This window comes from Fluviispira vulneris, assembly GCF_014281055.1.
Lineage (GTDB): Bacteria > Bdellovibrionota_B > Oligoflexia > Silvanigrellales > Silvanigrellaceae > Silvanigrella > Silvanigrella vulneris.
Window position 1 is genome coordinate 230,686 of sequence record NZ_JACRSE010000004.1, and the last position, 115,343, is coordinate 346,028.

General features: G+C 33.7%; 96 protein-coding genes and 5 tRNA genes (2 of these 101 only partly in view). 65 read left to right on the forward strand and 36 right to left on the reverse strand.

Going from position 1 to position 115,343, the window contains the following annotated elements:
- On the forward strand, positions 1-623 hold the 3' portion of the coding sequence (locus H7355_RS10295; protein WP_186647188.1) for a hypothetical protein. It extends 598 nt beyond the left edge of the window; 623 of the gene's 1,221 nt are visible here — the last part of the coding sequence; its start codon lies beyond the left edge, outside the window; it ends in the stop codon at positions 621-623.
- 20 nt (positions 624-643) lie between these two features.
- Here the strand turns inward: H7355_RS10295 and H7355_RS10300 are convergent, their stop codons facing one another.
- Both H7355_RS10300 and dapA read right to left on the reverse strand, forming a co-directional pair.
- Entirely contained in the window at positions 644-1,561 is a 918-nt protein-coding gene (locus tag H7355_RS10300; RefSeq protein WP_186647190.1) for a nucleoside monophosphate kinase, read from the reverse strand.
- 13 nt (positions 1,562-1,574) lie between these two features.
- Complete coding sequence (dapA, locus tag H7355_RS10305; RefSeq protein ID WP_186647192.1) at positions 1,575-2,516, reverse strand: 4-hydroxy-tetrahydrodipicolinate synthase; 942 nt, start codon at positions 2,514-2,516, stop codon at positions 1,575-1,577.
- 125 nt (positions 2,517-2,641) lie between these two features.
- Between dapA and H7355_RS10310 the strand changes: the two genes are divergently transcribed.
- Positions 2,642-2,718, forward strand: a tRNA-Ile gene (locus tag H7355_RS10310).
- Positions 2,719-2,733: 15 nt separating this feature from the next.
- Here H7355_RS10310 and H7355_RS10315 read toward each other — a convergent pair.
- Positions 2,734-3,222 carry a glutathione peroxidase gene (locus tag H7355_RS10315; RefSeq protein WP_186647194.1) on the reverse strand — a complete coding sequence of 163 codons (489 nt, stop codon included), beginning with the start codon at positions 3,220-3,222 and terminating at the stop codon, positions 2,734-2,736.
- Positions 3,223-3,377: 155 nt separating this feature from the next.
- On the opposite strand from H7355_RS10315, the gene H7355_RS10320 reads away from it, so the two are divergent.
- Together H7355_RS10320 and H7355_RS10325 are read left to right on the forward strand one after the other, a co-directional pair.
- Positions 3,378-3,454: transfer RNA gene (locus tag H7355_RS10320), tRNA-Val, on the forward strand.
- A gap of 14 nt (positions 3,455-3,468) precedes the next feature.
- Entirely contained in the window at positions 3,469-4,185 is a 717-nt protein-coding gene (locus H7355_RS10325) for a ubiquinone/menaquinone biosynthesis methyltransferase (RefSeq protein WP_186647196.1), read from the forward strand.
- Here H7355_RS10325 and rfbB read toward each other — a convergent pair.
- The gene (gene rfbB, locus H7355_RS10330) at positions 4,156-5,178 is read right to left on the reverse strand and encodes a dTDP-glucose 4,6-dehydratase (protein ID WP_186647198.1); all 1,023 of its coding nucleotides are present in this window, start codon (positions 5,176-5,178) and stop codon (positions 4,156-4,158) included. The two genes, H7355_RS10325 and rfbB, sit on opposite strands and share 30 nt — an antisense overlap.
- 40 nt (positions 5,179-5,218) lie before the next feature.
- On the reverse strand, positions 5,219-6,091 hold the full coding sequence (gene rfbA / locus H7355_RS10335) for a glucose-1-phosphate thymidylyltransferase RfbA (protein ID WP_186647200.1): 873 nt from the start codon (positions 6,089-6,091) through the stop codon (positions 5,219-5,221).
- Between the two features lie 174 nt (positions 6,092-6,265).
- Between rfbA and groES the strand changes: the two genes are divergently transcribed.
- The 3 genes from groES (at position 6,266) to H7355_RS10350 (ending at position 9,785) form a co-directional block, all read left to right on the forward strand.
- A complete protein-coding gene (gene groES, locus H7355_RS10340) occupies positions 6,266-6,562 on the forward strand; it encodes a co-chaperone GroES (RefSeq protein ID WP_130610332.1) in 297 nt (98 codons plus the stop codon).
- A gap of 53 nt (positions 6,563-6,615) precedes the next feature.
- Positions 6,616-8,292, forward strand: coding sequence for a chaperonin GroEL (gene groL, locus H7355_RS10345; protein WP_186647202.1), 1,677 nt, complete (start codon positions 6,616-6,618; stop codon positions 8,290-8,292).
- Positions 8,293-8,483: 191 nt separating this feature from the next.
- Positions 8,484-9,785: an NCS2 family permease gene (locus H7355_RS10350; protein ID WP_186647204.1), complete on the forward strand. Its 1,302-nt coding sequence runs from the start codon at positions 8,484-8,486 to the stop codon at positions 9,783-9,785.
- Between the two features lie 83 nt (positions 9,786-9,868).
- Here the strand turns inward: H7355_RS10350 and H7355_RS10355 are convergent, their stop codons facing one another.
- Both H7355_RS10355 and H7355_RS10360 read right to left on the reverse strand, forming a co-directional pair.
- A complete protein-coding gene (locus H7355_RS10355) occupies positions 9,869-10,576 on the reverse strand; it encodes an SIMPL domain-containing protein (protein ID WP_186647206.1) in 708 nt (235 codons plus the stop codon).
- A gap of 72 nt (positions 10,577-10,648) precedes the next feature.
- Positions 10,649-12,556 (reverse strand): fumarate reductase/succinate dehydrogenase flavoprotein subunit, encoded by a 1,908-nt coding sequence (locus tag H7355_RS10360; protein WP_186647208.1) that lies wholly within the window; start codon positions 12,554-12,556, stop codon positions 10,649-10,651.
- 234 nt (positions 12,557-12,790) lie between these two features.
- Between H7355_RS10360 and fba the strand changes: the two genes are divergently transcribed.
- Positions 12,791-13,828: a class II fructose-bisphosphate aldolase gene (gene fba / locus H7355_RS10365; protein WP_186647210.1), complete on the forward strand. Its 1,038-nt coding sequence runs from the start codon at positions 12,791-12,793 to the stop codon at positions 13,826-13,828.
- The gene (locus H7355_RS10370; RefSeq protein ID WP_186647212.1) at positions 13,821-14,411 is read left to right on the forward strand and encodes an NUDIX hydrolase; all 591 of its coding nucleotides are present in this window, start codon (positions 13,821-13,823) and stop codon (positions 14,409-14,411) included. The genes fba and H7355_RS10370 overlap by 8 nt, the downstream gene beginning before the upstream one ends.
- Here H7355_RS10370 and H7355_RS10375 read toward each other — a convergent pair.
- Positions 14,395-15,981: an HD domain-containing protein gene (locus tag H7355_RS10375; protein ID WP_186647214.1), complete on the reverse strand. Its 1,587-nt coding sequence runs from the start codon at positions 15,979-15,981 to the stop codon at positions 14,395-14,397. The two genes, H7355_RS10370 and H7355_RS10375, sit on opposite strands and share 17 nt — an antisense overlap.
- A gap of 154 nt (positions 15,982-16,135) precedes the next feature.
- Between H7355_RS10375 and H7355_RS10380 the strand changes: the two genes are divergently transcribed.
- On the forward strand, positions 16,136-16,963 hold the full coding sequence (locus tag H7355_RS10380) for an inositol monophosphatase family protein (RefSeq protein ID WP_186647216.1): 828 nt from the start codon (positions 16,136-16,138) through the stop codon (positions 16,961-16,963).
- Here the strand turns inward: H7355_RS10380 and H7355_RS10385 are convergent.
- From H7355_RS10385 to H7355_RS10395, 3 genes are all read right to left on the reverse strand, one after another.
- Positions 16,956-17,297, reverse strand: coding sequence for an AzlD domain-containing protein (locus H7355_RS10385; RefSeq protein WP_186647218.1), 342 nt, complete (start codon positions 17,295-17,297; stop codon positions 16,956-16,958). The two genes, H7355_RS10380 and H7355_RS10385, sit on opposite strands and share 8 nt — an antisense overlap.
- On the reverse strand, positions 17,281-17,964 hold the full coding sequence (locus H7355_RS10390; protein ID WP_186647220.1) for an AzlC family ABC transporter permease: 684 nt from the start codon (positions 17,962-17,964) through the stop codon (positions 17,281-17,283). The genes H7355_RS10385 and H7355_RS10390 overlap by 17 nt, the downstream gene beginning before the upstream one ends.
- 96 nt (positions 17,965-18,060) lie before the next feature.
- Positions 18,061-20,679, reverse strand: coding sequence for a penicillin-binding protein 1A (locus tag H7355_RS10395; RefSeq protein ID WP_186647222.1), 2,619 nt, complete (start codon positions 20,677-20,679; stop codon positions 18,061-18,063).
- A 270-nt stretch (positions 20,680-20,949) separates the two neighbouring features.
- Between H7355_RS10395 and H7355_RS10400 the strand changes: the two genes are divergently transcribed.
- The 3 genes from H7355_RS10400 to H7355_RS10410 all read left to right on the forward strand — a co-directional run bounded on the left by H7355_RS10400 (position 20,950) and on the right by H7355_RS10410 (position 25,018).
- Positions 20,950-21,984 carry a tetratricopeptide repeat protein gene (locus H7355_RS10400; protein ID WP_186647224.1) on the forward strand — a complete coding sequence of 345 codons (1,035 nt, stop codon included), beginning with the start codon at positions 20,950-20,952 and terminating at the stop codon, positions 21,982-21,984.
- Between the two features lie 248 nt (positions 21,985-22,232).
- On the forward strand, positions 22,233-23,369 hold the full coding sequence (locus H7355_RS10405) for a hypothetical protein (RefSeq protein ID WP_186647226.1): 1,137 nt from the start codon (positions 22,233-22,235) through the stop codon (positions 23,367-23,369).
- Entirely contained in the window at positions 23,366-25,018 is a 1,653-nt protein-coding gene (locus H7355_RS10410) for a hypothetical protein (protein WP_186647227.1), read from the forward strand. The genes H7355_RS10405 and H7355_RS10410 overlap by 4 nt, the downstream gene beginning before the upstream one ends.
- A 34-nt stretch (positions 25,019-25,052) precedes the next feature.
- Here H7355_RS10410 and H7355_RS10415 read toward each other — a convergent pair whose 3' ends face one another.
- Entirely contained in the window at positions 25,053-25,838 is a 786-nt protein-coding gene (locus H7355_RS10415) for a substrate-binding periplasmic protein (protein ID WP_186647229.1), read from the reverse strand.
- Positions 25,839-26,532: 694 nt separating this feature from the next.
- On the opposite strand from H7355_RS10415, the gene H7355_RS10420 reads away from it, so the two are divergent.
- From H7355_RS10420 to H7355_RS10475, 12 genes are all read left to right on the forward strand, one after another.
- On the forward strand, positions 26,533-27,927 hold the full coding sequence (locus H7355_RS10420; RefSeq protein ID WP_186647231.1) for a hypothetical protein: 1,395 nt from the start codon (positions 26,533-26,535) through the stop codon (positions 27,925-27,927).
- Between the two features lie 9 nt (positions 27,928-27,936).
- Positions 27,937-28,329, forward strand: coding sequence for a hypothetical protein (locus tag H7355_RS10425; RefSeq protein ID WP_186647233.1), 393 nt, complete (start codon positions 27,937-27,939; stop codon positions 28,327-28,329).
- A gap of 11 nt (positions 28,330-28,340) precedes the next feature.
- Entirely contained in the window at positions 28,341-29,468 is a 1,128-nt protein-coding gene (locus H7355_RS10430) for a hypothetical protein (protein WP_186647235.1), read from the forward strand.
- A 337-nt stretch (positions 29,469-29,805) separates the two neighbouring features.
- On the forward strand, positions 29,806-30,591 hold the full coding sequence (locus H7355_RS10435) for a Hint domain-containing protein (protein ID WP_186647237.1): 786 nt from the start codon (positions 29,806-29,808) through the stop codon (positions 30,589-30,591).
- A 26-nt stretch (positions 30,592-30,617) separates the two neighbouring features.
- Positions 30,618-31,343, forward strand: a complete 726-nt coding sequence (locus H7355_RS10440) for a hypothetical protein (RefSeq protein WP_186647239.1) — start codon at positions 30,618-30,620, stop codon at positions 31,341-31,343.
- 11 nt (positions 31,344-31,354) lie between these two features.
- A complete protein-coding gene (locus H7355_RS10445; RefSeq protein ID WP_186647240.1) occupies positions 31,355-32,788 on the forward strand; it encodes a hypothetical protein in 1,434 nt (477 codons plus the stop codon).
- Positions 32,789-32,798: 10 nt separating this feature from the next.
- Positions 32,799-33,380, forward strand: coding sequence for a hypothetical protein (locus tag H7355_RS10450; RefSeq protein ID WP_186647242.1), 582 nt, complete (start codon positions 32,799-32,801; stop codon positions 33,378-33,380).
- A gap of 10 nt (positions 33,381-33,390) precedes the next feature.
- Positions 33,391-34,182 carry a hypothetical protein gene (locus tag H7355_RS10455; protein WP_186647244.1) on the forward strand — a complete coding sequence of 264 codons (792 nt, stop codon included), beginning with the start codon at positions 33,391-33,393 and terminating at the stop codon, positions 34,180-34,182.
- 53 nt (positions 34,183-34,235) lie between these two features.
- A complete protein-coding gene (locus tag H7355_RS10460) occupies positions 34,236-35,369 on the forward strand; it encodes a hypothetical protein (RefSeq protein ID WP_186647246.1) in 1,134 nt (377 codons plus the stop codon).
- Complete coding sequence (locus H7355_RS10465; protein ID WP_186647248.1) at positions 35,366-37,024, forward strand: hypothetical protein; 1,659 nt, start codon at positions 35,366-35,368, stop codon at positions 37,022-37,024. The genes H7355_RS10460 and H7355_RS10465 overlap by 4 nt, the downstream gene beginning before the upstream one ends.
- Positions 37,021-38,847: a HEAT repeat domain-containing protein gene (locus tag H7355_RS10470; protein WP_186647250.1), complete on the forward strand. Its 1,827-nt coding sequence runs from the start codon at positions 37,021-37,023 to the stop codon at positions 38,845-38,847. The genes H7355_RS10465 and H7355_RS10470 overlap by 4 nt, the downstream gene beginning before the upstream one ends.
- Before the next feature lie 24 nt (positions 38,848-38,871).
- Positions 38,872-40,815: a PAS domain-containing protein gene (locus tag H7355_RS10475; protein WP_186647252.1), complete on the forward strand. Its 1,944-nt coding sequence runs from the start codon at positions 38,872-38,874 to the stop codon at positions 40,813-40,815.
- On the opposite strand, the gene H7355_RS10480 is transcribed toward H7355_RS10475, so the two are convergent.
- The 3 genes from H7355_RS10480 to recD2 form a co-directional block, all read right to left on the reverse strand.
- Positions 40,812-41,729, reverse strand: a complete 918-nt coding sequence (locus tag H7355_RS10480) for a sterol desaturase family protein (RefSeq protein ID WP_186647254.1) — start codon at positions 41,727-41,729, stop codon at positions 40,812-40,814. The two genes, H7355_RS10475 and H7355_RS10480, sit on opposite strands and share 4 nt — an antisense overlap.
- Positions 41,730-41,811: 82 nt before the next feature.
- Entirely contained in the window at positions 41,812-42,336 is a 525-nt protein-coding gene (locus H7355_RS10485) for a hypothetical protein (protein WP_186647257.1), read from the reverse strand.
- Between the two features lie 171 nt (positions 42,337-42,507).
- The gene (gene recD2, locus H7355_RS10490) at positions 42,508-44,841 is read right to left on the reverse strand and encodes an SF1B family DNA helicase RecD2 (RefSeq protein ID WP_186647259.1); all 2,334 of its coding nucleotides are present in this window, start codon (positions 44,839-44,841) and stop codon (positions 42,508-42,510) included.
- 109 nt (positions 44,842-44,950) lie between these two features.
- Here recD2 and H7355_RS10495 point away from each other — a divergent pair.
- A tRNA-Pro gene (locus H7355_RS10495) sits at positions 44,951-45,025 on the forward strand.
- Positions 45,026-45,042: 17 nt separating this feature from the next.
- Positions 45,043-45,117: transfer RNA gene (locus H7355_RS10500), tRNA-Pro, on the forward strand.
- A 33-nt stretch (positions 45,118-45,150) separates the two neighbouring features.
- Here the strand turns inward: H7355_RS10500 and H7355_RS10505 are convergent.
- Positions 45,151-47,115: a methyl-accepting chemotaxis protein gene (locus H7355_RS10505; protein WP_186647261.1), complete on the reverse strand. Its 1,965-nt coding sequence runs from the start codon at positions 47,113-47,115 to the stop codon at positions 45,151-45,153.
- A 134-nt stretch (positions 47,116-47,249) separates the two neighbouring features.
- The gene (locus tag H7355_RS10510) at positions 47,250-48,365 is read right to left on the reverse strand and encodes a S1/P1 nuclease (protein ID WP_186647263.1); all 1,116 of its coding nucleotides are present in this window, start codon (positions 48,363-48,365) and stop codon (positions 47,250-47,252) included.
- Between the two features lie 28 nt (positions 48,366-48,393).
- Here H7355_RS10510 and H7355_RS10515 point away from each other — a divergent pair, with 28 nt between their 5' ends.
- A complete protein-coding gene (locus tag H7355_RS10515) occupies positions 48,394-49,077 on the forward strand; it encodes a peptidylprolyl isomerase (protein WP_186647265.1) in 684 nt (227 codons plus the stop codon).
- On the opposite strand, the gene H7355_RS10520 is transcribed toward H7355_RS10515, so the two are convergent.
- From H7355_RS10520 to hutH, 3 genes are read right to left on the reverse strand one after another with little or no spacing between them, the layout of a single operon-like run.
- On the reverse strand, positions 49,043-49,681 hold the full coding sequence (locus tag H7355_RS10520; protein WP_186647267.1) for a YigZ family protein: 639 nt from the start codon (positions 49,679-49,681) through the stop codon (positions 49,043-49,045). The two genes, H7355_RS10515 and H7355_RS10520, sit on opposite strands and share 35 nt — an antisense overlap.
- Before the next feature lies 1 nt (position 49,682).
- Positions 49,683-50,753 carry an SAM-dependent methyltransferase gene (locus H7355_RS10525; RefSeq protein ID WP_186647269.1) on the reverse strand — a complete coding sequence of 357 codons (1,071 nt, stop codon included), beginning with the start codon at positions 50,751-50,753 and terminating at the stop codon, positions 49,683-49,685.
- On the reverse strand, positions 50,750-52,315 hold the full coding sequence (gene hutH, locus H7355_RS10530; protein ID WP_186647271.1) for a histidine ammonia-lyase: 1,566 nt from the start codon (positions 52,313-52,315) through the stop codon (positions 50,750-50,752). Before hutH ends, H7355_RS10525 begins: the two co-directional genes overlap by 4 nt.
- 85 nt (positions 52,316-52,400) lie before the next feature.
- Here hutH and H7355_RS10535 point away from each other — a divergent pair, with 85 nt between their 5' ends.
- The 8 genes from H7355_RS10535 to greA all read left to right on the forward strand — a co-directional run bounded on the left by H7355_RS10535 (position 52,401) and on the right by greA (position 63,283).
- On the forward strand, positions 52,401-54,320 hold the full coding sequence (locus tag H7355_RS10535) for a hypothetical protein (RefSeq protein ID WP_186647274.1): 1,920 nt from the start codon (positions 52,401-52,403) through the stop codon (positions 54,318-54,320).
- Positions 54,321-54,329: 9 nt separating this feature from the next.
- Positions 54,330-57,062, forward strand: coding sequence for a hypothetical protein (locus tag H7355_RS10540; RefSeq protein ID WP_186647276.1), 2,733 nt, complete (start codon positions 54,330-54,332; stop codon positions 57,060-57,062).
- A gap of 87 nt (positions 57,063-57,149) precedes the next feature.
- On the forward strand, positions 57,150-58,400 hold the full coding sequence (locus H7355_RS10545) for a hypothetical protein (protein ID WP_186647278.1): 1,251 nt from the start codon (positions 57,150-57,152) through the stop codon (positions 58,398-58,400).
- Positions 58,401-58,474: 74 nt separating this feature from the next.
- Positions 58,475-59,476 (forward strand): hypothetical protein, encoded by a 1,002-nt coding sequence (locus H7355_RS10550; protein ID WP_186647280.1) that lies wholly within the window; start codon positions 58,475-58,477, stop codon positions 59,474-59,476.
- Between the two features lie 11 nt (positions 59,477-59,487).
- Positions 59,488-61,302, forward strand: a complete 1,815-nt coding sequence (locus tag H7355_RS10555) for a phospho-sugar mutase (RefSeq protein WP_186647282.1) — start codon at positions 59,488-59,490, stop codon at positions 61,300-61,302.
- A gap of 71 nt (positions 61,303-61,373) precedes the next feature.
- On the forward strand, positions 61,374-62,174 hold the full coding sequence (locus H7355_RS10560; protein WP_186647284.1) for a hypothetical protein: 801 nt from the start codon (positions 61,374-61,376) through the stop codon (positions 62,172-62,174).
- A gap of 78 nt (positions 62,175-62,252) precedes the next feature.
- A complete protein-coding gene (locus H7355_RS10565; RefSeq protein ID WP_186647286.1) occupies positions 62,253-62,501 on the forward strand; it encodes a DUF1844 domain-containing protein in 249 nt (82 codons plus the stop codon).
- A gap of 281 nt (positions 62,502-62,782) precedes the next feature.
- The gene (gene greA / locus H7355_RS10570) at positions 62,783-63,283 is read left to right on the forward strand and encodes a transcription elongation factor GreA (RefSeq protein WP_186647288.1); all 501 of its coding nucleotides are present in this window, start codon (positions 62,783-62,785) and stop codon (positions 63,281-63,283) included.
- A gap of 16 nt (positions 63,284-63,299) precedes the next feature.
- Here the strand turns inward: greA and H7355_RS10575 are convergent, their stop codons facing one another.
- Positions 63,300-64,016 carry a hypothetical protein gene (locus H7355_RS10575; RefSeq protein ID WP_186647291.1) on the reverse strand — a complete coding sequence of 239 codons (717 nt, stop codon included), beginning with the start codon at positions 64,014-64,016 and terminating at the stop codon, positions 63,300-63,302.
- Positions 64,017-64,022: 6 nt separating this feature from the next.
- Here H7355_RS10575 and H7355_RS10580 point away from each other — a divergent pair, with 6 nt between their 5' ends.
- The 5 genes from H7355_RS10580 to H7355_RS10600 are packed head-to-tail and all read left to right on the forward strand — an operon-like array spanning position 64,023 to position 67,456.
- A complete protein-coding gene (locus tag H7355_RS10580) occupies positions 64,023-64,565 on the forward strand; it encodes a hypothetical protein (protein WP_186647293.1) in 543 nt (180 codons plus the stop codon).
- Between the two features lie 2 nt (positions 64,566-64,567).
- A complete protein-coding gene (locus H7355_RS10585; RefSeq protein ID WP_186647295.1) occupies positions 64,568-64,882 on the forward strand; it encodes a hypothetical protein in 315 nt (104 codons plus the stop codon).
- A gap of 2 nt (positions 64,883-64,884) precedes the next feature.
- Positions 64,885-65,949 (forward strand): AI-2E family transporter, encoded by a 1,065-nt coding sequence (locus H7355_RS10590; RefSeq protein ID WP_186647297.1) that lies wholly within the window; start codon positions 64,885-64,887, stop codon positions 65,947-65,949.
- Positions 65,933-66,595: an RNA polymerase sigma factor gene (locus tag H7355_RS10595; protein ID WP_186647299.1), complete on the forward strand. Its 663-nt coding sequence runs from the start codon at positions 65,933-65,935 to the stop codon at positions 66,593-66,595. The genes H7355_RS10590 and H7355_RS10595 overlap by 17 nt, the downstream gene beginning before the upstream one ends.
- A gap of 60 nt (positions 66,596-66,655) precedes the next feature.
- A complete protein-coding gene (locus H7355_RS10600; RefSeq protein ID WP_186647301.1) occupies positions 66,656-67,456 on the forward strand; it encodes a hypothetical protein in 801 nt (266 codons plus the stop codon).
- A 50-nt stretch (positions 67,457-67,506) separates the two neighbouring features.
- Here the strand turns inward: H7355_RS10600 and H7355_RS10605 are convergent, their stop codons facing one another.
- The gene (locus tag H7355_RS10605; RefSeq protein ID WP_186647302.1) at positions 67,507-68,502 is read right to left on the reverse strand and encodes a sensor domain-containing diguanylate cyclase; all 996 of its coding nucleotides are present in this window, start codon (positions 68,500-68,502) and stop codon (positions 67,507-67,509) included.
- Between the two features lie 9 nt (positions 68,503-68,511).
- Positions 68,512-68,979, reverse strand: a complete 468-nt coding sequence (locus H7355_RS10610; RefSeq protein ID WP_186647304.1) for a hypothetical protein — start codon at positions 68,977-68,979, stop codon at positions 68,512-68,514.
- Between the two features lie 162 nt (positions 68,980-69,141).
- On the opposite strand from H7355_RS10610, the gene H7355_RS10615 reads away from it, so the two are divergent.
- The 6 genes from H7355_RS10615 to H7355_RS10640 all read left to right on the forward strand — a co-directional run bounded on the left by H7355_RS10615 (position 69,142) and on the right by H7355_RS10640 (position 75,207).
- Positions 69,142-69,227: transfer RNA gene (locus tag H7355_RS10615), tRNA-Leu, on the forward strand.
- 222 nt (positions 69,228-69,449) lie between these two features.
- Positions 69,450-69,599, forward strand: coding sequence for a hypothetical protein (locus H7355_RS10620; protein WP_186647306.1), 150 nt, complete (start codon positions 69,450-69,452; stop codon positions 69,597-69,599).
- A 198-nt stretch (positions 69,600-69,797) separates the two neighbouring features.
- A complete protein-coding gene (gene infC, locus H7355_RS10625; RefSeq protein WP_222435695.1) occupies positions 69,798-70,352 on the forward strand; it encodes a translation initiation factor IF-3 in 555 nt (184 codons plus the stop codon).
- A complete protein-coding gene (locus H7355_RS10630; protein ID WP_186647308.1) occupies positions 70,349-72,172 on the forward strand; it encodes a bifunctional 2',3'-cyclic-nucleotide 2'-phosphodiesterase/3'-nucleotidase in 1,824 nt (607 codons plus the stop codon). Before infC ends, H7355_RS10630 begins: the two co-directional genes overlap by 4 nt.
- Positions 72,173-72,248: 76 nt before the next feature.
- Entirely contained in the window at positions 72,249-73,754 is a 1,506-nt protein-coding gene (locus H7355_RS10635) for a methyl-accepting chemotaxis protein (protein ID WP_186647310.1), read from the forward strand.
- Complete coding sequence (locus tag H7355_RS10640) at positions 73,735-75,207, forward strand: FecR family protein (RefSeq protein ID WP_186647312.1); 1,473 nt, start codon at positions 73,735-73,737, stop codon at positions 75,205-75,207. Before H7355_RS10635 ends, H7355_RS10640 begins: the two co-directional genes overlap by 20 nt.
- An 81-nt stretch (positions 75,208-75,288) precedes the next feature.
- Here the strand turns inward: H7355_RS10640 and H7355_RS10645 are convergent, their stop codons facing one another.
- A complete protein-coding gene (locus tag H7355_RS10645) occupies positions 75,289-75,660 on the reverse strand; it encodes a response regulator (RefSeq protein ID WP_186647314.1) in 372 nt (123 codons plus the stop codon).
- 266 nt (positions 75,661-75,926) lie between these two features.
- On the opposite strand from H7355_RS10645, the gene H7355_RS10650 reads away from it, so the two are divergent.
- The 9 genes from H7355_RS10650 (at position 75,927) to H7355_RS10690 (ending at position 87,893) form a co-directional block, all read left to right on the forward strand.
- The gene (locus H7355_RS10650) at positions 75,927-77,474 is read left to right on the forward strand and encodes a methyl-accepting chemotaxis protein (protein ID WP_186647316.1); all 1,548 of its coding nucleotides are present in this window, start codon (positions 75,927-75,929) and stop codon (positions 77,472-77,474) included.
- A 140-nt stretch (positions 77,475-77,614) separates the two neighbouring features.
- Positions 77,615-80,173 carry a chemotaxis protein CheW gene (locus H7355_RS10655; protein ID WP_186647318.1) on the forward strand — a complete coding sequence of 853 codons (2,559 nt, stop codon included), beginning with the start codon at positions 77,615-77,617 and terminating at the stop codon, positions 80,171-80,173.
- Between the two features lie 37 nt (positions 80,174-80,210).
- Positions 80,211-83,078, forward strand: coding sequence for a hybrid sensor histidine kinase/response regulator (locus H7355_RS10660; RefSeq protein ID WP_186647320.1), 2,868 nt, complete (start codon positions 80,211-80,213; stop codon positions 83,076-83,078).
- A gap of 3 nt (positions 83,079-83,081) precedes the next feature.
- Complete coding sequence (locus H7355_RS10665) at positions 83,082-83,564, forward strand: chemotaxis protein CheW (protein ID WP_186647322.1); 483 nt, start codon at positions 83,082-83,084, stop codon at positions 83,562-83,564.
- 42 nt (positions 83,565-83,606) lie between these two features.
- Positions 83,607-84,725, forward strand: coding sequence for a chemotaxis-specific protein-glutamate methyltransferase CheB (cheB, locus tag H7355_RS10670; RefSeq protein WP_186647323.1), 1,119 nt, complete (start codon positions 83,607-83,609; stop codon positions 84,723-84,725).
- An 8-nt stretch (positions 84,726-84,733) separates the two neighbouring features.
- Complete coding sequence (locus tag H7355_RS10675) at positions 84,734-85,546, forward strand: hypothetical protein (protein WP_186647325.1); 813 nt, start codon at positions 84,734-84,736, stop codon at positions 85,544-85,546.
- Between the two features lie 3 nt (positions 85,547-85,549).
- Positions 85,550-85,918 carry a response regulator gene (locus tag H7355_RS10680; RefSeq protein WP_186647327.1) on the forward strand — a complete coding sequence of 123 codons (369 nt, stop codon included), beginning with the start codon at positions 85,550-85,552 and terminating at the stop codon, positions 85,916-85,918.
- Positions 85,918-86,775, forward strand: a complete 858-nt coding sequence (locus tag H7355_RS10685) for a CheR family methyltransferase (RefSeq protein WP_186647329.1) — start codon at positions 85,918-85,920, stop codon at positions 86,773-86,775. The genes H7355_RS10680 and H7355_RS10685 overlap by 1 nt, the downstream gene beginning before the upstream one ends.
- A 29-nt stretch (positions 86,776-86,804) precedes the next feature.
- Positions 86,805-87,893, forward strand: a complete 1,089-nt coding sequence (locus H7355_RS10690) for a response regulator (RefSeq protein WP_186647331.1) — start codon at positions 86,805-86,807, stop codon at positions 87,891-87,893.
- Between the two features lie 12 nt (positions 87,894-87,905).
- On the opposite strand, the gene H7355_RS10695 is transcribed toward H7355_RS10690, so the two are convergent.
- From H7355_RS10695 to H7355_RS10725, 7 genes are all read right to left on the reverse strand, one after another.
- Positions 87,906-89,927 carry a methyl-accepting chemotaxis protein gene (locus H7355_RS10695; RefSeq protein ID WP_186647332.1) on the reverse strand — a complete coding sequence of 674 codons (2,022 nt, stop codon included), beginning with the start codon at positions 89,925-89,927 and terminating at the stop codon, positions 87,906-87,908.
- Positions 89,928-91,874 (reverse strand): methyl-accepting chemotaxis protein, encoded by a 1,947-nt coding sequence (locus H7355_RS10700; RefSeq protein WP_186647334.1) that lies wholly within the window; start codon positions 91,872-91,874, stop codon positions 89,928-89,930.
- 108 nt (positions 91,875-91,982) lie between these two features.
- Complete coding sequence (locus H7355_RS10705; protein ID WP_186647336.1) at positions 91,983-93,035, reverse strand: ABC transporter permease subunit; 1,053 nt, start codon at positions 93,033-93,035, stop codon at positions 91,983-91,985.
- A 14-nt stretch (positions 93,036-93,049) separates the two neighbouring features.
- Positions 93,050-94,078 carry an ABC transporter permease subunit gene (locus H7355_RS10710; RefSeq protein ID WP_186647338.1) on the reverse strand — a complete coding sequence of 343 codons (1,029 nt, stop codon included), beginning with the start codon at positions 94,076-94,078 and terminating at the stop codon, positions 93,050-93,052.
- A gap of 50 nt (positions 94,079-94,128) precedes the next feature.
- Positions 94,129-95,850 carry an ABC transporter substrate-binding protein gene (locus H7355_RS10715; RefSeq protein ID WP_186647340.1) on the reverse strand — a complete coding sequence of 574 codons (1,722 nt, stop codon included), beginning with the start codon at positions 95,848-95,850 and terminating at the stop codon, positions 94,129-94,131.
- A gap of 118 nt (positions 95,851-95,968) precedes the next feature.
- Entirely contained in the window at positions 95,969-96,829 is an 861-nt protein-coding gene (locus H7355_RS10720) for a M23 family metallopeptidase (RefSeq protein WP_186647342.1), read from the reverse strand.
- Positions 96,830-96,939: 110 nt separating this feature from the next.
- Entirely contained in the window at positions 96,940-97,533 is a 594-nt protein-coding gene (locus H7355_RS10725) for a hypothetical protein (protein ID WP_222435696.1), read from the reverse strand.
- Positions 97,534-97,644: 111 nt separating this feature from the next.
- Here H7355_RS10725 and H7355_RS10730 point away from each other — a divergent pair, with 111 nt between their 5' ends.
- Both H7355_RS10730 and H7355_RS10735 read left to right on the forward strand, forming a co-directional pair.
- Positions 97,645-98,916 (forward strand): TIGR04552 family protein, encoded by a 1,272-nt coding sequence (locus H7355_RS10730; protein WP_186647346.1) that lies wholly within the window; start codon positions 97,645-97,647, stop codon positions 98,914-98,916.
- Positions 98,917-98,926: 10 nt separating this feature from the next.
- Positions 98,927-102,544, forward strand: a complete 3,618-nt coding sequence (locus tag H7355_RS10735) for an FAD-binding and (Fe-S)-binding domain-containing protein (RefSeq protein WP_186647348.1) — start codon at positions 98,927-98,929, stop codon at positions 102,542-102,544.
- 93 nt (positions 102,545-102,637) lie between these two features.
- Here the strand turns inward: H7355_RS10735 and H7355_RS10740 are convergent, their stop codons facing one another.
- Positions 102,638-102,799: a hypothetical protein gene (locus tag H7355_RS10740; protein WP_186647350.1), complete on the reverse strand. Its 162-nt coding sequence runs from the start codon at positions 102,797-102,799 to the stop codon at positions 102,638-102,640.
- Between the two features lie 462 nt (positions 102,800-103,261).
- Between H7355_RS10740 and H7355_RS10745 the strand changes: the two genes are divergently transcribed.
- The 5 genes from H7355_RS10745 to H7355_RS10765 all read left to right on the forward strand — a co-directional run bounded on the left by H7355_RS10745 (position 103,262) and on the right by H7355_RS10765 (position 106,322).
- Positions 103,262-103,894 (forward strand): helix-turn-helix domain-containing protein, encoded by a 633-nt coding sequence (locus H7355_RS10745; RefSeq protein ID WP_186647352.1) that lies wholly within the window; start codon positions 103,262-103,264, stop codon positions 103,892-103,894.
- 11 nt (positions 103,895-103,905) lie between these two features.
- The gene (locus H7355_RS10750; protein WP_186647354.1) at positions 103,906-104,655 is read left to right on the forward strand and encodes an SDR family NAD(P)-dependent oxidoreductase; all 750 of its coding nucleotides are present in this window, start codon (positions 103,906-103,908) and stop codon (positions 104,653-104,655) included.
- Positions 104,656-104,665: 10 nt separating this feature from the next.
- Complete coding sequence (locus tag H7355_RS10755) at positions 104,666-105,184, forward strand: hypothetical protein (protein ID WP_186647356.1); 519 nt, start codon at positions 104,666-104,668, stop codon at positions 105,182-105,184.
- Entirely contained in the window at positions 105,177-105,530 is a 354-nt protein-coding gene (locus H7355_RS10760) for a lipocalin-like domain-containing protein (protein WP_130610581.1), read from the forward strand. The genes H7355_RS10755 and H7355_RS10760 overlap by 8 nt, the downstream gene beginning before the upstream one ends.
- A 69-nt stretch (positions 105,531-105,599) precedes the next feature.
- Positions 105,600-106,322, forward strand: coding sequence for an SDR family NAD(P)-dependent oxidoreductase (locus tag H7355_RS10765; protein ID WP_186647358.1), 723 nt, complete (start codon positions 105,600-105,602; stop codon positions 106,320-106,322).
- A 52-nt stretch (positions 106,323-106,374) separates the two neighbouring features.
- Here the strand turns inward: H7355_RS10765 and H7355_RS10770 are convergent, their stop codons facing one another.
- The gene (locus H7355_RS10770; protein WP_186647360.1) at positions 106,375-107,622 is read right to left on the reverse strand and encodes a catalase; all 1,248 of its coding nucleotides are present in this window, start codon (positions 107,620-107,622) and stop codon (positions 106,375-106,377) included.
- A 218-nt stretch (positions 107,623-107,840) separates the two neighbouring features.
- On the opposite strand from H7355_RS10770, the gene H7355_RS10775 reads away from it, so the two are divergent.
- Together H7355_RS10775 and H7355_RS10780 are read left to right on the forward strand one after the other, a co-directional pair.
- A complete protein-coding gene (locus H7355_RS10775; RefSeq protein ID WP_186647362.1) occupies positions 107,841-108,608 on the forward strand; it encodes a substrate-binding periplasmic protein in 768 nt (255 codons plus the stop codon).
- Positions 108,609-108,690: 82 nt separating this feature from the next.
- Positions 108,691-109,233: a GNAT family N-acetyltransferase gene (locus H7355_RS10780; protein ID WP_186647364.1), complete on the forward strand. Its 543-nt coding sequence runs from the start codon at positions 108,691-108,693 to the stop codon at positions 109,231-109,233.
- A 17-nt stretch (positions 109,234-109,250) separates the two neighbouring features.
- Here the strand turns inward: H7355_RS10780 and H7355_RS10785 are convergent, their stop codons facing one another.
- The 3 genes in view from H7355_RS10785 to H7355_RS10795 are tightly spaced (at most 5 nt apart) and all read right to left on the reverse strand, a layout consistent with a single transcriptional unit that may run on beyond the window.
- Positions 109,251-109,730 carry a GNAT family N-acetyltransferase gene (locus H7355_RS10785; RefSeq protein WP_186647366.1) on the reverse strand — a complete coding sequence of 160 codons (480 nt, stop codon included), beginning with the start codon at positions 109,728-109,730 and terminating at the stop codon, positions 109,251-109,253.
- Between the two features lie 4 nt (positions 109,731-109,734).
- Positions 109,735-115,086: a DEAD/DEAH box helicase gene (locus H7355_RS10790; protein ID WP_186647368.1), complete on the reverse strand. Its 5,352-nt coding sequence runs from the start codon at positions 115,084-115,086 to the stop codon at positions 109,735-109,737.
- 5 nt (positions 115,087-115,091) lie between these two features.
- On the reverse strand, positions 115,092-115,343 hold the 3' portion of the coding sequence (locus H7355_RS10795; protein ID WP_186647370.1) for a UvrD-helicase domain-containing protein. Its footprint extends 1,953 nt past the window's final position; only the last 252 of its 2,205 coding nucleotides appear in the window; its start codon lies off the right edge, out of view; its stop codon occupies positions 115,092-115,094.

Below are 115,343 nucleotides of genomic sequence, written 5' to 3' on the forward strand. Positions count from 1 at the left end.
AAAAAGGGCCTTATGATTATTTTAATATTTCAAGCTCAAGTGGAGATCCTACGATTATTTTAAATACTTATAAAACTTTAGGATTAAATATTTCAAAACAAAATATAATGGACTCATATACTTTTAGCCTACTCGCAAGTGGAACTTTTTATTCGCTTTTATGGGGAAACATAAAATATTTTTATAACGGGGAGCAAAATATAAAACCTATAGATATATTTGGATTTTCACTACCAGACTTTTATACATATTTAAACTCGCGAGGTCTTTCCATAGAAACTATACTTCATTATAGAGTGAATGAAGCTTTAAGTTTTGGTTTATCTTATGAAAAAGTTTATAATGGAACACCTTACGATGAATTTGGGCCACAATTTCGCTTAGCTTTAAAATTAAATTCAAATTATTTAAAATTCTTGATTATAAAGCCTCAACTGCTTATTGGTGCTGGAGATAATGTTGATTGGGGAGGAAGTTTATTAACAGAGCTAGAAGGAACATATTTTGGGACTTTCGCTAAATATACCTATTATAATAGTAATACTTTATATGGAGAAAGGAATAATCCATTTATAAATACCCCTAACGAACTACTTGCCGGTTTCTTTGTAAATTTAAGATAAAAGTAACTAAAGCGATTTTATTATTTTCTTTTTTGCATTTCAATCAATTGATCGAGTAGATCCTTTACTGTCATTCTAGATACACCAAGACAACGTAACGAAGAGGCGACAACATTTAGAATCGATTTTTCTAAATCAAAATGTTTTTGATCCCCATTCTTTAAATAAACAGGCTGATGAGCATCAACAAGAGCTATTGCATCAGATCCCAATTGGGTTTTTAAATAATCTACACTGGGATGAACATTCTCAATATAAAATTGATACCGACTGAGCAAAGATTGCTCATCATCATCGGCTCTACCTCTCTTAGTTGCTCGAGAAAGCATTTCTTGTTTACTTATACTTAAATGTAAGACTTTAATGACAGGAATATTAAACTTCTTGAGAAATCCGATTAAATGCTGGGCAGCTTTAACTGTTCTTGGATACCCATCAAGAATAAATGGATGGGTGCGAAATTCAGGGGCATGCTCAATATGAGCTGAAATAAAATCCTGAGTCCAGCGATTGGGTACAAGCAGTCCATTCATTGTACAAAACTCAAGCCAATCAAGTTGACTCGTAAATTTTTCCATTTGGGTTCTTTTAAAAAATGCTTCCATCTCTGGGATATAATTTAAAACCTTTTTAGTCAGATCATCTGTTGTGTCGACACAATCAAAAATATTGGATTCAGATGAAATTTTATAATTATCTGCCAGAAGTTTTGCATAACTTTTTTCATTTTTGGCACGCTGAAACGTCGTACGCAAAATTTCACCCATTGATAAATGAGCTTCAGGTGGAATGGACATGACTTTTGATAAAGCTGCTGCAACTTCCCCTTTTCCACAACTTGAAGGTCCAGTTAAAATCAGAACACCAGGGCCTCTGAGTGAAACTCTTTCAACTTTTATCTTGGATTCCAGTTCGTAAGCAACTCGATTGAGGGTCATATTGAGTCCTGTATTAAGTAAGTATTTTTATATTATTTTTTTCAAGCTGAAGAAGAATGTCCTTGAGCATGTTTGCCTCGCTATCACTAGCAGGATATAGCGGAGCTCGCAAATTTGCTTCACAAATTCCTAAATGCGATAAAATCCATTTTGCACCAATGGGATTTGGCACAGAAAATATTCCACTATTAATGCAGAAGGTCGATAAATGAAGTTTTTGCAGTCCAATTAAATCACCTTTTTTAAATTTTTCTAAAATTTCTAGCATAGCCTTAGGGATAATATTCGATGTGACAGAAATTACTCCTTCTGCACCACATAATAATGCAGGAACAAATGTGGCATCATCCCCTGAGAGAATTGTGATATTTTGTTTAGCAATTTTATTTAAGGCAATTCGCATATCAGCTATTGCATTTACGTTTCCTGCAGCCTCTTTAATTGCAACAATATTTTTATTTTCTAAAGCTATTTGCACGAGTGAATTGGGTAAAAGGTTTACCCCAGTCCGACTTGGAACATTGTAAATACACAGAGGGGTATTTGGGATAGCTTGTGCTACTTCTCCAAAATGTTTAACTAAACCACTCTGATTCGGTCGGTTGTAATAAGGAGTGACAACCATAATTCCTTTTGCTTTTTGTCCTGTAGGAGATTGCAAAACTGAATATTTTATACTTTTTTCAATGGTCGATTTTGTTGAATTGGTCCCAGTTCCAACATAAATATGAAAATCCTCGCTCTGATGTTCAAGCGCATTCAAGACAAGTGCAGTCGATTCTTCCTCACTTAAAGACACATTTTCACCGGTCGTTCCTAGTACTACAACACCATTGATTCCTGATTTTTTCTGATATTGCAAAAATTTATTAAAAGTGGGTAAATCCAATTCACCTTCACGATTAAAAGGTGTGATAAGAGCAGTAATGACTCCTGAAAAGGGTAGGTGGCTCAAGGGTTTCTCCTTACACGAAAATTTAGACGACCATTCGTAGATTATTCCTCTTAAAGAATCTTAGCAAGATTTTCACTGGGGAGTTGACCTTGTCGTCTGGATTTGTTAACCAGTGTTTACCATTTGGGCCGGTAGCTAAATGGTTACGGCAGCTCGCTCATAACGAGACGATCTGGGGGTTCGAGTCCCTCCCGGCCCACCACTTTTATTCCAGCATTTATTTCAAGACTTCTTCAATATCCCGAATCATATCTTCTGGTTTATCTGATGGCGCAAAGCGTTTTATTATATCCCCATTTTTACCCACAAGAAATTTTGTAAAGTTCCATTTAATAAATTCTGTGCCAAAAATCCCTTTGCAATTCTTTTGTAAATACTTAAACACCGGATGTGCATTGTCACCATTGACATCAATTTTTGCAAACATTGGAAAAGTAACTTCATAATTTAAGCTGCAGAAATTTTTAATTTCATTCTCATCTCCAGGCTCTTGCTTGCCAAACTGATTGCATGGAAAACCCAATATTTTTAGACCCTTGACTGAATACATCCGGTGCAAATCCTCGAGCCCTTTGTATTGAGGGGTAAACCCACATTTACTTGCGGTGTTTACAATAAGCATAACTTGCCCCTTGTACTCAGCAAGCTTTTTTAAACCACCATCTATTGTTTTTACTTCAAAATCATAAATAGTTTGTTCTGACATTTGTTCACTCCTTGAGCATTTTCTTAAATCGATTGATAACAGTTTGAGATATTAGCATGGGAACAGATCGTGTCTAGCTCGGTTTAAGCTATTTCATGAAAACTAGACTCTTTCTATTGACAATGCTAGTCTGCTTCGGTAAACGAAATCTCAATGCAGTCGTAGCTCAGTTGGTTAGAGCACCACGTTGACATCGTGGGGGTCAGAAGTTCGAGTCTTCTCGATTGCACCATCTTTGGTGGTTCTATGAATTCAAAAAACTACAATATTGTTGATGGGTTCAATACAATCGCACCAGCTTACGATCTCGCAAACGATGCGATGACTTTAGGTTTACACCGTCTCTGGCGTAGAAGCCTCTGCAAAAAAGCCTTGAAACTTTCACCAAAAGACTCACAAATACTCGATGTTGCCACAGGTACAGGCGACGTGATCTTAGGATTATTTTCAGATCGATCTGATATCCATGTCACTGGCATCGATGCCTCCGAAGGGATGCTAAATATTGCGAGAGAAAAATTTAAATCCAAAGCACACCTCTTCCAAAAAAATATAAAATTGCTACTTGCCGATGGTCTATCATTACCTTTTTTAGACAATACTTTTCATACAGTCACAGTTTGTTGGGGAATCCGAAATATGCGCCCTTACTCAGGCGCTTTAAGAGAAATTAAAAGAGTTCTTAAGCCCGGCGGATCAGTTATTATTCTTGAAAGCGGCCGCCCTGAATTTAAGTTTATTCGCAGCCTTTATAATAGTTATTCAAAAATTTTACCTTTTATAGGTGAGAAAATATCAAAATACAAACCTGCATATCAATTTTATAAAGCTTCTGTTGACGTATTTCCTAGTGGAAAACAATTCGTAGCAGAGCTCTACGATGCAGGTTTTATCAATGCGAATTATGAAACACTCGGTGCAAGTATTGTTTATTTATACTCTGCTCAAAAAGCCACTTGTTAAATAAAATTGAATTGTTTTTTCCAACCCAGTATCTAAATTATAGCTCGGAGTCCATTTTAATTGATTCTGAATTTTTGAATTATCAATTGAATAACGCCAATCATGACCAGGACGATCAGTCACAAAAGATATCAATTCACTATAACTTTTTCCAACAGGTCTTAATTTATCTAAAATCTGACAAATTTTCTTAACTAAACTAATGTTACTTTCTTCACTTTTGCCACCAATATTATAAACTTCACCTATAGTTCCATTAAATAAGATGGACTCAATTGCTGAACAATGATCTTCAACAAAAAGCCAATCGCGAATATTTGTTCCGTTACCATAAATTGGAATCGGTTTATTTTCAAGACAAGAACGAATTACGGTAGGAATAAGCTTTTCTGAGTGTTGATACGGACCATAATTATTTGAACAATTCGAAGTTGTCACAGGCAAACCATATGTATGAAAATAAGCACGGACAAAATGATCGGAACTTGCTTTACTTGCAGAATAAGGAGAGTTTGGAGCATATGCTGTTTTCTCTGAAAACGAAGGATCATTTTCATTGAGAGTTCCATAAACTTCATCAGTAGATATATGATGAAAACGACATTTATTACTATTCCAATTTTTTTCCTGAAGCCAAAACCGGCGAGCATTTTCTAACAAATTAAATGTGCCAAAAATATTTGTTTGAATAAATTCACCAGGATTTTCAATCGAACGATCCACATGACTTTCTGCTGCAAAATGGACAATTGTATCGATATTATACTCTCTCAATATTTTATCGATTAAAATATTGTCGCAAATATCACCTTGAATGAATTTATGACGATGCGGATTTGGCAAAGATTCAAGATTTTGAATTGATCCCGCATAAGTTAATTTATCGAGACTTACAATATTAATATCTTTATTTTGAGATAATAAATATTTAACAAAGTTACAGCCAATAAATCCAGCCGATCCTGTCACGAGAATCGAATTCGGTTTAAACATGAATCTCTCCAAAATCTAAAATATATTTTTGAATTTCTTTCTATACATTAATACCAATAAGTTTTAATAAATATTTCCCATAACCACTTTTTACTAAAGTCATTGCTTGTTTTTCAAAGTCCTCAGTTGAAATAAATCCTTTTCTCCAAGCAATTTCTTCTGGACAGGAAACTTTTAAACCTTGTCGTTCTTCAAGAACTGACACATAAAGCGACGCCTCTAATAATGAACGATGCGTTCCTGTATCTAACCATGCAAATCCCCTATGGAGAATTTCAAGCTTTAGTTCATTATTTGCTAAATATGCATTCATAAGATCAGTAATTTCAAGCTCAGCCCGCGCAGAAGGCTTCAGTTGTTTTGCATAAGATGAAACTCTTTTGTCAAAAAAATACAATCCAGTGACTGCACAATTCGATTTTGGAACTTTTGGTTTCTCTTCAATGGATATGACTTTATAATTTTCATCATATTCGACAACACCATATCTTTCAGGATCATTTACGGAATAGCCAAAAACGGTCGCACCATTTAAGTTATTTTTCACTTCATTTAATATACTACCTAAACCATTTCCATGAAAAATATTATCACCTAAAATAAGACAAACGTTATCATCTCCAATAAATTCTTCACCTATAATAAATGCTTGAGCAAGACCATCTGGACTGGGCTGCTCAGCATAAGATATAGAAATTCCCCATTGCTTTCCATCTCCCAGTAGATTTTTAAATGCAGGTAAATCACGTGGCGTAGATATAATTAAAATGTCCTTAATATCCGCAAGCATTAGAGTGGAGAGCGGATAATAGATCATCGGTTTATCATAAATGGGCATAAGCTGCTTACTTAAGCTACTTGTTGCAGGATACAAGCGACTGCCCGTTCCTCCTGCTAAAATTATACCTTTCATTCGAACTCCATCATAATTATTTACTGATTCTAAATACTTTTGGACTCTGGTCACATAATTCTTTTAAGCAAATGATACAACTCTAAATCAACACTTGACATAGCATCATTGATGCTTAGCCTATTGCTAATGCTCCTGACGAGCAATTTTCAAACCTTTTATAAGGAGTCATTTATGAGCAAATCCATTCGTCCTCTTAATGATCGTGTGCTTCTCAAACGCCTCGAAGCAGAACAAAAAACTGCCGGAGGAATTCTTATTCCTGATAACGCAAAAGAAAAGCCAGTAGAAGGAAAAGTTATTGCAGTTGGCAATGGTAAAATCCTCGAAGACGGCACCCGTCAGGCACCAGCTGTTAAATCTGGTGACAAAGTTCTTTTCGGTAAGTGGAGTGGCAACGAAGTTAAGATTGACGGACAAGATTATCTTCTCATTAAAGAAGAAGAAATTCTTGCGGTCATTGAAGCTTAAATAAATGCATAAATTAAATTAATTATTATAAATTTAACTCAAAGGAATACAAAATGGCTGTTAAAATGATATCTTTTAATGAAAACGCACAAAAAAAGATGCTTGCTGGAGTAAATACTTTGGCAAATGCGGTTAAAGTCACCCTCGGACCCAAAGGTCGCAATGTTTTGATTGAAAAAAGCTATGGTGCACCTCTAATCACTAAAGATGGCGTTACTGTTGCGAAAGAAATCGAACTTGAAGATAAATTCGAAAATATGGGCGCACAGATGGTTAAAGAAGTCGCTTCTAAAACCAATGATGATTCTGGCGACGGCACAACGACTGCGACTGTATTAGCACAAGCAATTTATCGTGAAGGCTTCAAAATGCTTGCAGCAGGACATTCCCCTGTAGAATTGAAGCGCGGCATCGACAAAGCAGTTGAAGTTGTTGTTGCGAACCTTCATAAAGTGGCACGTCCTGTCAGTGGCAATAACGAAATTGCTCAAGTTGCTACTATTTCTTCGAACAATGACTCTGCTATTGGTGCAATGATTGCAGAAGCAATTGAAAAAGTTGGTAAAGATGGAGTTATCACTGTTGAAGAAGCTAAGGGACTCGACACATATGTAAATGTTGTTGAAGGGATGCAATTTGACCGCGGATACCTCTCACCTTACATGGTTACCGATCAAGAACGCCTCGAAGTTGTGCTCGAAAACCCATACATCCTCCTTTTTGATAAGAAAATTTCTGTTATGAAGGATATGGTTCCTTTGCTAGAAAACATAGCTCGCAGTGGCCGTCCTCTTCTTATCATTGCAGAAGACGTTGAAGGTGAAGCACTCGCAACCCTCGTTCTCAATAAACTTTCTGGCACAATCAAAGTGTGTGCAGTGAAGGCTCCTGGTTTCGGCGATCGCCGGAAAGCTATGCTCGATGACCTTGCTGTTCTTACTAAAGGAACAGTTGTGTCTGAAGAAGTTGGTATGCAGTTGGAAACAACCTTGCTTGAAGATCTCGGTGAAGCAGAAAAAGTTGTAGTTGATAAGGACAATACTGTTATCACTGGCGGAAAAGGTCTCGAAGCAAATATCAAAGCACGCATTGCAGAAATTCGTGGACAAATTGAAAAAACAACTTCTGAATACGATCGTGAAAAACTCCAAGAGCGTCTTGCAAAACTCGCAGGCGGTGTTGCTGTAATTCACTTAGGTGCAGCAACTGAAATTGAGCTCAAAGAAAAGAAAGATCGCATTGAAGATGCTCTCAACGCAACAAGAGCAGCTGTTGCTGAAGGCATCATTGCTGGTGGTGGTGTCGCCCTCTTACGCGCTTCCCGCGATCTCATTAACTTCAAAGGCGACAATTCAGAACAACAAGCTGGTATCGAACTCGTTCGTCGTGCCCTTGAAGAACCTGTACGCATCATTGCTTCGAATGGTGGTCACGAAGCAAGTGTTGTTGTTAATAAAATCTTAGCAAATGACAATCCTGCCTATGGCTTCAATGCTCTTACCGACAACTATGAAGATCTTATAAAATCTGGTGTAATCGACCCAGTTAAAGTAACACGTTGTGCATTGCAAAATGCATCTTCCGTTTCAAGTTTGTTACTAACAACCAATGCTATGATTTCTGAAAAACCTAAGAAAGAATCCGCAGCTGCACCTGGCATGGGCGGCATGGGCGGCATGGGCGGCATGGGTGGTATGGGAGGCATGGGTGGTATGGATTACGATATGTAATCAATCACGATCCTTCCTATACGACAAAATCAGTCGATCAAAAGCGGTGCACTTTACAGTAACAGGTTAAGTGCACCGCTTTTTTCTTTCTTTTCTATGCAGCTATACAATTTGTAATTGCAATGTTAGTTCAAGATTCTGTTTTTTATTTTGATACGAGTTTTCTTTTGTTACAAATAAGGGAGCTTTGCATGAATGCTTTGAAAGTAAACTATTCACAAGAAATTATAGCAGGTTTAACAACGTTTTTCACTATGTCTTATATAGTAATTGTTAATCCACAAGTTATGGCCTCTCCTGGGACAGGACTCACAGTCTCTGGTACTTTGACTGCAACAGTTCTTATCTCTTTCTTGATGAGTCTTTTAGCAGGTATTTATATTCGCTTACCTTATGCTCTGGCACCAGGCATGGGCCTAAATGTTTTTATCGCCTATTCACTTATTATTGGTGAGAAAATCCCTTGGCCGACTGCCCTTGGGATTATTTTTTGGTCAAGTTTTATCTTTATTTTAATTTCAGTATTACCCATTCGGCAAAAGATTGTTGAAGCACTTCCTAACAATATGAAGCATGCAATGTCTTGCGGTATCGGTCTTTTTCTTGCATTCATTGGAATGAAAAATTTAGGATTGATTGTCCCAAATTCTGCAACATACATTTCACTTGGCGATATTAACCTACCGATAACTCTTGGTTTAATAGGATTTCTCATAATATTTATTTTATTTAATAAGAATAAATCATACGCATTTTTATTTTCTATTTTTTTAGTTACAATCATCGCTCTTCTATGTGGTTTAACAAAATTACCTGAGACATACTTTTCAACTCCAGATTTTCAATCACATTTTTTTAAACTCGATTTAATTGGTTCACTCAAATGGAGTTTTATTCCTGTCATATTATCCGTACTTTTAACAAACTTATTTGACTCCATGTCTTCGCTCATCGGTCTTGCTAACAGTGCAGGTTTTACAGATAAAAAAGGTAACCCTTTGCAATTAAAAGAAACACTTATGGTTGATTCAATTGCTTCATTATTTTCAAGCTTATTTGGCACATCACCTGCAACTGTTTTCATAGAAAGTTCGACAGGAATTCAAGCAGGGGGCAGAACTGGATTAACAGCAATCGTAGCTGCATTTTGCTTTTTACCTTGTTTATTTATTGCCCCAATTGTGACGGCAATCCCTGTTTTCGCAACAGCACCTATCTTAATATTTGTTGGAATTTTAATGTGTAAAACCTTAAAGCATATAAAAGCCAATACCCTCGATGACATTATTCCAATATTTCTTACAATAATTCTTATGCCTCTGACATTTTCAATCACCCAAGGAGTTCTCTGGGGAATAGTCAGTTACGTTATATTAAAAATATGTGTTGGAAAAATAAAAGTGATCAGTCCAGTGCTGTGGGTTTTAGCTTTAATCTGCTTTTTAGCTCTCGTAACTGAACACAGCACGTTTTTAGAATTTATAATGAAATAATTTTTAATTCATCCGATAACAAATAAGTACTTAATCAATATTTAAAACATTTATTTTCAAATATTTTAAACCATACGAAACTCTCAATTTATAAAAAATTCAACTGACGTTACTACTCTTACTTTCTTCAGAATACTACCTTCATCTCCATATTGATCATTGGAATTTGCAGCCGTGATAGAAAAAACTCCTTGATTTGCTTTGCGAATTTTCCCGACAGAACTGTTTGAATTCTGGGCAAAGCTATTGGCTGCTTCTCGGGCATTTGCAGTCGCACGCGTTAACATTTCGGGCTTAATAGAATTTAAATCTGTATATGCATAACGCATATAACTATTATTTAATACTACTCCAGACTCAACCAACTCACCCGTTTTTTGAGTTGCATGACTTGCAAGATCCACTTTATTGGTCGTTAAAGTAATATGGGAGTTTGCAGAATAACGTGGTGCATTCGCATTTTCATTGGAATAAGACTGAGCTTTGCTATCTGTTATAGAGATTGATTGAATTTCGATTTCCTTATCTTCAAAACCTTGTTTCTTTAAAAAGAGAATTATTTTTTGTTGTGAAGAAGAAATATCAGAATAGATTTTTTTTAGGTCATTATTTGCAGAAGTAAAACTTAAATTCCATGTTGCGATATTGGATTTTACAATTTTCTCATCAAGGCCTTTGACATCGACATATCTACCAAAATTTTGAAAATTTTCAAAAGATTTTCCTAATAAAAAACTAGCTGTAACAATTCCTAAACTTAAAATGATTGATGGAAAAACATTGGAGCGCATTTAATTACCTTTAATATAGATATTTTTTTATAAAAAGACACGCGTATTAATTACGCAAGTCATTAAAAATCTTCAACGATAATCTCGTTGGCTGGGCTTACAGTGTTCAAAAGATAAATCTTCAATAAATCTTTCAGGCCGTGCATTCCCTTTATATATCCAAGCAGCAATATGCGCAAAGTCCTTATCATTTCTTTTCGGTTCACCATTTTCTGTCTGATATTCTTCACGAAAATGACTTCCACAGGATTCCTTTCGTGCAAGTGCATCTAGGCACATCAACTCAGCAAGTTCGATATAATCACCAACCCTTGCTGCTTTTTCAAGTTCTTGATTCATAGTGTCTGTGGACTGAGGGAGCTTTAAATCATTCCAAAATTCGTCCTTAATTTTCTTAATTTCACTGAGGGCATGTTCAAGTTTTTCTTGACTGCGTGCCATTGCACAGGAATTCCACATAACTTTTCCAAGTTTTTCATGAATTTCATCGGCAAGTTTTGAACCTTTTATATTAATTAATTTATTCGTATTATTTTTTACATTATTTTGTGCATCTTGAAATTCAGCAAGATTATTTTTAATCGGTTTTAAATTCGTTTGCGCAAGATAATTGCCCAAGGTAACAGGAATAATAAAATAACCATCGACTAAACCTTGTAATAAAGCATTTGCTCCAAGTCGATTGGCACCATGTTCACTAAAATTCGCTTCTCCGAGAACAAATAGACCAGGAATTGTTGACATAAGATCATAATCAACCCAAAGACCGCCCATTGTATAATGCACAGCCGGATAAATTTTCATAGGATTCGAAAATGGATTGTCGCCAACAATCTTTTCATACATTTGAAATAAATTACCATATTTTTCTTCTAAAATATCTTTCCCATTTTTTTGAATTTTGTCTTTAAAATCCAAATAAACAGCAAGTCCAGAAGCCCCTACCCCAAAACCATCGTCGCAAATTCTTTTTATGGAACGCGCTGCTACATCGCGCGGCACTAAATTACCGAAACTCGGATAACAGCGTTCCAGAAAATAATCTCTCTCATTTTCTAAAATATCTGCAGGATTTCTTTTATCATTTAAATTTTTTGGTACCCAGATACGCCCGTCATTCCTTAAAGACTCAGACATTAATGTGAGCTTAGATTGATGTTCTCCTGAAATAGGAATGCAGGTAGGGTGGATTTGGGTAAAACAGGGATTGGCAAAGGCAGCTCCTTTTTTGTAGGCGCGCCATATAGCTGTTCCGTTGGATGGCTTTGCATTTGTCGATAAATAAAACATATTCGCATAGCCACCTGTCGCCAAAATAACGGCATCTGCACTATGACTTTCTATTTCTCCTGTAAGAAGATCTCTTACAATAATTCCACGTGCTTTTCCTTCAACTAAAACCAAGTCAAGCATTTCTTTCCGCGTATGCAAAACAATATTTTTTTCACTGACTTGTCGCATAGCGCTTTGATACGCACCTAATAAAAGTTGCTGACCCGTTTGCCCTTTGGCATAAAAAGTTCTTTCCACCTGTGTGCCACCAAAGGATCTGTTGTCTAAATATCCACCGTATTCTCGAGCAAAAGGCACGCCAATTCCGACACAGTGATCGATAACTTTTAAAGAAAGTTCAGCAAGCCGATAAACACCCGCTTCTCTTGCACGATAATCACCACCTTTTACAGTGTCATAGAAAAAACGATAAATCGAATCACCATCATTTTTATAATTTTTCGCAGCATTTATACCACCTTGAGCAGCAATAGAATGCGCTCTGCGCGGAGAATCTTGTAAACAAAAAAGCGAAACATGATAGCCAGCTTCTGCGAGTGAGGATGCCGCCGATGCCCCAGCAAGCCCACTGCCAACAACTATGACTGAAAATTTTTTGCGATTCGCTGGGTTTACTAAGCGACTGGCAAAAACATGATCTTTCCATTTGTCTTCAATATTTCCATTAGGGATGTTATTTTTTAGCATAATTCGTAAATCCTTTACACATGCATTATCTAATAAATCATAGAATGACAATATATTAATTGCACAATTATAATTAGCACACAAACATGAATTTGTTTTGTTTTATCCTTATTAAGGTTAAATAAAATCATTTAAACCATTTAGACCGCTGTAAATCTTTGCAAGGTTTTGCATGCAGAGATAAGTTGATGTATGAGAAAATTGTGCTTGTAATAACTCATAAGGAGATTTCTCATGGCTCTTATTTCTTTACGTCAACTTCTCGATCACGCAGCAGAAAACAGTTATGGAGTGGCTGCCTTTAATGTTAACAATCTTGAACAAGTTCAAGCAATTATGGAAGCTGCAAAAGAGACGAATAGCCCTGTAATTTTGCAAGCGAGCCGTGGCGCTCGTAACTATACGAATGATATCTTTCTTCGTCACCTTATTCTAGGAGCCGTTGAACTTTATCCAGAAATTCCAGTGGTCATGCACCAAGATCATGGCAACAGCATGCAAACATGCTTGTCCGCAATTCGCAATGGTTTCACAAGCGTTATGATGGATGGAAGCTTAAAAGAAGATGCTAAAACTCCTGCAGATTTTGATTACAATGTTAAAATCACAGCAGATGTTGTACGCATTGCACACGCGATGGGCATTTCAGTTGAGGGTGAACTTGGTTGTCTCGGTTCCCTTGAAACGGGTAAAGGTGAAAAAGAAGATGGTCATGGCTTTGAAGGAACACTTTCAAAAGATCAACTTTTAACTGATCCAAACGAAGCTGCTCAATTTGTTGAATTAACAAAAGTTGATGCTCTTGCCATTGCAATTGGTACAAGCCACGGAGCATACAAATTCACCAAAAAACCTGATGGCAAAACCCTTGCTATCGATCGCATTCGTGAAATCCACAAACGTCTCCCAAACACCCACTTAGTGATGCATGGATCAAGTTCAGTGCCACAGGATTTGCAAGCTGAGTTTCGTAAATATGGTGGAGAAATGAAAGAAACTTGGGGAGTGCCAGTAGAAGAAATTCAAGAAGGTATTCGCAATGGTGTTCGTAAAATCAATGTGGACACAGACAATCGTTTAGCAATGACAGCAGCTATTCGCAAAGTTCTTTCCACAAATCCATCTGAATTTGACTTGAGAAAACTGTTAGTTCCTGCCCGTGACGCTATGAGAAAGGTAGTTGCTCAACGCATGGTAGAATTTGGGCAAGCAGGACAAGCATCTAAAATAAAAGCGATTCCACTTGACTCAATGGCGAAACGTTATGTCTAACAACGACAACACCCCACTTGAACCCTTTCTTTTGAGCGAAGAAAAACCTGTATTTCAATGCAGCATTCTTCGCGTCAAAGAAAGTTTAGCACAAACGACTGACAAAGCTCATTCGCTTAAAGTTTATACCTTGGATTGTGCGAATTGGGTGAATGTTGTCCCTGTGACTGCAGCAGGGCAAGTTGTATTGGTAGAACAGCATCGCTTTGGCACAAATACCTTCACAATAGAAGTGCCAGGTGGAGCAGTTGAAAGAAATGAAAAAGATGTTACCATTGCGGCTCTAAGAGAACTTGAAGAAGAAACCGGACTCACTTCACAACGGCTTCTTTCACTTCCAGGTTATTCACCGAATGCAGCTATACAAAGCAACAGAGTGACTTATTTTATTGCTTTTGATGTTATGCCTCTCGCAGTTCCATCTGAGCACAGCGATCCTTTTGAAAAGATAAAATTGCATCTTGTGGATTTTCAAGAGGCTTTGCTAATGGCACGCACAGGACAAATTACCAATGTTCTATCTGCATTTGCTCTTCTATTAGCTGAGCCATATTTAAATGCAAAATTTAAGCAACCTCAGTGATTTCAGTGCGGCGAATGACTGTGACTCGAATTTGCCCTGGAAACTCGACTTCAGATTCTAATTTCTTAGCAATCCCCTCAGCAAGTCCAGAGATATCTTTTTGTTTTACTTTGTTATTATCGACGAAAACATGCACTTCACGTCCGGCATGCATAATGGCAGAGCCTGTAACACCTTGCTCTTGGAAACTGTTGACTACACCTGAAATTCCATCAATGCGTCTGTGATAGCCTTCTTCCATATCGACCCGTGCGCCGGGTCTAGCCCCGGACATAGCATCTGCAGCTTTTAAAATATAAGCATAGGGTGTTTCTACGATTTTATCATCATGATGAGCAAGCACAGTGTCAACAACTTCTTCGGACTCTCCATAACGCGTAGCATAATCACCACTGATAACCGCATGACTCCCTTCGATTTTATAGTCGAGAGCTTTACCAATATCATGCAAAATTCCGGCTCTTTTAGCAATAATAGGATTCACTCCAACTTCTTCTGCAATCATGCCGGCTAAGCGAGCCACTTCGATAGAATGATAATATTGATTTTGTCTATGACTTGTTCTGTAATTCAATGAACCAATTAACTTTAATATTTCAGGATGAATATTAGGTGTGATTCCTAGATGTTTAATCGCATCTTCACCAATTTTAGATATATGTCTATCGATTGTTCTTTTATGTTTATCGAAAATAGGTCTAATTCTCTCTTCATTAAAGATATCTTTAGCAAGCATTTCTTCAAGAGTCAGGCGTATAACTTCTTTGTCGACACCTGATCCGCCTGAAATTTTGAGCATTGAAGGAAGCTCTTCGTTTATCGTTAAAACACTAATGGAGGAATCCGTATTTGTAATGAGAGAAGATATAATTGGTGACTCTTCATGAAAGTATTTCTGCAAGAGATCTTTAGAGTTTACCTGCACAATAAATGATGATTTCGGCCAAATAAAGTTGGGTTGATACCGCAAATAAACAGAGTTCAAGGAGTTACGAGCAAACTTTTGTGCATCCGCTTTTAAAGCTTCATTGTTGTCAATTAACCAGCGTGTGATACCGAGTTTTTCACTATTTATGAGATCATGGCGCATATCATGAAAAAGTTCGGATTTATTACGCCCAACCTTATGTTCGAGTTGATTTAAAAGATTTTTTTGTAATTCAAGATTCAAATGCCCTTTTGCATCGAGATCTTCTTTTACTTTATCTAACTCAAGTTTTTTTTGATTGTTGAGTTCTTCTTTTTTTTCGATTTCGTTAGCTAATTTATCGACTTCAGATTGCTTTTCGTTCAATTCTTGTTCAAAGTTTTCTTGCATACCAATGACAAGCTCATGTTCACTTTCAAGGCGGCTAGCCTCAACTTGGTATTGCTCGCGGGTTGCTAAAAGAGCTTCTTCGAGAATCATATTGCGTTGCGCTTCAGCACTTTTTAAAATTGCATCCATATTCTCTTTTATAGGTATTTCACCAAGGCTTGTCAGTGAGCGAATAGCAAATAATTTAGCGAGAACCACCCCGCCGATTAACCCAATAAGAGCACCGATAAGGGTGAAGACAGACCAATGCATTTTTAAGCCTTTATAACCAGATTAAATTTGTTGTTTAGATGGAATCGTATAATGTACATCGATTCATCAGAACCCCACACAGGGAACCCATTCGTTCAAGCTATCATGAATGGGGAAAGAGAGAAACCACAAAGAATTCGGAGGTCAGTTTTTTATGTCAGAACATATGCCCACTCAGCAATTCCTAGAGTCTCTAATTCAAGAAGCAGGTTCAATCACTTTAAAGTTCTTTCAAAAAAACTTTTCAATCCAAGAAAAATCGGACAATCAAGGGATAGTGACGGACGCAGATATCGCCTCGGAGAATTTTATAAAGAAAAAAATTCATGAAAAATTTAAAACCCATTCTATTCTGGCAGAAGAAAGTGGTCTCGAAAAATTCAACCAAGAAAACACTGAAAAAGAGCAAGCAATATGGATAATTGATCCTCTCGATGGAACAACAAATTTTTCTAAAGGCAACCCATATTACTGTATTTCTATTGCATTTGGTCATATTGTTGAAGGGATATTTCAAGCTAAATTGGCAGGAATTTGTCAACCTACCACCCAGAGTTTATTTATCGCAGAGAAGAACAAAGGCGCTTTTCTTAACAAGCAAAAATTAGCGCTTAATGATTTTCAAAATTTTAAACTAGCGAGCATAGCAACAGGATTTAGTTCAAATAAAGATAAAGAACTTATTCAGGTCGTAAATACAATAGGAGCCATTCAAAACAAATCCCTTGGATTACGTATTAATGGCGCAGCAGCCCTCGACTTAGCTTTGACAGCGAAAGGTATTTTTCAAGGATTTTATGAGATTCCACTTGCCCCTTGGGATATGGCAGCGGGCGCATTGCTTGTTTCAGAAGCAGGAGGAATTGTTTCGAATTTTTTAGGCACAGAATTTTGCCCGCTACGCGATAAAGGAATTATTGCAGCAAATAAACAAATATTCCCTGAACTTTTATCTATAATAAAACATCACTACTCTAATTAAAAACATGTACATAATTTAACAAAATAAAATATATAACCGTACCAATTATCATACTTGTAAATACAGATCTCATTATTAAATATACAAAAATACAGCCTAAACAGGCAATCCATCCATTTATTAAATAGTGAGTATCAAACTCTTTTAAGGAATCGATCGAATATAAAGTTAAAATAGCCATTAAGCAAACTGGTAATTGTTTTCCAGTCTGTATAAGTGTAGGTGTGTTTATTTTTTTAAAAAATATAAATGGAATAATTCTTGTTGAATAAGTCACCAATGCCATCACAATAATAGCAAAAATAATATAAGTATTATTATTGTTCCAAGACATTTTCTTTCTCCAATATATTTTCTTTATAATTCTTAAAGAGTAATATTAAAAAGCTGATTAACATACTAAAAAAAAGATGCTCTTTAACACCTAAATATCTGAAAAATAAATAAGACAAAATTCCCACAATTAATGAAAAATGATCACGTGTAAATTTATAAGCATCGACTGTAAGAATCGCAAAGAGAGTGACCAATGAAAAAAATAAAAAATTAAAATCAACCCCTTTAAGATAAGTATGAAGAAATAGACCTAAAAGTGTTCCTAATACCCAATAAATATGACAAAAAATAATAATATAAAATTCATACCATTTATCATGATATTTTTTTGCACAAATAATTGCATATGATTCATCGGTCAAACCAAAAATAAGATACCCTTTTAAATATTTATTAAATTGTAATTTATTCAGAAAAGCCAAGCCATAAAAGATATGCCGCATATTTACAAGAAATGTCGCAATTGACAGACTTAATAAAGATCCCTGATTTGCCAGAAGTGGAATAGCAATAAATTGAGCAGAACCAGCATAAACTAAAAAACTCATGAGAATAGCATATATCCAATGCAGATTTAAACTTTGAAAGAGCACACCAAATGCCATCGCAAGCGGGATATAACCGAAAGCGGCAGCCTTGCTATCTCGAAGAGCTTGACCAAACATGTTTCCTCCTTAAAACATATCCTAAGAATTATTAATTTCTAAATATTAATAAAATAGAATTATAAAAAGCTCAAGTTTGTCTTTGAATATTTAATATTAATAATTATTTGGTTTGTGTTTAAGACTACCTGATGTACTTGGGTTTGGCACTCCCTCTGGTAATTCATGGTCCTTATCAGGTTTTGTTTCTAGATGAGAGTTATTTAAGATTTCACTTTGCGAATCTTCAAATGCATTTTTTGAATAAATTCCTCCTGGCTCAGTACCATCAATGACATAAACATTTATAGAATTAATTGTATTTGAATATTCTCCAGTTTCTTTATCCACTCGAATCTCATGAATCCCTGGTGGCTTCGGATTTTCATTTTGTGGATAAACTTTTACTGCAGTCAGCATAAGACTTTTCCAAATAGGTGCAGCCATGCCTGAACCTGTACCACCGCCTCCTAAAGTTTTTGAATTGTCATCATAACCAACCCAAACTCCCGCAACAAGTTGAGCAGAAACTCCCATAAACCAGGCATCCGTATTGCCATTTGTTGTACCTGTTTTTCCGCCAACGAGGTGGGAAATTCCTTGAACAGGTATACCAGTCCCTATGCGAACAACAGCCTTTAAGAGATCGAGAGTTACAAAAGCTGCTTGAGGAGAAATCATTTGCAATGAAGATGGATCTTCTTGTCTATTTGTAACTTTACCTGGTAAATAAGGAGCATCTTCTACCATTTGTGGATTGACAGGACTTGCATAAATTTTTTTATCTTTAGAAGAATAAATAACATTACCTTTTCTATCAACGACTTCTTGAATATAAAAAGCTTGCGTAAGTTTTCCTTGATTGGCAAAAATAGAATAAGCTTGCACCATTTTAATCAGAGTTGATGAGCCAGACCCAAGTGCAAGACTTAAATCAGATGCAGGCCAATTGAAACCAAAACGATTTAATTGTTTTGATATTTTTGTAGCCCCAATAGAATGAAATAAAAATATACTTGGAATATTTAAACTAAATGCTAATGAATTTCTTAAAGTAACTCTCCCTGTTTCTTCACCATCATAATTTTCAGGTTGCCAACCATCGAAATCAATAAGCGGACTATCAATTAAGGAAGCTGGACTAAAACCGTTGTCTATTGCGAAGGAATAATAAAGTGGTTTAACACTGCTCCCAACCTGTCGCTCCGCTTGCGTTGCTCGATTAAATTGAGTTTGATTAAAATTCTCACCACCGACCATGGCAAGCACATCGCCTGTTCTTGCGTCCATGACCATACATGCAGCTTCTATCCCTGCAGAATCTGTTAATGTGTAACGTGAAATTCTATTACTCACAGTAAGATTAAATTTTTTTAAATATGACTGCAATTTATTAATAAATTTTCTTCCCTCGTGCACTCGTTTTGGAATTTCTCCATTTACTTTTTGTACGTGGATTTCATCACCAACTTTCAAAATATAATTTAAACTTTCTAAATCTGTTTCTTTACTTCGTCCAGCATGCAATGCCCATGAAATATCTTCAGCCAAAAGTAAGCCAATGCCTTTTTGGGTTACAATACCTACAGCACGCAATTCATCATCAATACTTGTTACAATGGCAATGTCAGATTCATTTTCTGTGATTTTTTCTTTAACTGGAGAGTTGATAAGTTTTGTAATAGCATCTTGAAAATCATCACCATGACGTTTAATTGCGCCTTTGAATCCTTTTCTGCCTTCATATTGTTTAGAAAAATTCTGTATTGCAGTCTGAGCTGCAATTTGAATTTTTGAATTTAAAGTTGTGTAAATAGATAAACCACTTGTTTCAATATTTTCAATTTCAAGTTGATTCGAGAGTTGCTTTTTTACTTCAGCAACGAAATATGGGGCAATTTTATTGTTAAGTGATTCTGCTTTGTAAACAACAATTTTATCTTTAAGAGCTTTTTCATACTCTCTTTGAGTGATCATATCCTTTTTTAACATACGATCTAGAACATAAGCTTGGCGTATTTTAGCCACTTCAATATTATCTGTAGGGTCATATGTGGATGGGGCTGGTGTGAGACCCGCAATTAATGCTGCTTCTGCCAAAGAAAGTTTAAGATTTGACTTTTTAAAGTAATTTTCAGCTGCAGCCTCAACACCATAGGCTCCATTGCCTAGATAAATAGTATTTAAATACAACTCAAGGATTTTGTCTTTCGTAAAAGATTGCTCTATTTTACGAGCCATTAATATATCTTTTATTTTACGAGTTATTGTTCTTTCTCTTGTTAATAATATATTTTTTGCCAACTGCTGAGTGATTGTACTTCCACCCTGTCTTTGATTTGAAAAGGTAATAAAGTGATAAAAAGCACGTAAAAAACCCTTAAAATCAAGGCCTTTATGACTATAAAAATCGGCATCTTCCGCTGCTATAAATGCATTTTTTAGAAATGGTGACATCTCACTTAAAAGGACTGGATAGCGCCTTTCTTCAAAAAGCTCTGCAATTTTCATACCATCTTGACTATAGAGGACTGTTGGTAGTGCGGGTTCATAATTTGCTAATTTTTCAATACTAGGAAGTGATCTATCGATTTTATAGACCTTATAAATAACCAAAAAGGTAAAAAGTGCTAAGATAAAAACAATCAATTTCCTTTTTCGCGTAGACAAATATTTTATAAAGTACTTATTCTCTTTCACATGTTGAATGAGCTTATCATAAAACTTTCTAAGCATCAGTTATTCCTTAATAAAGCAGTTTTTTCAACGCAAAGCATGTGAAATCGTTTTACAAAGTTAAATTTCGGCAGTCAAACCCTTGAAAATGAGAAAGAACTTAAAAAAAAATATAAGCACCTGTTATTACTTAATTTATATTACGAAACCCATTATAAAAATCATCCTATCAAGTTAAAAAGAGTTCTGGCAAGCCCATACAAGTTGCAGTAAGCTGAATTCGAGGGTTAAAATTGCCTTTTCTTAAGTTAATCGTAGAGGATTTTTTCAATGACAAATCAAAAAGCTGAGTTAAGTGAACAGGCTCATTCACACCACAATCACGATAATTGTAATCATGAACATCATACTGATCATGGTTGTAAAAATGACCAAAACCATGAACATGGAAAATGCAATCACCACCATGAACACAACCATGAACATGGAAAATGCAGCCACAACCATGAACACAACCATGAACATGGAAAATGCAATCACAACCATGAACACCACCATGAACATGGAAAATGCAATCACCACCATGACCATGAAGGACATTCTCACGAACCTAAAGAGCGTTACAACAGATATTCTTATACAGACGAAGAAATTGTTGAATTTTCAAAAAATTCCACAGATGATTTAATTGAACTGGTAAATAGCTTTCTTACAGAAGAAATATATGGAAAAGCTGTACCTCTCCTCGAAATTATATTTCTAAGACTTAGCTCAGATAAAAATAATATTGATTCTGAAAATATTTTTTCCACAAAACACCATTTAGCACTTGCTTATGGAATTATCGGTGAACATAGCAAATCGATTCCACTGTGGAAAGAAGTTATAAAATCCCTTGAAAAAGAAGAAGATACATCTGAAACATTGGAAGCATATTACAATGCAGCTCTTTCAGCAGAACAAGCACAAAATGAAAAAGAGTATGTCACATTTATAACAAAAGGTCTTCAAATCGCAAAAGATAATAATTTTGAGGATTGGGAGGCAGCCTTTGAACATGAGCTTGGTATCCATAATATGGACAAAAGTGATTATGGAGTAGCAGAAGAAAAGTTTAATCGTGCTTTATCGATTAGAGCAAAGATTGAAGACGAAGAAGGTATTATTATCACACAGTATCACTTAGCATCCCTTTATGAAGCTAAGAAAGAAATTGAAAGAGCTAAAAAACTTTATGAAGAGACATTAGCTCTCACTAAAAAAGAATGTATCCGTGAACACGTTGAACATGAAAGATCATTAATCGAAGAAAGACTTTCGTTAATAAATAATGCACAACTTCAAAGTAAATTACTTAAATTCTAATTAAAAAGAATTTCACAAGAGTCTCACTAATATTGTGAGACTCTTTTTATAATAATTTTTTGCTACCCATTCCTAATAAATCCATTTATATCAAAAATCTCCAAAAAAATAGTTGCAATAAAAAATAATATAAAATAAAATTCTAATCGAAAATCATAATAATTTATGCAAAAAGAGAAAATTATTTATCTTAGACATAATTTTCTCTAAATTAATAAAAACACAATATAAAATAAAGGAGATTTTAATTGAAATTTTTATTTTACTTGATTTTATTTGGTCTATTCATAAACAAAAATGATCCCTATTTATATGCAGACACCTCAGAGTACAACATTGATGAAAAAGAAAAAATCTCTCTTGAAATATTCTCAGAAATTAATAATCTTTCAGAAAATTATGGAAGATTTATAGTTGTGCGAGACCATAATTTATTTGGCTTACATGGGATTTCAAATAAGTTTCTAACATGCCAGATGGATTTACAAAAATGGATAGATAATTGGAGTACATTTATAAAAAATATTCATTTTAAAAATCAAAGCAATATCTATCCTTTTTCTACAGAGATGCAAGACTTTTTTTCCATACAAAGTTTTCAAGCAGAAAGCATTAAGGAAAACTGTTCTCAAGTAATTGAAAAAGCAAATAAATCTTTAGTAATTATTAACAGATCTAGACAATACAGTTCTGAAGTTCTTTCAGAGTTTAGTTATTATCTAAATGAAATTAGCAATTCTAAAAAAAATCTTTACTCAATCTTAGATAAATACATTACAACTTCTAATCTTATTTTAAAAAAATTAGATGAATTAAATATAAAATCTCATAAAAGTGTTTTTTCAAAAATCACTATAGAAATATACAAATTAAATATAAATGAACCTATTAAAATATTAAATGGCTTTTATTCTCTTATAAACGCTTCAAGAGATTTGAATCCATCAGTTGCCAAAATAGATATGACGGAGAAAAAAATGCATGATTATATTGATAAATTTAAATATTTTAGCGCATTAAAATTATACGATCATATTCTTTTAGACTGCGCTAAAACACATAGAGAAATATTAAATAGCACAATAAATTCAAATTATTTAATCTATAATTTTAATAAGATGAAGAGAAGTTGTAGCAACACATATAATGCGTTTATGCGCTTTAAAAAGAAGTTTAAAAGCAAACATGATTACGTTTTGAATTTTATTGAATATACAAAAAATAATACAAAAATAGACTGCAGCAAAAATATCAACATAATCCGATGCAATGAATTTTCAATCATTAAATCCATAAGAATAGAAAAAATTCAAGGATTTTCAGATAAAAAACTTGCATTAATTGAATATAGATTAAATAAAATCTTGGAAGAATATAAACTATGAAAATCAGCATATTTTTAATTTTTGCTTTATTGATGAATTATATTTCAGCATTTGCAAGTTCAGCATTGCTTTGCCATGATGGATATATCGATAACAAAAGACCAGCAATTCCATTCGTACCTTTTCGTATGACAGATAATAAAACAGATAGAGAATTATCACCAGATGATATAATCACAGCAATCGACCGCAATGGAAAAAGTTATCAAGTCAAAGCGGAAGAGTTTTTTTCAAACTTAAATTCAATAGAATATGGCTTAAATCAATGGGGATATTCTCTTCGAGATTCAACAGGAAGTTACAATCTCAGTTCGCTTGATTCATGCCTAAAACTTTTAGAAAATCAAAGAGAAGTTATTAAAAAAAACCTTATTGATGAGCCTGTAAATGAAGTGTTAAAGTACGATGATTGGAAAAAAAAAGTACAGCTTATAAATGAAGAGCAGAAAAAAAAATATCCACGCTTTACTGATCTTATCAAGTATAGAGATCCAGATAAATATAATGAATACACTTCAAAAGTAAACGCCTTCGATGTACCACGCCCTCTCCTTAAGAAAGTAGCTATGACTGTTTTTAAAAAAAGTAAAAATTGGGTTTTCGAGAAAGGAGAAATATCTAAATTTTTAATCGGTGGGAGTGCAGGATATGGTGTTAAAGCTAGCCATCTCGAAGCTTCGAGTTTTGCTCATATGACAATTGATGCTGCTATGCTGAATATTTGGCACGGCAGTGTTTTAAGTGCTAAAACAAGCGCAAGTTCGCCAGGTACAGGCATGGGAAGCCTCAGCCTTTCAGTTAATATTTTTGGTGCTACTTTATTTGCCGTAGACAATGATTTAGATAAAAGTGTTTATGCAAATGAAAAAGAGTTTATAAATACTCCGCTGAATATAGAAAAATCAACACATTTTACTCTTGGCCCCATTCCAATCCGCTTATCTCTTGGCATGCGCGGTAGTAACACAATGCGATGGGGACTCGACGCAAGACCTTTGCAATTACAAAGTTTCTTACAGCATTATGCAGAACTCGATGCATATGCTGTCGCAGCTGTCGATATTTTAATTGCAGGTGTCGGAGTGCATGGAAGACTATTACTCATTTCAGTAAATACACACATTTCAGGTAACGCTCACGTTGAATACAATGACACCCTTTATTTTAAATTAAATCTTGTCGGAAAAACAGATGTTCATACACTATTTGGAGATTTAAAACTTGTTGCTTATGCATATCTTCCCACTTTACAGTTCTGGAAGGGTATTTTAGAAAAAAAAGAATGGTTTAAACGTCTTGGAGAATATCCGGGCTTTAAATACTCTGGTAATATTTTTGACTATTCTGCAACGCTTTCTCCCACAGGTTTTAGTGCAAAAGGTCAGCTCAGCATAGAAGATGTAAATGATCACGTGCAAATTAAAAAAAGTGTGACTCGCAGAGAAGCCATTCTTTCTCTAGAAGATGCCACTCGAAAAAGAGCAAAAGAAACTTTTGAGTCGATTGAAGCAGACTTTAACAGCGAAAATAACAAAATATTATTGTCTGAAGACGAACTCTTAAAGAATCATTCTATTCGAATGAATAATATTTTCAATGATTATGAAAATGAATTAAAAGCAATTGATCACATTGCCGAATATTTGTGATCAAAAAATAGAATAATGAGACATTAAATCTTTACTATTGATGAGCATCATTCCCCTTTTTTTTTATAAGGTCAGTCAGTTTTTTGAATTCATCCGTTTGCTTAAATGATTCTATAGCATCCTGAACTATGCCTATTAATTTGGATGAGGTCCTTGATGTAGTCCCAATGTATTTATCAAATGTTGCAATTGGATCACCAATAACAAAATCTTTCTGAGTTAAATTTTCTTCTTTTGCTAGGGTATTCATTGCATAAGAAGCAACTATATCAATCGTAAACCAAGTATCGATTCTATTGCCAATCAGTTTTTTAAAATTTCTAAGATCTTCTGGATTTTCACTAATATTTTCGATATTAATTCCATTTTCAGGTCTTATGAGCATCGCTCTATATGAAGAGGCACTCAGAACACCTATAGTTGAATTTTTAGCTTCCTGTATTGAATTAATTCTACGTCCTTTTTTCATTGAAACGAAGACAGGATGCGCAGAATATATTTTTGAAACCCAAATAAATTTTTCTTCTCTTTCAGGAATCCTTGTTAAAGGAATAATAAAAGTTTTCATATCCTTATTGTCTAAAGCTTCTTTATAAGCTCTTGCCCAAGGACGCCATTCCAATTTTATTTTTATATTTTTTGCTTTAAATGCTTTTGCAATTATTTTTCCTCCTAAACCTCCCAGCTTGCCACCCGCAGTTTCTTCAACTTCTCCTACAAAACCTGGGTCAGCATATAAAGTGATTTCAGTACAAAATCCTTTTAAACAGAAAAATAAATTTAGGATGAGAATGACATATGTTTTTTTCTGAATACTCATATTTTAACTTAGCCCTCCTAGGTCATAAATTCCAGGATTTTTTAACAAAAAAAATAAAACATGTAAGCATATATCTCTTAGTAATCACAAAGATTTTGACAATAAATAAAGAACAAGTAAAAAGTATATCATCTTATAAATATTAGCATGAATTTATTAATTTTACAAAAACAGACTCGTCTACTAAGAATTTCAAAGTCAAATAAATGCGAATGAAAGATAATATATGAAAATTAAGATGTGCAGGTTTTAGAATTTTTGAGATTATATTATTTGCATTTAATGACAAGTGAAAAATTTATATATACATTCTATTCTGTGAAGCATAATTTTTTGAAAAAAGTTGTATACTTAAAAAATGTTATTTTTTGTAAATATATAAAATTATTTTAATTGACTTTTTAAAAATAAAATTTCTTTTAGACTGACTCAAATACCACTGTGCAGGAATTCTGTTCGTTGAAAATTTCCTAGCAAAAATCTAGTTCAAATTATTTCTCTTTTTAAATGCCAGCAACTCCAAATTAAAGTTACAAGAATGTCATTTTTTTAGACAAACAAATATTTGCTTGTGAATTGTTTTGGAAATTTTCATTATACACTAAGGTAATCTTAAGTATAATGGGTAAATTATATATATTTTTTTAAATAAAAAAAAGCTATTTCCATTTAAAAAGTAAAAGGTATTTAAAAAATGAATCTTTTAAAATCAATTCTGATTCTTTTATCAACGCTAATTATTTCTTGTAAGCCAACAAAAGATGAACACAAAACATCTGAAAACTTTAGTATAATTAACAATTGGAACGATCCGAACCCTGCTCTAACGAGTGAAATCAATACATTTTTGCAAAGTAAAATGAATAATATACCCCCCTGTACTGAAGAGAATGTAAAAAATCATCCAAACTGCAGGCTTGAAAAAATTGAAGCAGGAACAGCGGAACCACTGCCAAGTAGTAAAGGTTACCGAGTAATGCTAATAGATAGCCAAGGCATGATGCTAGCTGCATATACACGCTATCGAAATAGAGTTTTAGAAAATATATTCGAAAATGAAAAGACTGGAGAATATAATGCACGGCCACCAGCTTTATATATTCCTCAAGCTGCAAAGGAAATTTTATTAGACTCTTTTGAGAATCCTGCCTATGAAAAAATCCCTTCTGAGCTTTTAACTCCAAGTATGGATACATTTATTGAAAAATTTCCATTTTTAAATTCTAGCACAGGACATGGAGTTATTATTTTCAATTATTTAGCTAATAATTCTCCCAATAGCCAATTTGTTTTAGTACATGAAAACGATAGTAAATTCAATAGTATTTTATGTGGTAATGAAACAGAAAACAATAAAATAATAAAAATTAGTAAATTATTTGACAAACAAACACAAAGTATTTTAGCGAAAATAAAACAATATGATATTAATTTTATCTCCTATTCTAGGGGCTATAGTACGAAATCATTGCAGAATATCTTAGACGGAAACGAATGCAGAAAAGTTTCACTTGAATTAATTAAAAATATCAATCAAATATATTTTAAGCATTTTTTAGAACCTTTAACTACAAAATCAAAAGCGCTTCTAGTTCAAGCAAACCACCCTTCAAGTTATAAGATAAAAACTATCAATGATGAAAATTTTTATTCAGATTGCCAAGAATTAACCAATAGAGTTCGGGTTGGTACCGCCAATATTCTTGAGCAACCCCTTCCATTTGAAGGAAGTAAAAATATAAAATATCTAAATGAATACGAGAAGAATGCAAAACTCTGTACAGATTTATATATCAATTTTGCTGTTGAAACAAAAAGACCATTTCGCTATAATAAAGGAGTAATTCATATATCAAAAAGTAACATTGGCACTTCTCCAGTTTCTGGTCCTGATATTCATTCTTCCCATGCGACTCCTGTTGCAGTGGCTTATCTTATAAATTTAAAAATGCAATTAAAAAATGACTACCCTAATAATGAGCTTTCGAATGACATGCTTTTAAAAAAACTATATGAAAATAATAATTTTATATTCGATCCAAGTTTACATAAGCAATTACCTATATACGAACTTCGACTCTTAAAATAAGGATTTTTTATGTCACTCAATTTTAAATTATTCTTAGCTCTTTTTTTTAATTTCTCAAAACAAATGCATACAATAAAAAAAATAACAAAGATTAATATAAATAGAAATGGTTTTATGCAAATCGAACTTGATAAATTAAAAACTTATATCTACTTAATTTTAGCAATTTTTTTGATTACAAGCTGTGGTACAAAACATAATAATTTGAACTTAGTAAAACATTGGGAAAATACTGGCAATTGGGAAGATCCAAACCCTGCACTTACAAATGAAGTAAATTCCTATATTCAAAGTAAAGCATCTCTTTTAGAACCTTGCACAAAAGTAAATGCTTCTACCGATCCGAATTGTGAATTAATTCCTATTTTCCTGGTGAAGCGACTGAAAAAAGTAGTAGTTTAGGTTATCGGGTGATGATCATAGATGATGATGGCATGATTCCTGCAGCATACACTCGTTACAGAGGAAGAGTTTTAAAAAATTATTTTGAGGATGAAACAACGGGTCAACTAAAAGAATCTACCATAAGTATAAAAATTCCAAGAGCAGCAAAGGAAATACTATTAGATACCTTTCAAAATCCAGCGTATGAAAAAATGCCTTCTGAGCTTTTAAGACCAAGCTCAAAAATATTTCGGGAGAAATTCAGTGATATGATATACTCCTTGAATCTTATTGGTCATAGTACCTTGATCTTTAACTATATTGCAAATAACAGTCCAAATAGTCAGTTTGTCTTGATTCACTCAGGAATGAATAAATTTAATCAAATATTTTGCTCGAACGATTTATCAGAAAAAGAAAAAATAAATAATATAAGCGCTCTCTTTAAATCACAATCTGATGATATAATTGAAATCATAAATAAATACAAAATAAATTTTATTTCTTATTCCCGTGGATATCATTATGATTCTTTAAGAAAAATTGCTGATAAAAATGATTGCAAAAACACTTCAAATGCACTTATTAAAGCAACAAATGAAGTGTATTTTAAGTCATTTTTACAACCCTTAACAACTCAAACCGAAGCTATTTTAGTACAATCCAATAAAGCTTCAAATAATAAAATTAAATCACTTACTGATGAAAATTATTTTTCAGACTGTCAAAAACTCGATAATAGAGTTAGAGTAGGTCCAGTCAATGACTTTAGTCTCTCAATTCCATTTCAAGGAAGTGATAACTTAAAACTACTGGATTATTCCGAAAAAAATGTTAGGATTTGTACAGATATTTATATAAACTTTGCTGTAAAAAATTATTTTCCTTATACTCAATATAGAAATAGCGTGGTACAAACATCACAAATAAATTTAGGCACTACACCTATTATGTTCGAAGGTAGCTCTAGTTCCAATGCAACCCCTGTCGCTGTCACTTATTTAATGTATCTTAAGATGCAATGGCAGAAACAAAATCCTTATAGAATAATAACAAATAAAATGCTTTTAAATGAATTGTACTTAAAAAGAAATTTTATATTTGACCCAAGTTTATATAAACAGCTCCCAATCTATGGACTTGGTCACTTGCAATAAAAAAGATAAATTACAGAAAAATTTTATTTTAAAATAATAATATAAATAAAAAATTTTATTTATTGAGACATAAATCTATTTGTAATAAATAAATTTAAATAATAATTATTTATTTTATAAAATGCGTCATTTAATTGACACATTCTCATAAAAAAAGAACCATAAAAATTGCTTACCAATATAAGTAAAATTTCAAGAAAATACAATAGATATCGAAATAACTATTTTTACTGTTATAAAAAATAATCTCAAAATCCAAATTAAATGAAGCTTGTATATGAACTAGCATAACTTATATATTACAAGCATAAATTTTTGCCACTAAGAGGAGATAACTATGTTTAATAAAAGATATAATCATTTTTATTTTAGATTTATTATATTGATAGCTTCTCTCACTTTAGGTTTTCAAGCTTATGCTAATAGAATAACGGGACCATCAGACAAAAATGGCAGATGCACTGAAAATTTAGGTGGTGGTGCATGCCAAGAAGAAAGAGAATATGCTTTAAAAGCGGGATGCATAACCCAAGATGAATACAATTCACTTGTTGGTTATAATTCTTATCCAATTTGTGACAGAAAGAACATTCTAAGAGCTTGGTGCTCATGTGGATGCTTTGAAGAAAGCACACGCATTTTTAGCTTCGAAGCCCTCACCAATGATATTGGTTATATTCCTATTAAAAAAATAACTGCAGACAGCAAAAAATATAATGTTGCAAGTGTAAAAGCAGACGCTTCTTTATCACAACTGAATGTCGGTCTATACAATTTAATTTCAACAACCAGTGGACCAGAGGCAGATCCTCTCATCGTTTTTAAAACGCAAAATGGTTTGCGTCTCGCAGTTACAAAAGAACATGCTATTTTACTTGCTGATGGCAGAATGGTCGCAGCAAAAAATGTTAAATTAACTGATGCATTGGTTCTTGCAAATGGAAGACCTATTGCCATAAAATCAATCGAATCTCTCAAGACAGATAAGAATGTTCTCAATTTATTGACGTCAGGAAAATCAAATTTAGAGCACACTCTCTTTGCAGAAGGCCTCATCGTTGGTGATTTGGCTTGGCAAAATAACTTAAAAAATATGTTAAATGCCATTGCGATAAGACAATAGTTTTATCGCATTATTTAGGAATAACCATGAAAAAAAAGATTTTAATTGCAAGTGTATTTGTCTTAACTATTTTTTTCATTTCAAGAAATCTCATTCAAACAGCTCCTGATCCTGTCAAAATCAATAATTCAATGAAAAAGGATAAAGGCGAAAATATTGAAAAAACAACTTTAAATAAAAATTCTGCCAAAAAAAATGAGCTCTTCACTCAAGAGGAGCTAAATAATACTGCGCATTTTATTAAAAGTATGAAAAATGAGTATACAAAATTACAGTTTGAAAATGATTTTCACACTCTTGTTTTACAATCCTATCATCAGAATAATAATATAGCGCAAATATTTAAAAATATTATTTTAGACAATAATTTTGCTCTCGAACTGAGTAAGGAAGATCAAGCTTACGCAAGAGTTTTTGCTATCCAAGGCTTAAAAGAAATTGCTTTAAAATACGATAAAGAGCCTCTACTTCAAACAATGCAAGAGCTCAGCTCTTATTTACAAAATAAAACTGTTCTAGCCAAAGGAGAACAAGCAGATTTAGAAGATCTCTTACGTGGCTATTTATCTATATCTGATCCAATAAATATTGAAGAAAATATTGAACTGCATTTGGCAAAAATGGGATTTAATAAAGATATGAAAAATAGAGAAATTTATGATATTTACGATCAAACTCTCTATTTTTTTTTAGTTGAAAAGCTGGGTCGCGAGAAAGCAAAAGAATTGCTTGGAAAATTTCTTGACACATAAAGGTTTCTTAAATGATCAAAATAAAACTATTATTAGTCAGCTTATCGCTTGCAACAGTGGGCTGCGGAGTTGCAGAAACAAATTTTAGTTTGGTAAATTCCAGCGAACCGGAAGACAACTGGAGCGATCCCAACCCTGCATTGAGCAATGAAGTAAACGCTCTCATCCAAAGTAAGTTGCTGCAAATAAATCCATGCACTAAAAAAAATGAAAATTCGGATCCAAATTGCATTCCTGTCGAGGTTAAAACAAGCAATAATAATTCTTTTGCAAATAATAATAGCTTAGGATATCGCATATTACTTGTAGATAACGGAATGCAAGTTGCTGCACTCACACGCTATAAAGATCGGGTTTTAAAAAATCTTGTTGAAGATAAAAAAACAGGAGATTATATCGATAAAGAAATTAGTTTTAAAATTCCATTAGCAGCCAAAGAAGTTTTAGAAAAAACTTTTGAAAATCCAACTTACAATAATATTCCTTCAGAATTATTAAAACCAAGTTCGAATATTTTTAATGAAAAATTTCTGCATATGATTGAATATATCAATACCTCTTTAGACTTCACAGGCCCCCCACATGGACTTACAATTTTTAATTATTTAGCAAATAATATCCCGAATAGTCAGTTTGTTTTAGTCTATGCAACTGAAAATAAATTAACAGAAATCCTGTGTGATAACGAAATGAGTGAAGATAAAAAATTGGAACATTTAAAATTGATATTTCAAAACCAAGCAAGCAGACTCATAAATGAGATAAAAGAAAATAATATTAGCTTTCTTTCTTTTTCTAAGGGATATTCTAACAAGCAATTAAAAAAAATAGTCAAAGATGAGGGAAGCAAATGCTCTTATGTTTCAGATAATTTAATGACAAAAATTAACAAAGCATATTTTCATAGCTACCTCAAATCACTAACCACAAAAACCGATGTAATTCTAGTACAATCAAATTTAGAAGCCGACTATTATGTCGATCCTAAGAAAGATAGCAATTATTACTCGGACTGTCAGGAATTAAAAAATAGGATAAGAGTTGGAGCAGCAAATAACTTAACAAACTCCATTCCGCCTTTAGGAAGCCATAACATAAGCATATTAGATAATTTCACGAAAAATTCTGAATTATGCACTGAAATGTATATTAATTTTGCAGTACAAAAGAAAAGACCTTTTTTTTATAACAAAGGCGTTATTCAACTATCATCATTTAATATTGGAACAGAAGCAGCGACAGGTTTTGAAATATCATCATCAAACGCCACTCCAGTCGCTCTTTCCTACCTTATTTATTTAAAAATGCAACTTGAAAAAGCCAATCCTGGCAAAGAGATAAGTAATGAAATGCTCATCAAGCGTTTGCAGGAAAATAATAATTTTATATTCGATCCAAGCTTGCACAAGCAATTGCCAATTTATGAGTTAGGATATTTAAAATAAGGGAATACATATGAGCAAAAAAGTTATTTTAAGTCTTTTCGGTTTGATTTTAATTAAGAGTGCATATGCTCTCAAAGTTGAGCCTTACAACAATTATACGCGATTTATTTTTGAACCAAAAGATTTTATTGCCGCAAAAGGTAAGGTAAGTGACACTGCTTGGTATTATCCTGGTTATGAAGAATATAATGATTGTGCTGCAACTACTATTCCAATTTTTTTACCTAAAAAAGCATATATATCTGGTTATGTCACAATAAAATCAACTGCACACACTTGGATAGAATCTCCCCGTGATCTTGCCCGCATTCAACTTTTTAAAGTAAAAACATTTTCAAATTTTGCCGGCCTGAATCAGGAAATCATGACAGCGCCCTTTTATTTATCTGAATTACGGGATATTAAGACTCTCTATTTTAGTGGGAATAGTTCTTATATTCAAGCTAAAACAGAAAATAATCAATTTATCTATTCAAAGTTAATGTTTGATAATCGCAACGAAGCTTGGGATAAAATAAGCTTTTGTTTGGCAAATATTTCTGAAAGGACTGAACTTTATATAAGCGCTTTAACAATTGACGCCATTTATTAAGGAAATCAATATGAAATTAAAATATTTCTTTGTTCCTTTAGTATTTTCATTAAGTGCAAAGGGCTTTGCTTATAGCAATCTCCTGAAATGTGATTATGATGAATATTATAAAACGGCCTGTCGGATTGAGCCACTCGTGTTGAGTGAAAATGATCCTTACCAAATGGATTACTTAATAAAATATGAATATATCTGTGATGGACATAACTTTCAAGTTGGAGCTCAGACGGAAACAGGATATTACGATTTTACTAGAGGGAACAGCGTAAATTCAGTTACGGCTACAGGTCAAGCACGACTCATTATACAAGCTCTCGATCCAGAAAAACTCTATAATAAAATTCTACAAAAAAATTGTTCTGTCCTTGTTAAAGAATTCAATCGCAGACCATCCATTCAGACATTAAATCAATGGACGCAGTACACAAAAATGGAAGTAACTTTGCTTTATTCGTATTTAGACAACTACACTTTAGCAAAGAATTTGGATGATATTGACAATTGGAATTTATCAAAACTTTTTCTTTTAAAAAACAATTTACAGACTCTTGTACAAATCTATCCTCTCAATTTACATTATCGTACCCTTCTTCACACAATTGAAAGTGCCATTAAGAATAAACCTTCTAAAATAGAAATTCCGTCTGAGTCCAAAGAAGAATTGACAATTTATTATCGGAAAAAGCTTGAAAGTGAAATGGACAGCGCAACAAAAATTCTTGAAATATTTAAGCAGTGGAATGTTGTGTTTGAAAAAGATCTCGCAGCAGCAATCGAAGAAATTAAGAATTTTATAAACTAAATTATCTTGAACAGATTTAAAATTGACTTGTATTTTTGCTTTAGGAGGTTTTCGTGAAGCGATTTCAGATCATTTTAGCTATATTTTTCAATTTGTTTATTTTCAAGAATTTACATGCGCAAAGTCAAACAGATCCTCTCTATGAGCGCGAACAAAAAGCTTTGAATCTTTATTCTGAAGTGAACATCATTTCCGAAAGATATGGCCGCTTTATTGCGGTGCGCGATAAAAATTTATTGGGCGAAAATGGTATACAAGCAAAATACTTACAATGTTTTGCCAACATGGGACAGTGGATAAAAGATTGGACATTCATTTTTGCAACCATCGATTTAAAAAACAAGATCGATGCCAATACCATGCAGGTGCAAGTGCAAAATATATTATCACGTCAATCAACCAATGCCGAAAGTTTAAAAAGAACTTGTGGAAAAATAAAGTCTGAGGTCGATTTATCACTTAAAATCCTTGAAAATTCTCCCCAGTTTAATCCAGAAACTCTAAGCAATTATAAAAATATTCTAATTGAAACAGAGAATATGAAAAATCACCTCACGCAGGTTTTACAAAATTATGCAGCATCCCCTCTCGTCCGCTTGGAAAAACTCGAGCAGATTTTCGAGTTATCACGCAAAGCATCAGTGAATAAACTAAAAATAGAATTGCTCAACAATGCACGCATCCCTCTAGAAAAAACTCTGCAAGAATTTCAAAATATTTTAGCCGCTTCAAAAATTGCCGATGCAACACTCGCGAATCTAATTCAATCTGAAAATAAAATGAATGAATACGTATTAAACCTCCAATATTTTAAAGCAAAAAAACTCATAACGCAGTTGCAAAAAGAATGTGCAGAAAAGAAAAATGAATTGCATGCGCATCCTCTGAGTAAAACATATTTAAAATCTGCAATACTGAGAGTTGACACCCTCTGCAAGGCCTCGGAAGAGCACTTCCAATTTTTCATCACACTCAACGCACCAAAACATGAGTATGTCTTAAATTTTTCCAAACTTGTAAATTCAAGTATTAATGTAAATTGTCTTGGCCAAGCAAATGTTGTTGCCTGTAATAAATTAGCCGTTTTAAAAAATATTGATGAAGAAAATTTAAAAATATTGCCTGAAAATAAACTTGAATTTATTGAAGATCAATGGGACAGCCTTTATCAGGAGTATAGAAAATGAAAAAATTGAAATTTTTTAATTATTACTTTTTTCTATCTTTTTTATTTCTAATTCACAGCTATACAACAGCACAGGCAAATGAATGTCCCAAAGATTTTATCGAGAATAAAAAACCAGCCATTCCTTTTGTTCCTTTTCCCATGAAGGATCCCGATACAGGCAAACCACTTTTGCCAGAAGACAAAATCACCATTGAAGATCGGGATGGAAAAAAATATGAAATAAAGGCCATAGATTTTTTTAACAATGTCAATTCCATGGAATATTCACTTTCTCAATGGGGCTATTCTTTGAGAGACACTGAAGGGAGTTATAATTTAAGCACTCTCGACATATGTGCAAAACTTTTAGATAAACAAAAAGATATTATTGAAAAAGAATTAAGAAAAGATCCATCCAATAAAATATTATCTTACGATGAATGGCTAAAAAATATAAATGCAGCCCTCGATGCCTATAAAGTTGCCATTCCGAGTTTGGAAGACCTCGCAAAATATGGGAACGATGCCAAATTCGACGAATTTATATCCAATGTCAAAGCCTTTGACGTTCCACGCCCTGAGCTAAAAAAAGTAGAATTAAAAAGTTTCAATAAAGTAAAAAACTGGTCTTTTGAGAAGGGGGAAAAATCCAAATTTTTTATTGGCGGACATGCAGGCTATAAAATTGCTGCAAGTAAGGTTGAAGTAGATGCCTTGGCAGATGCTGGTTTAGATGGCGCCGTTCTTGGCGTTTGGGAAGGGCAAATTGCCAATGCCTATGCCAAAGCAAATTCTCCCGCAACTCAAAAAGGTTCATTGGATATAAATGCGAGTGTCTTTGGCAAAACACTTTATGTCTTTAAAGAAGAATTAAAAAATGACAATTATAAAGATGAAAAAATGCTATTTAACACTCCAGTGAGCTTAGAGCATTCCGTCCGTTTTATGATCGGGCCTATTCCTGTTCGTGTGGCTGTAGGATTACGTGGCAATAATTTTATGCGCTGGGGAGTGGAACTTGTTCCGTTACAGATTCAGACATATTTACAACATTATGCTGGCATAGATGCCTACGCTTCTGCGGCAGTGGATGCTTTTATTGCTGGAGCTGGTGCAAGAGGAAGGCTTATTTTAGTTGCTCTTGACACTCGTGTCACTGCAGGTGCGCTTGTTGAGTTTAATGATGTGCCAGAATTAAAACTAGAACTTGTTGGTACGACAGAGTTAAATACACTTCAAGGTGATATCAGTCTATTTGTTTACGCCTATGTTCCCACTTGGAAATTTTGGAAAGCATTTTTTGAACGCAAGGAATGGTCCATATCTTTATGGAAATCTCCAGGCTATGTGCTAAAAGGAAATATCTTTGATTATTCCGCAACTCTTTCCCCCACAGGTTTTCGCGCAAAAGGTGATTTAAGCGTCAGCGATGTAGCAGAACAGCTCGAAATTGATCGCAATTTGCAAAGAGAAAATAAAATAACCGACCTTGAAAATAAAACTCAGGAAAAGCTCAATGAAACATTCAATGCCATCGTCAACGACTTAAAAAGCGAAAACAATTTAAAAATTTTTAAAAATGAGGTATTTTATTCGGAGTCAGAAAAAAGCATAGAGAAGATCGTCGGAGATTATTTAACTGAACTTGAGAAATGGTCTGGGCAAAATATATGAAGATTTTAAAATCAAAAATAATATTCTCATTCTTTCTTACACTTTTTATAATCGGCATAGCTTATTATTTAAATGGAAAATATTTTCAAAGGCACTATAAACTGAGTTGTAGACTGGGAGATAGAAAGTATTATGATGTCTCCTATGTCTCAACTGGATCAAGTGACTTAACCTTATTTCAATCCACCAAACAAGCGTTTAAAATTGAATTCAAAGGAAAAGTTAAGGAAACATGCCTTGAAGATAAAGATGAGAGTATTTTTATTCAATATGATTTTAAAAATGCACATACCTTTGTAAGAAATCAAGAAATTACTCAGCATCTGAAAGACAGTCATATTAATACCAATTTAGTTCTTGTTGATATATCTAAAAATGGAGTTATCAATGAGATTTATTTTAGCAAATATATTGATCCAACTATTAGTAATATTTATAGAGAATACATAGCAAATAGCTTTGTCAATTTTACAAATAAAGAAAACAACAAAAATGAATGGGAAAACAGCATTCAAAATTTCGCAGGTATAAGCCAATACGTTTATACAATTTTAAATGCAAGAGTGACGCGCAATTTTGTTGATGGAGATGGCCAAAATCAGTCCTTTTTATATGATGATGCCAAAAATATTAAAAAATATTATAGTAATGATTCTCAAACATTTTATAGCCTAGCTGCGAATAATATTCCTTTTTCTATTCGCATGAAAAGATATTTAAATTTATTTTTAAATAATAAACAAATTGGCTTTGAAGAAACCACATTTTATAAAAAACTGCAAGAAACAAAAAATACAGATTTAGCAAGTATTCAAAATAAGGTAAATTCTTTGAAAGGATCTGAATTCTATAAAACTGACCTTTTAGCAAAAGATGTTGAAGAGAGATTAAAAGAAAAGATTCTTTTACAAAATTTTAAATATACACAATTTACAGATTTTTTACGCCAAGCTGATTTAGAAAAAAAGGAAAACTATACAGAATATTTTTTACAACTCAAATCTTTATTTAGTTTGGAACCTAAATCAACCAGCGATGCTATTCCATATCTGGCAAAATTAAATCAAATGAGCGATGAATTTTCTCTTGTTATTTCTGCTTTAGTAAATGCAAATAACATAGAAAGCCAACAAGCAATGATTCAAACTTATTACTTGCTCACAGATAAAAAGGCTAAAATGGTTCTCCTTGCGAATTTGGCAACGAGTGAAAGTCCTGCAATTGAGACAGAAACATTTGCTCGCTCCTTTTTATCCATAAATGATCGAGACATTCGCAATACGGCTGTTCTAGCTTTAGGTAACATTGCTAGAAATTTAAATGGTAAAGATAATAATCGTAAAAATAATGTCTTCAATGATCTCACAAACGAAGTAAACTCAGCGCAAGATCCGCATGCAAAAAGCGTTGCTCTCCTTGCACTTGGCAACGCAGCCGATGAAAGAGCTTTAGACAATATCAAAGCCAATCTTTCTGCACAAAATGAAGATGTGCGTAAATCAGCAGCATTTGCTTTGCGCTTTATAAATCGCAGTGAACCCGATCAAGCGTTAAATAATATTCTGCTTCATGACAAATCAGAAGCAGTTAAATTGTCAGCTCTTGAAGCCATTGCCTATAGAAATCAAGCTCAGGAAATTATAGAAACGCAAAAGAAAATTCTTCGTTCTGATGTATCGGAAAAAATTAGGATGCAAGCGCTTAAAAATCTTGCCCAAGCAGGGGAAAAAGAGGAAGTGAAATATGCAATGACGAATGATCTGTCAAAATCTGTCCGCACTTATGCTGAAAATCTATTAACACGCTTTGAGAATAATCTGTAATTTTCAGAAAGCGAAAATTATTTCATGCAAAATAATTTATTACTTAGTAATGAAGATGCTCGCCTTGAGGAACTATATTCATTTCAGATACTCGACTCAGAAGCAGATGAGCAAATTGATGCTATAACAGAAATTGCTTTTTATATCACCCAAGTCCCTATCGTTTTAGTCAGTCTTATTGATAAAGATCGGCAATGGTTTAAATCAAAGATTGGGATTCACGTTACAGAAACACCAAGAGAAATTTCTTTTTGTGCACATACAATTCAGCAAAAAGAAATATTTATTGTGGAGAATGCATTAATAGATGAAAGGTTTAAGAATAATCCACTTGTCAAAAGCGATCCCAATATAACATTTTATGCAGGAGTACCCCTTACAACAAGTAAGGGTTTTAATATTGGAACCTTGTGCATAATTGACACAAAAACTCGCAATCTTGAAAAGCAGCAAATATTAATTCTAAAAAAACTTGCAAAACAAATTATTGTATTATTTGAGCAAAATAAAAAAAATCTTGAATTACAAACAATTGAAAATCGACTAAATTTGAGCTTAAGCACTGCTAAAATGGGAGTATGGGAATGGGATTTTATAGATGATGTGCTTATCTGGGATAAAAGTATGTATCAATTATATGAAATATCTGAAAATGATTTTTCAGGAGCAGCAGATGCCTGGGGAAAAATCCTTCACCCAGATGATTTAAAAAAATCGCTTGAACATGTAAAGAATTCAATTGAAAATAAAGAAAATATTGATTATGAGTTTAGAGTCATTTTACCATCAAAAAAAATAAAATACATTCAGACAAAGGCCCACTTAATTTTAAATTCGAAAGGTGATCCTGTTAAATTTTATGGAATCAATTTTGATATAACAAAAGAAAAAATATCTAAAATAGAAGCCGATAAATTGAGATATGCTCTGAATAGTTCTGCTATAATTAGCGCCACGGATGCAAACGGTATTATCACATTCGTGAACGATAAATTTTCAGATACGTCTTTGTATTCAAAAGAAGAGCTAATCGGAAAAAGTCATAAAATAGTAAATTCAGGTTATCATCCAAAAGAGTTTTTTTCAGAGCTCTGGAAAACTATTAAATCTGGAAAAATATGGCAAGGCGAAATATGTAATAGAAAAAAAAATGGCGATATTTACTGGGTTAGTAGTTATATCATTCCATTCAAAAATGATTTGAATATTATTGATCAATATATCTCAATCCGATATGAAATCACTGAAAAGAAATCTACTGAAAAGCAATTGATTCAATCTGCAAAAATGTCCTCTCTCGGGGAGATGTCCAGTGGTATAGCTCATGAAATTAAAAATCCTTTGGCCATTATTAGTGGTAAGGCATCATTGCTCTTAGCAAAAATTAAAAATGGAAATAAAATTGACCAAAATGACTTAGAAAAAAAACTAGAAGAAATTCAAAATACATGCGGTAGAATAGCAAGAATTATAAAAGGTCTTAGTAATTTCTCAAGAGATTCTGCTGATGATCCTTTTATGAAAGTTAAAGTATCAAATATAATCGAAAATGCACTCGCTATATCGAATGAAAGATTAAAAGATAAACTCATAGAAATATTTGTCACAGGTGATATAAATTGTGAAATTAGTTGTAGAGAGAGCCAAATCACTCAGGTACTGTTAAATTTGTTAAATAATTCATACGACGCTCTGGAAAATATTACTGAAAAATGGGTTGAAATTGATGTAAAAAATGACTTAGAAAATAAAAAAATAATAATAAGTGTTACTGATTCTGGAAATGGAATAGATGATAAAATAAAAAATAATATTATGCAGCCATTTTTTACTACCAAAGAACTAGGGAAAGGCACTGGACTCGGTCTGAGCATATCCAAAGAAATTGTAGAAAATCATGGAGGCAAGTTTTATTTAGACACGAATAATAAAAATACAAAATTTATTCTTGAATTTCCTATTGTCTAGTAATTATATTTTTCTTTTTTCAGATTCGTATAATATTCCTTTTGTAGGTCAAGAGAAGTTTTGCCATTTCCTCTATGATTCCATCCAGGTGGTTTAATAAGATATTTAATTTTGTCTGAATATTTATCTGCATTTTTTATATCTTGATACAATTCCTTCACCATATGCAGACCGATTATAAAAGGATTGAAGGAATTTATATTATGTAGAACCCCATATTTTGGTTCGTTTTCCTCCGCTTTAAAAGTCTTAAAGATTTTATCCCAGATAATAAAAATTCCTGCATAGTTTTTATCCAGATAGAGAATATCAGAGCCGTGATGTACTCTATGGTGGCTTGGGGTATTAAAAATAACCCCAAAATATCCCAGAGATTTTGTCAAACGTGTGTGAAGCCAAAATTGATAAAATAAATTCAACGACACCTGTAATAAAATATCTTCGACCCGAAAACCAATAATCGCTAATGGAGCCCAAAACACCCAAGTTATAGGTGATCCTAACCAAGGTTGGCGCAGAGCTGTTCCGAAATTATAATATTGCGAGGAATGGTGTGTTTCATGTGCACACCAAAAAAATCGACAAATGTGACTGATCCTATGATACCAATAATAGCAAAAATCATCTGCAAAGATAAGAAGCAAAAATATCCACCAATTTATTTTTTGCTCATATAAAATAGCAGAAAGAGCATAAGGAATTTTGAATAAGCTATTTTGATTGAGAAAGTAAAAAATCTTAAAGACAAAAATATTGCAAATTCCAGATACGATAAGGAATCCAATTCCCATCGATAAACTTGCAACAGTGTCTCTCAATATATATGTATTTGGTAACCTTTTACGTGCATAGAGCAATTCAAATATGATTGAAAAAAGATAAATAGGAATCGTATATATTAAAAATTTTTCCATAATTCACCGTTATAAAGAAAATTATACATTTATAAACGTTATGAAATGGATATCATAATAATATGTTAAAAGCTCCTATAATTTATTTATTTGATTCAGCAATGCTTTCTATAATTTGCTGCTTAGTTAAATATTTATTTTCAGGAAGTTCGAGATCATATTTGATTTTCATCTCTCTTTCCTGCCAACTCCTTACAGTAGAAAATACCATGGGCAAAGTATGACCTACTGAATATTTCATAAAACTATTATAAAAAGTATTATCATTAATGGCAAAAAGAGATAAATCATTAGTTTGGTAAACGCCTGCACTTATATATTTAAAGTTAGGATTGAATTTTGCACAAGCATTTGCAAGAGCTTCAATCATAGGTTTCCCACCATTGATAACGAAATATCTAAATTTAGTATGGCCTTCAAGAATATTATTCCAATGCCCTGAAACTGAGATTATAAGGCCAGGATTGCTTTTGTCTACAAGCCAAAATGACTGTTGATTTTTATTTAAGCATTTAATATGGGTAGTTTCTTCTGCAAGGGCATTCATATGAATAAGAGCTATTGGTGACATAGCTAAGGAAATGATAGACAAAAATTTTTTGTACATACGACACCCCGTTATTTTATTTTTAAAGAGAAAGTTTATAAAATATCACAACATACTTAAAATGTTGTGATATTTTATTAAGATCATTTTTATTAATTGTCAAAAAACTATATTTTATTAATTTTTACAAAAAATTTATCAACTGAAAAAATTTAAAAATAAAATAATGCTCTATATCTCAGTTTGATTATCTGTCCCTAATAGAAGTCTATCTAAAAAAGTATGTCTTTTAATAGCATTTTGGCTTCCAATTGCTTTTTTAACAGCCCAATCTTCACCTATAATAATAACAAATTTACTTGCTCTTGTGATTGCTGTGTATAAAAGATTTCTATCTAGCATTGTAAAATATACACCAAACATGGGAATGATACACAAAGGAAACTCAGAACCTTGTGATTTATGCACTGTCATAGAATAGCAAAGCTGTAAATCATCTATTTCTTCATCTGCATAAATCACTAAGCGATCGGAAAATTCGATGGTTGCTTCAAGCTTTTCTTTTGTTTTCAAAATGGTCTTACAATAGCCCAAGTCACCGTTAAAAACATCAAGTTCATAATTGTTTTTAGTTTGAATGACTTTATCGCCTTCGCGTAAAATCCCTCCATAAGGTAACGAACATTCCTTTTTACTTTCAGATGGAGGGTTTAATTGATTTTGCATTATTTTATTAATATTCTCTTGTCCCACATCCGTTCTACGCATGGGCACTAAAATCTGACAATTTTTAATAGGGTCAAGGTCGTAAATATTTTTAACTGTCTCAGCCAAAAAAGGTAAGAGAATTTCAAAAAAAGTCTGCTGTGAACAAGGAATAAATGCAAATGACTCAGCTCGTGGAAAGATTGGAATCCGACTGACGTAACTGTACTCTGGTTTTTTTCCTGAAATTATTTCACGCGCAGCCAATGGAATAGGACTTTCGGAACTCTGGCGAAAAATTTTTGTCAAGCGAGCTATGGGAGCTTGCTCAGAAGATATAATATCGCGCAAACAATTTCCCGCCCCCACGCTAGGTAACTGATCCACATCGCCCACAAGGATAAGTCTGCGATTGGGACCTAATACGGATAGGAGGGAATGGAGCAGGTCAAGACTGAGCATTGAGCTTTCATCTATAATAACAACATCGACATTGTCCAAAGCCCCTGTATTGCCTTCAAGCTCTTCAATAACATTTTGTGTTTCGTCTTTATTTTTGCGCCCAAGCCCTAAGAGTTTGTGCAAAGTGCTTGCTTGTTCGCCGATAGATGCTGTCATTCTTTTTGCAGCCAATCCCGTTGGGGCGCACAAGGCAACGCGGCGATTTAGGGCTCTCTGCAATCCATAGATTGCTTTCAGCACAAAAGTTTTTCCACAGCCAGGTCCACCTGTTAAAACCATAAAACGCGAACTCAAGCTCATTTGCACAGCAGAGTGTTGTTCCTGCGAGAGTCTTTCCCAAGGTAGATTAGGGAAAAGTTCTTGAAGTGATTTTTCATTTCGGACTATATCATTTTCTTTGTGCTCAAAGAAAGAAGGAGTTCTTAATAAACTCTGAATAAATCCTGAAACTTCATCTTCCATCCGTAGCACTTCTGGCAAATAAAATAATATTTCTTGCGCAGTTTTTTCTTGCAACGATTTAAATTTTGCCGTTTCACGAATAAGAAATGTTTCTTTTTTTTCTTCGCGATTTTTTTTATAAATGAGGCGCAATTGCTCCAGCACATATTCACGTGAAAAAGTAGGATCGAATTTCCCTCCGAGTAAATCACGTGCTTTATCCACCAATTGATCGCGCGGCAGACAGCAGTGTCCCTCATCTTGCGCAATCTCAAGCGCATAGATAAAAGCAGCTTCTATTCTAAAAGGAGATGTCGTTGGCAATCCTAGCTTTTGCGCTATTGCGTCGGCGCGTAAAAAACCCACTTGGCGAAAGTCTGCAATCAAGCGATATGGATTTTCCATAAGATTGGTTAAAGAGGCTGCGCCATATTTTTCGTATATTTTTTTGGCAAAGCGTGGTGGGATATTGTGTTCATGGAGAAAAATCATGACATTTCTGAAGACTTCGTCTGTCACCATCATGGTAATGACATTCTCAGCAACTTTTCGTTTTTTTTCCCCAAAAAATGCGAAAATCTTTTCTTTCTCATCACGGCAGATTGTGACGAGATCATCGATATTTTTTACCAGTAATTTATCGACGAGTTTTTTGGCTGTTACCTCGCCAACACCTTTTACGTTATTGGCTAAATAGGGCGCTATTCCAGAGAGCTCAGCAGGCCGAGTGGGTTCGGAATATATTGCCACAAATGTCTGCCCGTATTTAGGTGAATTCTCCCATTGTCCAATGATTCTATAGCGTTGCTTTGCATCTGCCTTTTGTGAAACTTGAATTTTACCTGAGACACGAAAAGCTTTGGCAGAGAGAGCATCGATAAACTCAGCTACAAGAAAGTCGCCTCTTTCTGATTCAAAAATAACTTTAGAAAGCATAGCAACAACTTCTAGGGACACTTATAACCTCTTATATTTACTTATAAATAAAAAAAGAACGAAAACAACAAAAAAACAGATCCAAAGCTTGCACTTATTTTTTTTATGTGGCAAGTATCCCTTCACAAGTCGGGGGTTAGCGCAGTGGTAGCGCATCTGTCTTGGGAGCAGAGGGTCGCGAGTTCGAATCCCGCATCCCCGACCATCTTTCTTAGTTTTATTCGGGGATTAGCGCAGTGGTAGCGCATCTGTTTTGGGAGCAGAGGGTCGCGAGTTCGAATCCCGCATCCCCGACCATCTTCTTTTTATTTAATCATACCTATATATTTATTACTCAATTTTTCTCACAAGTTTTTCAAGTTGAATAGCAATTTCACTTAAAGATTTAGCAGCAGTTAATACCTGCTCTACACCTATGGTGGTTTCATTGGCGGCAGTTGAAACAACTTTCACATTTTCTGCAATGTTCAGCACACCTTTTGTCGACTCCTTCACCACACGTGACACTTCATTGGTTGTAGCAGCTTGTTCTTCAACTGAAGCAGCTATAGCTGTAGCAATATTATTCAGTTTTTCAATCGTTTGGGCAATATCAGTCACAGCCTGAACGGAACTTTGACTGTCTTTTTGAATACTTGTGATTTTATTCGTAATGTCTTCCGTTGCTTTGGCAGTTTGTTTCGCAAGCTCTTTGACTTCGTTTGCCACCACAGCAAATCCTCGTCCAGCATCCCCTGCACGCGCGGCTTCAATTGTCGCATTGAGTGCCAAAAGATTTGTTTGTTGAGCGATAGAACTGATTACTTTGATAACATTCCCAATTTCTTGACTACTTTCACCTAGTTTCAGAATGGTTGCACTGGTTTTTTGCGCCTGCTGTGAAGTTGCAGCACTGGTTGCGGAGGCCTCAGAAGCATTACGGGTAATCTCTTTTATCGCTTCGAACATCTCTTCTGTATTTGTTGCAACTGTGCGCACACCTTGTGAAACTTCTTCAGAAGCCGAAGCTGTAGAAATTGCGACAGAGGAAGTCTTATTCGCATTGGCACTCAGCTGAGTCGCTGTTGCCGTTAATTCTGTTGCAGCAGCTGCCAATTGACGAGAAGTTTCAGATAGAGTTCTTATCAAATCTAACTGAGAATACCTTTGTTCTGAGATATCAACAGCGTATTTAACAACTTTAAAAACTTTACCTGCGAGATCGTATACCGGCACATAAGACGCTTGTAACCAAACGTGCTTTCCCTGTTTATCAAGACGCAAAAATTGACCACTTTGAAAAATACCATTGGCTAAATTCAACCAAAACTCTTTGTATTTTGGACTTTGCACAAGCTCAGGCGGACAAAACATAGAATGATGCCGATTTTTTATTTCATCCAATTTATATTTAACTGCATTTAAAAAATTATCATTCGCAGTTATTATTGTACCATCTAAATTAAACTCAATCACAGCCTGTGCTTTGCTCAAAGCTTCAAGTTGAGCGTCTTTTAACTTCTGTAAACTTATATCTGATGCATATTTAACAACTTTATATGGTTTTCCATTTAGATCTAAAATTGGATTGTATGAGGCTTGAATCCAGACTTCCTTCCCACCTTTACCTATGCGTTTGTATTCCCCAGCATCAAACTCACCCCTAGCAAGTTTACTCCAAAACTCTCTATATTCAGGTGAGTTTACATAACTCAGATCACAAAACATGCTATGATGTTTCCCCTTAACTTCTGCAAGCGAGTAGCCAAGTAAAGTTAGAAAGTTTTGATTTGCTGTCTGAATAATGCCATCCAAAGAAAACTCAATCACACCTTGTGATTTGCCAATTGCCGCCAACTGGCTCTGAAAATCACTGTTTAAAACCTTTTGAAAAGTAACATCTGTCGCATACTTTACAACTTTTAAAACCTTACCACTGTTGTCAAAAATAGGGTTGTATGATGCTTGAATCCAAACTTCTTTTCCATCTTTTCCTATACGTTTGTATTCACCTGCATCATATTCACCTCGATTGAGCTTTGCCCAGAAATCTCGATACTCCTGTGAGTTTGCATATATTGGATCACAAAATATTCTATGGTGCCGGCCTTTCACATCAGCCAATGAATACCCGAGTAGATTCAAAAAGTTATTATTTGCATTCAGGATTGTTCCGTCTAAAGAAAACTCAATCACTCCTTGAGATTTATTGATAGCTGCAACTTGCCCTTCTAGCTCAATCACTCTCGTTTCATTTGTCGAATTATTCAAAGCGCCTAAATTAGCAATATTTGCCAAAGGTACACCATTGTTCATAAAGAAACTCCTTAAAACAGACTGTTTCAATTATTTACGTATGCAGTATCGGCAATTAAAAAAATTTAAGATGAAAAAAGTAAGCATAATAAAAACATGCCTAAAATATTATATATACATGATATTATTAATGTTTAATTTACTCGTAATGTCTTTACTTCAGGATCATTTAGAATCTCTTCAATAAGTTCACGATAGCTGTTCCTATTTGGGTTCTCACTATACATAGCCTCGATAAGCAATTGCAAACGCAACCCCGCCTTTAATATTTGCAGTTGCATCAACTTTTTCCTCTGACTTTGGTAATCTTTCCAGCCTTTCACAAAACTTGTTTTAATATTATTAAAATGCTCCCCTGAATCATTTGCAAAAACGAGATCGGTGTAAACACTTTTTATAGCCAATTTATGCGACTCAATAACCCAATTTTCAACATTTTGAATATTTGTGTCTGAGATTTCTTTTAAAGCCAATTCCATTAATTCATTATCTTCAAGTAAATTTTTAGCATACAGTTCATTTAAATTTTTTTGCTCATCTGTAAACTTACCAGTTTTTATATCATTTTTAATATAAGGAAATTGCAAATAAACTGATAAAGACGAGTCCCACAATGAATGTAAATTATTTACTGGATTCACGCTGCCATCCATATTTGCAATGTTTATTTTATCCAAAAATATAATTTTATTCCCTCCTGCATCTTCAAAATTTTCATCTACGAGCGAGACATTGTGCAGAGGTTGAGCAATATCGCCCATAATATGAAGAACGAAGCGCATAGCAACCGCCTTATTTGTGTCAGATTCAGTAAAAGTATTTAAAGTTTTAATAGCACTTTTTAAACAAGACACTGAATTATAAGGAACCTTTTTTATTTCTTCTTGTAGAAGTTCCATTAAGACTTCATCACTTTTATCAATATTTATTTCACTTTTCTTTAAAGGAATATCTGTGTAGTGACAAAGAGATAAAGTTTTATTAATGGGTTGATTGTAATATGATTTTATACTATCTGCCCAAGATGCTGCAGTGTCAAATGAACTTGTATTCTGGGAAAGCAGTGCATTTCCAGGATATGAAATTTTCACATTTAACAATTTTTGAACTTTTGATAAGGACTCCTTATTGAGTTTTTTCTCTGCAACCTTAGCCACAAGTTGATGAGATTGATCCCAAAAGGCAAACACTTGTGTGCGCAACGCAAAACATGCTACGAATATAGTGAATGATTTTATATATCTATTCATCAAAATCTCCTATCAAAGGTTACAAAAAATGAAGCTCAATTTTAAAATTTTACTTTTATTTATTAGCCTCCCAATCTTACCCACACATCTAACTATTACTGCGCAAAACGAAATAAAACAGGAATCAAAAACAGAAAAGAAAAAGCAAAAGCAAAACTTTCAAAAAAATCAAACACCGCAAGAACCGACAGTTCCAAAAGGAAATGTCGAAGTTATTTTTGTTACCTCGATGGGCAAAATAAGACTTGATCTTTTTAAACAGAAAGACCCAGTTACTGTAAATAATTTCTTAAAATATGTCAAAAGTGATTATTATAATAATACTATTTTTCACCGAATTATTGATGGATTTATTATTCAAGGAGGTGCTTACGATATAAACTTTAATGCCAAAGAAAATAAAAATCCACCTATTAAAAATAATTCTGACATTGGATTAAAAAACCTAACTGGAACAATTGCTATGGCTCGAAAACCAAACTCAATCGATTCTGCAACATCCCAGTTTTTTATTAATTTAACCAACAACAAAAATCTTGATTCTAAAGAAAATAATAATGGATATGCAGTTTTTGGAAAAGTGATCTCTGGTATGGATGTCGTACAAAAAATTGCTAAAATTAAAGTTGGGCAGCTCGAAGGTATGTACAATGTGCCTTTTTACCCTAAGGAAGCACTTATTCTATCTGTTTCGGTAAAAGAACCTCAATAAACTTATCGTCCTGCTCTTCTATCAAAACGGATCCTTTACAAATATCATTTATATCATTTGTTATATTTTGTTTATTTTTTACATAAATTTTAACTTGTATATTTTCAGAAAAAATAGGTTTATCAAATTGAATTAAATTTATATTTAAATAATTTTCAATTTTTTTCCAATGAGAATATGCAAAAGTCAAACAAAAGGAGTTGTGCAATACATTTTCAACAATACCTGCTTTTTGAACTGCCTCGCTCACACTCGAACTGTATGCGCGAATAAGCCCCCCCGTTCCAAGCTTCACTCCACCAAAGTAACGAGTGACAACAACAGCAATATTGAATATTTCATTTTTTTTTAAAAATTCTAACATGGGTCTACCTGCCGTTCCCGCAGGCTCACCATCATCATTTGACCGCATAGAACCTGAATTTAAGACATATGCTGTGCAGTTATGAGTTGCATCAAAATATTTTTTCTTTATCGAAGAAAAAAAATGAAAAACTTGCTCTTCAGAAGTGACTTTCTCAAGAGAAGTGATAAATCTTGATTTTTCAATTATCTTTTCTGATACAACATTCTCATAAATTGTTTTAAAATTAGCAGAACTCATTTTATTTCTTTTTAAAGAAAAGGGTAATTTCTTGTTTATTGTTATATAAATGACGTCCATATAAAAATTGACAGTTTTTTAGAGAAAACTCTTTAAGAGCCTGTTCATAATCTTTTTCAAAATTTTCTGATATATGGATTTTCAATGTAAAAATTACAATCCCATCTTTTTTTAAGAGAGAAGTTTTATCGCTACATATTTTTGCTGAAATATTTGCTGGCCCATTCAGGTCACACATGAGTGCATCGAAATTCATGTTGATTTTAAAATCACGTGCGTCCATCTGATAAAAATGCACGAGAGGATTTTCGGCAATTTCTTCATCTAAATCAGCTTTATCAACTGCCCAAACCTCACATTTTTTCTCCACGAGTTCATGGGTAATTCCACCTGGAGCAGCTCCAAGTTCTAACCATTTTTTTGCATTTTCAATTTTTAATCCACTGAGTTGTAGAGATTCAGCTGCTTCCACAAATTTCGCAGCAGCACGGCTTGCAATACTCTCATTGGAGACACCGACATAACGCCTGCCACCCGCAAAAAAGGAACCAGCTTCACTCGGAGTGCTCAAGCCTGCCCAAGTACATTTATCGGAAATAGCAACAATAAGAGTTTGGTTGTAAATCGGTTGCAAAATTGGTTTTTTTGTCCATCCTGTCAATAATTTCGCAGGGGATTTTTCTTTCAATTTTTCACTAAATACTTGAAGAATACGACCTCTTAAATTAGAGGCTAATTTTTGCTGCTTACGATCAAGAGAAAAAACAACAACATTGTTAAAATTTTTGTCTTTAAACTTTGCTAATAAACCTTGTGCACATTTCTCAATAAAACCTTTCTCTTCACATTTTGTAGGCCACATATAATGAACCGGTAACCAATAGCGAGAAAAAAGAGTATCTGACAGAAATCCTCTTGTGGGAGTAGAATTAAATTGCACAGAATAAAAATTATGCCCAAGAGGTTTTATGATGTTTTTTTCAGTCAGATTTAAACGATTCTGCCAAGTGGGAAAAAAATCTTTTGCAACATGCGCAAGCCAAAGAACAGAATCATTTTTAATTAGAGTCATTGCAAGGTATATCCTGAAAGCGATTGATTGACAAAATGGACAAGTTCACCGCGGAGAAGTTTGCTAGCGACAGCTTCGATCTCTTCAGAAAGTGAGCGATCTGCATTCTTAACGGCAGGAACAGAATTTCGTGTCCATTCAACAGCCGCACGCGCACCTGCGCCCGGCTCGAGAGGGAGATGAAACTCAACCCCTTCTACACCAGCAAGCAATTCTAAAGAAAGAATAAAAGAAACATTTTTTAAAATAACTCTTAATTTATTTGCTGAAGTCATTCCCATGCTCACATGATCTTCCTTCTCGGCTGAAGTCGCAATAGAATCTACAGATGCGGGTGTACATAAGACTTTGTTTTCATTAACCAGAGCAGCAGACACCACATGTGGAATCATATAACCAGAACAAAGTCCTGAATCCAGCGTTAAAAATGGTGGCAGTCCACTCATATGCGCATTAACAAGTTTCTCCAGTCTTCTTTCAGATATATTGCCTATTTCTGCCATAGCCATGGCAAAATAATCTAGAGCTAAGGCAATTGGTTCACCATGAAAATTACCGCCGCTTAAAATTTCGTTTGTTTCGGGAAATACTAAAGGGTTATCCGTACTTGCATGCGCTTCTAACATAAAAGTCTCTAAAACATGAGTAAAAGCATTACGGGCTGCACCATGGACTTGTGGGACACATCGAAATGAGTAGGAATCCTGTACTTTTTCGCAGTTCATATGACTCAACCTTATGCCATCATCTGCAAGAATTTCAAATATATTTTTTGCAACTATTTTCTGTCCCAAATAGGGTCTGACGTTTTGTATTTCGGGGCGAAATGCAGTTAATGTTCCTTTCACGGCATCAAGACTGATTGCTGCTGCTATGTCTGCCGTTTTTAATAAATTGTGTGCATCATAAGCGCACAATAAACCAATAGCTGTCATAACTTGCGTACCATTTATTAAACACAACCCTTCTTTGGCTTTTGGTTTAAGGGGCTCAATTTTTACATGCTCCAAAACTTCTCTCGCAGAAACAAGATTCCCTTTATAATAAACTTTCCCTTCGCCAATGAGATTGAGAGCTATATGAGAAAGAGGTGCCAAATCACCGCTTGCACCCACAGAACCTTTTGCAGGAACGTAAGGAGTGATGCCGTAATTTAAAAATTGTTGCATAATAAAAACAGTTTCTTTTCTTGCTCCTGAGTTTCCTTTTAAAATATTCATTATTCTAAGAACGAGTGTGGCGCGGACGATATCTTCAGCCAATGGTTCTCCTACACCACAGGCATGAGAACGGATGAGATTTATTTGTAATTCATCAAGTTTTTCATTAGGTATTTTAACATTCGCAAGAGCTCCAAATCCTGTATTGATACCATAAAATGTTCCTCCGGATTGGAGTCTCTCTTCAACACATTTGCGTGCTGCATCCACTTTTTTTATACTCTCTGGAAAAATATCGACTTTCTCATAATTTCTAGAAATTTTTATCAGATCCTCTAAAGTCAGAAAGTCGCTGCCAAGAACTATTTTCTTTTGTGATATGTTATCATTTAAAAAAGACATACTATGCATCCTACAAATAATTAAACCAATCGGAGATTTTCATGAAACTGAATACTACTACAATTCAATTGGGAGCGCAAAGATAATGTTTCGTTCTCGCAGTCCAATGATAAAAAGATCCGATAAAATGACGTCATTTATCACAGTACTTTGGCGATATATTATTTATTCAGGTTTATTTTGGGCGGTTTTCTCTTTATTATCTTTTATTATTTTATATGATTCAAATTATGGTGAGAAATCAAAGTTGTATTTTTTCTCTTCATTAAATCTTAGCTCTCAATTATTAGCTATTATTTTTTTGCTTATCATATTTTCTGGATGTATTGGCGGATTATTAGCATTCCCTGCAATAATAATTAAAATATTTTTAAAAATTCAAGTTGACACTCGACTTCACAAAGGCCAAAGGCCTATTTTATTAGCTTTCACAGCAACATATTTACCAATTATTTTTTGTGTATATATTCATTTTATGGCTTTGATAATGAGTACGAGCGCAGCGCCTCAGTTAATGAGAAGATGGTTCGATAAAAACTCAAGTATATATGATATGCAAGAAAAATTTTATAATAAATTCTATGAAAATAAAAAAACAGAAATATATTCTAAATGGAATTTAATAGGAAAGAATTCGGACCAAGATAGTAAATTTATCTTTATACTTCCAGATTATTTGTTAACTCATAGCAACTCTTTCAGAGAATCTAAGATCGTACTGAGTGAGGAAAATAAGTGGCTTCAGTATTCACCAACAAAAGCATCCTTAACCGCAACATTATTAGGCAAAGAAAATCTTACTGATGAAAAATTATACATACCCTCTCCATTACAAAATTTTCGCGCAGCAAATCAAAATAAAAGTGAAAAATCAGAAATCAGCTCTGACTATTTCATAGGCATTGATGGTAAAAATAATTTTGTATTCTCACAAATTTTTGATAAAAGTAGACTGAGTAATAATATAAGTCCTACATGGATAAATATATATTTAAATCGAATAGCATTGTCTCAACCTCAACTTATGTTTTTCTTTCGCATTGGTTTAGGAGGTTTTTTCTTCTCAGCATGGAAATGGGAAAACCTAACAAGTTCTAATAGTTTTTTATTAAGCCATTATGCAGATAAAGTATTATCATTTAGTAAAACTATAAATAATTTTATTATTTTACTACCTGAAATGGAGCATAGTAAAGAAAACAATTTTATCTCCAGCATTGATTGGCCAGAATATATTTCAAAAAATGAGTTTGATAACAATATCGACAAAATCGACTATTATTTATCTTTTGCAATAAAAGGACTACTTGACGCAAATCAGAATAATATAATCATAATGCCAGCCAATAAAACAAATAATTCTATTACATTAGGCAAAGGATATTCAAAAAATATAAGTTCACATTCAATTTTATCACCAGAAATCATAAATCAGAAGATTATTAAGAAAAGTTCTGATACAACATGTAGCTCAATTTTCTTTAATTTTGAACTCAATCAGTATAACAAAAGCACACAAAATAAATATTACTTTTTATTAGACACTATAAGTTCAAAAAAAGATTCATCTCCATTCATAAAAAAGGATTTTGCATTAGGTATTAAAGAAGGTATAAAATACGGTGTTATATGTCAAAATGAAAAAGGATCCACATATATTGTTTTACGAAAAGAAGGTATATTTAATAAAGGAAATCATGTTAATAAATTTTCGTACAGAAATATTCATAATCAAATATTTTTAAATGTTGATAATAAATTAAAGAAGTTTGAGTCTGAAAAATATCTTGCGGTTAGAAATCTCAAAAACTTCGAAAAAATGAATCCTTCTTCTGATTCAAATTTAAATGAATTCTATAAGCAATTCGATATTTATCTGTTGAATATAAATGATACTATCAATTACAATAGTCTCGAAGATTCCGATAAAGATCAATTTATTAAAAAATATGGAAGTGAAGTAAAATCGAAATTTTATAGTTTTATTCAATACTCTATTAAATAGGGCAAAAAAATGGTTTTGAAATCATCTCGAATATCTAAACTAACTCTTTATATAATTATTTCTTCAATTTCTTTATTCACTATATTAATTATTACTTTGATAATTACATATTTTTTCCCAGTTCAAACTATCGCAAATAATTTTAATACTGCAAGAGATTCTCAATTCATTGCTCCATGGCCCATTTCAGCTCTAGAACAAGAGTATTTAGAGCGTCGTAGACTTAAGCGCTATGCTAAGTCAGAACAAATAAGAAGAATGGAAAAACAATTACAGCGTATGGAAATTTTAAATACACCAATTTATGATCTTTTCCTTGATTCTAATGTTGAAATATCAAATACAAGATACATGACATCACTCGAAGATACTGCATTTTTATGGCCTCTCTTGCCTGCTAAAAAACTATTTTATAATTCTCTAAATCCAAATATTTTTAGAAATTCGTCAAATGTTATTTTTCCTTATCCACACTGGAGCGCTGTTATTGAAGGTCTACTTTTATTAGGTGGAGAAGAAATAAAAGCAACTATCCCTATAGTTCGAGGAAGAAGATCATTTAATTTTACACTTTTTTTACTTACGCCTGGAAATATTCGTATTAATCTTGGCCAATATATCTGGGCTAAAACTTTTACAGAAGATGACGTACAAAAAAGAATGAAATTATCGATACCTATTAATGATTCTACGGCTTCCATAATAAAGGTCAGTAGCATATCTTCAAGTTTTTATATTTTAGATGCAAGCGTAAATCATACCGAACACAATGCACGCTCTCCGATACGCGTATCGAGTCAAAGCACAATATGGAACCCAAATAAAGCATTGCTCATTGCAAGCAGTAAGAAAATATCTTCATCAGCAAGTGATGAAGACACACTCAATGAAGAAGATGATGATGAAGATAAATTTGTCGATGAGCAAAAACCGGATGAGTTAAAACCTGAAGAAACTTTAGCAGCGCAGAATCAATCTAAGCAAATCAAAAAAAAGAACATTAATATAATTGATCCATTAACTCAAAATAACAACCCACAAATAATGACTGATGAGCCTTATAGTACTGCATTTGGCTACAATATTGTTATTATTCAAACACCAAAAATATCTGAAAATATATTAAAAAATAAGAAAAAATTCGCAAAAATATCTCCTAATTTATATTCTTTAATGGAACAGTCAGCCATCTTTCCCAAAAGTATTTCTATTTCAGAAAATGCAAATGAAAATTTTAGACGTTTTATATTTTCAGACCCAAAATACTTGAATTCAGATAATATTCCTATCACAAAAGAAGAAGTAAATGAAAAGAAAGCAAAAAATACATATCTAGAACTTAGAAAATATGGCTATGATGTCGTGGGGATTGCAAATCCAGAAGCCTATTTTTATAATAAACAAATTGCGGACTCCGCAGATTTTGCGAATTTAAATGGCAGATGGCTTGAAAAAAACGAATGGACTTTTTCTAAAAAAAATTCACAAATTGACGATCGAAATATACCCGCCCAAGGTCTTGAAGCTATATTTAAAACAAAGTCAAAAGATATCTCTCCATCTATTACTCAAAAAGATTTTCCCATAATATCAAATTTTCTAGCAGGTGTATCACAAAATATTGATGCTGTGCCTGAATGGGGACCTAATCAATTTATTTTAATAAATAATAAAAATCTCTATATTCCACGAACAATTGATGCCTTTCAAAACTGGACTTTAGAAAATCAACAAACACGTTTTCTCGCACATATTTTACTCGATACAGATACTCAACTTATAAGACCTACAATAAAAGATCTTGGTAAATCAATTTTAACTTTAGGTTTTTCTTCAGTCTTTAATCCTTTTCAAATTGACGATATTGCAAATATATCATTTATTGATCGGGCTCTTGGTCACATTTTCGATACAATAAAAGCAAGAAAAATTGAAAATCGAACCATTGTATTTGTCTTACAGCCTCTAGATAAACCAGATTCTAAAAATAGACTTTTAGCGACTGGAATTTTAAAAATACCCGGCCTGATTCCTAAAAAGAATTTAAATTATGAAAACTTAAATATAAATGATATTACTGCAACTCTTTTGACAAATGTTGGAATACCTGTTGGAAAAAATATTGAAAATAGCCAATCAGAAATTGAAGGCTACATGCTCGAAAAAATCAAGCAAAAAGAATATCAAGAAAGTAAAAATATTACACAAGAATCTGTTATAAAGAATAAATTTTTTAAATACACAATGTTGATTAAACCAGATGAAAAAAACTGTGCTTCCTTTATCTGGAACCCTAGAAAAGAGAAAATTTTTGGGATTCAAGCAAATTATCCAGTCAACCAACTTATTTTTGATAGTGCTCTCGAATTTTTTCCATGTTCTATCAAAAACAAATTTATTCAATTAACATGGTATCAACGCAATGAAAACTCTAATATTTCGAACGCAAATATAGAAGATTTTTTGGGAGGAAATTTTTCATATAGAAAAAATATCACATCCCTTCCCTATTTTTATTTTGGCAACGCAATCACATCATCTGAAAGTATTCCTTTTTATTTTGATACAATAACTCGTCAAAATCTAGAAAAAATATTCCTTGTTGAAGAAAAAAATTTAAAAAGAAGTCAAAAAATGCTGAAAGAAAACTTCTATGCAATCGATATTATTGAAAAAACAAATTTATACAATCCAGACCTAGCGAATAGAACCAAAATAGGCTTTTTTGTGACACCTCTATAGTTTGTCTTTAGGAAAATATTTCAGATTTTATTTTCTATAAATCGACCGAAACACTCAATAAGAAAAAATTCTTGTTGAGGTTTTGTTTTGAAAAAAAAATACTTAAAAACCTTCTTATCTTTTACCCTTCCATGCTTATACACAGCTGTATCTTTTGCTGAAAGTTTACCGACCGATTGGAACAGCTTTAGAAGTGAAGGAATGGGAGGAGCCTTTACGGCCACAGCTAATGACGAAACAGCAATCTATTCCAATCCAGCAGGATTAAGCGCGACACGCAATCCTGCCACCAAGAAAAAAATCAGCGATTTTAAATTTCCAGATTTTGAAATTGGAGCAAATAATTTAATGCTCGGCTATTTAAATCCAAATCCAGTGAAATTGGGAACAAATTTGATTAAAGCTGCTGCGAGTTCCAGAGGAAATCAAGCCTATTTGTTGCTACAGAGTTTTCCAGAAATTATTTTTGGTGGAAAATTTGCCCCCACATTTTTAATCGGAATCCCTGTTCGCAGTGAGAATAAAATTGCATTTCTCGATAGCGCTAATCCGAACAATGCCTATGCCGTTTCGACAACCACAGCTTCTTTTGCCTTTGGTATTGCAGATGTTTCTAAAAGAGGAGGTTTTCGCTATGGGATCTCAATACGCCCCAATTATCGTATCGATTACTTCAATAAAACTATGGACGCTTCAAAAATAACAACAACGCAAGATCTCGCAAATGAAGTCACTAAAAACGGTACAGAGACTTCATCTGTTGGCATAGATGCTGGAATCATGATAACAGCTGCTGATTATTGGTTTCCAACTTTGGGAATATCAGTTAGAAATATTCCTACAGGCTGTGTTAAAACTTACGTTAATCCAATCACACAAAATACGGAAAATGTTTGTGGAGCACTCCGCCAAGGCGGGACAGATTCTTCCCCAAACTCCTCGAAAATAGATCCAACTGAAGTTCGTGTTGGAGTTTCACTCACCCCCCGTGGAAGAATATCTAAATCAAAAGTGAATTTAAAACTTGCTTTAGATGTCTATCCCATTCCTGTGGAAATTGATGGAAATAACTACGGTGGAAAAGATGTTGATACAACAAGATTGATACATGCTGGCGCCGAACTTTATTTCGGCAACGTTCTTATTCAACAAGGTTTTTCACTTCGCGGTGGCTACATGGAGGGAGGAGCGACATGGGGAGTTTCTATCGATGCAGGATTTCTCTCGATAGACTACTCTTCTTATGTTATCAACGACACTCTTCCAGTAACAGGTTCTACATCTACAACTTCATTTGTAGAACGCAGACACTTGCTAGGACTCTCTTGTCACTGGTAATATCCAAACCAAGTAATACAAACTTATAATTTTGTTGTTTGTATTCTAAATTTTAGAAAAATAAAAAGGTAGTTATGTCGGAAAAAAAAATAATTTTAAAAGCTATTCTGTACTGCAGTTTTATTTATTTCATTAGTGGTTGTACAAGCTTAAAAGATAAAAAAGACAGCGTGAGTATTGTGGATTCTCCTGCTGTGGCTCCCGCTCCTTCAGTGGTCGAAGAACCTGCAAAAAACTCTAAACAAATTCCATTAAAAGTCATTTTAACTGAAAAAGAATTCGCAGAAATTTTATTAAAAATAAAAGAGATTGAAGATAATTTTATTTCACAAAATTGTACAACGGTATTGGAATTAACAAAGTCATTAGAAAAGTATGCAAAAACTTTTCCAATTGATTCCTATCCAACTTTAGCTAAAACTGCCGTTTATGTTTGTGATGCAAAATCTGGTTTAGACAATCCAACCCGCTTACAAAAAGCAATTGCCGCATTAAAAGAGTCACAACTGAGATATCCAATTGTTAATGAAGCTTGGTTGAGAAATACTATAGCAGATTTCTACATCGCTCTAGGTGAAAAACCAAATGCATTAAACGAAAAAAGAGTCGCACGCGATTTAGTTTTAGCTCAACAACTCGATATTTCAGCGCTGAATTCACAAATCTTACAACTCAACCCACATGAACCAGGTTTACAAAAAAATCCTTCCATGGGCTTAACAGACACACAAAATCAAACCATCGATCAAATCGTGAGTTCTGCAACTCAGATGATCAACAATGACTCTCCAGAACAAGCCATTGCGATCCTCGATACTATTCCCACAGAGCAAAGAACTGAACCCATTAAAAGAATGCGCTCGGACGCAATCAATTCTCTCGTTATGAATTTACGCTTTAAAGTACGTGCTTTATTTGTCAGAGCCAGCCAACAAACGGGAAGCACACGCAAAGACACACTCACTCAGTGCTTGCAAATTTTACAGGGAATCATTAAAAACTACCCCGACTACTCAGATATGGCAGCTGTGCAAAACAATTTGAAGCAAGTTCAACGAGAATTGAGTAAATCCTGAAAGGTAAAATAATGGTACAAACTCACATACAAGACTTAGATTCTCCACTCTTTTCTCAATTAAATGACTGTAAATCTAGAATTCAAGCTTGGCTATCCGATGATGTTATTTCTCAAGTCGATAAGAATGAAGTGATTCAGCTCATTGCAGATAAGAATATTAAAGAATTGCGCGAGAAATTTTATCGTGATCTCGAATTTGGCACGGGTGGTATGCGTGGTATCATGGGGACGGGCACAAATCGAGTTAATTGTTATGTTATAAGAAAAGCAATACAAGGTTTAGCAAATTATATTCTAAAACACTGTGCAAATGACTTGCACAGAGGTGTTGCTATTGCATATGATTCAAGAAATAATTCAAATTATTTTGCTAAAGAAACAGCTTGTGTGTTAGCTGCAAATAATATTCCTGTGTTTATTTATCCAACGCTTGAAACAACACCTGCTCTTTCTTATGCTATTCGACATCTCAATTGTTTAAGTGGAGTGTGTGTAACAGCAAGTCACAACCCTCCTGAATACAATGGAATCAAAATATATTGGGAAGATGGTTCTCAGATTATTCCCCCACAAGACTCTGGTATACTTAAAGAAGTATATGCAATTACTTCTTTTTCAGACGTGAAGTATATTCTTTATACCGAAGCAGAAAATAAAAAATTAATTAATTATATTAAAGAAGATTTACTTAATGATTATTTTGCTGATATAAAAAAGCTATGCTTAGCACCAAATGTAACAAAGGATTTAAATATCCTTTACACCCCACTGCATGGAACTGGAAAAATCCCTGTATTAAGAGCTCTTAACACTTGGGGATTTAAAAATGTTTTTGTAGTTCCTGAACAAGCAGAACCTAATGGCAATTTTCCAACAGTAAAAAAACCCAATCCAGAAGAAAGAGAAGCTCTCTCTCTCGCATTGCAATATGGTGCTGAACGGAAAGCGGATTGCATTTTTGCGACAGATCCCGATTCTGACAGACTGGCAGTCGCAATTTATGACCCCAAAATGGCTAAAGGCCTCCTTTCGCATCAGGCTTGTGGTGACTATGTTTTATTAAATGGCAATCAATTAGGAGCTCTCCTCATTGACTCAATTCTGAAACTTATGAAAAGCTCTGGGAAATTAGAGAACACTCATAAAATAGTAAAAACGATTGTGACATCCGATCTACATGAACGTATTTGTTCAAGTTACGATATTGAAATTTTCAATACTTTAACAGGCTTTAAATGGATCGCTGGGCTCGTACGCAGTTGGGAATTAGCAGGAAATAACTTCAAATACCTTTTTGGTACCGAAGAAAGTTTTGGTTTTATGCCAGCTAATAATGTTCGCGATAAAGATGCAGTGGCTGCTATTTGCCAAGCAGCTGAAATTATTTCACTATATAAGGATGAAGGCAAGACTGCCTGCGCAGCACTGTTTGAACTTTTCAAAAAACATGGAGCATGGCAAGAAGAACTGATTAATATTGATCTTATTGGAGAAGAGGGTGCTCAAAGAATCGCCCGAATGATGAGAGCAATGCGCAGCCATCCAAGAACCAGTTTTGCTGACATCAATGTAGCGCAAGTAATTGATTACACAGAAAGAAAGACCCAAGAGCAATATCGCATCCCCCATTCGAATGTTCTCCAATTTTTACTCGTAGATGGCAGTAGGATATCAATGCGTCCGAGCGGCACAGAGCCAAAACTCAAGTTCTACATCTCGGTCTGTACACAAAACCCAGACATTGAAACAGCTTATAAAGAAACGCTTCAGAAAATTAAACAAATAAGCAATGATATTCATAACTTCACCGCTCAAATTAATTAACAGAAGTTAAAGATTTCATTTCAGAAAGCCTCAAGTTTTACCGAAAAATAAAACTGTGAGGGTTTTCTTCTATGCTAAGTCTTGAACAAGACATTCTTGTCAGAGATATGATCCTACTTTTTGCTGCAATCATAGGGGCGTTATTTTTATTGATTTTAAATCTAAGAGAATCTGGAATACGCTTTAAAACTTTCAGTGAAAAGACATCTCTGAATAAGACGAATATACATTCTTTTGATGATCAACAGTATGCCGAAACGGATTGGCAGGGGATGATCGTTAGCAAATATAAAATTCAATTTGAAGAACAGCATACAATTTGGCAAATAAACATGTTTTCAATCACAATGAATCAACGTGAGAAAATATTTTCGAGTTTTTCAGGCTTTCCTTGGTACGAATTCTCTAAATCACAAAGTTCAACTGAAAAGATTATGGCCCCTATTTTAAGGAAAATATTCTTAAAATATAAAGATAAATTTGAAAAAACGCATCCCATTCACGTCCTGCGTGTCCCACGGGATACAATTCATTTTTACACCTGGTTACATAATGAAACGCATACACATTCTGCTATTTTTAATTTTCTCGAAGATGCTCTTTACCTCTCGCGGAAAGCAGAGGTTTTCCCAAGTTTATCAATTGTTTGGGATGATACAATCTTCATAGAAGTGGTTTTTCCAAAGAACAATATATTTAATGATTTTGAAAAAGAATTTGAAGATATTGTTGGCATTGAGTGTATTGCAACAGAATCGAGAATATTATTAAAACTTTGGATAGCATTTAGCATTGAAAAAACACCAATTTCTTTGCGCAGCAAAGTTAAGAAAAAATCTAAATCCTTTAAAACAACCGATCGGGCTTCTTGATCTTTAACCTCCTGTTGACTCATGCTACTGTGAGAAGGTAGTTCTCAAGTATGGATTTTCTTCTTGGAGACAGAACATATGCAAGAACATTCTACATTCAATTTATTGATACTCTCGTTGGGCAATGCGGCTTTAGTCGCTATGGGGCTTTATCCAAACCCAGGCACAAATATCATAAAAAAAGATATTGAAACTGCACACTTAAATATTGAAATCCTAGAAACCCTACAAAAGAAAACAAAGGGTAATCTCACATCTGCTGAAGATGAAATGCTTTCAAGCTTACTTTATGACCTTCGACTTAAGTATGTTGAAGCACGTAAGTAACCGTGCTATCCTTTTTTTGTGTCATTGATCCCAACTCATGATATGGCATACAATTATTTTGGTTATGCGGGCTGAAGGTTCTTATCTTCAGCCCGCAGAGCAATTTATTATTATGCTTTTCTATTTGAAGAGGAAATGGGTTCAGACTACAATGAACCAATCGAATTCTTGAGTTTTTACTTGGGATAATTTTTTGCGAATCGAACTTTGCTATTCCATACCAGTTGGCAAAAAGTCGATTTGTTTCTTTTTTTATACAGATTTTAAAAAGGTAATTTTTTATGTCTATAGATACAAACGCTCCAATCCCTATTACTCAGATTGGCCATGAGAAATTAAAAGAAGAGTTAAAACGCCTCAAAACCTTGGATCGACCAAAAGTTATTTCTGAAATAGCAGAGGCACGTGCTCTTGGAGATTTATCTGAAAATGCAGAATATCATGCTGCACGTGAAAAACAGGGTTTTATTGAAGGCCGTATTATGGAGCTCGAAGACAAATTAGGCAGAGTTCAAGTCATCACGGGCGGGAAAGGCAGAACCGATAGAGTTGTATTCGGTGCTTTGGTTTCTCTTGTTGACGTAAGCGACGATAGCAAAGGTGAAGAAAAATCTTATCGAATTGTCGGAGATCTTGAAGCTGATATTAAAAACAACGCAATTTCAATTTCAAGTCCTTTGGCAAAATCCCTTATAAACAAAACAGTTGGGGATATAGTCACTGTAAACTTACCAAGAGGCGAGAAATATTACGAAGTTAAAGATATTCGCTTTATAGACTGAAACACTATGTCCTACTCTATAAACGAATTTCGCTTACCTGCCATGTTAACCCCAATTGCACAAACACACTCTGATTGCTTATTGATAAAGTATTTAAAAATGAAGTCGACGAGCAGTTATTCGTGCAGCGTAATATCGTAATGCGATATCCAGACTGAAATGAAAAAGCCAAACTCTTTTTGTAAAAATAATCCAATCCACCAAAAAAAGATAGCATATCTGGGACAGGTGCAAGAGCTCTTGAGGCCCCATTATCGGTAATAACAATCATATCTGGATACCAATTGGCACCATATTCTGCACCCGTAAAAAGTCGATATTGTTTTTTTAAATTTAAAGAAAGTCCGACCAATGCTGTTGGAAATGCGATACCAACCCCTGGTTTTAAATTTCCATAATCTGTAGTTGGAAAAATAACCCCTGTCGTTGAGCCAAGAAAAAAACCAAAATTTGAGACAATGTTTATATGATAAGCATATCTAAAATAAAGAGCTATACCCATACGTGTTTCAGAAATGGGAGAAATATTGCCAAAGCTTGAGGATTGGGTTTGATTTAAGTGCCAAGTAGATCGTTCCCATGAAGATAACAGGGAAAGAGTATGGCCAGAGCGAAATGTTGGGGTATAGAGGGTATTTTCTTCCGTATCTTCTTGTGCATAAAGCATGCTAGAATTAAGACTTAAAAGAAGCAATGTGATTAATTTGCACAAAAAAGCAGTTGAAGGAGACATTGTTAAATGCCAATCGTGATAAAAAATAAACTTCTTTCTGCTTTTATAGGTCTTATCTTTTTCAGCATTCTTTTCTGTACAAACCATCATCCATTTATTTATTTGAATGGCGTTATATTTTCTACAATTTTGCTTATTATTTTCTTTATCTTGCATAAGTTCCAATTTCATTATTTATCTTTTATGACATATCATTTAACCGCTATTGTCTTGTTTTTCATTTATCCTCTCGCAGAAATAGCTGTTTTTTCTGTTCTTGCAATTCTTTTGCGTGAATTTATTTTGCTCACAAAAGAACGCGGAGAGAAGAACTCAAGAACAAGTCTATTATGGGACTTAGGAGCAATAAAGCCCGATAGACAAATATTAATTGTCCTATATCATACTTTACCTTTCATCATAACCTCTCTAATCATTGGCATTGCTGCTAACACGATCTCATTTCCTGCTCTTGCTCTTGCTTACATTCCTCTTTTCATATTTGCTATAAGTTTTGGGAACCTGCTTTACGTCGAAACGGAAAAAGCAGAATCAGAAAAGAGGTTATAACGATGAATATCCAAAATAAATTTGCAATTAGCTGGAAAAAAGTTCAAGAATCAATTAGCGATGCTGCAACTATCAGTTCACGTGAAATCAAAAGAGGCATGGATGAAGCAAAAAAACAATTTGGCAAAGTAAAACTTATTCAACGTAGAAAAGAACTTTTTGCAGAATTGGGGAGAAATCTTTATGAAGCTCAACAAGATGGTCTCCCGAAAGAAATCGATAACTTTCTTAAAGAAACAGAACTTTATGAGATAATTTTAGAAATAAAGGAAACAGACGAAGAACTTCTGAAATTGAGAGGTACAGAAAAAGAATAATTATGAGAAATAATAGAGGAAAAATATTTTTTGTTTGTTTCTTCATTATTATTATTATTATATTTGCCTTTATAAATATCGTAATTGGACCTCTCATTATCTCTTTTATTACTGCGTATTTAATAAATCCAGTTTTTGAATATTTAGAAAAAAAGGGAATCAATCGTGCATTAATTTCTTTTATAACTATTATTGTTCTTGGCATCTTAACTTTTTTTGCTGTCTGGCTTTTTATTCCATTACTCTTAAATCAAATTGAAAATTTGATTACTAAACTCCCTACTTTTAAAAATTATATAGAACTCCATCTTGTCCCTAAAATCCAACTCATTATTAGTGATATTACAGGACAAAAACAATATAAAATATTACATATTTATGATTTCATTCCGATAAATTTAGAAAATCTTAGTGACACCATTCTGTCACGTATAGGTGCAAGCACTCGCTTCATTGCATCACTTCTTATTATCGCTATATTTACTCCTCTGTTCTCCTATTTTCTTATGAGAGATTTCAACAAAATTCATAAACAAATATTCGATCTTGTACCTATCGATATAAAACCTATATTTATTGAGTTCATTGAAGAAGTAGATAAAAAATTACGTTCAGTTCTTCGTGGACAATCTTTAGTTATATTGATACTCTGCTTTTTATACCCAACAGTCTTTTTAATTGCTGGCTTACCAGCTGCAATTGCTGTCGGTATACTCACTGGTATCTGTAGACTTGTACCATATATGGATATTCTTGTAGGGAGCTTTTTATGTTTCTTTGTTTTAGTCACGAATGCAGCAGATAGTCATTTAATACTGTCTGTTTCGTTAGCATTTTTAGCAGTACAGTGTTTGGATGCGTTGTTTATCACTCCCAGAATTCTTGGTCGTTTTTCTGGATTGCATCCATCTCTCGTCATTTTATCGGTACTTTGCTTTGGAGATTGGTTTGGATTTTATGGAATATTATTAGCAATACCCCTTGCTGCAGTTGGAAAAGTGTCGTTTAAATTAATTCTAAGAACATATAAAGAATCGGTGTTTTTCAAAAATGGCAACAACGGATAATGCAATCTATATTGACAGTGTAATTGAGAAAACGATAAATTGGAATTCTATATTTGTGACTCATTCTAAAAAATATTGGGATCCTATGTTTCGCTTCTGTTTGAGTTTAACAAATAATAAAATAAATGCTGAAGATATTCATCAGACAGCTTTGTTTAAGGCTCTTAAGGCTTTCGCAAAATTTGTGTTAAAATACAATGGAGAAATCCTTAGCGAACATGAAATTAACGAATTGTTTTTAAAACCTGAAACTCAGTATCATTTTAAAAATTGGTTGTATCGAATTATCAAGAACACTTATCTTGATGAATTGGAAATTCAAAAAAGATGGAATTTTGATACATCTGAAAACACTCTAGAAAATCTTTCCAATGAAACCTCATCTCATTCTAGCCAAGAAAGTTCTCAACAAAATTTTGATTTGAAAAAAGAAGAAAAGATTTTTTATCAACTTGCACTAGATGACCATTGGAAAAAACGCTTTACGCAGTTAAATGACCGACAAAGAAGCATAATATTTCTTGCCGCTGAAGACTATTCTTACAAGGAAATTTCTGCCATATTGGAAATTCCAATGGGAACTGTTATGAGTACGCTTTCACGCGCTCTCCAGAAGTTGAAGTCAAATTCATCAAATTTGGAATAAAAAACTTTTTTTGATCGTTTATACTAATATAAGTATGGTCTCAGCATTGAGGTGTCTTGTATGTTACAAAATGAAAATATGAATGAAAAGGAATTGGAAAATTGGAAAAAGACAATTAAAAATCATTTTGATACGTTTTCGTTAACAAAAGACAAAAAAAATGAACTTGAACTTTTGCTTTTAAATTCCGATAATTTTTCTCACAGAACAGCCATAACACAAAATAAATTCCTGTATTTAAAAAAATTTAAAGGAATTTTAATTAAAAACCAAAAATATATTTTTTCACACATAGGCGTCGCAGCCGTTGCGGCTATTGTTACTTTTGCCTCTATCGGAGGGTTTGAAAGTAACAATCACGATATTCTCTCAGAAATGGCTTTTTTACCTGATGCAGAATCATTACCTGCTGACTTTGATCTCGTGGGCGATGCAGCCGCTCTCCCCCAATTGACTTTGGAGTCACTGCCAAATCAAGCATTTAAACCTGTTATTCCGAAAAAAATTGCACAGAAATATGAGGCCAATGAAGGACGTTTCTTTTATCTAAAAGGTCAGCAAGGTGTGAGTATATCTATGAAGCCACTTGCAACCACATTACCACATGCCACTTCACAAATTCACTCAACTCGGCCAAGCACTCTTTACATAGTTAAACTTTCTCAGAAAAATGAAAATGCATTTCCTAAGCAAAGAGTGTTGAGAAAAATAACCTCTTCCACAGGTAAAGTGAGAAGAATATATGCTTGGCAAGATGGCGCTTATGGCTATGCAATGGTGCAACCACAAAATATCTCAGATGGCAGCACCACGGCGGATCCCTTTCAAACCAGTGAAGAGACATCTCCACTCAGCCCTTGACTTGACTCATTACATTATAAGAAAAATTTAAATCCACTAGTGAGTTTAGGTTAAGGTGGCAATATATCAGGGGTTTGAGCTATAAAATCTTGAGCCTTTAATTTCCCTGCACCAAAGTCAAGAATAACAACATTGCGGCCATTTTCCTTGGCGTGGTAAAGACATTCATCTGCTCTTTTAACAGCCGCTTCTTTTGTATCATCCACAGAATTTATTAAGGTAACACCTACGCTTGTCGTCACTGGAATTTTAGTGCCTTGAAAGACATATTCGTGCTCCTGAATTGCTGACCTAAATTTTTCGGCTGTTACGGCTGCTGCTCGCTCATTTGCATCGAAAATAACAACTAAAAGTTCTTCACCACCATAGCGCCCAAGAATATCCGACCGACGTGCATTTTCTTTTAATATTTTAGCTGTTTCTGTAAGAACAAAATCACCGGCTTGATGCCCGTAGGTATCATTTACATTTTTAAATTTATCAAGGTCAAACATAATTATAGCAAGGCGAGGTTTAATATTATTTATTTTACAACGATCAATTTCTTTAGAAATTTGATCTTCAAAATAACGACGCGTAAACAAACCGGTGAGAGCATCCGTAATTGATTGTAAGGACTTATCTTTATATTTAGTTTGTAAATTCGTTTCCGCAGTGACATCACGCATTAAAAGACAAGCGCCTAACATTTTGCCATCGTCTTCATAATAAGGATAGCTGCTTATTATTAAAGTAACTTCTTTTCTATTCGTTACATTAATAGCTGCTACTTCATCTATTCGGGTAGGATTTGGTGACTCTAAAAGTTGATCGATTGCAGATTGAGAAGTGCCTGGCATCGTAGTTAAAAGCATTTCTTTTAATGTTCCTATTCGTCTCACATCGATGGCGCGCAATTCTATGATTTGACAAAATGCAGAGTTAAATTTTAAAACTTTTTGTTCAATATTAATAAGTATAAATGCATCAAGAAATACACGAGTAAAGTCTCTATGCACTTCGAATTTTTCTATCAATCGTGAATCGAGAACACTTTGATTCTCCAAATTTTCACCTCAGCGCTTTAAAAAAACAAAATACTCATCCTCTAGTTCTTCTGTTTGCATTCCACATTCATCAGATTCACATTTTGGGGCATTTGGAATTGTTTTTGGAGGAAGAGAAGACGTTTCTATTAATTTTTTTTCTTCTTTATTACAAACTTCGCATATATAATTCACAAAAAAACTTGCAACAGATGCTTTTCCAAGAAAGCTCGGAATCATATTTATTTGCATAATCACATCAGGTGTGCACTCATAAAAGATAAGATTGCGCCCCTCTTCAATTGAGCGTAAAAAGCTCACCCAAGCACGAACACCTAAAGAATTGATGCTTTTGACTTGAGAGAAATTAAACCCAACTTTTTTTACATCTTTAAGCTCGAGAAAAAGATCTTTAAACGTCATTTCAGAGTCTTCATTGATTAGACCCATCAACGTTATCATTTTTCCATCTTCTTGCTGCATGATGGAGTATTCCACTTTTTCCCCCTCCCATAGAGAATCACATGAGTATTCTCAATAGAGTTTAGCAATTTTTTAAAGAAGTAAGATTTTTAGGAGAGAATCTTGACATTATAGGAAACGATTACTAAATGAGTAATTGGCAGATAGATGAATTTTAAAAGCATCATCACCCTTTGTGCTCTTGTGGCGGAACTGGTAGACGCGCGCGACTCAAAATCGCGTTTCCATCGGAAGTGGGAGTTCGATTCTCCCCGGGAGCACCATTTTAAGAATCATTCCAGCTTGACTCCCCCTAGATTATTCAATTATTAGAACTTTTTAATTTCGAATTTAATGCTCTAAAAAGCTTGTAGACTTGAATGTTCAGCTTTAAATTTTCCTTGTCAAACGGGAAAAAATGAGGCATGGTTTCGGTTTCTAGGAATGATTTTCTAAAGAAAATTCGTTCTATTTTTATTTTATTCAATAAATTTAAGGGGTTAAACATGACTTCACCTACAGATAAGACAAATCGCTGCCGCGAAGCCAAAAAGGTAAAAATGGGCAAGAAAGATAAAAATAAACTCCGCAAAACTGGTACAACTCCAAGTTTGTTCTCACTCAACAAACCAACTCCAAATGAGCTTAAAAATTAAAGTTCTGGTTAAAAGTTATCATTTTAGGGAAGAGATTCCTCATGCATCGGCGGGTTAAATATTGCATTTCTCCTGTTTATGCTGAGAATTTTCTTCTCTTTTTTTATTTTTTATGGAAGACATGATAGATTCTGATTGATATAGTAAAAAAGACTATACATTCCTCTTATTCATTTTTTAAAGGAGATTGCACACAATATGCGTCCAATGGGAAACCAACAAACTCGTACACCTGCTCAAGATGGTCCACGTATTAACGATCGTATTAAAGCCACAGAAGTCCGCCTGATTTCAGATACCGGCGAACAAGTTGGCGTTTTACCAATCCGCGAAGCTCTTATGCGAGCAGAAGAGCTAGGGCTGGACTTAGTTGAGGTTTCACCTGACGCAAAGCCACCTGTATGCCGTCTTATCGACTATGGTAAATTCAAATACCAACAAAGCAAAAAAGCTCAAGAAGCAAAGAAAAAACAAGTTGTTATTGAAGTCAAAGAAATCAATTTAACCCCCAATATTGATAAACATGACATCGAAACAAAGCAAAATCATATTAAAAGATGGGTTGCGGAAAAAGCACGCGTCCGCGTAGGAGTCAAATTCAGAGGACGCGAAATGTCTCATATAGATCTTGGTTATAAAGCTCTACAAGAGCTTATGACAGGCCTCGAAGAAATTGTTGTTCAAGAGGCGCCACCCCGCATGGAAGGACGTCGCCTCGTTGTCACTCTCCTTCCAAAAAGCGATAAGGTATGACACACAATTATCAGAGATGTGAATTAGCTATCTTAGAAACCTCTGATCTTCACTGCAATGTCGTTCCACACGACTATTACAATGATGTAAAGATCGAGCATTTTGGTTTAGCTAAAACAGCATCTCTGATAAAAAAATTTCGTAAAATTTACGAAAATAATCTCCTCGTTGACAATGGCGATCTACTGCAGGGCTCTGCCCTTGCTGACCTTGTCGCTCGGGTTCATCCTCTTAAAAAAAATGAAACCCATCCTATCTTAAAAGTTATGAATATCTTGAACTTTGATATTGCTACTGTAGGCAATCATGATTTTAATTATGGCCTCGATTTTTTATTGAATGTCATTCAAAAAGCAAAATTTCCTTTTATTTGCTCAAATGTTTATTACTATAATGAAAACGCCAAAAACAAACGTGGTGAGAGAATATTACCCGGTCATTTTATAATTGAAAAAAAACTCAGCTGTAATGAAACAATTAAAATTGGTTTTATGGGTGTCGCTCCACCACAAATTATGACCTGGGATAAACATATTTTATTAGGAAAAGTAGTCGTCCAAGAAATTGTGGATGCTGTTAAAGAACAGGTAAAAGAATTAAAGAAAAAAAAAGTAGATCTAATTTGTGTTTTAGCACATAGTGGAATTTTACCATTAAAATACAATTTAGGTACAGAAAATGCCGTCTGTGAAATAAGTAAAATCAAAGGTGTCGATGCTATATTTTCTGGACATGCACACAGTGTTTTTCCAGGCGGTAAAATTTTCAATAATCTTGAAAATATGCATATTGATAACACAATTGGTAAAATCAATAATGTGCCTGTCGTTATGCCCGGTGCATGGGGAAGTCATTTAGGTATAATTCGTTTTATATTGGAAAAAAAGAATAAAAAATGGAAAGTCTTACAGTCATTTTCCGAAGTTCATAATGTTAAAGAAACTACAGCTGACTCAGAAGTTCTTGCTACAATTAAAGATGATAATGAACATACATTGAAACATATTCGTTCTACCGTTGGTGAAAGTAATATACATATTTATTCTTGGTTTTCTACCTTACAACATACTTTAACTTCACAAATCATCCAAGAAACAGGAGTTGAATATGCAGCAAATTATCTTAAACACACAGAGTGGAAAAATCTGCCTATTTTATGTTCCTTTGCCCCTGTAAATACGGGTGGACATGGCAGCCCCTATATTCATATTCAAAAAGGACCGCTCGCTATAAAAGATATTTCTAATCTTTATCCTTATGACAATGAACTAAAAGTTGTACTTATAAATGGTGAACAATTAAAAGAATGGCTTGAATTTTCTGCCCAAGCATTTCTGCAGATAGATATAGATTCAGAAAAAGAAATCTCTTTATTAAACCCTTTTTATCCATCATTTAACTTTGATTGTATATCAAATATTGAATATAATATTGATGTCACAATGCCATTAGGTAATCGTATAAAAAACCTCAATTATAAAAATACACCTATTTCTACTACGCAGCAGTTTGCTCTTGTCACAAATAATTATCGCGCATCCGGAGGGGGGAATTTCCCAAACTTCGATAAATTAAAAACAATTGTCGATTCCACTGAATTTTTTCGGGATATATTAATCGAAAAAATTAAAAAAATAAAAACTCTCGATCTCAAACTTACAAAAAGTTGGTCTCTTCTACCAACTCCTTATTGTAAAGCAAAGGTGTTTTTTGAAAGCACAATGGATTCTATCCCATTTCACCCCCCATTCTTATCTGTGATATCCACAGATCCCAAAACAAAAAGAGTCAAATACGCAGTAGATACGACAAAATTTTGATTGAGCAAAAAGTAAATCATTTAATATTTCTAAACATCGACTAAAATTTATAAAGTTAATGTCTAGGGAGATAATAATGTTTAAAAGACTCAGTATCAAACAAAAAATGATTTATTGGAATATCTTAATCATTATTATCTTTGCAGGAATTCTTTTTTTTATCATGAACAACTCTTTAGAACATATTCTAAAAGAAAAAGAAATACAAATAAAACATATCACAGAAGTTTCTTATGGAATCATAAAAAAATATATCGAACTTGAAAAAGAAGGTAAAATGACCCGTAAAGAAGCTATGGAGGAAGTAGGAAATATTATTGAAAATGCTCGTTATGACGGAACAAATTATGTATTTATCGATGACATTGATCAAAGACAAATAGTAAATCCTACAAGACCAGAGTTTAAAGGACAACTGCAACCCACTCCTCCAGAAACCATGGCTCGCTTAGTCAATAGTATGAAGCAAAATAAAGAGGGTGATTATTTCCATTTCTTTACAAAAAAACCTGGTCAAGAAGGAACATTTAGAAAAATTGCCTACGTAAAACCGATACCTGAATGGCAATGGTTCGTCGGCACTGGAACATATATCAATGATATCGATGAACAACGAAGAGACTATATTATTGAATTGACTGCAATTTCAGTAGTTATCACAATCTTCCTCATGTTTGGTGGTATTTTTTTTGCGAATCTTATTTCTGTTCCTTTAGCAAGTTTATCTGCACGTTTGTTAAAATCAGCCGCTAATATGGAAGAAAAATCGAAGCATTTAACACAAATGAGCGAAAATGTAGGGAACTCTTCTAAAGGACAAGCAAGCTCAATTCAAGAAACCGCTGCAGCCATTGCTGAAGTCACCAGTATGATCACAAGAACATCTGCACTGACAGTGCAATCTGGCAACCTAGCCCACAAAATATCCGAAGGTACTGCGCAAGGCGGAGAAGCTGTACAACGTATGGTAACCTCTATGGAAGCCATTCAAGAATCCAGCCAACGTCTATCAGATATTGAAGCTATCATTAAGCAAATAGAAACAAAAACAATGGTGATTAATGAAATTGTGACTAAAACAGAACTACTCTCCCTCAACGCATCGATTGAAGCGGCACGCGCTGGAGAATATGGCAAAGGCTTTGCTGTGGTGGCAGAAGAAGTCGGAAATCTTGCAAGCACGAGTGGTCGATCTTCCAATGAAATAAGAGATCTCCTTGAAAAAAGTCGGGGAAGTGTCCAAGATATCTTACAAATGACTGTCGAAAGGGTTTCTGAAGGACAAAATAAGACGATTGAAGTGAAGACCACATTTGAAAAAATAACTGCGGATGTCAATGAAATAAATACGCAAATGACACAGATAACAGAAGCCACACGCGAGCAAGAAATTGGGGTTAAGCAAATAGCAAGTGCAATGGCTAAAATCGATGCTTCAGCAATCCAAAATACAAACAGCGCTGAAAAATCCATCACTGCTTCAAATGACGTATTCAATATAAGTAAAGACTTAAAAGATATTGCTCACGAAACTGAAGATATAATTTTTGGAGAGAAGAAAATTGAGAACAAAAAGAAATAAATTAATTATAATTTTATTAATTTTTTTTCCGTTGTATTCTTTTGCTGACGAAGAAGAAATCGGAAAAATAGAAAATATTATAGGATCAGCAGATATAATTATTAACAATTCCCGCATAGAATTGGCAAAAGACACACCTGTACATCCATCAGATACAATTATAACAAAAGACAAAACGCTCGTTAAAATATTATTTTTTGATGGAGCTGATATTATATTATACGAAAATACACAAATTAAAATTAAAGAATATAAATTTAAAATCGACGCAGAAAAAAAGAATTTAAAAGGAGTTTTTGAAGAAATCAAAGGAAAAATTCGCTTTTTTGTTAAGCCTGCAAAAAATACTGAAAATGATGTAAAATATAAAACCAACAATGCTGTCATGGGAATCCGCGGCACGGGTGGTGTTATTGTTGCTCAAGGAAGTCAAAAAACACAGCTCCTGGTCACATCAGGTAAAGTTGATTTCAGTAACCCCGCCGCTCCCGATAAAATCGTTCAAGTGAAAGAAAATCAGTGGGGAGAAATGCGCGGGGAAAAACCACCGGCACCGCCCAAACCTGCTACACCAGAACTTATAAAAAGTTTAGCTATCGATCTACCAGAAGGATTTGAAATAACGAAGAGTGGAGAAGATGAAAAAGAAAACAATAAAGAAGAGGATAAAAAATTAAATAATTCGAATCCAACAGCTCCACTTCCACCAGCAGCATCACCAACAGGTGTTGAGGGAGATGATGACGACGAATCTGATAAGGAAAAGACTAGTAGTGACAGTAACAATACAAATAAAAATGAAGAGAACGAAGTCTTCAGAATGGGACCAACAGTCAGTGTAGGCATGTACCAATATCTTTCAGTTGGAATTGAAATGCGCATTTTAAAATTTCTGGGTTTGAGTGTTAATATCGGGGGAGCACCGGGGAAAATGAATTTGAAGGACTTTCCTAATATAGGCAATAAAATAAATAATAATAATCAACCAGAAATAAATAATATCAAAGCATCATTTTTTCATGTTGAAGCACGAGCTGTTATCTATCCTTTTAGCGGCCGTTTTTTTATAGGTTCCGCTTTTGGTCTGCGCAAGCTTGATGTACAAGCTGATACCTGTATCTACGTAACTGTTAGCTCACAAAACGTTTGTGTGCCTGCAAATGGTGGAGTAAAAATCAATACGACTTATGCAACTCCTCAATTTGGTTGGTTATTTGTTTGGGACAGTGGATTTAGCATTGGTACAGAACTTGGTGCACAAATTCCTTTAAGTATGAGTTCTAATAACTTTTATTCAAATGTAAATACTTCAAATCCTTCAGCCTATACTCAAGCAACCAGCTCAGGAAATTATCAAAATTTTCAAAACATTCTACAAAACAGTTTACCTGAATATTTTAACCATCAGGTATTACCCTTTTGGAATATTTTAAAAATTGGTTGGCTCTTTTAAATAAATATGCACTAAAAACTTTATAATCTAAGCTGAGTCGAAATTTTTTACTTAAAGAAACAAGAAAGTATAAAGTGATTTTCAAGACTTCGTTAATTTTTTAACCGCTTCAATCAGCATTTCAGGTTTAAATGGTTTAACAATCCATCCACTAGCACCGGCTTTTTTAGCTTGCGCAACTATTTCTGTAGCTCCTTCTGTTGTCAATATTAAAATCGGTGGATGGGGTAAGCTTGCATCGCCGTTGATTGCAAGAACCATTTCTATCCCATTCATCTCAGGCATATTGATATCAGATATAATAGCGTCGATATCTTTATTAGCCCTCAATTTTTCAATTCCTTCTTTTCCACTTTCTGCTTCTATAACCTCAAAACCACTTTTAGACAGTGTGAAGTTGACCTGCTGACGGATTGTTTTCGCATCATCGACAATGAGTATTTTTTTTGTCATGTGAGTTCCTCTAATTAAAAAAATTTTTTAATTATACATCTATTTATTATACATTCTTTCAAAGCTTTGCACAAAGGACATTTTTTACTTTATCTTTTTGTTAAAAAAAATATTTTGAATTTTTTTTTATAATTCAATAAAAAAATAAATATCGTCATTTTTTTAACACCATTTTTATTTTTTTTACTGACAAGCGCAATCTAACAAATGTTATTTTATAAGTATTTAATTTCAATTTTGGAGTTTATAACGGCAAGGAGAATTTAATGGATGTTGCTAAACTCACAGCTCTAAAATCGCCAAATGAAGAAGAATATATTGGTATGTCTGAGAATTCTCCGATCAATATTTTATACTGTGATTTAGATTTTACAATAAAATATATGAATCCAACTAGCAGAGAAACTCTTTTAAAAATTGAAAAGTATTTACCGATTAAAGTAAATGAAATATTAGGATCGTCAATCGATGTATTTCATAAAGTTCCATCTCATCAGCGTCGTATTTTAGCGAATGATAAAAATTTACCACATAGAGCCATTATTAATGTTGGTCCCGAAAAATTAGACTTACTCGTTTCTGCTATATATGACAAAAATAGCAAATATATTGGGGCTATGGTTACTTGGGATATCGTCACAGAAAAACTGGAGCTAGCGAATAGTCTCGCTCGAATCAGCTCCATGATGGAAAATATTCCGATCAATGTTTTATTTTGCGGGCTCGATTTCAATATAAGTTATGCAAATACAGCAAGTATGAAGACATTAGAAAAACTAGAAAAATATCTACCGATAAGAATTAGCAATCTAATCGGCACGAGCATTGACGTCTTTCATAAAGTACCATCCCACCAACGCAACTTATTATCCAATGAAAAAAATCTTCCCCACAGAGCAATTATAAGCGTGGGACCAGAAAAACTCAGCCTTTTAGCTTCCGCAGTGCTAGATTTAAATAAAAAATTTATAGGTGTTATGGTTACCTGGGAAATAATCACTGACAACGTAAAACTTGTTGAAAATATCAGACAAGCAGCACAGCAACTTGCTTCAGCCTCTGAAGAACTCAATGCAACCGCTAAAGAAATGAGTATAAATGCAGAAAAAACCACTGCTGTTGCAAACTCTACCGCGGCTGCTTCTGAAGAGGTTTCACATGGAATACGTTCGGTTGCTACGAATACAGAAGAGATGTCTGCTGCAATAAAAGAAATTGCCCGCAATGCGACAGAAGCATCCGCCAATACTTCGTTGTCTCTTAAACAAGCACAAAATACCAATGCAATCATAATCAAGTTAGGTGAAAGCAGCCGCGAAATCGGCAATGTCATAAAAGTGATCAGCTCAATTGCGCAACAGACAAACCTTCTCGCTTTAAATGCCACAATTGAAGCCGCCCGTGCTGGTGATGCAGGGCGTGGTTTTGCAGTGGTTGCTAATGAGGTGAAAGAATTGGCAAAACAAACAGCTAAAGCTACTGAAGATATTACAAACAAAATCACTGGTATTCAAAGCGATTCAAAAAGTTCAGTGGATGCCGTCAGTCAAATCAGTCAATCCATTGAAAAACTTACAAGTATTGCCAATGCGATTGCTGCTTCAGTAGAAGAGCAAGCAGCGACAACGAATGAAGTTTCTCGCATTGTGCTAGAGTCTGCAAAAGGGGTCACAAATATTACTGATAATGTAAAAGTGGTATCAGATGCGGCGACACAAACTTCCAATGGCTCATCCCAATTGCTTTTAGCAGCAAAATCTTTGAGTGAGCTTGCTGTTAATTTAGAAAGTCTTGTAAAAAATATAAAAATTTAGTTTTTTCTAATTAAATTAATAAATTGCTGCTTTTTCTAGCTCTAGGCATTTCTTGCTTATCAAAACAAATCTTAAACAAATTGAATTCTTAATTGCAAAATTAAACCGATAATAAAATTATATAAACTTGAGATAAATTTATGGAAAATGAAAAACTAAAAATTTTATGGGTTGATGATGAAGAAGACAATCAAGAAATGATTGAATTTATCATTAATAAAGCTGGGTTTATACCAATATTTATTGCAAAACCAGAAAAAGCTCTCGAAATTTATAAAGAAGAATTTTTTGATCTTGCAATGGTTCTTTGTGATTATTTGATGCCAAAAATGAACGGCTTTCAATTTAGAGAAAATATTTTAAAAATCAGTGATTCTGTTCCATTCGGGATAGTTTCAGGACAAATTACAAAAGAGATGGCACTTGAAGGAATTTCCCACAAAATTTGCGGATTCTTTGATAAACCATTTGATGAACAACAAATTATTGCAATGATAGAGAAAGAAACTCTCTCACGCGTTCAGTCTATCAAAGAAAATAATGCCATTGAAGAAACTTTTGTAGAAGAAGCTTCTGCAATTTTAGATGAAATAGAACCTTTTTTATTATCTCTTAATTTCAACCGTCATGATCCCGATGCATTGAAAGCAATAGCCCGTGGTATTCATACTCTAAAAGGCTCAAGTGGTTGTCTCAGAAGCAATACATTAACAAAATATATTCACAAATATGAAGATCTTTTTTCACCAATTCTAAAAGGAGAAACAGCTCTTTCAGATGACATTTACGATGTATTATTTCGCGGTCTTGATAGAATCAAAGAAATTGTTGTCAGTATTTCAAATAAAAAATTCCATTTGTATAAAATAGAAAATCTTCTAGATGATTTAAATATTAAAATAGAAGATTTTTCAAAATCAATCCAGAATATTGAAAATAGAAATCAAAAGGACAATCAAGCATCTCCTACCCCTTTGCACCAAAAACCTAAAGAAGCAATTTCGGTCCCCATCCAGATGCTTGATGAACTTTCTGGATATTCTGGCGAAATAACAGTTATTCGCAATATGATAAACAAAATCATTTTTTCACTTGAAGCAAAAAATACGAACGATAAAGATATTCAAGGTCTTCGAGAATTATTTGATGAAATGCATAAAATAAATAGCACAATTCAAAACCGCATTACAGATCTTTGTAAAGTTCCGCTTTCAGGAATTTTTAAACCTATTCCACGTATAATACGCGATCTTGCAAGGGAATTAGGCAAAGAAATTCAAGTTAAAATTAGTGGTGAAAATATTAGAGTAGCAAATGCTCTTGTTTTAGTATGCAGCAATTCTCTCATCCACCTCGTTCGAAATAGTGCAGATCACGGGATAGAATTACCGAATGAACGGTTACAAGCGCATAAACCAGCACATGGATTTATTGAGATTCAATGCATCGAAGATAATAACGATCTGCAAATAATTATAAGCGATGATGGTAGAGGAATAAATCCTGATAAAATCAAAGAAAAAGCAATTGAAAAAGGGCTTTTTAATGAAGATGATTTGAGTAAAATGACTGAAAAGCAGATATTGGAAATTATTTTTTCTCCAGGTTTTAGCACAGCAGAGAAATTGACAGATGTTTCAGGCCGTGGTGTTGGCATGGATATGGTTAAGTCTTCAGTTGAATCTGCTGGTGGCCAAATAGATATCGAGTCCAATATTGGTTCCGGTACTACTTTTAAATTGCGTTTACCAAAACCAAAGTCAGTTCTTATAATAAATTCATTATTAATTAAATGTGCTGACAGATGTTTTGCAATTCCCCAGGATTCAATTTTACATGTTTTACGAGTTGAACAAGAAAAATACCAAGCTATGGTTCAAAAAATTGCTTCTGGCTATGTGCTTTGTTATAACAATCATTTGTATCCAATATTAGATTTAAAATCTTTACTTAATATATCTGATAATTCTCATATTGATAACTCAAAAGAAATTATTAAAGAAATACTTATTCTCCAAACGGAAAAATATTTATATGCAATGTTTGTTGATGGTATTCTCGATTCTGAGGAAATTGTTGTTAAAAGAATAAATTCGTGTTTCAACTTTAAAGGAATTTATACAGGTGCAACTTTTATGGGCGATGGATCTGTTGCACTCATTTTAGATATTAAAAATCTTGCAGAATATGCTGGTTTAAAAGTAACTGAGACTAAAACCCAACAAAAAAACAATGAATTAAAAATAGATAAAATAGAGACAAAAAAAGATTCTATGCAAGATTATTTATTGTTCAATTTAGATTCTAAAACTCTTTATGGTGTTCCATTAAACCAAATATTTAGACTAGAAGAAATAAGAAAAAATAAAGTACAATATTGTGGACTTGAGAGAGCTGTATTATATCGGGAAAGTATTATGCCTATCCACTCTATGGAAAAGCTTTTAAATATTCATCCTAAAAAAACAGAAAAAGAAAATTTTAGTGAACAAATATCCATAATTGTAACTCAATATTTGGATGGATTTTTGGGTCTCGAAGTTCCGCAAGTTATAGACATAGCTTCTGGAGAGAAAAATTTAATCGATCAAATTCGCGATAGAATTGGTGTTATGGGAAATACCTTTATACAAGATAAAACAGTAACTATTTTAGATTTGCCAACAGTTATTCAGAATTCGGACAAATACAAGGCATAATTAAGGTTACATTTTCTGTTAAAAAGGAAACGGTTTGATGGCAATGTCAGCTGAAGCAAAACAATCCGCTCTTTCTGAATATTTCGATGAATGCCATGAAATGCTTGAACGTCTTGATAAAAATATATCTACAGTGGAAAAAAATGGTTCTGATAAAGAACTTTTAGCCGCTATTTACCGAGATATGCATACTTTAAAAGGCACTTCACAATTATTTGGTTTTGCTAAAATCGGTCGACTTGCTCATGTGATGGAGACGTGTCTTGATCCTATTCGCAAGGGCAAAGCAAAACTTTCGGATGAACTGCTTGACAGCTTGTTTATTGGTCTTGATTTCATCACACACTCTTTGGATTTTATAAAGGAAAAACAAAAGGAGCCTGAAAATCATGAAATACTGGAAAATATTCTTGCGAAATTTATTGCAGCAGTAGAATTAAGTATCACGGGGTTAGATGCAATTTCTAAAGATAAAATTCTAATGGTCGATAATATCTTGCCACCTCTTAAAAATGACATAAAACAAGAGGAGATAAGACAGGTGCCCGTAGAAAATAAAAAAGAAGAAGAACATGTCGCCTATGAAATCTTTGACATACCCGAAAAAACTGTCCAAAATGTAACCTCAACTCCTAAATCACCTACTCAAAATAAGTCTGAAGAAATCCAAATAAATGATAAGAAAAATAAGTCTGAAGAAAACCAAACAAATGATAAGAAAAACACGGATGAACAGATATCAGAAACAATTCGTGTTCAAGTCAATCTATTAAATAATTTAATGAATTTAGTTGGTGAACTGGTACTTATCCGCAATCAATTGCTTCAACATGCAAAACTAAATGATGAAGACACTGAGTTTTTAAAAATCAGTCAACGTTTAAATGTTCTCACTGCAGAATTACAAAATGAAGTTATGAAAACAAGAATGCAACCTATTGGCAATGTCTTAACTATATTTTCTAGAGTTGTTCGTGATTTATCTAAAGAACTTGGAAAAAAAATTGACCTTGTACTCTTAGGTGTTGATACAGAGCTCGATAAAACTGTTATAGAAGCTGTGAAAGATCCTCTCATGCATATTGTTAGAAATGCTGTGGACCATGGCATAGAAACTTTAGAAGAAAGGAAAAAAGTCGGCAAAAAAGAAACTGCTGTCATAAGAATAAATGCTTATAATGAAAGCGGTCAAGTTATTATTGAAATCATTGATGATGGCCGTGGTATAGATAAAGATAAAATAAGTGCCAAAGCTCTTGAAAAGGGTATCATTACTAAAGAAGCCCTTGCAAAGATGACTGAAAAAGAAATTCAACTCCTGATTTTTGCTCCAGGATTTTCTACAGCCGATGTGGTTTCTAACATTTCTGGTCGAGGCGTGGGTATGGATGTGGTCAAGACCAATGTAGAGCGTATTGGTGGCTTTGTTGACCTTTTTAGTGTTCCTGGAGAAGGGACAACAATAATCATAAAAATTCCCCTCAGTCTTGCGATCGTGCCGGCTCTTGTTGTTCAGACGGAAGGACAACGTTTTGCGATTCCACAAACAAAACTGGTGGAGCTGATCCGTATCGATCACAGCGATGAAAATTCAGAAAAAATTGAAAATTTACAAGGTCAATCTGTCTTAAGACTTAGAGGAAAACTACTGCCGATCATTTCTCTCTCACAAGTGCTATTTCAAAAAAGTCTGCCTTTAAATAGTGAAAAAGATAACACAGTCTCAAATATTGTTATATTAAATGCTGATAATTTTCTCTTTGGTCTCATTGTTGATGAAATCAATGATTCAGCAGATATTGTAGTTAAATCTCTTTCGCAATTTTTAAAAGATTTAAAAGTTTTTTCTGGTGCAACGATTATGGGGGATGGCACGGTTGCACTCACAATCGATGTCTTAGGGATTGCTGAAACAGCAAAAATATCAATTGATCATACAAATGAACGCCCCTCTAGCAATATTCAGAGCAAATCAGAAAGCAATTATCACTCTGATAACTGTGAATATCTTTTAATTGATACCGGAGCACCAAGCTCTTATGCCATTCCTCTTTCGATTGTGAATCGCCTCGAAGAATTTGAAAGTGATAAATTCGAACTTTCAGGTGAGCAAAAAGTAATCCGATATAGAAATTCTTTGTTACCTATTTTTTCACTCCCTGATTTTCTTGAACTGCCATTTGAGGATCCTAAAAAATTAATTGCAAGAGAAAGAACTCCAATCGTTGTCATTAAAAGAGGAAATTTTTCTTATGGAATTGAAGTAAGAGAAATTCATGACATCGTAGAAGTTTCTTCCGAAATTGATCAATCAGTAAAAGATAGACCAGGAATTTTAGGAACAATCGTCACAAATGAACAAATCATAGTTGTAGCAGATATTTTTGGCATGATTGACACAATTAAGTTAACACTCGAATCACAAAGCCATCTTCATACAGAAGTCGGTCAAGAAACAATTCACAACCATGAAACTTCTCACAAACATCTTCATGACCCCATTCAAAGACACAAACACAGAATTTTACTAGTCGAGGACAGCTCATTTTTTAGAAATTATATTCGTTCTGTACTTCTCGAAGCAGGATTCTTAGTGGATACAGCATACGATGGAGCAAACGCGCTTGAAATTCTTAACAACGCTCCTAAAAATCATTTCTCTTTGATTTTATCAGATATTGAAATGCCTGTTATGGATGGAATTACTTTTGCGAAGAAAGTTAAGTCATCAAAAAATTATGCCAACATTCCGATGATAGCTGTTACGACAAAATACAGTCAAGAAGACATTGAAGAAGGATTAAATGCAGGATTTTTGATTTATCTTGAAAAGCTTCGTGCTGAAAAACTCATTGCTGAATTAGACTCAACTCTTATTCACAATGGAAAAATAGGAGAAAACTAAGCAATGCATGAAGATGAAAAAAAACAAATCAATTTAAATAATGCGATGTCTAGTAAAACAAAACAATTTTCAGCTTTTTATTTAGACAATCGTTTATATGGTATTGAAGTGAGTCGTGTACAAGAAGTGGTACGCTCTATGAATATGACACCTATTCCTTTAGCTCCAGATTATGTAAGAGGTTTGATTAATTTACGCGGACAAGTCGCGACAGCCATTGGTTTACGCCAATTATTCGGTTTTCATACACAACTTCCAGAAGAATTTATCAATATCGTTTGCAAAATAGATGGCATGCTTATCTCATTTCAAGTTGATGAAATAGGCGATGTTATTGAAGTCTCAGAAGAGGACTTTGAACAAACTCCACAAACAATTTCAGATGATATTCGCAGATATATGCTTGGGGTATATAAGATTTCAAATTCTCTTTTGAGTGCAATTGATGTTGAAAATATAATTAAGTTTTTAAATCAAAAGACTTGAATAGAGTTTTAGCAATATTGCTTTGCTAATAAAGGAACAGAAATGAGAATCCTTATTGTAGATGATTCCGTTGTATTTCGCTCACAGATTAAATCTGCATTGGAAGGAATAAAAGACATTGTTGTTGTGGCAAGTGCAGCCAATGGAAAAATTGCAATGGAGCGTTTAGAACAAAATTCCATCGATGTTGTTATTTTAGATCTTGAAATGCCTGTTATGGATGGCTTATCTATGCTGGAAGAAATGAAAAAAAAATCATATAACCAACGTGTCATTGTTTTTGCAGCCCCGACAGGCACAGGAATCGACTTAGCTTTAACAGCACTTCACGCTGGTGCCTCCGATTTTATCGCTAAACCAAATTCATCGGGTTCTCTCGAAGAAGCATTTGAAGGAATCCAGAAAGAATTAATTCCTAAGATTTTACAATTTAAATCAAAAATTGAGCATAATTTAATATATATACCAAAGAGCGATCAAAATCCCGAATCTGCCTCATTGCCTGTCAGTTCTCCCAATCAAGAACCTAAACAAATAATTGTTTATGATAAGAGATTAAATATTAAGGATTTTTCACTAATTAAGCCTAAAGTCATCGGAATTGGAGCCTCAACTGGGGGACCATCTGCCCTTGAAAAAATATTCGAAAAAATAAAAGAATTACCTTTAAGAATTCCTATCTTTATCACCCAACACATGCCGCCAAAATTCACTGAAGCCCTTGCAAATAGAATCCAAGTCATCAGTGGACATCCAACACATGAAGCAACGCATGGAGAAACAGCATTGCCTGGTCATGTTTATGTTGCCCCAGGTGATTTTCATATGAGTGTCGATCGATCAAGCGACGGACAAAGAGTCATTATTTGTTTGGATCAAAATCCGAAAAGAAATTCTGTGCGCCCTGCAGTGGATACATTATTTGAATCTTTAGCAAGAGTTTATGGAAATGGCTGCACAGCATTTGTTTTAACCGGCATGGGTGAAGACGGAATGGTCGGTGCAAAAGCTATTAAAGAAGTCTCTGGCAATATTATCATCCAAGATCCAGAGTCTGCCACTGTCTGGGGTATGCCTGGAGCAGTGCATGCCACAGGAGCTTATGACTCAATGGGAAATTTAGAAGAATGTTCTGATTATTTAAGACAAATGATTGGGTGAGGCGGAGTATGCCAAAGTTATTTTGCGAATACCTTTTAGAAATTAAATTGATAAAATCTGAACAATTGTTAGATGCTTTTATGGAACAAATCAATCACGTTCCATCTACGGCTGAGGTAATTTATAATTCAAATATTTTAAATAAAGAAGAAATTTTAAAAATACTCATTCACCAGCAGCAAGAAGGAATGGATTTTAGAAGCAGCGCAAAAGATTTAGGTTTATGGACATTTAATTTATCCCAAGAAGTTAACAAAAAAATTCAAGCTACTCATAAACCACTTGGAGAAATACTCATTCAAAAAGGTTTTTTTACTTTAGATTCATTATCTTCTGCATTTGCAAGCTATACTGAAAATATAAATTCTTTAAAAAACACACCTGAGAAAGATATTAAAATACAAGAGTCTCACAATCCAACTTTATCGAACGAATATTTAACCTGTTTTAATAATGATATTCTGCCCAATATGCAGAGAACAATTTATATATTAAAAGAAAAAGATATTTCTGCTGAAAATATAAAAATTGAAACACGCAAAGCATTAGCAGAGTTTGTAGCAGTTAGAGCAGCTGCTAATTTTCTTGGGGCGCATATCAGTCAAAAAGTAGCTAATGAAGTGGTTAAATACTTCCAAAAATCATTAGATAGCAATGAAGCAATTGATTTAATGAAAGTAATTAATATACTTGAAATATCTGTAGAAGTTCTAAATAATTTATGCACGTGCTTACAACAATCTAATAGCGAAAAAATGATTTCTGAAGAGCATTTAGCTTCGTATGAAAAGTTTAAAAATTTGTTTAATATTAAGGATTAGGCCATGAAAATATTAGTGGTGGATGATTCAAAATCTGTTCATCGGCTGTTAGAGGAAATGGTAGATTTACCAGATCTCACTTTTCAGCACGCTTACAATGGACAAGAAGCTGTAAATGCTGTTCAAGAAACTGACTTTTCTGCTGATCTTATATTACTTGATTGGGAAATGCCTATATTAAGTGGTATTGAAACTCTTCCTTTATTAATTAAACACCGTCCCAAACAAACTATCATAATGATGACAACAAAAAACTCGATGGCAGAGATAACGGAAGCTATGCAAAAAGGAGCTGCAGATTATATTATTAAGCCATTTACGAAAGATATTATCGTGGGCAAAATCAATACCATCCTTGAAGGAGGTATTTAATGCAAGATGAATTCAGTGATAGCATCTTCAAATATTTTGCAACTCTTATCGAAAAAGAAACCGGAATTCAGTTCGATGAAGCAAATAAATATTTACTTTTAAGTCGTCTTGAAAATCTAGTTAAATTTTTAAATTTTCCTGATGTACTTTCCTTATGGAATGACATACAAAAAAATGGTCTCAATCAAGCTGCGAAGCTTTTACTTTTAGACTCTGCTACAAATAACGAAACATCTTTTTTTCGTGATCCAAAGGTTTTTGATTTTTTTAAAAATCATTTTGTAACCAATATAATGGCACAAAATCCTAAAATCCGGATTTGGTGCGCAGCAACAAGTACAGGTCAGGAACCTTATACAATAGCTATGATTATGGCTGAATTAAAAGCTCAAGGCATAGCAAAATCATATGAAATTTTCGGAACAGATATCAGTGATCGAGTTTTGAAACAGGCTGCGAGCGGAACCTATTCACAACTCGAAATTCAACGCGGGCTCCCCGCAAATCTAATGATTAAATATTTTGAGCAAATCTCGGTTGAGTCATCAAATTTTCCATCTTTTAAAGCCAAGCCAGAGCTATCGGCATTTATGACATTTAAACAAATGAATTTACTTCATGAATGGCCAGATTTCGGGACATTTGATATTATATTTTGTAGGAATGTATTAATCTATCAAAGTAAGGAAAACAAAAAAAATATTATCTCTCGCTTTACCAAAGTTTTGAATCCTGGAGGATATTTAGTTCTTGGAGGGGCAGAAAGTTTGCTTCAGTTATCCGATGATTTTGATTTTGAAACCTATGGTAATATTTGTGTACATAAACTGAAAGCTTCTGTGAAGCCTTACACCTGAATTTTAACTCCATTTGAGAAAGTGGAATTATGAATGAATCAACCTTTGAGTCAGAATTACGCTACACATTTTTAGCAGAAACAAGTGAAATGTTGGATGATGCAGAAAACATTTTTATGCATCTTGAAAGTTCACCAAAAGACTTGTCAAATATGCCAAAACTTTTACGTATTATGCACACAGTTAAGGGTTCAGGCACAACAGTCGGTTACACGGAAATAGGAAATTTTACTCATAAATTTGAAACACTGCTTGTTGCTATACGTGATAAAAAGATAGACACATCAGAAGAAATCATCGATTTACTGCTTGCGAGTAACGATTGTTTGAAAAAATGTATAACGATTTTACAAAAGAATTTAAAATCTAAACTCGTTCATTTAGATGAAATAGAAAAGAAGATAGATTCAGTATTATCAGAGAAATTAAATACAAAAGTAGAAAAAATAAACCAAGATAGTTTTGATGATATTAGAAAAAATGATAAAAAATCTGTAGTCAATCAAACCACAAATTCACAAAATAGCAAAGGAAATATTTTAATTTGTGATGACGATGAAGAGTTATTAGAAACTGTTTCTGAAATGTTGCAAATGGAAAATTATTATGTAACTGCCTGTAATAAAGCAGAAACGGCTTTAGAGATTTTAAAAACTCAAAATTTCGATATAATTTTTACAGATTTAAAAATGCCTGGAATGGATGGACTGGAATTTACAAAAAAAATAAGGAATATTAATATATACATTCCAATTATATTTATATCAGGCAATATTTCGCGCGAGCATGTTAAAAAGTTTTTGCGTCTTGGTGTGAGTGATTTTATCGACAAACCTTTTACGTCTGATGCACTTTTACTTGTCGCTGAACGTGCTATGCGCACAGCTCATTTTTGGAAAGAACTTCTCACTATTTCTAAATCATGTTTCAAGATATTCGTATTTATTCAAAAAGTAGATGCTTTATTAAGTGATAAGCATAAAAACATACTTCTATCAGGTGAAAGAGAAATCCTAAAAGAATGTTTAGCAGAAATACAAAAGACAACATCACGTCTATTAGCAGTTGAAAAAGACGCGCAGTCGAGCTTCTTGAAAGTTTCTGCAGATGATAGATAATAATTTTTATTTTTAATTTAGTTTACCAATTATTCTTAAAATCTCTTTATTCTTCATTTGCGCAATATTCATTTGACTATGTCCCTCACCTAAAATCAAACTTTGAATTTCAAAAGAAACATTAAAAAGATCTTTACTTTGCTTTCTCATTTCATTTGCAATTTTTGATGTTTCTTCTGCTTCCTTACTATTTTTATGAACAGAATTACTCATAATATCCATTGATAAAGCTGATGATTGCACTGTTACTTTTTGATCGTTTGTTCCATCAAATATTCCATTTGTTCGATCGCGAATTTCAGTAATTCCATGCGAAATTCTTTGAAATGACTCTACGGCTCGCTGACTCACTTGTAAACCTTCATTGACTCGCTCATGAGTTATTTTTATAATTTGGCTTACTTTTATATGACTATCATTTAATAAAACTGAAATATCCTTTGCTGCATTCCCGCTGACCTTTGCAAGACTATCAACCTCTTCTGAAACAACATCAAAACCTTTGCCATACGCTCCCGCACGAGCTGATTCTATTGAAGCATTTAACGAGAGGAGCTCTGTTTTAGCTACGATATCATTGATTGTTGATGCTTTATTAATAATTATAGATATAACTTCTTCCATTTTTTCAAGCTCAGAATTTGTTGACTTAATTGCAGATATTGCTTCTGCCATTTTATCCATTAAGACTGTTCCTTCAGCTGATTTTTCATTGGCTTTATCAGATATAATTTTACTTTCATTTATAAGTTCACTTGTCCTTGTAATCATTGATGTGATTTCTGCCATAGCGGCTGCAGTTTGACTGACAGAATTTGACTGTTCAAGAGTCATTTTTTTCACTTCATTACAAGAATTATCCAATTCAAGACTTGTTTTTTCAGATTGAGCCGCCGATTCTCCCAATGTTTCTGAAACATAAATAAACTTTTTTCCAATAGAATATGCAATTAAAAATAATGAAATAAATGACACTAAGAAGATAAAAGTTATAATTAATATAGTATTTAAAAATGATTCGTTTACTGATTTGTATGCTTCTTCTTCTTGAATCCTTGTAATTACACCCCAGCCCAATGTTGGTAATATTTGTTTAGACTTTAAAAGAGAGTAGACTGCAATATCTTTTTTTCTCTCATTTAATGGATTGCTGTAAACTCCCATACCCTCTTTTTTTTCAATCAATTTTTTAGCGGGTTCATATTCAAAATTAGCTAAATTAACATTTAAAATTTCCTTAAAATCTCTAACAATTTCTTTTGAACCCCCTCTACTGTGTGGATCGTAGTTTACAACAATTTGCCCTTTATTATTTATGACTAATATAGCCATTTCAGCAACACCTTCTTTGCGAATAGATACAAAGGCAGATTGTATTTCAGCTTCCATCCAAACTAAATTAGCTCTTACTGAAAGTACTCCAATAATTTCACCACGGGAATTTCTAACTGCTGTGCTAAAGCTATTGCCAAGTTTTCTAACGCCATAAGCGATAGATGATATAATATCAATTTGAATATCTTCAACATAAGTCCCAGAGAAATTCCGTTCAGAATCATCGGAAGTTTTCCCTTCCATGACATTCTTAAACCATTCCTCATTTTCATAAGTTTTTTCTTTTAAAACATCTTGATTTATTATTGCGCCTGACATTCCTAAATTATTTGTAGCAACGTAACGACCTCTTTTGTCTACGAATAAAATAAGATCATAAATATCTTGAAAGTTTCTATAATGATCAAGTACATGTGATATCAAATTTTCATTCATAGTTTCATAAATAGGATTTGTTGCAAATGATTTGACTTCATTGTAACGACTGGCAAATCGTCCAGCAATCAGCTGTGAAGTTGACGATTGAAGAACAATTTGTTTTTCTACTAGATCTTTTTTTGCTTGGTACCAACTGATAAAATTTAATGCGAGGGTAAACGCAGCAATTATTGATAATAATCCTAAGCAGACAAGAATTATCCGTGACTGAAGTTTAAGTGAGTTAAATTTTTTAAAAGAAAAAAATGAAAAAATAGACATTTATTTTCCTTTCACTTCAGCATTAAGAATTCTTAATTTTGCACCGTAAACAAGGACTCGGATAGCCGTCATAATTTGGAAGAGTTCATCACTTTGCTGATGAACTTGCTCAGAAGCATGCACTGCTTTTTGCGTTTCAAATGTATTTTTTTCTGTTGATTTATCAATCTGAGACATTGCTGTTGCTACTTGTGAAATTCCTATTTTCTGTTCTTTTGTAGCTTCTTTTATATTTTCCGTTCTGCTTTGCAGCTCATTTATTTCATGAGAAATCTCATGAAATATTTTCTGAGCGACATCACTCGCAGTCTGTCCGACTTCAAGGCGATTTTTAGTTGCTGAAATAATTTCGTTCACTTGTTTTTTTCCGGATTCAATGAGTGTTCGTATTTCACTTGCCGTTTTTCCACTTGTTTTAGCCAATTGCCCAACTTCTTCTGCAACAACTGCAAATCCTTTTCCTTGTTCCCCAGCCCGTGCTGCTTCAATTGATGCATTTAATGAAAGCAATTCTGTTTTGGAAACAATTTCATTGATCACATTTGTTTTTGTGCTGATTTGATCGATCATTTCAGATATTTGCATAAGCTCATTATTAGTCTCGCGAATTTCTGCAACGGCTTTGGCAAGTTTTTCCATAATCATATTGCCTTCCGAAATTTCACTTTTTACCACATTTGAAATATTGCTACATTCGTTCGCATTATCTGTTGTCTGAGAAATCATTCCTGTCAATGCTCTCATGATTTGATTGGTATCGTTTATCGATTTTGTTTGATTTTGCACAGTTTCTGCTACAAGAGTAAAAGATTTTTTTAGGTTTTGACTTGTTTCTTCACTTTGTACTGATGATTTTCTTAATTTATCTGTTAGATAATTAAAATTCTTTGTTAAGGAAGCAGTAAATTTTAAGACAATTATAATAGAGAACAGAAGTAATACACTAATAATAATATATGAAATCAAAGCAATATTATTGATTTTCATAAAAACATCGTCAGCGGGATCCATTGTTATTATTCCCCAGTTTAAACTTCTAAGAAAACGATTGGAGTTTAAAGGGGAATAAGAAACCAGCATTTTAGTTTTATTTCTTTCAAAATAATATTCACCATCTCCAGATTTTCCTTCTAATATATGCTTCACTGGTTCAAATTTTTCTGATAATAGATTTTGCTTTAAAATAACATCCATATTTCTGTTGTAATTATTATCTTTATCAAAAGTTTTAATATTATAATCTACAATTATGATTCCTTTTGAATTAACAAGAATAATTTCTGGAAAATGCGCTCCACTTTTCTCAAGTGAACGAAATGTGCCTTTTAATTCATTTTCTAACCATTTTGCACTCGTTCTTGTAGTGACAATTCCTATTAAATTTCCAAATCGATCTTTTACAGCCGCAGTAAATGCTAAGGTCACTTTGTCTTTGCCATATAATTCTGAGGCTAAAGGATCAATTTGAAAATCATTTGAATAAGTTCCTATTAACCCGTTCGTAATATCTTCTGTAAAATTTCCTTTCACTACATTTTTAAACCAATCTCTATTTGAAAAATTTATTCCCCGAATTAAATTTATATTTGCCTTCGTTCCATCACTTAATTCTGTACTCGATGCAATATATTTTCCATTTCTATCAACATAAAGAATCAATTCACTTTGTGTCGATTTTCTATATTTTTCAAGTAAATTTGATATTTGTGTAGGATTATTTATTTGTTGTAGAGTTGAATCGAGAGCAATTGCTTGAATTGTTGTATACCTTCCAATATATCTCCCACCAACAATATTATTAATTGAATCGACAGCTACGGAATAACTATCAAAAGCACGTTCTTTTTGAACTTCTTTATCTTTATAAATTAAAAAAAGAGAAAAAAGGGCAAGAGTAATATAAGCTACTATACTTGGAAATAATATCTTTGCCCTAAAAGATAACATTCTCCATATTTTTGTGAATAAATAAAACATCTTTAGAGTCCTACTTTCAGAAATAAAAAAATCTTCTATAATTAAAATGATATCGGATTATTTATTTAAAAATAAAATCTAAGAAAGTTTTGGATCAAAAGCTTCGCGCAAAGATTGCCCAATCAAACTGATTGAAATAAGAAGAAGTAAAATAACGACTATAGGTGAAAGTAGAATCCAAGGTGCATTTTGAATATTATCACGCCCCTGTGCCATTAATTCCCCAATACTAGGGGTAGGTGGTGGCAAACCAAATCCCAAATAATCCAAGGCAGCTAACAATGAAATTCCGAGTTCAATGGCAAATGGACTTAAGGTAACAATAATTGTTAAAATATTTGGAAATATGTGTTTTAATAAAATTCTTGAATGAGTTCCACCTAATGCAAGACTTGCTTCACAAAACTCTCGTCGTCTTAATGTTAAAACATTTGCACGGATTTGACTCGCAATCCCCATCCAACCAAAAACCAAAACTAAGGACAGTATCATCCAAAAAGATTGATTTTTGGTAATAGCTGAAACCAAGATAATCATAGTAAGCATAGGAATAATAGCCGCAAGTTCTTTCAAACGCTCGAGCAGAAAATCAAAATAGCCCAAAAAATATCCTTGCATTGCACCTAAAATCGTTCCAATCGAATAAGAACTAATCCAAAGAATAAGTGCAAAGCATAGAGAAATACGTGTGCCAAAAAGAAGGCGGGAAAATATATCCCTACCAAGATTATCTGTGCCAAGCCAATGTTTTTTTGAGGGCGCTGACAAAACCTGTTCGGTTTGTTCTTCAGGATCCCATTGATTCACAGGAAAAATAGCAAAAGATTTAATATTTCTATTTTTATCACTTTCTAGCATGTTTTTATAATTAACAATAAAAGAATCTGCGATAGAAAATTCTTCTGGACTATAATTATAAAAAATTGGAAAGTAAAATTTCTTAGACGAAATATTTAACTTTTTTCCTTCAATATCATGGCTTATTTCTCTATATAAAAAAAGAGGTTTACTGCTTGACCAAATATTTGCAGACATTGAAAAAATAAATAAAGTAAAAAAAATGAAGAGACCCCATTTTGCTCTCTTTTGCTTTAAAAAAACTTTCCATCTTCTTTTTGTCAGCGGTGACATATCCATGCCTCTATTTATTTATATTCAATCCTAGGATCCACAATAACATATACAACATCATTTAATATCTGACCCAGCAATATGGCGAGTGACTGTAAAACGACGATAGCCATAATCACATTAAAATCACGTGCCGCTAATGATTGTAAGCTCAAAACTCCGATCCCAGGGAGACCAAAAATGGGTTCAATTATAATTGAGCCACCTAAAAAAGTTCCTAATAGAGCACCAAATCCTACCATAAGTGGTAAAAGTGCATTGCGTAAAGCATGCTTAAAAATCACGGCATTTTCTGATAATCCCTTTGCTCTTGCCGTTCTAATATAATCTGCTCTTATTACTTCAAGCATACTATTTTTTTGCAGAAGTGCGTACACTGTAAAATTACCAATGATCGATGCCAAAACAGGTAAAAATAAGTGTCGACCTAAATCAATTAATTTTCCAATACCACTTAAACTCTCATAATTATCAGAACGAAATCCACCCAATGGAAACCAAGCGCCACCTGGCAGAACTCTGTCTGTACAAAAAATTAATAAGAAAATAACAGCAAAGACAATAGATGGAATGCTATAAGTAACAAATAATAAAAATGAAGAAATAGCATCAAAACGAGAACCATCTCGCAAAGCCATCATGACACCGAGTGGAATAGCAATTAAATATGTTAAGAAAAATCCAGGAATGCCAAAGGACAGTGAAATAGGTAATCTTTCAATAATCTGATCAATTGCTGGTGATCGTGTCGTAATGGAGTCACCAAAATTTAAAGTGAAAATATTTTTTAGCCAAATAAAATAACGAGTGATTGCTGGTTTATCTAATCCATATTCAACTTCAAGTTCATGGGTTAATTTTTGTAGATCTTCAGCATTTAAAGTTCTTGAAGCTCCACCTTCCCCACCCATCCCTTTTAAGCGGGCAATTGCTTCCTGAACTGGACCTCCTGGGAGATAATTTTGAATACAAAAATACGTTGCTGTCATGAGAAAAAACATAGGAATTATCGCTAAAAATCGACGAATGAAGTAATTTCTCATTTTATTACCTTTTTCTTATAAGAAAAAATAATTATGTGAAAAAATATTTTTTATTTTACAAGATAAAATAAATCATTTGCTGCTGCGCTTTCATAGCTTGCTACCCATCTTTCAGAACTTATTTTTGAACTCAAACCTTCTAAAATATAATTCATTTCTGCAATAAAAGTATAAGGCTGATCATCATAAATTATTCTATTTATTTCTTGCATTATAGAGTTTCTCTTTTTAGGATCGAATTCTGAATTTGCACTGTGAATTAGATCATCAATTTTTGGATTATTATAGCTTATAAAATTTGATCCTTGATTTTTTTCTGAACTGGAGTGCCAAATTTGTTTTGGATTTGGAAAAATAGTTCCTGTCCAACCTAAAATAACTGCATCAAAACGTCTGCTATCTACATCATCAAGAAAAGAATTCCACTCAGCTGTTTTAATGTTAACTTTTATACCAGCAGATTTAAAATCTTCTTTTATAATTTCAGCAATTTTCATTCGTGCTGGATTACCAGTATTTGTTTCAAGAGTAAATTCAAATGGAACTTTTTTACCATTTATCTCTTTAACAAGTGTTTGTGAGCCATCATTTTTCCAACCACTTTCTTTGAGTAGTTTTATGGCTTTTGCACGATCATAAGTTATCATTTTATTTTTCTGCCTTAACTCTGGTGCAGTATTGAGTGTAAATGTACCAAATGGAGAAACACATTGAGTAAATAAGTTATAATAAACTTTTTCAATTATTTTCTTATAATCAACTAAATATGAAAGAGCTTTTCTTGTTTTTACATCTTGAAAAAGAGGGTTTTTAAAATTCCACCCTATATAAGTATAGGGTTTAGCCGATTTATTTTGTGTTTTCAAAGCCCAAATATTTTTTTCTTTAGGCGAACTTCCATACTTTTCTTTATCAATTCCTATTACTTTTGTGTTCCATTGCTCTGCTGTAAATGAAATATGATCGATATCACCTTTCACAAATTTTTCGTACGATAAATTTGGCTCAGGAATAATATCTAGAATAATTTCATCTACATTATATCTGTTTTTAAACTGTGAAAGTTCATACCCCCACCAGTTTTTATTTCTAATAAATGTAATACTTTGACCTCGCTTATATTTATCCATAATATATGGGCCATTGCTGATTGGATTCATAATTCCTTTATCTTTATTAAAGTCTTTAGAACTTTCAAATTGTTTTTTTTGAATTGGCACATATCTTGATAGAAAATCAAATGTATCGAATTTGGGTTCTGCAACTGTAAAAGTAATTTGAAATTTATTATCTATTTTTAAAGTAATTCCTTCATAATAACTTCTCAAAGCGGCTGCATGTATTTTTGGATTCATCATTGTATCAAAAGTAAATTTATAATCCTCTGCGGTCACTGGACTACCATCTTGCCATTTTGCCTTTTCATATAAAATAAATGTATAGTTTTTTTTATCTGCAGAAATTGTATAACTTTTTGCAAGAGCTGGGATATAATCAAGCGTTTCTGGATCTAAAAAAAAAGGGCTCATCCATAAAAATTGCTCTATTGAACTCGACTCCGTGTCTGCGCTCAATAAAGGATTCATCACTTTCGGATCATTGCCTAAAGGAAAATGGAGAGAACCTCCTTTTTTAGTATCAAGCATTTTATCATAAAAGCTTGTTTTACGAATATATTTAATATCCTGTGTTTTCTCATCCGCCGCAAAAGAATTTAGACTAAATCCATTAAATAATAGCAAACTCACAAATACTAATTTTTTAATTTCCATTAAAATTCCCCTCTAAAATAGAAACGATAAAGAGTAAATTAGCAATTATAATGTGTTTATTGATCCGTTTTTTTATTCTATATGGTTTTATTAAAAAGAAAATAGTTAAGATGTGATTTTATTTTACTTTTCTTTTTTCGGCTTGATCTGAAATATAGGCGATTTGTGCTAATTTAGCATAATATGCAACTTGCTCGTTGTAACTCGGAGTACGCATACCAGCACGCATTTTGCCGCTTGGTGGAGTAGGTAAATAAAGAAGTGGATTTTTAGCAACCCCTGCAATTCGCGTTTCAAAATGCAAATTGGCACCGGTTACCCGACCTGTTTTTCCAACATAGCCAATAATTTGATCACGTCTGACAAATTGCCCTGCCCGCACAGCAATTGTTTTCATATGTGCATAAAGGGTTTCGTGAGAAGAATCATGCCCAATAATTACTGAATAGCCATAACCCCTCTTTGCTCCAGAAAATAGCACTTGTCCATCTGCAGCAGCACGGATTTGTGTTCCTACTGGAGCTCCAATATCAATCCCATGATGCGGACGGGTGCGTTTCATAAGACGGCGAATACCAAATGGACTTGTAAATGTTCCATTGACAGGCCATAAAAGTGGGAAGCCAAAGCCTCCAAATTTACCGTAATTTGGCTCGTTTCGTGCAAGTTGTTTTTGCATGTCTATAGAATCATTTTCTATAATTTCACCAGCACCTTCATCTTCGTCAATCGCCAATTCATCGTCCGTTGGATTTGTATTTACACCTGGAAAACCAAAAAAACTTTTTTCTGCTGTTTTTTGTCGAGCTAAGAAATTAGGGTCTATAATAACCTTTTCTTGCATCTCTGCAGCGGAACCTTTTAAGACTAAATTTTGATTTGAATTATTACTATGATTAATACAACCAGTTAGACTCAGCGTAAAGGGAATGACGAGAGCAAAAGATAGCTTCTGTTTAAATTTATTCAGTTTGAGCATCAATTCTCTCCGTTGGGGTCAAAAAAAATACATCTTTTAGAGTATATGAATTGAGCCCTCCTGACAAGTTAGTCGCCTCTATGTATAATATCGTCCTTGTTTGAAATAAATCAAAAATCCGTCAAAATCATGACCTTATTTATACTTTTCATCATTTCTTCTTTTGTAGGCATTTCTAAAAATTGTATAATTTCTCCTTCAGATCCAACAAGCCAAAGCGTCGGCACGCGCGGATTTTTCATCGCATCTAAAAAATTTCGGGAAGCAAAATCATTCATAAATTGTGGCATTATTTTTTTTCGCCATTTTGCCACAGATTCTTCTGTATCTTGAGAAAAAAGACCTATAACCCCAACTTTTCTTGCGCTTAGCAGTCTAAAATTTTTATTTATTATCGTAGAAATTTCTTCGGATCGCGGATTCCACGAAGCAATAACCACGACATACCAAAAACGCATCGTAGAAAAATCTAATGATTTCTCACCCTCAACAGAAGGCTCTTTTCCATAACTCACAGGAGGCATAAGTTTATGTCTCGGCAAAGGCTTTATGACTGGAACCCCTCCTTGAGCACCACCTGCCATCGGATCCTTTGCTTTATCCTCGGCAGAAAGAGCGGGAAGAGGAAGCAGCAGAATAAAAAGGAAGGCTACACAAATGAATATTCGATTTGATGCATTTGAGTCAAAAATATTTTTATGCATTCTCAATGCTGTCCTCCTTTCCTTTTCTGTAAATTACTGCCAAATATAGAATAGTCATTTCAGACGAAAAGTGAAAATTGTCTGAATTTTGTCGGTAATGGGGGAGTGTCCTTGAAAGAAAGCCATCATAAACATGTAAAAAGAGAGCTCGAAGGTAGCACACATAACTCAAATACGACTGCGTGGAATATTCCATGGCAAGAATTTGATGTGATTCTTGGCGTAAAAAACTCTTATTCGCAGAGAAACTTAAATATCTCGTGTGAAAAACAGGCTAGAATTTTTTTAAAAAATTGCGGTTTCGATCTTTCTAATCAAATACACATAAAACAATTTGAACAATTTTATGGTGAAGCACTTTATTTCATAAGACATATCTTACTTACTGATGAAGAACGAACAAGTTTAACAGTTCCATCAAGTCTCCTCTATCTTAAAAATCCCTGTCATTTGCTTTTATTTGCAAGTGCCAATCATCCACGCAAACGATATTTAAGATTATGGAGTTGTTCAATATTAAAAGTAATGTATGCTATATCAAATTTGCAATTCAGCGGAAGGCTGCATATAATTGATGACGCACGCGAACAGATATTTAAACGCATTCGCAATCATATTCACCTCAATAAAATCGATGAAATAGAATTTAATCATAACAATTTTTCTATTAATCTTAATAAAGTTGAATGGAAAGAAGCAAAAACTAGGACCAGTATTGTATTAAAACTTTTACACAAGCCTGATAGTATAGTTGATGATGTTTTTGATTATTTAGGAGTCCGCTTTGTCGTAGAGAAATCAAGTGAAATACCTTTACTTCTAAAACATCTTATCGAAACTGATATTATTATCCCTCATCAGGTTGTTGCATTGCGAACAAGAAATTCACTGTTAAATGTCAAACATCCAAAAAAAATATTTTCATTTTTAAAGGAACTAAAATCTTGTGGTACTTTAACTGATGAAGAATTTAATCAAATGTGCGAAAATATAATTTGGTCAAATCAAACAAATGAAGAAGTCTTAAAAAGAACCAACACTTTTACCAGCCAACATTATCGCTCATTGCAGTTTACCGTCAGACATCTTGTGCGCACTCCAAACCCCGCTTTTCTTGTACTTGAATCCATGACAAATCAATTGCGCAGATACACAGGTGTTCAACGCCAAGAACCTTGGATGGAATCCGTTATTCCACAATATTTTGCTCACTACTTTCCCATCGAAATACAAATGATGGATCAAGAAAGCTATGAAATGGCCAAATTTGGCCCAGCATCCCATGAGCAATATAAATCACAACAACACAAATCCGTCAGAGAAAGAGTTTTAGGAAATCTTTTAACATTTAAAAAAGAAAAGCTCGCTTCACAAGATTTTTAAAGGAGATAAAATGAATAATCAGGAACTTGATAACTGGCTTGATTTAGCTGGTCTCATGCCTCCTATGCCTAGCGATGCCGCGCAAAAACTTTATGCAAAACTTGGAGTAGACACTTCAGGCAAACATACTTTTTTACCGAGCCTCATCACTCGGAATGAATATTCACATTCAATATTACCGCTCATGAAGCAAGAGTTAAATTCAGATTTAGTCGATTTTATTCATAAAAGAGTTGAAAAAACTTTTGAATTAAGAAATAAATTAAAAACCTTACAAAATAGAATTATCGACATTGTCGGAACAGGGAATTTCTCTGCTCTTTGGCTTGATCGTGAAGCCTTTTCTGCGGACAGTATGGAACACCGTGCTCTCATGACTGAAGCCGTTATTCATATTTATTCAGTTGAAGCATTACAAAAAATTGTTACGTTATTTTATAAGCACGAGATACCCATGATCCCCTACGGCGAAGGCGGCGGATATAATATGGGTGTGACTCCAATGGCACCAGCCGTTACTATAAGTCTACGTGGAATCGATCACATTTCTGAAATTAGAACAAGTCGCAGAAGTGAAGGTAAATATGAAATTTCTGTAGGAGCAGGTGTTCCATTTAAAGATCTCGTTGCCTACCTTGCAAAACGTGGCTTTGTTTTGCGTTGCGATCCCAACACACCAAGGGCAGCAACCGGAGGAATAGCAGCAACAGGGAGCAACGGCGGACGCAAAGCTTTTGAAGTCATATTACACGGCAGAGCTGTTACAGCTGACGGAACAGCTCTTTGTTTTGAAGCAGATAAATACGAAACAGATTGCATAAATAGCGAACCATTTTTACTTGCACGGAAATTCTTTAGCATTGAAAATACAAAAGAATTCGAAGAAAAATACAATGAAATAAAAAAGAAAAGATTAAAAGCTTGCAGGACTGTAAATTCTACAGGAGTGATTATTCCACTGCAAGGAATGAAAGCCAATGCCAATATGCTTGCCCAACAAGCAGAACTAAGAGAAAAAGGCCACGAAAACACGGACAGCATGCACGATGCACCTACTTTACCCATTTCAGCATTTGTGGGTGCAGAAGGAAGCACAGGTTTTATCTATGAAGTGACTTTTGAAGTCGAAAAACCACTCGAATGGTTACAAGCTTCACGCTGGCACTTTAACAATGTTGATGCTGCAATGTGCGCTACCCGCGCCATAAAAAAATTACCGAAACACGAACAACCAGAATATTTTGAATTTATTTCTGGACAAAGTATCCGTCGTTTTCTTATTCAAGATTTCCCCACTGTTTTTTCACAAAATGATGAAGCCGTTATTATTTTAGCTGTTGAAGGAAAATCAAAAGAAGACTGCGCATTACGTCATATGCTTAATGAAAAAGTTGCGCATGAAGCTATGTTAAATTCACAATATAAAGTAACAGATGTTTTAATTAAAATGGAAAAAACAAACGTTCTCTTACAAAGTGAAGGCATTGAACAATTTGAAATACTTCGTAAACCACGTGAAGAACTCCCAAAAAAATTGCGCACAAAATGCAAAACAGATATGGAAATTCGCACAGAATATTTGGGTGAAGTTTTAAAAATTGTCGCGGGAACCAATCCACGTGAACGAGCAGAGCAAAAACAAGATGTCTTATTTGGTCACCTCACACCTAACCATACGGCTATTATACACTGGAATATTGGTGGGTTTGATCTCTATGATGAAGAACAAGCTGACATTGCGTGGGACTATTTAGAAAACGTCATCGGCAAAGCACAGAGTTTAGCTCCCTCTGAAGATAAAAATGGCAGTGCTCGTTTCACAGGTGAACACGGGGTTGCTGGCAAAGCTCCATTTCTATGGCTCAATTATATCCCAGAAAATGATTTCAAAAGAATGTGTTCTGTAAAAGACATTCTTGACAAAAAAGATCTCTTTAATCCAGATACACTCTTTCTACGCACAAGCCATGCAAGAGCACTTCGCGCACGTTTGTTAAATACAAGCGCAAAATTTATTCAAGAATCTTTAGTAAAAACAAAAAAAGCGGAAACAAAAAATTTAGCTCTCTTAAATGATCCTGATTTTTTACTACTCGCTTCTGAAAATTATGCTGTTGCAGAAGGCCAACGCTGCACGCGTTGCAATAGTTGTAAAGTTTGTCCTGTAGTTGATGCAGAACATGAACTTGAACGAGAAAAAAAGCGTAAAAGTAAAACTTCTGTTTTACCAAGTAAACGAAATATTCTCATGTTTATGGAAAAGATTGCCCACATGCGAAGAGCATCAGAACAAACTCAAGATAAAAATGCAGTGGACAAAATATTTAAAGTAACGGCGCAGATGATGAAAGAAAGCGCTGCCCTGCTCTCAAAATGTTTTTATTGCAGAAAATGTGATAAAGCCTGCCCTGTCGATATTGAAATACATCCTCTCATGCGCGCTTATCATAAAATGGGCAAACTTCCGTCAATGGGTTCCAAACTTTGGGGCTTTATATATGAAAGACTTATGGGTGAAGATTTCTTTAAATCTGTTACCTATCGTCTGGTTGCATTCTTTATACTTCTTGGCGCTCCCTTTCTTTATTTTATGCGGAAACTTTCTTTTGTTCCCGACTGGTTAAAATCTTATACAGTGCCTCCTACCCTTGCTTTTGCCCATTATGAAGCCGCAAATGAAGGTAGCAAAATTGAATCGAGAGATAATTTTGTCATTATTGCCAATGACATAGGCACAGATAACTTTATTGGCCATGAAAAATTTGCGAACGAAACAGTTTATATCCGTTACCGTGGTTGCATGGATACGTTTGGCAAACCAGAAGCAACAACGAGTGTCGATGAGTATTTTAAAAATGTTTTGCATGCACGTATTGTAGATCTTGAAAAGAAAATGTGCTGCGGTTTTCCATTTGAAGCAGATGGTTTGCATGAAAGAGCAAAACAAAGTCAAATTTTAAGTCTTATAGAGATAGCTAAATGCATTCATCGACTCATGCAAGAATGCAAAGACGCATTAAAAGAAATTCCCCAATTCATTGTGTTTTCCAATTGCCCCACCTGTTGTGAAGCCATTAAAGAAATGCGCGCTCTGTTGAAAAATGAAGATATTCGTGAACAAGTGCGCATACGGGCAAAATTACCCGAAGATTTCGACATGCTTTCACTTGATTTTACAATTCAAGACACAGCTGAAATTGCTATGAATTTAATTAAAAAAACAAAGGCTGAAAATATCCCTGCAGAAGAAAACACTTTAGCCCTCAATAAAGTAACAAAAACAGTTGGTTTAAAAGTTCCTTGCCACAACACAAAGTCAGCAACCGAAGCACAAATTGAATTGTTAAAAATGTATTACACGGGTGTAGCAGCCTATGATCGCTGTTGTGGTTTATCAGGTACTGGACGCTTAAAGCATCCCAAAATAGGGACAAAAATATCAGAAAAACTCTTCGAACAGATTCGCGAAGAGCCCCCCAGCGCCGTAGTCACAGGTTGCCCCAGCTGCCGTGATGGAGTAAAAATGCAACGAGATATCCTTGCTGCTAAAAAGGATTCCATTGCAGAATTCGAAGTCTCTGGCATATTTGAACAGATTTTAAAAGACTGCAAAAAAGTTGCTTCATAATTTTTTGCAGAATTTGGATCTTTAATGAAATGAATTGAAAGTTTTCATTTTTGATCTTTCAATGATAAATAAGAAATTCACATTATTCGAACATCAAATATCACCGAAATCTTCAAACTCTAAATTTTCATTATCTTTCTCAGTGTCCGATTCTCCATTCAACAGTTCCATAAAAAGCGATGCTTTTGCTCCAAGTTCACAATATAAATTAAGATCATTCATTCTTAAATCTGAACTATTTAAGCACTTGATCATATCTAAGACTTCTCTTTTCATAATTGCAAATTTTTCTTTTTTCTTTTAAAACTCCAAAAAACAAATTTTTTAATCACCTAACATTTATACATTGCTCAAGCTTGATAAAACTCAATTTTAATAATAGCTTCAACGAACTATGACTAAATTTAGTAAGACCTCTTTCAAAAGGAATATTGAAATCAAATTTTTATCACTTTAGATTATCTTGCACCGTCATGCGCTTTTTTTAAAAACACATAGAAGATTCCAGGCCATTCAATTGGCAAACAACGTTGAAAGTATTTTAAGTCCTAAAATAGACATTATTATGATTATTTGGTATTGTCAATTTTTAATACCAAATATTTAGGTATTGCTCACAATATGAATATGATTAGTATATTTACAATATATTAAATATACTAAATCTCTTTTTTATGTTATAAAAAAATCGTTTTTATTATAAGATTGAGAAAAAATATGGCGAATAAAATAAATGATCGAATTACATTATTACGTAATCTTCTCAAACTATCTAGAGCAGATGTAGAAAGGAAATATCAACTCTCACAGGAGACTTTGAAAGCTTGGGAATATGGAAAAAATAACATTAACAATACAAATATTGATTTTCTTTTAAATATATATCGAAATGAGGGAGTCCTTGTTACCAAAGAATGGTTAGTTAAGGGTACTGGAATATCTCCCACTTCAAGTGTAACTGCAAATAAAATAAATAGTGAAGAATTCAATTTTTTAATGGATGAGCCCTTTCAAATGGAAAGAGAAATAAAATTTTTGCTCAATCTAAATCCTGATTATATTTCTTTTAGAGTAAATAACGATTCAATGACACCTAAATTCCAAAATGATAGTATCGTAATAGGGAAAAAGCGATTTGCATCTGACATAACTAAAACAGTTGGAAAAGATTGTATAATTAAAATTAAAGGCAAAAAAGATATTCTCCTCCGTAGAATTGGTTTAACAGAAAAAAATAAATATATTCTATCTGTTCTCAATCCAATAGATCTTGTTGAAGACCCAATAATTATAGCGAGTGAATTAGATTTTTCTGCTCCAGTAATTTTTGTTAGATACTGCGATTATTAAGGGATTAAAATATGAATTTTAATGATAAAGTTGTAATGATTACAGGTGGAACTTCAGGAATAGGAAAAAAAGCTGCATTGGATTTTGCTGAACAGGGAGCAATCGTAAATATAATTGGTAGGAGATCACAAGAAGGTATGTCAGTTGAAGGACAATTAAAATCTTTTAACAATAAAAATAAATTTTATGAAGGCGATATTAAAAATGAAGAAAGTATAAGTCATATAATAAATTTAATAATATCTAACCATAAAAAACTTGATATCGCTATAAATAATGCTGGTATTGAGGGGATATGGACTGATATTGAAACTATGAGTCTTAAAAACTTTGAAGAAGTCGTATCAACAAATATTGTTGGAACATTTAATTGTTTAAAGCATGAAATTATCCAAATGAAAAAACAACACTCTGGTAATATTATAAACATATCATCTATAAGTGGACTCGTTGGTTTCCCAAACGGCTGCCATTATGTCGCAAGTAAGCATGCCGTTTTAGGACTAACAAAAAGTTTAGCTCTAGAGGTAGCTCCGCATGGAATTAGGATAAATGCTGTTTGCCCAGGAGCAACTGGAACCGATATGCTTGATAGAATAGCGGATTCAGAGCAGCAGTCAAAATTTGCAAAACGACATCCTTTAGGTAGAATCGCTTCCACAACTGAGATTTCAAAAGTGATTATGTTTCTAGCGGGAGAGGACTCGTCATTTATCACAGGTCAAAGTATTGCTGTGGATGGAGGATATACAATAAATTAAAGGACTTATTATGTTCAAATATGGAATTTTAGAAGAAAAAAATGCTCAAGCTGAACTTTCCAATTTTCTTCATGATAATAAATTTAAGTCAAAAAATTTATCATATTGTTCTATCGGTTTTACATATTATAAAGACAAAAAGTCAAAAATAATTATGCAAAATAATGAGTGGATTAACAGTATCAGGAAGAATGAAATCAATAAATATTGTCCAATATTTAAAGCTTTTGATAGTACAAGAAATAATTACATTTTCCTCTCAAAATACAATTATATTACGCAGATTGAAAGGAAAATTCTAAATGAAAGAAAAAATTTTGAAGATACAAAAGGCATTTTGAAAATCTTTCGAAATAAAGATTTTAAATTCTCTATCAGTGCATGCACTGGATATAAAAACTTTGATGAGGAAGATTTTTTAATTAAAGAACATGAATTTTTTCATAATCTTTGCATTTTTTCTGAAAATTTAGTAAAAAAATATCTTCTCATTGAACATTCTGAATCGAAGGATACTAAAAATGAATGAAAATATAATCGGTACATGGATACTCAAAAAGTTTACTTTTGAAAATGAAACGGGAAGCGTAAATAATTGGGATGAAAACGCGAAAGGTTTGTTAATTTACACAAGAAATGGCTTTATGAGTGCGAGCCTATGTGGCAAAAATGATTCGGAATTTTATTCTGGAAGGTATGAAATAAACGAAAACACCGTTATTCATAAAGTTGAAAACGCAACTGATAGGAAAAAGCTAAATAATAATTTACACAGAAATATAAAATTAAGTGATGATAAAAAAACACTCTTCATTACTGCTGAAGAGTTTTGCCCTGGGAAAGTTTCAAACTTAATTTGGGAAAAGTCGGAATAAAATTTAATTGTAGAATAGCAACCTCTATTTTCTATTAAATATATATTATCACACTAGCAAGGTTTAAATATGTTTAATATCAGTGGTAAAAAAATAGTTTTGTCGGGAGCAACTTCGGGTATCGGCAAACGCTTCGCCCTTTTTCTTGCGGAAAATAAGTGCGAACTTATTCTTATTGCCAAAGATGAAATGAAAGCATGTTCTTTAGAAAAAGAATTAATTAAGTTTAATACTAAATTTCGCTTTGAAATAATGGATATTAAAAATCCAAAACTATTTCACACCGACAAAGTTGATGTGCTTATAAACTGCGCAGGCATTGTGCCCAAATCCCCTTTGCAGGAAATTACAGACAGCTCTTTTAACGAAACAATGCAGACCAATGTCAATAGCATTCTTAAATTGTCCAACATGCTAGTTAATAAAATGCAAAACGGTTCTTGTATTGTAAATATCATTTCAGGAATGGCATATTTAACAAAAGAGAACTACGGAATGTATTCCATCTCGAAAGCGGCTGCGGAACACTTAACTCGCTTTCAAGCGCTCGAGTTTGGTAAACTTGGTATTCGTGTCAATGGCATATCGCCAGGCTATATCGCTGTGGAACGCAACGCTGAGAATTATGAAAAAGCAAATAAAGAAATCATGTTTCATAATAGCATTATTAAACGACCTGGCACTCCGAATGAAATTTTAGGCGCACTGCAGTTTCTTATATCCAATGCCTCCTCCTATATGACTGGATCCATTCTGAATGTGGATGGTGGATTTGCTGCGAAAGTTATTTAGATTGTCTTTAATTTTCCCAACCCCCGGTCCGCCTGAAAAGACAATCTTTATCTCACTCTTTTTCAACCGTATTTTTCCTTTGACCCATTAATTTCTGCCATAATTCTTCACTTGGTAATAGCTGTATTAAGTTATTTAAATGCAATCTAAATTTTGAAAGTTCTGAATAAACATACTTACGTACAAGATTAACTTCCCCCAAGGGTTTCAAATCTTCTGTGCCATGCCATGGAGTAAATGACATATCTTCACAGTATTGCATACTCAAATCACTATTCGACACTTGACCTTTAGGTAACAACAATGTTGCTAGTTTAAAAATATTTTTTTGTCCATTCCATTGTGTTGGCCATTCTATAGTTGAATCCTCGATTGGCATGGTTTTTTTATCCCGCTGTGGAATGACAAAAAATTCATAACAAGCGTTTTCTTTTGCTAAATACTGAGCCAAGCCCTCTTTTAAATAATTATCATTAACCGCATTTTTAACAGGTAAGTCCGAAAAGTTTTGCTTTGCACAAGGCTTTGCGGTAAACTTCATCGCATTATTTGCACCGAGTTTATAAGGGGTCTGACTCCAAAACTGGGAACCCAAAGGACTGATTTTCATTTCTTTTAATGACTGGGTCAGTATAACCGCTTCATAGGGGTGAGACTTCATCCACTCTTTTAACCCATCAGGCCCCTTTGCAGATGCTGTCATCACAGAAATATAATCCTCTGCTTTGCGTAAAAAGAAAATAGGGGTGTCGATCATAATAAAATCTTGTGTATTTTTTTCACCATTTGCTTCATAATCATCTAAAAGTTGAGCATTTATTCCAAGCAGTTTTATTGCCATTCCATGTGAGTCGGGAATAAGATCGGATTTTATCTCAGATGTTCCATTCGAAAAACGTACAAAGGCTTTGTATTCTATCTCACGAGCAAAAACTCCCTTTCTAAAAACTTTTGGCAAGCCTTTTTCGATAATAAATTTACCCACAGCACAGCCATGATGTTTTGCATGCGCACCTCGTTTAGCTGCTCTTGCCTCACCTGGGCGCGAGACCTGTCCTTTTTTTACGATGGATTGAAACATCTGCGCGACGATCTTTTCTAAATTCTCATCACTCTGTAAATATTCTAAGTCTTCAATATTTGGCAAAGAAAGATTTCTATCTAATGGAGATTCAGAGGCTGATATCAGTTCATCCTGCTTTTTTATAGGATTTTCACTTGCAATTGCAAAATTGATGTGTGCAAAAGAAAAAGAGCCTAAGACTATACTTATCGCATAATTAAAAATGTTTATTTTCATAAATTTTTACTTCTATCGTTTTAAAAGTTAGAAACTATGATTTATCTATACGTTAAAATTGAATATTTTTCAAGTTTTTATATTTAATAATTCATAAATTATATTTCAAAATATTTTAAACAGAATAAATCTTTTTGTAATTACACAAATTTTTAATCTAATATATTATTGTGCTAAAATTAGCTAAAATTTTCATATTACAAAGTGAAAGGATTTTTATGGACAAATTTTTCATTAAATGTATTTTTTTACTATTAATTTTAATCAGTATAAGTTCATACGCACACAGTAACAATTTATATGTACGAGGAGACTATTGGTGCCCATACAATTGCAATCCCAAAGATACAAAGCCAGGTTATCTTATAGAGATTTTACAAAATACTTTTGGTAAAGATAAGATCAATTACGAAATTATGAATTGGGCTAGAGCTATTATTGAAACCCGCAAAGGTGACAACGATGTTATTGTTGGAGCTGCAAAAGAAGATGCTCCAGATCTACTTTTTAGCACCTCACTTGGTCTCAGCGACAATTGCTTTTATGCACTGAAAAAATCGAAATTTAAATTTACTGGTTTAGATGCTCTTAACAATGTAACATTAGGAGTGATTAAAGATTATTCCTATTATAAAGAATTAAATGATTATATTAAGAAAAATATTAACAATAAAAATAAAATTGCAGAACACTTTGGTGATAATATTCAAGAAAGAATGCTTGCAAAACTGATGCTAAAGCGCCTTGATATCATAGTGGAAGACTCAAACGTCATCGACTTTATTTTAAAAAAGCATCCAGAGATGAATGAAATAGTCAAATTAAAATGTATCGAAGTTGGTAAAATATTTATTGCATTTTCACCTACTAAACCAGATTCAGTTGAACGAGTAAAAGTTTTAAATTCGCGAGTGAATGAAATGATTAAAAACGGAGAAATGAAGAATATTTTGAAAAAATATTCTATTAAACCTTGGTTTAAATAATTTATTATGAATAAAAAATTATTGACTTTATTTTACTTAAAATGCTAAAAAGAATGAACTCATTTTTAGCATAGGATTGCTTATGAATTTTTCTCTTCGAAAAGTTTTGCTAGAAGATATTAATGAACTCAGTTCAATGCATATCCAAGCGTGGAAAGATGCTTATCAGAATATTATTGATCAAGAGTATTTAAATAATTTAAAATTACAAGATAAAATCTCTACGTGGCAAAAGGTTTTAAGCAATGAAAAAAGCGGATATAACCTTCTAGCCTGCAATGATAAAAACAAAATTCTCGGCTTTGCCAGCGCAGGAGCTCACCGAGACGATCCCAGTTTTGGAGAAATTTTTGCAATATATGTGCGAGCCAACTCATACGGACACGGTATTGGTCAATCCTTATGGAAAAATATGAATATATATTTAAAGGAAAATAATTTCACCCACGCTAAGTTATGGGTGCTTGAAAACAACAAAAAAGCCATTGATTTCTATACAAAAAATAAATGCACTTTTACCAACGAGAAAAAGAAAATCATGCTCGGTAACAAAGAATATGCAGAACTCTCTTTTGTTTGGAAGGTTGAGATTGAGAACATTCATTGCGCAGATAATAAATTATAAAAATACATTTCATAAAGTTAAAATATTTTCTTGAAGTTCTTCCGCAAAAAATAGGCTTCTAGTTCTTTTTCATAACCTAATTTTGCATAAAATTGATGAGCATCTGCACGTTTGGTCTGAGTTGCTAAGAGCACAGATTGACAGCCCTTGGATCTTGCCCATTGTTCTGCTGTAAGCATAAGTCCTTTGCCCACACCCTGCTTTCTCCAATTGCTTTCCACAACCAGAGCTCCTATTTCTAAGGTTTTACAACTCAAAAGTGAAGGCGCTTCGAAAAAATGGATAAAACCAATTATATGTCCATCACAATTGCTCTGAGCAACGCGCACTTGATGATGCGAAAATAAAATTAAATCCTGAAATCTTTTTTCTAATTCAATTGCAGACCCTGCAAAACCCAGTGCTTCGCAAAGGAAAGCCACTGCTGGTAAATCTTTTTTTTCTAAAGGTCTAATTAAATATTCAAGCTTTTCGCTCTTTTTATTATTCTCTTGCATAAAATTATGCCTCCATATTTTTTAGTGTACCTCTTCCAAAAATATCAGGCATTTCCAAAACTATACTTTCCCATGGTGCTGCATGATGAAAGCGCAAAGAAGTCACCCCAATATCCATACACGCTTCGTCTATTAATTTATCTTTTTTCTGTTCCATTAAGGAATCATGATGTGGACCATCCACAAAAACAAATACATTATTTTGCCCATTGTATGTATAGATAAAATCAGGTCTGGCATTTATTTCTGGAATAAATTTTTGCGCTTTATTTGGTAAATTAAAGCTATTATCATAAAGCCATTGTACAAATTTCTTTTCAAGTTCACTTTCACAGGCTTTTAATAGTTTATCGAGCTGAGTTTTTGAATCTTCTCCTGCGACAGTCAATGTTTCTTTATGTGACTTTGTTAGATCAAATAAATAACTGCGAATTAATTTTCGATTGAGTATCGCGTGATCTTGTTGATTGGAGTAGCCCATAAGACATTTATAGCAAGCAGAAATACAATATCTACTGTCCGTAGGATCCAATATATCTTCACCTGTATCAGGATCATAATGACACAGTTTTAATGCCTCTTTAGCAACCTGCTGCATGCGTCTTTCATCTAAAGAAATTTTACGTAACGCTCCTGCACCACCTTCTGCAGCTTCATAGAAGAGAATTCCATGGGGCGCAATTTGATTCGGTAAAGTCTCCGCAGATAATTCACTTTCAGCTAATTGAGCGACAATTTGGATAGAGGATTTGAGTGCTGCTTGAAATGATGCTATAAATTCTTTCGAATTATCTGGGAAATTATCGAGATAAAGTGCATTTTTTCTATCTTCGACATAAGGAACGATGAGTTCTTTAGTTTCAAAATCACTTTCACTGCCTTCTCCAGGCGCTCTTTCCCAGCGCCCAGTATTTTTATCTAATAAAAATCCTCTGAGTGAGTCTTCATCACTCCGCTTTTTCAACCAACCCTCATTCATGCGCCAAAGCGTTGCGCCTGGCCCATAATGACACGAAAAAAGGATTTCTTTTTCTTCACTTAAAATATTCATTTTTTCTACAATTTTTTCATGCCCTCTCTCAGCAAATCGGAATAGAGAACGTACTTTATAACCATAGCGTGTGCGCTCTTCCTCATCGGCTGAAATCCGATCCACTTTGTGGGTAGAAACATTTTGCATTTGAAAACAATGATCGATGGATTCCAAAGAGTTTGAATAACAATTTTCACAGATATCATAAGTTTTTTCATGTGAAATTATATGCAAATAACCACAATTGTTACAGCATAAGGATTTCTGCGTTAAAATATTGCCATCTACATTACGTTGTGGAAGGATCACTTTGCTTATTTTATAACGAGAACCGTTGTGATAAATCAACGACTGCGGACCAAACTCAGACAGCGCAATAAACCTTGGCCTAGCAAGATATTCTGGCTTTTCTTGATTGTATCTACTTTTAAAATAAGCAAAACCTTTTAAACCAGGAATAAATGCAGATAAAGGCAAGCGCGGAAAATTATAACCAGGGAGAAAACCTTCACTCGCTAAGTAACGATAAGGATAAAAATCGGCTGATGTTTTTTCTCGGTCATCGCCTCTTAAATATTCAATTTGTGCTTTTGCCTCTTCTATTTCTCGATCTGCCCGTATTCTATCTTCTTTACTAGCAGCATTTGAGTTGCTTATTTTTTGCGCTTTATCTCTTTGATTTAAAGCAGACTTAAATAATAAACGCCAGCGATCAAAGGCTAAGTCAAATTGCATATAAGCATTTTTAATTGTCTCATCAAGCCATTTAGGATTTTTCCTGTACCACTCAGCTTCTTGCAATTCAGGAATAGCATCTAAAACTTTACGTGCTGCTAGCAAGGCAATATTATTTGTATTGATATCTTTTAATTTAGTTACTTTATCTTCCTTGATAAATGTATTATCTGGTTTTTCATCATTGAGATCGATCACATCAGTCATTTTCGAACCTAAACGGACACCAGCGGAAGCAAGCCAGATAGCATGTACGTGAGAACGAATAAGATCTTCGTTGCTTAAATCAAGGGGGGGAGGCTTTACACTGCCGGCAACCATGTCTTGTGCATTTCTAAAAAAATATTGATCATGACTGTTACCTGAAGAACAATAGGTATACACAAAAGCGGCTTGTCCTCCTCTTCCAGCGCGCCCACTTCTCTGTGCATAATTCGCAGGAGTGGGTGGTACATTACGCATATTAACCACATTTAATGAGCTAATATCTACGCCTAATTCCATTGTAGGAGAACAACAAAGCAGTTGTAAATCACCATTTCTAAATAGAGCTTCGCGTTCTTCACGATCTGAATCGGGAACCTGCGCCGTGTGCTCTGCAGCTCTTAAATATTTTGTCAGCACAATAGGCTCTTGATATAAGTTAACAAAAAAAGCAAGGGATATTTCATTTTCTTTTTTAGGTGTGATTTCTCCTTTTTTCCAACATATATCGGATAATTTAAGGCGAACTCCCAATGGAACTCCCGGCTTTCTATGCGGTGGTAGCGCAATTCCACAAGCTATCAAGCAGCCAAATAAATAAGGAATAAAAGCTTGAACTTTATTTCTTGTAACCTTTTCATCTGGATATATTTTTATCAATTCAGTCCGAATTTTTCTGCCAAAAACTGAATAGGCAGAAAGGGAAATACGTGACGAAGACTCTTCACTCAAGGGGCCAGGCCAAGCGTATTTACAATGATCAACATTCTTTTTACGTTCTATTTGCCAAAGTTCTGATAATTCTTCTTCTATCCTACGCTCAATATGAATTAATGACTCATCTTCCAAAAATTTACTTTCAATACATAAATTTTTCCTGAGTCTTGTCGCGAGATCTTCTAAAAATTCATACAATACTTTCTCATTCAATGAGATAAATATATTTTGTCCCCAAATTCGATCTTCTTCTTTTTTTACTAACAGTAAAACTTCTTCAAAATAATTCCGTGTCACTTCCAGAGTTGAATTTTTTACACTCTCAAGCTCAGCTTTTTCTCTAAAGCACGCTTCTAATAGAGGGAATGTGATTCTCAACATGTCTGTGCGGTCTAGACTTGGCAAAGTGATTCGCCAATCTTCTGCACTTAAGTCTAGCAAAGCTCTATAGACAAGTAATTCTTTCAAAGCATCTTTTGCTTTTCTTCTCTGAGCAAAACTTGGATTCTGCGAGTTTTCTCGCATGTAGTCCTGCGGTTCTAGTGAAGACATTTCAAATGCATTGAAGAGTGCTTCTGCTAAATGATCGAATTGAATTCCCGAAGGAGGAGCCACTTTCAGCGCTTGCCACAAAGCGCGGCGGATCTGCACAGTATCAATAAAGTCGTTGAAATGGCCCGATTGCAAAGAAGCATCTTGGCGATTGTCTGTGAAACTCATAAGTTTTTTTGCTTTGTCATCAATTCCTTCACTCGCACGCAAAGAATTGATCACAGATAAAGCAAGGACAGTGGTCGAGGTGCTACGCCCTTCTGTTCCTAAAGTAGCAAGACGCCAAAAGTCCTTCCCACGCGCATTGTCCGTGAAAAAATCGCATTCTAAACAATAGCGGAAAGGTCGAGAAAAATAAGCTGCTATATGAGAATTGTCTTGCTTATTTTCATAAATATCACCTTCATCACTTAAATAAATTATCTTGGGCACATGCTCTTTGTGCGATGTTCCTAATTTTATTTCGCCTTTGCTATTTTCTTCCCACCAGGCATCGGGTAAGTTTTCATAGATAAAATTCTTAAAATCATTCGTTGAAATATTTTTGTCTGTATGCATATAAACAAAACCTGATTCGCCATTTTTATCACTTTCGTCGGAGAGATCGTGACGGGGCTCTAAGTGAGGTGTAGTTTTATGCAATGAATTTGCAAAGCGTTTGACCGAAAAATAGTCTGCACCGCATTGCCGACAAAATGCAACAGGAAATAATATTTTATTTTTTTTATTTCCATTTTCATTTGGATCAAGCGGAGCATATCTAGTTATTTCTAAACTAAAATAAGATCTATCTAAACTGGTGTAAAGATTGCCACCACGCGTGATAAATTGATGCAATTTAAATGGAAATAAAGCACGATTGTTTTCCCCCGTTAAAGAAACAGCTCTTAAAATATTTTTTAAAGCTTTTACACATGTCTCTTCTGTTAAAGAACAAAGTTCTTTTAATTCCAAAGAAATACCATTTTTTCCATCTAAAGGTCTCGGTTTAGAACGAATTAATTGCTTAGATTTTTCGTCATATTGAACTCCCAGTTTCGACTCAAGCCAAGAACATAAGGGGTCTGATTTAAGGGATTCTAAGGTATGACTGTCTAAATTTTTTGACCATTTTTTTGTACTTTTTTGTAAGCTTAATTTTTCTGAATCACTGCTAAACTGCAATTCTTCTGTATGTCTCTCTAATGTTTCTCCGATCACATTCTTCGGTAATATATTGACTCCAAAAATTTTGGATGCACATTCTGCCACTTCTTTTTTAGGATCGCTACTGTCTTCAGCTGCGATAGTAGCAGAAGTTCCTACACAAATAATATTTTTAGATCCACTCCGTTCTTTGAGTCGGCGGATGAGCAAAGCAACATCACTGCCTTGCCGTCCTCGGTATGTGTGCAATTCATCAAAAACCAAATAATGAAGATCATGAGTTAGATCAAATATTTTTTGATCTTCTAGCCTTGTTAACATAAGTTCAAGCATCATATAATTTGTAATTAATATATGCGGTGGCTCCCTTCTTAATTTCTCTCTTTCTTCTTCTTTATCCTGTCCAGTGTAACGAGCGATTTGAATGGGCACATCTTCTTTTGCAAAACCGTAGTTAATATATTTTAATAATTCTTCTTGTTGACTGTTGGCGAGCGCATTCATCGGGTAAACAATAATAGCTTGTATACCCATATTTGTTTTTTTTCTTTTTAAAATATCATTTACGATTGGAATAATAAAAGTTAAACTTTTTCCCGACCCCGTACCTGTTGTAACAACATAATTTTCATTTTTTAATGCACACTCTAAAGCCTCTACTTGATGCGTATATAAATCCAAAGGTTTACAGTTTACTAAATTTAAATTATCTTTTTGTTTATTGGCTAAAAATATTTTTTCACAGATTGGGTGCAATTTATTTTGCTGAACAAGCTCAGTGATATTGGCTTTTCTTTTAAAGCCTGGATTCAATTGCACCAAAGGAGATGGCCAAAATGCACCTTTTTGCAGTTCTTCTTGTACAAATAAATCCATCTGTTTATTTTTAATGCCGAAAAAACTTGTAACTAATTTTTTATAATCACTGATAACTTTATCACGTAATGAAAAAACATCAAAAAATGACATAATATTTAGAACTCCAAATCAAAAACAGTCAGAGCTTCATCAAGCTCCTCAGCAATTATTTCAACAGGCTTAAATTCTTTTTGGGTAAAAAAACGTTCCACAGGTTTCCAAAATTCTTTTTCATTCAATACATCTAATAATGGAGTCGGCTGTCCTTCATAGAGAGCTAAAAATTTTTCTTGTGCTCGGGTGATAGCTACATACATAAGACGACGGTTGTCGATATCATCAGGCCAATATTTATTATTTGCATCGGC

Excerpts from the sequence above, each read along its gene's own strand:
- H7355_RS10525 (WP_186647269.1), bottom strand. The coding sequence starts at position 50,753 with ATGACTCTAATTAAAAATGATTCTGTTCTTTGGCTTGCGCATGTTGCA.
- H7355_RS10380 (WP_186647216.1), top strand. The coding sequence starts at position 16,136 with ATGTCAGAACATATGCCCACTCAGCAATTCCTAGAGTCTCTAATTCAA.
- H7355_RS10425 (WP_186647233.1), top strand. The coding sequence starts at position 27,937 with ATGTCACTCAATTTTAAATTATTCTTAGCTCTTTTTTTTAATTTCTCA.
- H7355_RS10635 (WP_186647310.1), top strand. The coding sequence starts at position 72,249 with ATGTTTAAAAGACTCAGTATCAAACAAAAAATGATTTATTGGAATATC.
- H7355_RS10540 (WP_186647276.1), top strand. The coding sequence starts at position 54,330 with ATGGTTTTGAAATCATCTCGAATATCTAAACTAACTCTTTATATAATT.
- H7355_RS10375 (WP_186647214.1), bottom strand. The coding sequence starts at position 15,981 with ATGCATTGGTCTGTCTTCACCCTTATCGGTGCTCTTATTGGGTTAATC.
- H7355_RS10585 (WP_186647295.1), top strand. The coding sequence starts at position 64,568 with ATGAATATCCAAAATAAATTTGCAATTAGCTGGAAAAAAGTTCAAGAA.
- hutH (WP_186647271.1), bottom strand. The coding sequence starts at position 52,315 with ATGTCTTTTTTAAATGATAACATATCACAAAAGAAAATAGTTCTTGGC.
- H7355_RS10630 (WP_186647308.1), top strand. The coding sequence starts at position 70,349 with ATGACACACAATTATCAGAGATGTGAATTAGCTATCTTAGAAACCTCT.
- H7355_RS10660 (WP_186647320.1), top strand. The coding sequence starts at position 80,211 with ATGGCAATGTCAGCTGAAGCAAAACAATCCGCTCTTTCTGAATATTTC.
- H7355_RS10705 (WP_186647336.1), bottom strand. The coding sequence starts at position 93,035 with ATGTCACCGCTGACAAAAAGAAGATGGAAAGTTTTTTTAAAGCAAAAG.
- H7355_RS10575 (WP_186647291.1), bottom strand. The coding sequence starts at position 64,016 with ATGTCTCCTTCAACTGCTTTTTTGTGCAAATTAATCACATTGCTTCTT.
- H7355_RS10650 (WP_186647316.1), top strand. The coding sequence starts at position 75,927 with ATGGATGTTGCTAAACTCACAGCTCTAAAATCGCCAAATGAAGAAGAA.
- H7355_RS10755 (WP_186647356.1), top strand. The coding sequence starts at position 104,666 with ATGTTCAAATATGGAATTTTAGAAGAAAAAAATGCTCAAGCTGAACTT.
- H7355_RS10765 (WP_186647358.1), top strand. The coding sequence starts at position 105,600 with ATGTTTAATATCAGTGGTAAAAAAATAGTTTTGTCGGGAGCAACTTCG.
- H7355_RS10395 (WP_186647222.1), bottom strand. The coding sequence starts at position 20,679 with ATGCTTAGAAAGTTTTATGATAAGCTCATTCAACATGTGAAAGAGAAT.
- H7355_RS10550 (WP_186647280.1), top strand. The coding sequence starts at position 58,475 with ATGTCGGAAAAAAAAATAATTTTAAAAGCTATTCTGTACTGCAGTTTT.
- H7355_RS10740 (WP_186647350.1), bottom strand. The coding sequence starts at position 102,799 with ATGATCAAGTGCTTAAATAGTTCAGATTTAAGAATGAATGATCTTAAT.
- H7355_RS10455 (WP_186647244.1), top strand. The coding sequence starts at position 33,391 with ATGAAATTAAAATATTTCTTTGTTCCTTTAGTATTTTCATTAAGTGCA.
- H7355_RS10300 (WP_186647190.1), bottom strand. The coding sequence starts at position 1,561 with ATGACCCTCAATCGAGTTGCTTACGAACTGGAATCCAAGATAAAAGTT.
- H7355_RS10690 (WP_186647331.1), top strand. The coding sequence starts at position 86,805 with ATGAATGAATCAACCTTTGAGTCAGAATTACGCTACACATTTTTAGCA.
- H7355_RS10600 (WP_186647301.1), top strand. The coding sequence starts at position 66,656 with ATGTTACAAAATGAAAATATGAATGAAAAGGAATTGGAAAATTGGAAA.
- H7355_RS10680 (WP_186647327.1), top strand. The coding sequence starts at position 85,550 with ATGAAAATATTAGTGGTGGATGATTCAAAATCTGTTCATCGGCTGTTA.
- H7355_RS10595 (WP_186647299.1), top strand. The coding sequence starts at position 65,933 with ATGGCAACAACGGATAATGCAATCTATATTGACAGTGTAATTGAGAAA.
- H7355_RS10470 (WP_186647250.1), top strand. The coding sequence starts at position 37,021 with ATGAAGATTTTAAAATCAAAAATAATATTCTCATTCTTTCTTACACTT.
- H7355_RS10790 (WP_186647368.1), bottom strand. The coding sequence starts at position 115,086 with ATGTCATTTTTTGATGTTTTTTCATTACGTGATAAAGTTATCAGTGAT.
- H7355_RS10400 (WP_186647224.1), top strand. The coding sequence starts at position 20,950 with ATGACAAATCAAAAAGCTGAGTTAAGTGAACAGGCTCATTCACACCAC.
- H7355_RS10325 (WP_186647196.1), top strand. The coding sequence starts at position 3,469 with ATGAATTCAAAAAACTACAATATTGTTGATGGGTTCAATACAATCGCA.
- H7355_RS10535 (WP_186647274.1), top strand. The coding sequence starts at position 52,401 with ATGTTTCGTTCTCGCAGTCCAATGATAAAAAGATCCGATAAAATGACG.
- fba (WP_186647210.1), top strand. The coding sequence starts at position 12,791 with ATGGCTCTTATTTCTTTACGTCAACTTCTCGATCACGCAGCAGAAAAC.
- H7355_RS10485 (WP_186647257.1), bottom strand. The coding sequence starts at position 42,336 with ATGTACAAAAAATTTTTGTCTATCATTTCCTTAGCTATGTCACCAATA.
- greA (WP_186647288.1), top strand. The coding sequence starts at position 62,783 with ATGTCTATAGATACAAACGCTCCAATCCCTATTACTCAGATTGGCCAT.
- rfbB (WP_186647198.1), bottom strand. The coding sequence starts at position 5,178 with ATGTTTAAACCGAATTCGATTCTCGTGACAGGATCGGCTGGATTTATT.
- H7355_RS10435 (WP_186647237.1), top strand. The coding sequence starts at position 29,806 with ATGTTTAATAAAAGATATAATCATTTTTATTTTAGATTTATTATATTG.
- H7355_RS10735 (WP_186647348.1), top strand. The coding sequence starts at position 98,927 with ATGAATAATCAGGAACTTGATAACTGGCTTGATTTAGCTGGTCTCATG.
- H7355_RS10390 (WP_186647220.1), bottom strand. The coding sequence starts at position 17,964 with ATGTTTGGTCAAGCTCTTCGAGATAGCAAGGCTGCCGCTTTCGGTTAT.
- H7355_RS10565 (WP_186647286.1), top strand. The coding sequence starts at position 62,253 with ATGCAAGAACATTCTACATTCAATTTATTGATACTCTCGTTGGGCAAT.
- H7355_RS10655 (WP_186647318.1), top strand. The coding sequence starts at position 77,615 with ATGGAAAATGAAAAACTAAAAATTTTATGGGTTGATGATGAAGAAGAC.
- H7355_RS10385 (WP_186647218.1), bottom strand. The coding sequence starts at position 17,297 with ATGTCTTGGAACAATAATAATACTTATATTATTTTTGCTATTATTGTG.
- H7355_RS10695 (WP_186647332.1), bottom strand. The coding sequence starts at position 89,927 with ATGTCTATTTTTTCATTTTTTTCTTTTAAAAAATTTAACTCACTTAAA.
- H7355_RS10415 (WP_186647229.1), bottom strand. The coding sequence starts at position 25,838 with ATGAGTATTCAGAAAAAAACATATGTCATTCTCATCCTAAATTTATTT.
- H7355_RS10555 (WP_186647282.1), top strand. The coding sequence starts at position 59,488 with ATGGTACAAACTCACATACAAGACTTAGATTCTCCACTCTTTTCTCAA.
- H7355_RS10750 (WP_186647354.1), top strand. The coding sequence starts at position 103,906 with ATGAATTTTAATGATAAAGTTGTAATGATTACAGGTGGAACTTCAGGA.
- H7355_RS10410 (WP_186647227.1), top strand. The coding sequence starts at position 23,366 with ATGAAAATCAGCATATTTTTAATTTTTGCTTTATTGATGAATTATATT.
- rfbA (WP_186647200.1), bottom strand. The coding sequence starts at position 6,091 with ATGAAAGGTATAATTTTAGCAGGAGGAACGGGCAGTCGCTTGTATCCT.
- H7355_RS10510 (WP_186647263.1), bottom strand. The coding sequence starts at position 48,365 with ATGAATAGATATATAAAATCATTCACTATATTCGTAGCATGTTTTGCG.
- H7355_RS10590 (WP_186647297.1), top strand. The coding sequence starts at position 64,885 with ATGAGAAATAATAGAGGAAAAATATTTTTTGTTTGTTTCTTCATTATT.
- H7355_RS10480 (WP_186647254.1), bottom strand. The coding sequence starts at position 41,729 with ATGGAAAAATTTTTAATATATACGATTCCTATTTATCTTTTTTCAATC.
- H7355_RS10685 (WP_186647329.1), top strand. The coding sequence starts at position 85,918 with ATGCAAGATGAATTCAGTGATAGCATCTTCAAATATTTTGCAACTCTT.
- H7355_RS10745 (WP_186647352.1), top strand. The coding sequence starts at position 103,262 with ATGGCGAATAAAATAAATGATCGAATTACATTATTACGTAATCTTCTC.
- H7355_RS10475 (WP_186647252.1), top strand. The coding sequence starts at position 38,872 with ATGCAAAATAATTTATTACTTAGTAATGAAGATGCTCGCCTTGAGGAA.
- H7355_RS10700 (WP_186647334.1), bottom strand. The coding sequence starts at position 91,874 with ATGTTATCTTTTAGGGCAAAGATATTATTTCCAAGTATAGTAGCTTAT.
- H7355_RS10350 (WP_186647204.1), top strand. The coding sequence starts at position 8,484 with ATGAATGCTTTGAAAGTAAACTATTCACAAGAAATTATAGCAGGTTTA.
- H7355_RS10675 (WP_186647325.1), top strand. The coding sequence starts at position 84,734 with ATGCCAAAGTTATTTTGCGAATACCTTTTAGAAATTAAATTGATAAAA.
- H7355_RS10430 (WP_186647235.1), top strand. The coding sequence starts at position 28,341 with ATGATCATAGATGATGATGGCATGATTCCTGCAGCATACACTCGTTAC.
- H7355_RS10440 (WP_186647239.1), top strand. The coding sequence starts at position 30,618 with ATGAAAAAAAAGATTTTAATTGCAAGTGTATTTGTCTTAACTATTTTT.
- H7355_RS10465 (WP_186647248.1), top strand. The coding sequence starts at position 35,366 with ATGAAAAAATTGAAATTTTTTAATTATTACTTTTTTCTATCTTTTTTA.
- H7355_RS10775 (WP_186647362.1), top strand. The coding sequence starts at position 107,841 with ATGGACAAATTTTTCATTAAATGTATTTTTTTACTATTAATTTTAATC.
- H7355_RS10515 (WP_186647265.1), top strand. The coding sequence starts at position 48,394 with ATGAAGCTCAATTTTAAAATTTTACTTTTATTTATTAGCCTCCCAATC.
- H7355_RS10450 (WP_186647242.1), top strand. The coding sequence starts at position 32,799 with ATGAGCAAAAAAGTTATTTTAAGTCTTTTCGGTTTGATTTTAATTAAG.
- H7355_RS10760 (WP_130610581.1), top strand. The coding sequence starts at position 105,177 with ATGAATGAAAATATAATCGGTACATGGATACTCAAAAAGTTTACTTTT.
- H7355_RS10785 (WP_186647366.1), bottom strand. The coding sequence starts at position 109,730 with ATGCAAGAGAATAATAAAAAGAGCGAAAAGCTTGAATATTTAATTAGA.
- H7355_RS10715 (WP_186647340.1), bottom strand. The coding sequence starts at position 95,850 with ATGGAAATTAAAAAATTAGTATTTGTGAGTTTGCTATTATTTAATGGA.
- H7355_RS10520 (WP_186647267.1), bottom strand. The coding sequence starts at position 49,681 with ATGAGTTCTGCTAATTTTAAAACAATTTATGAGAATGTTGTATCAGAA.
- H7355_RS10645 (WP_186647314.1), bottom strand. The coding sequence starts at position 75,660 with ATGACAAAAAAAATACTCATTGTCGATGATGCGAAAACAATCCGTCAG.
- H7355_RS10560 (WP_186647284.1), top strand. The coding sequence starts at position 61,374 with ATGCTAAGTCTTGAACAAGACATTCTTGTCAGAGATATGATCCTACTT.
- H7355_RS10370 (WP_186647212.1), top strand. The coding sequence starts at position 13,821 with ATGTCTAACAACGACAACACCCCACTTGAACCCTTTCTTTTGAGCGAA.
- H7355_RS10770 (WP_186647360.1), bottom strand. The coding sequence starts at position 107,622 with ATGAAAATAAACATTTTTAATTATGCGATAAGTATAGTCTTAGGCTCT.
- H7355_RS10420 (WP_186647231.1), top strand. The coding sequence starts at position 26,533 with ATGAATCTTTTAAAATCAATTCTGATTCTTTTATCAACGCTAATTATT.
- H7355_RS10445 (WP_186647240.1), top strand. The coding sequence starts at position 31,355 with ATGATCAAAATAAAACTATTATTAGTCAGCTTATCGCTTGCAACAGTG.
- H7355_RS10505 (WP_186647261.1), bottom strand. The coding sequence starts at position 47,115 with ATGAACAATGGTGTACCTTTGGCAAATATTGCTAATTTAGGCGCTTTG.
- H7355_RS10355 (WP_186647206.1), bottom strand. The coding sequence starts at position 10,576 with ATGCGCTCCAATGTTTTTCCATCAATCATTTTAAGTTTAGGAATTGTT.
- groES (WP_130610332.1), top strand. The coding sequence starts at position 6,266 with ATGAGCAAATCCATTCGTCCTCTTAATGATCGTGTGCTTCTCAAACGC.
- H7355_RS10620 (WP_186647306.1), top strand. The coding sequence starts at position 69,450 with ATGACTTCACCTACAGATAAGACAAATCGCTGCCGCGAAGCCAAAAAG.
- H7355_RS10580 (WP_186647293.1), top strand. The coding sequence starts at position 64,023 with ATGCCAATCGTGATAAAAAATAAACTTCTTTCTGCTTTTATAGGTCTT.
- H7355_RS10780 (WP_186647364.1), top strand. The coding sequence starts at position 108,691 with ATGAATTTTTCTCTTCGAAAAGTTTTGCTAGAAGATATTAATGAACTC.
- groL (WP_186647202.1), top strand. The coding sequence starts at position 6,616 with ATGGCTGTTAAAATGATATCTTTTAATGAAAACGCACAAAAAAAGATG.
- H7355_RS10360 (WP_186647208.1), bottom strand. The coding sequence starts at position 12,556 with ATGCTAAAAAATAACATCCCTAATGGAAATATTGAAGACAAATGGAAA.
- H7355_RS10720 (WP_186647342.1), bottom strand. The coding sequence starts at position 96,829 with ATGCTCAAACTGAATAAATTTAAACAGAAGCTATCTTTTGCTCTCGTC.
- H7355_RS10725 (WP_222435696.1), bottom strand. The coding sequence starts at position 97,533 with ATGCATAAAAATATTTTTGACTCAAATGCATCAAATCGAATATTCATT.
- H7355_RS10665 (WP_186647322.1), top strand. The coding sequence starts at position 83,082 with ATGCATGAAGATGAAAAAAAACAAATCAATTTAAATAATGCGATGTCT.
- H7355_RS10710 (WP_186647338.1), bottom strand. The coding sequence starts at position 94,078 with ATGAGAAATTACTTCATTCGTCGATTTTTAGCGATAATTCCTATGTTT.
- cheB (WP_186647323.1), top strand. The coding sequence starts at position 83,607 with ATGAGAATCCTTATTGTAGATGATTCCGTTGTATTTCGCTCACAGATT.
- infC (WP_222435695.1), top strand. The coding sequence starts at position 69,798 with ATGCGTCCAATGGGAAACCAACAAACTCGTACACCTGCTCAAGATGGT.
- H7355_RS10315 (WP_186647194.1), bottom strand. The coding sequence starts at position 3,222 with ATGTCAGAACAAACTATTTATGATTTTGAAGTAAAAACAATAGATGGT.